Genomic DNA, 112,808 nt, shown 5'->3' with positions numbered 1-112,808 from the left:
CCGACAATCCAACCGAGGTTAAGGACCAAGGGATGAAGTCACGTTTCACCGTCGCCGCACTGCTCGCAGCCGCAGGTGCCGCTGGGGCCATCATGGCCGCACCGCTGGCGTCGGCTGAACCCACCACGAACTGCACGCAGGCGGGCAACGTCGTTTCCGGTACCAGCACTGTCTGCCAGAGCCCGGGCAACGCCCAGATCACCAGCTCGCCCGGTCAGCTCGGGGAGACCCAGTGGGGCATGTGGCCGTGGGGTGGAGGCATGTGGGTTCTCTGACCCCGGCATGAAGGCCTCGATCAAGGTTCTGGCACCGCCGCTGACAGCCGTCGCGTTGTCGGCGGCGGTGTTCCTTTCTCCGGCCGCGACCGCACAGCCGCAGTGCGGGAACGTGTCGCCGCAGACCACTCGGTGCACCACCAGCGGGGGCAGCAACCAGATTGTCACGACGCCGCCGGCCATGGGGCAACCCACCTGGCCCGGCTTCATGTATCGCTACTGGGACTACCCGAACTACGTCGTGCAGTTCCCATAAAAATGCCTGGTCAACGGGTTTTTTGAGGCGTAGGATCGACTCATCGATCGGAGCGATCATGAGTAGGTCAACACTAGTCTTCACCCCGCCGCTGACAGCCCTGGTGCTGTCGGCGGCGGTTCTGTTTTCCCCGGCGGCACTCGCCGCGCCGGACTGCACCAATGTCTCGCCGCAGACCACCCGGTGCAGCACCAACGGCAGCACCTCCATCTACACCTCGCCACCGCCACTGGACTACGGCTGGCCGGGCTGGGGCTACGGCTGGGGTTATGGCTGGGGCGGATCCGGCTTGATCATCGGGTTCGGGTAGTTCGTCACGGAGATTTCGGCTAACCTAACTTTCTGATTCGTTGACGCGGACAGAGAGTTGGGGCATTGAGCCAGGCCACCAAGACGCCACTGCAATCCGGGTTCGTGCTGCTCGGGCCGGCGTTTGTTGCTGCCATCGCCTACGTCGACCCCGGCAACGTGGCCGCCAATGTCAGCGCCGGAGCGCAGTTCGGCTTCCTGCTGGTCTGGGTGATCCTGCTGGCCAACGTGATGGCCGGGCTGGTGCAATACCTGTCGGCCAAGCTCGGCCTGGTGACCGGGCGCTCGCTTCCCGAAGCCATCGCCGACCACACCCGCAGGCCCACCCGCATCGCGTACTGGCTACAGGCCGAATTGGTGGCCATGGCAACCGATCTCGCCGAAGTGGTGGGTGGAGCCATCGCCCTGTACCTGCTGTTCGACCTGCCGCTGCTGGTGGGCGGCATCATCACCGGCGCCGTGTCGCTGGGTCTGCTGTTGATACAGGACCGTCGCGGACAGCGCATGTTCGAACGGGTCATCACGGGCCTACTGCTGGTCATCGCCATCGGATTCATCACCAGCTTGCTGGTGCAACCGCCGTCGGTGGCCGAGGTGGCTCCGGGGTTGATCCCCCGATTCGACGGGGCCGAGAGCGTGCTGCTGGCCACCGCAATGCTCGGTGCGACGGTCATGCCGCACGCCGTCTACCTTCATTCCGGGCTGGCCCGGGATCGCCACGGCAATCCCGCCGCCGGGGCACCCCGGCGCCGACTGCTGCGCATCACCAAGTGGGATGTCACCCTGGCCATGCTGGTCGCCGGCGCGGTGAACCTGTCGATGCTGCTGGTGGCAGCCACCCATCTGCAGGGCCGTGAGAACACCGATTCCATCGAAGGCGCACACGCGGCGGTCCAGGACACGCTGGGCCCGACGATCGCACTGTTCTTCGCGATCGGCCTGCTGGCGTCGGGGTTGGCGTCGACGTCGGTGGGCGCCTACGCCGGCGCCATGATCATGCAGGGCTTGCTGAAGGTGTCCGTCCCTATTCTCGTGCGTCGGCTGGTGACCTTGATCCCTGCGCTGATCATCCTCGGGGTGGGTTTCGATCCGAGCCGCGCGCTGGTGTTGTCGCAGGTGGTGCTGTCCTTCGGTATCCCGTTCGCGTTGATCCCTCTGGTGCGGCTCACCAGCTCCCGCACCTTGATGGGCGCCGATGTGAACCAGCGGCTGACCACTGTTCTGGGCTGGGCGGTGGCCGCACTGATTAGTCTGTTGAACGTGGTGTTGATCTATCTGACGGTGACGGGCTGAGCTTGGCGGTGCGTCATCTCTACTTCGCGTACGGGTCCAACCTGTGCGTGCAGCAAATGGCGCGCCGGTGCCCTGATGCCGTGTCGCCGCGGCTGGCCACCCTCGCCGATCACGACTGGTTGATCAACGAACGTGGTGTCGCCACCATCGAACCGTTCGCCGGATCCCAAGTGCACGGCGTCATCTGGGACGTGTCGGATCGCGATCTCGCCACACTGGACAGCGCCGAAGGTGTGCCGGTCCGCTACCGGCGCAACCGGATGACGGTCGATACCGAGGCCGGACCGACCACGGTGTGGGTGTACGTCGATCACCGGGTCGAACCCGGCGCGCCACGGCCGGGCTATCTCGAGCGGATCATCGACGGCGCACGACAGCACGGCCTTCCCGAGCGATGGCTCGAGTTCCTGCGGCGCTGGGATCCGGTGCACTGGCCTCGCCAACTGGGTCCCGCGTCTCCGGATGCACCCACGTCACTGTCGGCGCTGCTCGCCCAACCCGGAGTGCGCGAGACCAGCACCCTGCGGTCGACGTTCGGCTTCATGGCGATTCACGGCGGTGGACTCGAGCGGATGACCGACGTCATCGCCGAACGTGCGGCCGATGCCGCCGGCGCGTCGGTATACGTGGTGCATCACCCCGACCACTACCCACACCATCTCGCGTCGGCGAAGTACGTTCCGGCGGAGTCGACACGGCTGCGCGCATTCCTGGACCACGTCGACTCGGTCATCTCGGTGCACGGTTACGGCCGGCTCGGACGCAGCACACACCTGCTCGCCGGCGGTGGTAACCGAACACTGGCCGGCCATGTCGCCCGGCACGTCGACGTTCCCGGCTACCAACTGATCACCGACCTCGACGACATCCCCGGTGAGTTGCGTGGACTGCACCCCGACAACCCCGTCAACGTGCCTGTTCGCGGCGGCGTACAACTGGAACTCTCGCCTCGCGTGCGTGGCATCAGCCCGCGTAGCGCCATGCCCGGGGACGACGGGCTCTGCCCCGCCACCTCCGCGTTGGTCCAAGGGCTGGCCGAGGCCGCCCGGAGCTGGCGCTGACCTTCCGGCCACCTGCTGTTCACGTTCTGTTCGACGCCCAGCTTTCTTGTTGGTCAATGCCAGCCAATTCGGTTGGTGGACAACTAGAGTGAGTCCATCTCGGCTATTGGAAGGTTGTAACGCGTTGCCTCGGAACTCACACACCCCGTCCGTCGACAGTCGGTCCCTGGATATCGCCAAAGGTGTCCTGGTGGCATTCCGCGGGTGTACCCCTGACGAAGCTTTCACCGAACTGGCAGCCGTCTCCAAGCAGAACGGGCTCGGCACCCTGGCGCTGGCCCGCGCGCTCGTACAACTCGCCGAAGGTTCACTCGGCCTGGTCACCGGACCCGCGGCCGAGGCCGCCGCGCAGACCTGGGGCCATCTGGTCGACAGAGCCCGGGGCACTGCCAGCGTCGCCTGAACCAGCCCTGGCCGCTCTCGACGAAGCACCGGAAAATCTGACGTGACCCATCCGGTGGGCCGCCAACTCCGAATACCAGATGTGCGGTTCAACGAGACGAGCAAACGGTCAGTCGTGCTCACCGGCAGCGGTGCGGCGGGGATGGAATCCGCCGCCCCGGCGCTGTATCGCACCCGTGTCACCCACCTGCGCCGCGCACCGGTGCACCACTATTTCGAGCACAAGAGCTACAGCTGGTATATCGACATCGACGAACCGCCCCGATTGCCGCGGGCGTTGCGGCCCTTCGCCCGATTCGAGGCCGGCGATCACTTCGAGGCGCCGGCGGAGGGCCCGGACACGTTGCGCCGGCGTGTGGAGACCTTCCTTGCTCGCCATGACGTCCATCTGCCCGGAGGCCGCATCACCGCGCTGATGAACGCCCGAGTGCTCGGCTACGTGTTCAACCCGCTGAGCCTGTTCTGGTGTCACGACGCCACCGGCGAGGTGCGCGCTGTCATCGCCGAGGTACACAACACCTACGGCGACCGGCACGCCTACCTGTTGCCGCCTGATCAGGGTCAGCCGGCGGTGGTGCCCAAGCGGCTCTACGTATCTCCCTTCAATGACGTCGACGGGCACTACCTGGTTCGGGCACCGCGCCCGGAGCAGGATCTCGACGTCACGATCTCCCTGCACCGCGACAATCACCCGGCATTCATCGCGACCCTGCGCGGCAGCAGGCGCAAGGCCAGCACCGGCAACGTGGCCGGGTTACAGATCACCGCACCACTGGCTCCGCTGATGGGTGCGTTGAGTATCCGGGTGCAGGGCATCACGTTGTGGCTGCGCCGCGTGCCTGTGGTGCCGCGCCCGCAAGGCTGCCCCGTCACCCCCGCGCGTGTCCTCGAATCCGAGGAGGTTCACCAGTTGTGAGCGGGACACCTACCTTCGGTGGCGACTGACATGACGGCTCTCGCCTTGCCGCCCGTTAGGCTCATGCACGTGACGGACCTCGACGCGCTGTTACGCCAGGTGGCGCGACGCGATGCCGACGCGTTCGCAGCGTTCTACGACACCACCCGCGCACGGGTGTACGGCCTGGTCACCAGGGTTCTCCGCGATCCCGGGTACAGCGAGGAAACCACCCAGGACGTGTACTTGCAGGTGTGGCGCTCAGCCGAGAATTTCGACCCCGCCGCCGGCTCGGCCCTGTCGTGGTTGATGACCTTGGCGCATCGACGCGCCGTCGACCGGGTGCGTTCCGAGCAGGCGGCGACGCTGCGTGAATCCCGCTACGGCGCGGCCAACGTCGAACCGGCCAGCGACCACGTCAGCGACGCGGTGATCCTGAGCGAGGAACGCCAGCAGGTGGTCGCCTGCCTCGACGGGCTCACCGACCTGCAGCGCCAATGCATTCAAATGGCGTATTACGACGGACTGACGTATGTGCAGGTCTCCGAACGACTTTCGGCGAACCTGGCCACCGTCAAATCTCGGATGCGCGACGCGCTGCGTGGCCTGCGCAACTGCTTGGGGCTGCGATGACCAGGCCGATCGACGACGACGTGATGGATCTTGCGGTGCCCTACGCGCTGCACGCACTCAGCGACGACGAACGCACCAACGTCGAGGCAAGGGTGGCGCAGTCCGGTGAGGCGCAGGCGTTCTACGACGAGGTGCGTGCCATCCGTGAGGCCATGGCCACGCTCTCGGCCGCCACCGCCATCGATCCCCCTGACTCGTTGCGCGCCGCGGTGCTCTCGGCGGCCGCCTCCGACGGGGTACGGACATTGCCGCAACGCCGCAACTGGCGTCAGATTGCCCTGGCGGCGGCCGCGGTGGTGGTCATCGGCCTCGGCGCACTGGGTGTCGGCATGGCGCTGCGCCCTGCAGCTGCGCCGTCGCCAGCGGAGCAGATCTTCGCCGCTCCGGACGTGCGCACGGTGTCGGGCGAACTGCCCGCAGGCGGTCAGGCCACGCTGGTGTTCTCGCGTGAACGCGATGCGGCCTACCTGGTGATGAACAACGTGCCGCCCCCCTCGGCGGGCACGGTGTATCAGATGTGGTTGCTGCGTGACGGCCAGGCGGTGCCGGCGGGCACCATGGATTCAGCGGCGGTCACCCCGTCCACCACTGCGGTGGTGCCCGATATCGGGGACTCGACGGCGCTGGCGTTCACCGTCGAACCTCCGGGCGGCTCCCAGCAACCCACGAGCGAACCGTTCGCGAGCCTGCCCCTCACCTGACCGTGGCGGCCGCCACCTCCGCCAGCACGTCGTTGATGTCGTGGGCGCGCCGCCAGGCCCGGCGTTGTCGCATGGCGCCGTTGCCGTCCTGCAGCACCCGGCCCACCTCTGCGACGACGTACTCGTAGTCACCGGCGGCTTCCAGCGCCGGGCGCAGCTCTTCGACGAACGCGTGCAGAAGCGACGGCATCAGGCCTTCGGCACCGTCGCGGGCGCATCGCCAATAGGTGGCGTGCAGAAGGTGATCCGGCACGGCGCGGTCGAGATCGGGGCGGTTCAGCACGGTCATCACCGCGCCGCGGGCCAACGTGGCCAGCAGGGTGGCGTCCGCCGCGGTGGCGCAGACGTCCGAAACCCGGATCTCCACAGTGGGGAACTTCGCCGACGGGCGGGCGTCCCAGTACACCATGCCGTCATCGAGAATCGCTCCCGCGCTCTGCATTTCGGCGATGGCGTCGTCATACTCGGCCGCCGACTGCAGGTGCGGCGGTGGGCCGGCACTCGGCCAGCGGGCCCACAGGATGCTGCGCCAGCTCGCATAGCCGGTGTCGGTGTTGCGGTAGATCGCGGAATTGGCGCTCACCGCCAGCAGCAGCGGCAGCCACGGCCGCAACCGCGTGCAGACCCGGACCGCGGCGTCACGATCAGGCACCGCGACGTGGACGTGGCACCCGCTGATGCCCTGCTCGTGGGCGATCATGCCGAACTCCTCGGCGATGCGGTGGTAGCGGGGCTTGTCGGTGATCGGGAACTCGTGCGGCACGGTAGGAGGCAGGGCCACGGCCAACAGGCGGGCGTTCGCCTTCTCAGCGGCTTCGGCGGTGAGCCGCCGCAATCTCGTGACCTCCGCGAACACGTCGTCGCGGTTGTCGAGAACACCTGTGGCGGTCTCCACCTGGCAGGTGGTGAGCTCCATCTGCAGTTCCACGTCCTGCTCGGCGGCGTGACGGGCGACTTCGGAGTTCTTCGCCACAGGCGCCCCGGTATCCGGATCCGCCAGCAGGAACTCTTCCTCGACGCCGATGGTCGGCGGGTCACCGAATGCAGTGGTCATCGCGGCGGAATACACCAATGCCGGTGCGGTCAAACGCCGCGCGCGTAGCATCACAGCCGATGAGCCAGAACTTCCGCTTCGGCGTGGGTGTCAACCGGGTGCATTCACGGACCGCGCTGATCGAAAATGCCAGGCGTTTCGAGGATCTCGGCTACGACGTTTTCATCGTGCCCGACCATCTGGGAGCCATTGCGCCGTTCCCGGCGCTGGCAGCGGCCGCGGCGGTGACGTCGACCATCCGGCTGGGTACCAACGTTCTCAACGCGGGGTTCTACAAACCGGCGCTGTTGGCCCGCGACGCGGTCGATGTGGACCTGATCAGCGACGGCCGGCTCGAACTGGGGCTCGGCGCCGGGTACGTCCGCGAGGAGTTCGAAGCCGCTGAGCTGCCCTACCCGAGTGCGGGCCAGCGGGTCACCCACCTCGAACACGTCGTGGGATACCTACTTGAGCACCACCCGGCGATACCCCTGCTGGTGGCCGGCAACGGGGACCGGGTGCTCACGCTCGCGGCGCGGCAGGCGCAGATCGTGGGGCTGACGGGCTCCGACGTGGGCAAAGGCGTCGACGATCCGCTTGCCGAGCGCGTCGACTTCGTGCGGACCGCGGCAGGTGACCGCTTCGACCAACTCGAGCTGAACCTGACCATCACAGCGTCCCCCGAGGACGACTCCGGCAAGCCCGATCTGTTGTTCACCCGGCGTTACGCGCCAAATGCCACCCACGAGGAGCTACTGGCCATGCCCGGAGTGCTGTCGGGCACCCCACGTGACATGGCCAACCAGCTGTGCCGGTTGCGCGATGACTACGGCATTCCGTACTTCACCGTGATGTCGCGCCAAGCCGACCAATTCGCGAAAGTCATAGCAGAACTGCGCTGACACCCACGGTTTACCTGTGGTTCACCGTGGGTACAGCGCAGTCCATGTTCACGCAGCGGATCACGAAGGCCCTCGCGTGGGTCCGGGGATATCCCGCCGGGACCGTACCGCGCGGCCATGTTCCCCTCATCGCACTGTGCGGCGGCTCCTCGAACGGCCACGCACGGCGTCCTTGAGCTTCTCGCCGGCCGTCCGGACGCTGACGTTGAGCCGGTCCGCCCTGCCCTCAGCCTGAAGGCGGCGGTTTCCGGTTGCTTTGCCCACCTTTTCCTTTGCCATGCCGGCGAGCTTGTCGACCTTGATCCATGCCTTGTCTGCGGTACTCATGGCTTCAGAGTTACCGACGATGCGGCGGCTGAAACACCCCACGGCGCCGAGTACACTCCCACCGTCGCCCCCGTAGCTCAGGGGATAGAGCACGGCTCTCCTAAAGCCGGTGTCGCAGGTTCGATTCCTGCCGGGGGCACTAGTTCGATGCGCACGGCTCGCTCGGCTGGTAGCCGCACGATTCAGGACGACGCAAACTCTTGGCAGGTCAGGGTGGTGCCGCCATCCTGAATCCATCGTGAAGTTCCTGCTGCTGACGCTGATTGCGCACCACCCCGACCCGGCCACCGGGCAGAAGCGCAGCGCTGCGGCGAGGCTGCGTGAGGTGGTCGAGGCGGCAGTGCTGGCCGAGGAGCTGGGGTTCGACGGGTTCGCCGTCGGCGAGCGCCATGAGGATCCGTTCATCTCGTCGTCTCCCCCGGTGCTGTTGAGTCATATCGCGGCCAGGACATCGACGATCGCGCTGTTCACGGCGGTGACGACGTTGAGCCTGCTGGACCCGGTGCGCGCGTTCGAGGATTACTCCACGCTGGACAACCTGTCCGACGGCCGGCTCGAGCTGATCATCGGCAAGGGCAACGGTGCCGCCCAGGCCGAGCTGTTCCACGTCACCACGGACGACCAGTGGGACCGCAACCGCGAGGGCTACGAGCTGTTCCGCCGACTCTGGGCCGACGAGCACGTCACCTGGTCGGGTCGGTTCCGTCCCGAACTCAACGACGCCAAGGCACTACCCCGGCCGCTGCAACCGAAGATCCGGATCTGGCACGGCAGCGCCACCAGCATCGACTCCGTCGACCTCGCCGCTCGGCACGGTGACCCGATCTTCTCCGCCAACGTCACCAATCCCATCGAGCCGTACGCCGAGCTGATCCGGCATTACCGCGACCGCTGGGAGTTCTACGGCCACCGGCCCGAGGACGCGCTCGTCGGCGCCGGCACCGCAGGCTTTCACGTGGCATCCACCTCCCAGCAGGCCATCGACGAGTTCCGGCCCACCTTCGAGACCCGGCTGGACTTCCAGCGCCGGGTCGGGCTGCCGATCGTGTTCGAGACCATCGAGGACTTCATCGACCGCAGCTCGGCGCTGATCGGCTCACCCGAACAGGTCGTCGACAAGGTGGGCCGCTACCACCAGCAGTTCGGTCACGAGGTGATCCATCTGAGCGCCGATACCGACGGTGTGACGGCCGTCCAGAAACGCCGCAGCCTCGAACTCTTCCAATCCGCCGTCGCACCCGTGCTGCGCGCGCAGATTCCGAGCAGACCGCTTATCGCGCAATCAGAAAGGACATCCATCTCATGACCGACTGGAACGAGTGGCACCGGGAGCGGGAACGTTACTACGGCGATCCCTTGGGTTGGGTCAGCATCACCGGGCTGTACTGGCTCTCGGAGGACTTCGAGACCATCGCCGATCTGCCAGGCAGGTGGCGAGCTGACGCGGACGCGGTGTACATCGAGGGCATCGAGGGAACGCAGCGACTCGAGCCCGCCGAGGGTGCGCCGGGTCTGCTCGTCGAGGACGGGGACCGCCGCATCGAGGTGATCCGCCGTACCGGTTCGGTGGCGCTCCGGGTACATGACCCGAAATCCCCGCATCTGCAGTCCTACACCGGCATCCCCACCTATGCGCCCGATGACCGGTGGCGCGTCGGCGCCACGTTCACCCCGTACGAGAAGCCCGTCACCGTGACCACCGGTGCGGTGGTGGAGGGGCTCGAACACCACCACACCGCAGTCGGCACCATCGACTTCGAGATCGACGGGGCCGCACAGCAATTGGTTGCGTTCGGTAAGGCGGCCACGGGTCTGCAGGTGCTGTTCACCGACGCCACCAGTGGGGTGACGACGTACCCGGCGGCGCGGTCCTTGTCGATCGACGCACCGGACGACGGCGGCGCGGTGATCCTGGACTTCAACCGCGCGGCCAACCTGCCGTGTGCGTTCACCGACTACGCGACCTGCCCGGTGGCGCCGGCCCAGAACCGGTTGCCCGTGGCCGTCGAGGCGGGCGAGAAGACACCGCGATGAGCCGGGTGCCGTTGTCGGTCCTGGACCTGTCGCCGATCAGCGAGGGCTCCACGGCGCGGCAAGCCCTGCGCAACACTGTCGACCTGGCCCGCCATGCCGAGCAGTGGGGATACCGCCGCTACTGGGTGGCCGAGCACCATTTCGTGGCGGTGGCCAGCGCGTCGCCTGCTGTGCTGATCGGCCTGATCGCCGCCGCCACCAACAGCATCCGGGTGGGCTCGGCGGCCGTCCAGGTGGGTCATCACACGGCCGCGGCGGTGGTGGAGGCATTCGGCACCATCGACGCCCTGCACCCGGGCCGTATCGATCTGGGGTTGGGCCGCTCGGGGCAGCGTCGCGCAGAAGCGTTGCGCGGCAGGGAGGAACCGGCCACCCAGGAGGCCAGAACCATTGAGGGCATCCCGTTTCCCGCACCGTTTCGCACCACGGAGCTCATCAAGTCCGAACGGTTCGCCGCCATCGGATCGGTGCTGCAACAAGGCGCCGACATCCCTGATTTCGACACCCAGCTCGACGACATCCTCGCTCTGCTCGGCGGGACCTTCCGCACCAAGGAACTGCACCTGTCCGCGACCCCGGGCGAGGGTGCCGACGTCCAGGTGTGGCTGTTCGGCAGCAGCGGCGGCCAGAGCGCGCAGACCGCCGGGGCACGCGGGTTGCCGTTCGTGGCCAACTATCACGTGAGCCCCGGAACCACCCTTGATGCCGTGGCGGCCTACCGCCGGGCTTTCCGGCCCTCCGCGGTCCTCGGCGCACCGTACGTGGTGGTCTCCGCAGATGTCGTGGTTGCCGAAACAGGTTCGGCAGCAGAACATCTGGCCAAGCCGTTCCCGCAGTGGGTACACAGCATCCGCAGTGGCCGCGGCGCCATCCCCTACCCGGACCCCAACACCGTCGAGGCCCTCACACCCGAGCAGACCGCGCTGGTACAGGACCGGATCACCACCCAGTTCGTCGGCACTGCCGACACGGTGGCCGACAAGCTGGATCGGTTGCAGCGCGCGACGGGCGCCGACGAGTTGGTGGTGACCACCATGACCCACGACCACCGGGACCGCCTTCGGTCCTTCGAACTACTGGCAAAAGAATGGGGCCCGACATGACCGCCACCGACACACCCACCGCCACCGTGATCAGCGGGACCAGCCCTCTGGCCGACGGCTTCCGCAGCCGGTTCTTCAGCGCCGAGGACTATCAACGGTTTCATGCCCGCGCCGCGAGGTACGACTCCGAAAACGCCTTCTTCGCCGAAGATTTCGCCGAACTGCTGGACGCCGGCTACCTCAAGGCGTCGCTGCCGGAACGACTCGGCGGCCACGGGCTGTCACTCGAGGAGTTGACCGACGAGCAACGGCACCTCGCGTACTGGGCGCCGGCCACCGCACTCGCGGTCAACATGCACCTGTACTGGGGCGCCTCGGCCGCCAAAGCCGCCGAGCGCGGTGTGGCCGACGTCGGCTGGCTGCTCGACAGCATCGCCGCCGGGCAGGTATTCGCCGCGGGACACGGCGAACACGGCAATGACGTCGGCCTCGACGACGCGCAGGTGCGCGCGGTTCCGCAACCGGACGGTTCCTACCGCATCACCGGTCGCAAGGTGTTCACCTCGTTGTCGCCGGTGTGGCACCAGATCGGGGTGCATGCGCGCGACGACTCCGATCCCGCCAATCCCAAGATCGTGCACACTTTCGTCGATTGTGACGATCCCGGTGTCCGCATCGAGGAGACGTGGAATGCCCTCGGTGTGCGGGCCACCGCCAGCCACGACACCGTCTTCGACAACGCTCACGCCGACGCGCACAAGACCGTGGCCGTGCATCCGGTCGGGCCCGACTACCCCGATTACGTTCTGCTGCTGCTGGCCTCGTACCTCCCGTTGCTGTCCAGTGTGTATTTCGGCATTGCCCGCCGCGCCCTCGACCTCGCGATCCAGGGCGCCCAGACCCGGACCTCGCTGCGGGCCGACGTAGCGCGGCACGCTCAGAAGCCCGCGGTGCAGCGGCAGATCGCCCAGGCCGAGATCAAACTGGAGGCGGTGTCGGCCTTCCTGACTTCGACCACCCACTACGACGAAGGACCATGGCCGTTCTTGCGCTCCCTGGCGGCCAAGGAGTTCGCCACCACCACCGCGCGCGAAGTGGTGGACATCGCGGTCCAGGTGGTGGGTGCGGCTTCTGTGTCGAAACGCCATGAGCTGGAACGACTTTTCCGCGACGTGCGCACCGGGTCACTGCACCCGCCGAACACCGACGCGGTGTTGGAGGTCATCGGCGCGGCTGCACTAAGCTCACTGTGATGGAGACATGGGATGCCATCCGAGCGCGGCGCAACGTCCGGACCTACCGGCCCGATCCGATTTCGGACGCCGACCTCGACCGCATTGCCGAAGCGGGGTGGCGGGCACCGTCGGCGCGCAATCAGCAGCACTGGGACTTCGTGATCGTCACCGACCGTGAGCAGCTGCAGCGACTCTCGACGGTGTGGCAGGGCGCCAAGCACATCGCGTCGGCGCCGGCGGCGATCGCGCTGGTGATCCCCGAGCCCACGGATGAACGCAGCAAGCTCATCGACCGGTACGACCTGGGCCAGGCGACACTGGCCATGACCATTGCCGCCACGGACCTCGGCATCGGCACCGGCCACTCCTCGGTGGGCGAGCAGGAACTCGCCCGCGACATCCTCGGGGTGCCGGAGGGCTACCTGGTGGCCTTCCTCCTCGGTATCGGATATCCCGCCGACCGTCCGCTGAAGCCGATTCTCAACCCGGACCGGCGGCCATTCGACGAGGTGGTACATCGCGGCCGCTGGTAGGCCGTTGCCGGGGAGGCGGACAATGGTGGCATGCATCCCACCGACCCCTGTCCGTGCGGCAGCGGCGAACCTTTCGGTTCCTGCTGCCAGGCTATTCACCACGGCGAGCTCCCAGAGACCGCCGAGCAGCTGATGCGCTCGCGGTACAGCGCGTACGCCGTGGGCAACATGGACTACATCTGGCAGACCTGGCACCCGACCACCCGGCCCGTGGTGTCGATGCCCGACGCGGTACTGCCGTGGGTCAAGCTGGAGATCGTCGACACCGTGGGCGGCGGGCCCGGCGACGACGAAGGCGTGGTGGAGTACAAGGCGCACTACCGCGACGGTGAAGGGACCTCGGCACTGCACGAGCGCTCCCGGTTCAGTCGCAGAGCGGGCCGCTGGTTCTACGTCGAGGGCGACCTCTACGAGTAGTCAGGCGCCGATCCGCAAACGTTGCGGCACCACACCGCCGAACCGCTCGCGCAGCGTGGTTTCGGCGTAGGCACCACGAAACAGGCCGCGGTCACGCAGGATCGGGACCACTTCGTCGACGAAGATCTCCAACCCGTCGGGGAACACATCGGGCATCAGGTTGAACCCGTCGGCGGCACCGGCCAGGAACCAGCGTTCGATGGTGTCGGCGACATCCTCCGGGGAGCCGACGATCACCCGATGACCGGCGCCGCTGAATTCGCGCACCGCCTCCCGCAGGGTCAGATCGCGGCTTTCGATGAGCCGCACCACCGATTCCCGAAAGCCAAGGGAGGCACCGAAATTGGTGGGGTCGGCCACCGCACCCAGCAGGTGCTTGGGCACCGGTGCATCCAGTGGGTGACCGGTCAGGTCCTCTCCCAGCACCTGCGAGAGCCGTTCCAGGTCATGGCCTTCCGGCAACAGCGCGTTCTGTTCGTCGTAGCGCCGCTGCGCCTCGGCGCGGGTGCTGCCGATCGTGGTGATCAACCCCGGCAGGATCTTCACCGCGTCGCGGCTGCGACCGTGGGCCACCGCGACGTCCTTGACGTAACGGTAGTGGTCGATACCGGCGCCCAGATCGAGTTCGGCGGAGAACACCGCATCCGCCGACCGGCCCGCGAGGTCCCGGCCCTGCGGTGAACCACCGGCCTGAACCAGCAGGGGGTGCCCCTGCGCCGACCCACCCTGCGGCAATGTGCCTTGTACGGTGAAGAATTCGCCGCGATGATCGATGCCGCGGCCACCGAAGGCCGCGTCACGCCACAGCGCCTGCACCACGTCGACGAATTCGGCGGCCCGCCGGTACCGGACGGCACGGTCGGGGTAGTCGGCGAGGCCGAAGTTGCCGCCGGCGGCCGGTGAATAGGTGGTCACGACGTTCCACGCCAGCCGCCCGCCGCTGAGCTGGTCCAGCGACAGCAGACGATGCGCGAGCTCCACCGGATCGTTGAACGTCGACGACAGCGTGCCGATCAGCCCCAGGTGCTCGGTTTCGGCGGCGATGGACGCCAGGATCACGCTGGGCTCCAGCGCCTGCGACGGGCGCAGCGCCGGATGTTCACGCAGCGCCGGACCGTCGGCCAGGAACAGCGCGTCCAGGGTCCCCCGCTCGGCCAGGTGCGCCATCCGCACGTAGTAGCCCGGATCGGCGAACGCGGTCGGCGCCTCGGTGGTGCGTTGCCACGAGCGGGTGTGGATTCCGAGGTTGAGGACGTTGACGTTCAGAATCACGTGCCGGGTCACAACCGACCTCCCGGATTGACGGCGCCGCTGAAGGCGAGTGGTTTGGTGGACAGATCGGGCTCCAACGGAACGGCTGTCCCCAGGCGCTGCCGCAGTGTGCCCCGGCGATCGGTGCCGATGAGGCCCCGCTGGTGCGCGACAGGCAGGATTTCGTCGAGCACCCGGTCCAGTTCATGGACGCCGACGCGCGCGAGGATCCCGGCGACGGGCGCGCTGAGCCCGTTCAGCGCCTCGGTGAGCCGTTCGGCGCCGCGCACCCGTACCACGGCCGGAACCTCGGGCAGCGGGTCGCCGTGGTCGATCACCACGAGGTCCGCGCCACCGACGCCGGGACCGGCCCACACCGGGAGGTCGCCCTGCACCGAACCGGGGACGTTCATGGGCCCGGAGATCCGGTAGGTGTTGCGCACATCGGCGCGGCGAATCTGGCTGGTGTCGGCGAACACCCCTGTCTCGTGGTCGGCGATCACCGACGACAGCGGCCACGTCCGCCACAGCGCGCGTACCGCCGCGACCGCGTCGGTGGTGTGCGCCGGGTCGAGCGATCGCTGAGTCCAGCTGTCCTGCAGGGCGTTCAAGGCGATACGGCGATCGGCCTCCAGGGTCAGCCACCCGGCCCGGCCCTGCGCCGCGTGATCGACCGACAGCAGTCGGCGCGCGAGGTTGTAGGGGTGGTCCCGATGCGCGGCGGCGGCCACCACCACACCGAGTTCACGGCTGTGCCGGGCCGCGATGGTGGCGATCACCGTCGGGTCGAGGTTCACCGAGTGCACCGGTTCGTCGCGTCCGGCGCCGATCACCCAGTAGGAAACCCCCGCGGCATCGAGCCTGCGGGCCAGCTCCGCCGGGGCGCGGGCACCGATTCCGTCACCGACGATCTCGATGCCGAAGGATGGAGACGACATCTGCTCGACGGTACGTCCGGATCTGCCGCAGCCAATCGTTGCGATCACCGAAAGCCGAAGTCGCCGAGTCAGTTAAGCCAGCGGTTCACAGTCGGCTTAAAACTCCTAAAGTCAGGAACTGTTCCCCACTCACCGGCACGCGGATACCTTGCCGCAGGTGTTCAGATTCGCGTTGCGACGCATCGGCCAGTCGATCGTGGTGATCGTCCTCGCCTACACCGCGGTATTTTTTGTGCTCAACGTGCTGCCGGGTGATCCCATCGAGACGCAGATCTCCAATCCGGAGAACCCGATCTCCGACGACGAGGCGCAGGCATTGCGTGACTACTACCGCCTCAGCGACCCGGTGATCGAGCAGTTCGGCATATCCGTCCAGCGCCTGTTCCAGGGTGATCTCGGCTATTCACTCAACAGCGGCCAGGAGGTGTCGCGCCTGCTCGCACACGCCTTGCCGTCGACACTTGCGCTGGCCGGCGTGGCGTTCCTGTTGGCCGCCGCGCTGGGCTTCGTGATCGCGCTCACCGCGGTGTTCGCCCCGTGGCCCGCGGCCAGGGAGATCGCCAGGTCCATTCCGCCGGCGTTCCTGTCGATACCGGTATTCGTCACCGGCCTCATTGCGCTGCAACTGTTCTCGTTCAGCCTGGGCTGGGTGTCGGCTGTGGAAGATCAGGGACTCAGTTCCACGGTACTGGCGGCACTGCCGCTGGCGCTGCCAGTGGCCGCACCGATAGCCCAGGTGCTGATCCAGGGCCTGAGCAACGCCTCGGAGCAACCGTATGTCGAGGTGCTACGCGCCAAAGGCCTCGGTGAGGACCGGGTGATCTTCGGGCACCTGCTCAAGAACGGCTCCATTCCCACCGTGACCATCGTCGCGATCACCGTCGGCGAGTTGCTGGCCGGCTCGGTGATCACCGAGACCATCTTCAACCGCACCGGCATCGGTTATCTCACCGAAACCGCCGTGCGCAACCAGGACACCCCGATCATCCAGGCCGTCGTGATCACCGTCTCGGTGACCTTCGTGGTGATCAACCTGCTGGTGGACCTGGTCTATCCGTTGATCGACCCCCGCATCGAACGCCTCGTTCGCCAACCCCAGGCGGTGCCCGCATGACTGTCGTCGAAGCCCTCCCCCGGCTGAGTCTGCCCCGGTTCTCCCGGCGGCTCTCGATCAGCTGGTGGGACATCCCACCCCTGGTGTTCTTGCTGCTCGTGGCGGCCATGATCGTCGCACCCGGGCTGATCGCGCCCTACGACCCACTACAGGAGAATCCCGGCGACGCGCTCGCCGGGCCCAGCCTGGCCCATCCGTTCGGCACCGACTACATCGGCCGGGACCTGCTGAGCCGGGTGGTGGCGGGCACCGCGGCCACGATCGCGGGCTCGTTCATCGCCGTGGTGATCGGCCTGGTGGTGGGCACCGCGCTGGGGCTGGTGGCCGCTTACTTCGGGCGCGCCACCGACAGCATCATCAGCCGCATCGTCGATGTACTGCTGTCCATCCCGACGCTGCTGCTGAGCATCACGATCATCGTGGCACTGGGCTTCGGAACGGTGAATGCGGCCATCGCCGTAGGGGTTTCGTCCATCGCGGTGTTCGCCCGGCTGGCCCGGTCAGAGGTGCTGGCCACCCGCAATCTGCCGTTCGTCGAAGCCAGCGAGCACCTGGGCGCCGGGCACCTGACGCTGTTGTTCCGCCACGTGCTGCCCAACTCGTATTCCGCGGTGCTGGCGCTGGCGGCGCTGCAGTTCGGTACCGCGATCCTGGCGATCGCCTCCCTGAGTTTCCTCGGCTACGGGGCGCAACCTCCCGAACCCGAATGGGGACTGCTGATCTCGGAGGCACGCAACTACATCAACTCCAATCCCGGCTTGGTGTTCTTCCCCTCCCTGGCCATCGTGCTCACCGTGATGAGCCTGTCCCGGCTCGCACACCTCATCCGAAAGAAGGTCGGCTGACATGAGTTCACTGCTGTCGGTATCCCAGCTCACCGTGCAGTACCACCGCGGCCCGGTGGTGGATGAAGTGTCGTTCGACGTGAACGCCGGCGAAGTCGTGGCGGTGGTCGGGCAATCCGGTTCCGGCAAGTCCACCATCGCCCGCGCCGTGCAGGGACTGCTGCCGCACAACGGGCGCGTCACCTCCGGGGAGATCATCCTGGACGGCCGCCCCGTCACCGCGCTGTCGCAGCGGGAATGGCGTCAACTACGCGGAACCACAGTCGGTTTCGTGCCGCAGGATCCACTCGGTTCACTGGACCCCTTGAAGAAGGTGGGCCATCAGATCGCCGAGGTGCTGGTGGTGCACGACCTCGCCTCCCGCTCCCAGGCGCGCACCCGCGCCATCGAACTGCTGGCACAGGTCGGTATCCCGGATCCGGCGCGCCGCGTCGACGCCTACCCCCACCAACTCTCCGGCGGACAACTGCAGCGGGTGCTGATCGCCATCGCGATCGCCGGGGACCCGAAGCTGCTGATCGCCGATGAACCGACCTCGGCACTCGACGTCACAGTGCAGCAGCGCATCCTCGAACTGCTCGACGAATTGCGCGCCGAGCGTGGTCTCGGCATCGTCTTCATCACCCATGACCTGGCACTGGCCGAACACCACAGCGACAAGGTAGTGGTGCTGCGTGACGGCCAGGTCCGTGAAACCGGAATCACCGCAGCTGTTTTGGGCGACCCTCAGGACGACTACACCCGTCAGCTGATCTCGGATGCCCCCGCGCTGTCACCGGACAAGTACCACCGGGTCTCCCCTGCCGCGGACACCGAGCCGATCCTGCAGGTGCGTGGCCTGGTGAAGCGATTCGGTGTGACGGCAGCGCTGGACGCGGTGTCCTTCGAGGTGCACACCGGCACCATTCACGCGCTGGTCGGTGAATCCGGATCCGGTAAGACGACGGCGGCCCGGGTGCTGGCGGGGCTCAGCGGTTTCGACGACGGTGAGGTGCGCGTCGACGGTGTGACCCGCCGGGCCGGCACCCGGTTCGGTGCCGCCGAGCAGCGGGCCCAGGCGCGGGTACTGCAGATGGTCCACCAGAACCCCCTGGCCGCACTCGATCCGCGCTTCACCGTCGAGGAAGCCGTCGGAGAACCGCTTCGGATCAACCGGATCGGTTCGCGGGCAGAACGACGTGTACGTGTGGCCGAGGCGCTCGACCGGGTGGGATTGCCCGCGACACTGCTGGGCCGGACACCGCGGGAGGTGTCCGGCGGGCAGCGGCAACGGGTGGTGCTGGCCCGGGCCCTGGTGTTGCGACCACCGGTCCTGGTGCTCGACGAGCCGACCTCCGCACTGGATGTCACCGTGCAGGCACAGGTGGTGGACCTGCTGGTCGAACTCCAGCGGGAGCTTTCTCTGACGTATCTGTTCATCTCCCACGACCTGAGCCTGGTCCGCCAGATCGCCGACGAGGTGAGTGTGCTCGAGCATGGCCGGCTGGTCGAAAGCGGGCCGGTGGCACAGGTTTTCGCCTCACCTACCCAGGCCTACACACAACGGCTGCTCGAGGCGGTCCCCGGATCCCTGGTACGGGCAGCATGAAGTACCTCATCACCGTGCTGGTGGCCGCGCTGCTCGCCGGCTGCACCGTTGACCGACTCGAACCTGCCGACGCCGGCGCGCCCCGGGGTGGCAACCTGGTGTACCTGGACGCCGAGGCCCCGGCCTCGCTGCAGATCCAGGTCAGTTACTGGCAGAACAGCCTGCTCAAAGACCAGATGCTGGACCGGCTGGTCTACCAGGATCCCACGACGTTCGAGTTCGTGCCGTGGATCGCGCAGAGTTGGACGGTCAACGATGCCGCCACCGAATACGAGTTCGTGATCCGCGACGGGGTGAGCTACAGCAACGGCCAACCGCTGGATGCCGAATCGGTGCGTCGTAATCTGCAGTGGCAGGCCGACGGCGACAAACCGAAGGGCATCACCCGCAACTCCTACTTCCCCAAGGTCAAGTCCATCACCGCAGACAACAGCACCCGCACCGTGAAGGTGTCGCTGAACGAGCCGTACGCACCGTTCATCGCCGTGCTGACGCTCAACACCGCGGGATTGGTGGCCGACGCGACCATCGAGGCCACCAAGGAAGAGCAGTCGGTGGTCACCAACCTGATCGGTTCGGGCCCGTTCTACGCCGAGTCCGAGATCCCGGACAAGAAGATCGTGCTGGCCAAACGCAAAGGCTATGACTGGGCGCCGGCGACGGCCCCGCATCAGGGTGAGGCATACCTCGACACCATCACCGTCATCCCGGTCACCGAGGACAGTGTTCGGGTGGGCGCGCTGCGGGCCGGCCAAGCCGATGCCATCCGCTACACCCAGCCGCCGGACGAACAACTGCTCACCGACGAGGGTTTCGACGTCCTCGGGTTACGCACGCCCGGGCTGGCCAACACCCTCGACGTCCGGCAGACCGCGCCGTACATGTCGGACATCAACGTCCGCAAGGCAATCGGCTTCGGCATCGACCGCAACGAGATCCTCAGCACGCTTTACACCGACAACTGGAAACCGGCGCAGAACATCGTCACCAAGAACTTCCCCGGCTATACCGACCGCAGCGACGCGGTGCGCTATGACCACGACGCGGCGGTGCGCCACCTCGAGGCCGCCGGCTGGACGCAGTTCGACCAGGACGGCTACCGGGTCAAGGACGGCAAGCCGTTGTCGGCGTTGATCTACGTCGATGTCTATGACCACACCGCCAAACCCATGTACGAGCTGATCCAGCGCCAGCTGCGCCGCATCGGTATCCGTCTGGATATCCGGCAGACCGATTTCGCCAACTATCCGACGGCCAGCATCGAGGATTCGGTGGCCCTGCGGCGCAACGGATGGCCCACCGCCGACCCGGTGCGGCTGTGGCAGAACTACGGCAGCGAGTTCGGTGACCTGTATGCGCTCAACGGGTCCGACCCGAACATCGACCGGCTGCTGCAGGAGCAGATCACCGCGACCGATCCCGCGCAACGGCTGAAGGTGTTGCAGGAATACAACAACTACGTGATCGACAACGCCTACTCGATCCCCCTGCTCGAGGACACCCAGATCTTCGCCGTCGCGCCGCGGGTGCACGGTTTCGCCAACGCGGCGAACTCCGTACCGTGGTTCTACGGCGCGTGGATCGGTGAGGAACGGGACGCGACCGGAAGGGATTCCACCGCATGACATCGGTACTGGAGGGCACGGCAGTGGACACCGTTCTGCGCGAGATCGCGGCCGACTACCGTCGCCGCCTGCTCGAGGGCGGTACCGAGCCACCGCACCGCGGACTGGAACTGGTGCGCAGTCACCGCATCGGGGCGCTGCGGCTGGATCCCGGACTCGGCGGCGCCGGGTACACCGTGCCGGAGTTCTTCGACTTCCTGATCAGCCTTGCCGCCGCAGACCCGGACCTCGCGCACATCCTGCGGGTGCACTTCGCGATCGTCGAAGATCTGCACCGCCTCCCCCGCCAGCCCGGCAGCGACCGCTGGCTCGCGGTGGTGGCGTCCGGCGGTCTGATCGGCGGCGCCAGTTCAGAGCTCAGCAGCCACCAGGTGGGAGGCCAGACCTACGACACCGCGTTGGCCGGCACCGGCAGCGGGTTACGGCTGCGCGGACGCAAGTTCTACAGCACCGGCGCGCAGTTCTCCGACTACCTGCGGATCACCGCCCAGGACGACGCGGGCGCGTCGGTGTCGGTGGTGATCCCGGTGGACCGGGCCGGTGTCATCCACGCCGATGACTGGGACGGCATCGGGCAACGTCACACCGGCAGTGGCACAACCATTCTCGACGACGTCGAGGTGTTCGACGGTGAGGTACTGCGGTTTCCCACCACCGTGGGCGTGGACCGCCGCCGTGGCGCCCTGCTGCAGCTGTACCTGCACACCATCGCCGCGGGCATCCTGCGTTCGCTGACCGCCGACGCCGCCGAACTCGTGCGCAACCGTGGCCGCACCTACACTTTCGCCGCTGCCGACACCCCACCGGCGGACCCGCAGCTGCTGGAGGTGGTCGGGGAGATCGACGCGGTGGCCTACACCGCGCAGGCACTGGTGCGCAGTGCCGCAGCCGAACTCGCTCCCGCGCTGGACGCTGCGCGCAGCACCGGGCTGGTACCCGAGTTGGAGGTCGCCGCGTCGATCGCGGCCGCACGGGTCAAGGTCGCCATCGAGGAGCCGGCGTTGCGGGCCGCATCGCGCATCTTCGATGCCGGCGGCGCGTCCTCGACGCGCGCCTCGGCGCACCTGGACCGGCACTGGCGCAACCTGCGGACGTTGTTCTCGCACAACCCCACTGTGTACAAGGCGCGGGTGCTCGGCGATATCGCCGTCAACGGCGGGGCGCTGCCGGACTCCGGTTTCTTCTGATTCCGGCATAATCGCCCGGGTGACCACGGCGGCGCTGCTTCTGACCGCAGCCGTCGTGGCTCTGGTGGCCTCCACCATCACCTTCCTGGTGCTGTTCCTGGTGAGCCGCAAGAAACTGGCCGAAACCCGGGCGCAGCTGGAGCGTCAGAAGGGCCGTCGCCGGCGCCGCGGGGTCGCGCCCCTTGCCATCAAGACGGTGTTCCAGACCGCGGACATGCTGATCAACAAGGGCCTGGGCGCCGTGGTGCGCAACTCCATCGAAGACCTGGCCGGGTGGGCGCAGGTGGAGCGGCCCGACCTGGCCCGGCTGGTCGCCGACGGCAACGTCGTCCTGGTGTTCTCCGATATCGAAGGATCCACACAGGCCAATGCGGAGATGGGCGACCGGGCCTGGGTCAAACTGCTGGAGAAGCACAATCGGCTGGTCCAGGGCCGCGTCGACAAACATGGCGGGCATGTGGTGAAGAGCCAGGGCGACGGGTTCATGATCGCCTTCCCCGACGCCGGTGCGGCAGTGCGGTTCGGCACCGATGTCCAACGTGCGCTGCGTTCCGAGCAACAGGTCAGGGTGCGGATCGGGATCCACCTGGGCACGTCGGTACGGCGCGGCGACGACCTGTTCGGACTGGACGTCGCGATGGCGGCCCGGGTGGCCGATCAGGCCGACGGCGGCGAGACACTGGTCAGCGCCCCGGTGCGGGACGCGGTGCAGCACCTGGACGATGTCGAGTTCGGCGAACCCCGCGAGGTGGAGCTGAAAGGCCTGCGCGGCACGCACGTGTTGACGCCGGTGAGCTAGCGCGACTGGAGCCAATCGAAGAACTCATCCGCCGAGAACACCGGTTTACCCAACTCGACGGCCTTGCGCGCCTTGCCGGACTGGGTGCCCTCCTCGGCGGTCACCAGCACCTCGCACCGGGTCTTGGTCACCGATTTCACCGGCGCCAGACCGGCATCGGCGGCCAGACGTTCCATCCGCTCCCGCGGTACCTCCCGGCCGTCGGGATCCAGGGCGGTCCCGGTGAAGCAGATCCTTGCCCCGGGTGCCAGCACCTCGGCGATGTCGCTGTCCGAGTTCACGAGCATCGCGGTGTCGACCACCTCGACGCCGAGCAGTTTCTCGGCCTCCCGCAGCCGGGTCAGCGCGGTCTCGGTGAGCCGTACCCGGGAAGCGGCACAACGCAATTGGTAGGCCGCGGTGTGGCGGGCGGCCGCGGCCCACGGGGTGTCGAGCTCGACGACACCCGGGGTTTCGGTGAGCAGCACCCGGCTCACGCCGCGGCTGACGTCCAGCAGCGCGGTCAGCCCGGGCAGGGTCACCGAGACCGGGGTGGGCACCTCGTCGTCGCGGGTGAGCAGGTGCCCGCACAACGACGTCTCCGGGTCGGGTTCGTCGAACGCCGTCGCCCCGGCATCGGCAGTGCCGTCGAACGACGCGAAGACCGACTGTGCGCGCTCCAGCGCGGTGCGGCCGGTGACTCGCACCCCGCGCAGCTCCACCCCCACCGGCATGACCGTGACATGGCCGAGCCGCTTGAGTTCGAAGTCGAGGAGTCCCAGCGTCTCGTCGATCCCAGGACCCACCGGGGTGCAGCCGGCCAGCATCGGGGCCAGCACGCTCCAGGCCTCGGCGAGTGTGGGCGCCAGCAGAACATCGGAGGCGGTGATGCCGAAGGCCTGTCTGGCGTCGGCGAGGTCGCGTTGTGGGTTGATCACCGAACTGATGGCGGTGCCGTCTCCGAAAGCCACCGCAAGTTCGACGGGGCGTGGCCGCGACATGCGGCCCTCGTCACCGACGGTCAGCATGCCGAGTGCACAGAACCGGCGGGGATGGTCGGTTTCGGTGGCGGAGTTCAGGAACCGCGCGATCCGCCGGTCGGTCTTGAGGTCCTTCGGCAACACCGGGCGCTTGAGCACCAGGCCCTGCAGGGAGGTGGCACGGCTCAGCGCCACGTACAGCTGGCCGGTGGAGAACATACCGCCGGTGAGATCCACGATGAGCCGTTCCAGCGTCTGCCCCTGGCTCTTGTGGATGGTGATGGCCCACGCCAGCTTGAAGGGCAGCTGGGTGAACGAGCCGATGACCTCGTGGCGCAGCGCTCCCCCGTCGATGACGGGCCGCGTCGCTTCCCAACTGAACCGCCCCACCTCGGCGTCGGTACCGTCGGTGAAGTCGACGGTGACGCTGAGATCTTTCTTTTCCCAGTGTATTTCGGAGATACGGCCCAGTGTGCCGTTCACCCATCGGCCGGACTGGTCGTTGTTGAGCATCATCACCTGCGCGCCCACCTTGAACCGCAGCAACTCGTCAGCCGGTGGATCGAACAGGCCGAGGTCACCGTGAACTGTTGCACGGGAGGTGAATTCGTCACCGTCGAGCTGTTCGAGGCGTTGCCGGTTGCGCGCCGACACCAGCCGGTTGGTCGGCGCCAGGGTGAGCCAGAACTCGTCCTCGGGCGGGGTGAAGCCCGGATCGGTGCGGGCATTGAGCTGCTCCTGGGCATGCCCCAGCAACACGCCTTCGCGGATTTCGTTGAGGATCGCGGCCATCCGGTCGTCACCCAGCTGGCGGAACACCGTCGTCAGCGCGACCGTCGGGAAATCGTCGCGGTCGAAACTGTCCGCCGAGAAGAAGTAGGGCGTCTCGTACCGGGTGGTGAAGAACGCGGCCTCGTGTTCGGTGACCACCGGCGGCAGCTGGTAGAGATCGCCCACCAACACGATCTGCACCCCGCCGAACGGTGTGCCGGGCGCCGGCCCGAACCGCTGCAGTGCCGCGGCCAGCATGTCGAACAGATCGGCCCGGATCATCGAGGCCTCGTCGATGATCAAGGTGTCCAGCGACGCCAGGGTCTTGGTGAACCGGCCCGGCCGGTACGTACCGGTGCGGACGTCATCGAGGGTGGTGGTGGCGGTGAACCCGAACAGCCGGTGCACGGTATAGCCGTTGACGTTGAGCGCGGCGATGCCCGTCGGCGCCACCACCACCACCTTGCGCGAGGTGGCGGCCATGAACCTGCGGATCAGCGTCGATTTGCCGGTACCGGCCTTACCCGTCAAGAACAGGTGCCGGCCACCACCCAGCAGCGCAAGGGCCGCCTGGAACTCGTCGGTGAGGACGAAGTCAGGCACCGCGGGTATCGATGACCTGCTTGGCCACGTCGACGAGCTTGACATTGCCGGACTGCGACAGCTCACGCAGCATCTCGAAGGCCCGCACCGCGTCCACGTTGTAGCGCTCCATGATGATGCCTTTGGCCTGCCCGATCAGGTCGCGGCTGCTCAACGCCGACTGCAGCTGCTCTTCCTGGCGGCTGGCGACGATCGCCGCCGCGGCGTGGGCGGCCAGCACGGAGCCGATGGCCTCGGATTCCGCGTCGAACGCGCGCGGTTTGGTGGAGAAGATGTTCAGTGCGCCGGCGGTGCGCTGGGCGGTGTACAGCTTGAAGGACAACGCGCTGCGAAGGCCCAGCTCGAGCACCTGGCTCGAGTAATCGGGCCAGCGTTCCTCGGTCTCGAAATCGTCGGTGCGGACGATCAGGTCATCCACCGCGGCCTCGATGCACGGCCCTTGGCCGCTGACCACCTGCATGTGGTCGAGTTTGTACATCACGTCAGCGGTGGGAGCCAGGGTTTCGTACTTGCCACCCCTACCGAGAAGCAGAAGACCAGCGTGTTCAGCACCGGGCACCAGTTCGAGCACCGCCGTGGTGACGCCCCGAAGGACCTGCTCGACGGCCACCGGCACAGCGACCTCACGGGCCAGTGCGGCCATCCGCACCGCCAAGTCATGTTTCGACTCAAGCGTCATCCGCACACTTTCCCACAACTCGCCCGCCCGCGGCACACAGGTGCAATAACGCCGAGCGCGTGAAGCGCTGCCGTCAGGCGGTCGCGTTGACCTGGAACCCGGCCAGGATGTTCTCCGAGTCCTCTGCGTAGGTCGGCTCATCGGCGTCCACCGAACTCACCGTGACTGTCGTGAGGTACGTGGCGCCGTTGACGTCGGCCAGCACGCACAGCACCTTGGCCTTGCGCTCGGGAACGTTGCCCATCTCGGGGGCGGTGTAGCTGATGGCCTGGGCGGGGTAGCCGCACTGGGTGCCGGATTCGCTGGACACGCCGGTAGCGCCCAGTTGGCTTTCCAGCAGTTTGCGTTGCTGATCGAAGACCTGCGCCGAGTCCGCCGAACCATCTCCCGCGGTCTCGAAGGTGACCACGGCGTTGGGCGAGAAGTTGTCCGTGGTCAGGCCGGTGTTCACCATGACGAACCGGATCATCGGCGAGTTGAGTTTGTCGGAGGTGTCCCACCCCGGCGGTTGCGGGACGCGCAACTCCGGTTCGCCGTCGGCCTGTGGGCCGACCGTCGTCAGCGGCACGGACGAGTCGGCGCAACTGTGGTCGGCCTGAGGTTGGCCCTCGGTGGTCGACCCGCATCCGCTGAGGGCCGTGAGGGCAACCAGGACCGGCGCCAACATCGCTGTCCGCATGCCCTCAATCACATCACGCCCGGACCGAAATCAGGGCTAGCACTCTTGCATGGAGAGTGCTAATTTCGGTGGTGCACAGTGATAGCTGCCCGCTGAGGTGGCGGGCATCTGGTCGATCGAGGAGGTGTATTGCTGTGCTTCGCTTCGATCCGTTCAGTAACTTTGGGACCGACCTTGATGCTGTGGCCCGGGGCTTGCTGGCCAGCCAGGCTGGATCAAGCCGCAGTCCGCGGTTCATGCCGATGGACCTCTACAAGGTCGACGACCACTACGTCCTGACCGCCGATCTCCCGGGTGTGGATCCCGGTTCGGTGGACGTCAATGTCGACAACGGCACACTCACCCTGACCGCCCACCGGTCGGCGCGCTCCGAGGATTCGGTGCAATGGCTCGCCAATGAGCGGTTCTCGGGTACCTACCGGCGGCAGCTGTCCCTCGGTGAGGGCATCGACGTCACCGGTATCACCGCCACCTACGAAAACGGGGTGCTGTCAGTGACCATCCCGTTGGCGGAACGCGCCAAACCTCGACGCATCGAAATCACCCGCTCGGAATCCGCCAGGTCGATCGAACCGACCACCGTGGACGCCGACTGAGGTCACCCCGTGGTGCGCGACAGTCTGAAGTCGAGATTGGCGCGCACCGCGGGCCACTCGATGTCGAGGATCGAATACACCACGGTGTCGCGGCGAGATCCGTCCGGCAGCAACTGATGGCTGCGAAGGATGCCGTCCTGTTTGGCGCCGAGCCTCTCGATCGCGGCGCGGCTGGTGGTGTTGAAGAAATGGGTGCGCAATTCCACTGCCACACAATCCAACACGTCGAACGCATGGGTGAGCATCAGCAACTTGGTTTCGGTGTTGACCCCGGTGCGTCGCGCCGACCCCGAATACCAGGTGTGCCCGATCTCCAGTCGCCGGTTGGCGGCATCGACGTGGAAGAAACTGGACGACCCCACCACCATGTTGTCGGAGCGCCTGCGGATCACGAAGGTGACCCCCTGATCACCGGCCTGCATGGCGAGTTGGCGGCGCACCCACAGCTCCGCGGTGTCGGGGGACGGCGCGTTGGTGAACCACAGCGCTCCGGCATCACCATCGGAGGCGGCCACCGCAACCTCCGGAATGTGCTCGGCGGTCAGCGGTTCCAGTACCGCCCAGCGGCGGCCGGTCAGTGTCACCGGCTCGACGAACCGACTCACCGCACTGCCCGCCGCGCTTTGAGCAGGGTGTCCACCAGCGCCCACAGTGAGCACACGACGGCGGCGGCCGCGGCTCCAGCACCGATGTAGAGGCCGTACGCGGCGACCACGGGCGCGGCGACATACAGCCGGTAATAGACCACGGTGAGCACGGCGATCAACACCGAGACCGCCACCGCCGCCCCGGCCGCGGCCCGCGGCGAGAAACCCCGTGCGGTCATGGCGCCGGCCACCATGAGCGCCGATGCCAGCAACACGATCAGCTGGCCCGCCCCGAAACCCGGGTGCAACGCCACGCTTCCGACTGTCCCGCCGACAGCGTTGGCGCGACCTCCACCGTTGGCCGTGGTGCTGACCCAGGGCAGCCACACGCTGACGGCCAGCACCGCCGCGGACAGTGTCACGAACCAACCGGGTGCGACCAACCAGCCGGTTCGGGGGTTTGCCATGTGCCCGACCCTATCTGGCTTCGGTGACGATGCCGGGGCCTGCCATCTCCAAGGTCCGGTCCAGGTCGAGCCTGCGCAGGAATTCGGAGTCGTGGCTCACCACCATCAGCGCACCTCGATACCCGCGCAGCGCGTCGACGAGTTGGTCGACGCTGGTGAGATCCAGGTTGTTGGTGGGTTCGTCGAGGATGACGAGCTGCGGCGGAGGATCGGCGAGCAGCAGGCGCGCCAACGCCACCCGGAATCGTTCACCGCCGGACAGCGTGCCCACCGGCCGGTGCACACTGTCGCCCTTGAGCAGGAACCTCGCCAACTGCCCGCGGATGCGTTCCGGCCCGGCATCAGGCGCCGCGGCGTGCACGGTGTCGAACACGGTCGATCCGTCGTCGGAGGTGTCCATCCGCTGCGGCAGATAACCCACCCGATCGGTGAGCAGGCGTCCGGCGGCGTTCTCGTCGGAACGCAGCAGCGCCTCCAGGAAGGTCGTCTTACCGATGCCGTTGGGTCCCACCAGTGCGATCCGCTCCGGCCCCTGTACCAGCAACGGCCGGTCCACGCCCCGGAGTTCGGCGATACCGCGAGAAGCCGGCACCCCCGGGTCGGGCAGCTCGACACGGATGTGTTCGTCGTCGCGGACCCGGGCGGCGGCGTCGTCGGCGGCCTTCTGCGCCGCCTGTATCCGGTCGTCGTGGTTGGCGCGCAACTTCCCGGCCGAGACCTGCGCGGCCATCGCCCGGCCTCCTGCGACGATCTTGGGCACCCGCTTCTCCGCGAAGGCTTTCTTGGCCGTGCGATTGCGGCGGGCCAATACGGTCTCGGCCTGGATGCGCTGGCGCTTCTCCACCTTGGCGGCCTGCTCGGCGGTACGAGCCGCCTGCATCGCGGCCGCCTGCTCGGTGTCCAGGTGCTCACGCCATGCCGAGTACGGCCCACCGAAGACCGTCAGCTCATTGCGGTGCAGTTCCGCGGTGTTGTCCATCTGCTCCAGCAGCGTGACGTCGTGGCTGACGATCACCAGCGCGCCCGGCCAGTCGCGCAGGCTGCCGTACAGCGCGGTGCGGGCGGCGCGGTCGAGGTTGTTGGTGGGCTCGTCGAGAAGGGTGACCGGCGCGCGCCGCAGCCGCAGCCCGGTGACCGCGATCAGCATGGCCTCGCCACCGGAGAGGGTGCCGACGCGGCGATCGAGAGTGATTGTGCTCAAACCCAATTCGTCCAGTGCCGCCCGTGCCCTGGTCTCGATGTCCCAGTCGTCGCCGACGATCTCGAAGTGTTCCTCCCGGGCGTCACCGGCTTCGATGGCGTGCAGGGCGCTCACGACGCCGGCGATCCCCAGCAGCTCGGCCACCGAAGTCCCGGCCCCCAGGGTCAGGGTCTGCGGCAGGTAGCTGACCTCGCCGCTGGTGACGATGCTGCCGGCAGTGGGCCGCAGCTGACCCGCGATCAGGCGCAGCAGCGTGGACTTGCCGGATCCGTTGGCGCCGATGAGCCCGGTACGGCCGGCGCCGAAGGCCGCGGTGATGCCGGACAGCGCCACCGACCCGTCAGGCCAGGTGAAGCCGACGCCGGTGAGAACAACGGAGGTGGATGAGTGAGTCACGAATGCTCCGGAACGGTTCAGTGATGGAAGCGCTGAACACCGGAGCCCCTGAGGGCGAGTCGACGGGGGTCAGCGCGCGGACGGCGCGGAACCGTTGATGCCTGTCATGTCCGCCACCGTATCCGCGGCTTGGCTTCCGGGCAAGCGGGTTTTGATCACTAGGCTGACACCATGACGGATCTTCCCGATTGGGCCCAGCAGCTCGACCTGGCTCCGCACCCCGAGGGGGGCTGGTTCCGCGAGACCTGGCGCAGTGACCTGACCATCGGCCCGTCTGCGCTGCCGCCGGATTACACGGGCCCCCGCAACGCGGGCACCGCGATCCTGTTCCTTCTGATGCCCGGGCAGCAGTCCGCCTGGCACACGGTGCGCAGCGCCGAATTGTGGCTCTACCACCGCGGCGGACCACTGCTCCTGGAGATCGGCGCCGAACAATCAAGTGCCACAACACATCTGCTGGGCAGCGACATCACCGCCGGTGAGCATCCACAGGTTCTGGTGCCGCCGGGGCACTGGCAGCGCGCCAAACCCCGCGACGATCAGCCGTGCCTGGTCAGTTGTGTGGTGGTGCCGGGCTTCGACTTCGCCGACTTCGCCTTACACGCGCCCTAACTCAGCAGCCGGACGGCCGCGGCCACCAGGTCGGCGTTACCGGACGCCGTCGACCCGTCGGGCAATTTCAGGGTGTCCTCCATCCCGATCCGGGTTTGCAGCCCACGCACACCGGCATGTTCGAGCAGTGGCCAGCAGCTGGTATCGAGTCCGTGCAACAGGATCGGTGCGGGCGAGCGGGCCGCCCGCACCTGGTCGATCAGTTCATCGGCCAGTGCGGCGTCGGCATCCTGGTCGAGTTCGATCATCACCCTCATACACCGCGTCGCGATATCGGAGGCCGCCCACGACGCGGCGGCCTCGGCCTGAAAGATCCCGACTTCCACCCCGAGGCCTTTCGACAGCAGCAGCTCGGCCAGCTCCGGCGAGCCGGGCTCATGCCAGTTCAGCGACACGAAGTCCGGCAACACATCCCAGGCCTCGATGGCGGCCAGCCGCTGCCCCGCGTCCGGCAGGGCCCAATATCCAGTGGTCACCCCGAGCGGAGTGTCGGGCAGCACCGCGCGTACCGCGGTGACCGCGGCGGCCACCGGGTCCGACAGCAGAGAATCTCTGCCGTCCGCGGTTTTCGGATGCATGTGCACCGCCTGCGCCCCCGCCTGCACCGCCTCCACCGCAGCGGCGGCCAACTGCTCCGGGCGCACCGGCAGGTCCTTGTGCTCGTCGGGGGTGCGCGCGCCGTTGATGGCGGCTTTGAGGTACGTCACTGCAGCGATGACAGGTTGAAGCGGCCGCCGGTGGGATCGGCCACCGCGGCCAGCCGGCCGTACGGGGTGTCTTCGGCGGCCCGTAGGACGGTGCCTCCGTTGGCGGTGACGATCTCCAGGGTCGCGTCGACGTCCTTGGCGCCCAGGAACACCGACCATTCCGACTGCGTGACGAAGTTGGTGCCGTCCATGATCCCGAATCCCGGCTCGCCATCGAAAAGGGCGTTGGTGTACCGGAATTCGGGACTGTCCGATTCGACGCGAGTCTGCAGCCCGAACACCGTCGAGTAGAAATCGACGGCGGCCGGGTAGTCGGTGACGGTGAGCTGGTGCCACACCGGCGCGCCGGCGGCGCCGGTGACCTCGAAACCGACGTGTCCGCCCGGCTGCCACAGCCCGGTCAGCGCGCCGGCGGCGTCGTTGAAGATCGCCATCGTGCCCTTGGCGGGGATTTCCATCGCGCCACTGCAGGACTGTCCGCCCGCGGCGGTGATGGCCTGCAGTGTGGCGTCGATGTCACCGGTGTGCAGGTAGGTGGTCCAGCCGTCCGGGGCGTTCCACTGCGGGTCATTGGGCATCAGGCCGGCGACGAGCAAGCCGTCCTTGGTGGCGTTGAGATAGCCGCCGTAGTTCTCGCCCGGCGAGGAGAACACCCAGCCGAACACCGCACCGTAGAACTGCTGGGCGCGGGCGATGTCGGAGGTGGCGAGGTCGATCCAGGTGGGGGCGCCGAGTGCCATCGTGGCTCCTTCGTGTGAGGTCGAATGTCACCGATGCAGACCGGGCCTCCCGGGAAAACTCATCGCACGCCGAGTCTCACCCGATCCGTTCCGCGATGGCAGACGCCGCACGGCGTACCTCGATCGACAGTTTCGGCACTCGGTCCTCGGTGAGGTCGAGGATGTCCCCGGCAACCTGCACCCCGGCAATGCACTCGCCACTGCTGTCGAGGATGGGCGCGGTCACCGACGCCACGCCGAACGCTCTGCCCTGCGCCGAGTAGTAGAAGCCGTCACGGCGGATTCTCGCCATCTCCTCACGGAACACCGCATCGGAAACCCGCTCCCCCACCGCGGGTTTGACATTCGCTTCGAGCGCGAGCGCTTCCTCGAGCTCCTCGGGCTGCAGATAGGCCGCCAGAACCTTCCCAGCACCCAGGGTCAGGGGCAGCCGTTCCCCGGTCGGCAGCACGTAGCGCATCGGAGCACTGCCCTCGATACGGGAGATCACTGCCCTCGAGAAGCCGGTGCGGGCGAACAGCGATGAGGTAAGACCGGTTGCCGAAGCCAGGTCTTGAAGCACGGGCCGCGCAGCGGCCACCAGTGGGCTGCTGGCGAGATAGGCGTGCGCTCCGAACAACAGCGCCAAACCGGCCCGGTACCCGCCCGACTCGTCACGTTCCACGCGGCCGCGGGCTTCGAGGACCTGGAGAATGCGCTGCGTGGTAGCAACGTGCAGACCCGCGCGGCGGGCGATCTCGGTGAGCCGCAGCGGCTGGGTGCTGCCGTCGAGCACCTCCAGGACGTCGATGGCACGGTCCAGCGAACGCATGTTGCTCGCGGCGGCGCCTTCGGCCATCGTCCGCCCCCTTCGTCCGCACGGCTCTCACACGACGTTCGGCCGGCGCACCCACTCGGCGTTTACAGCTGTCTCGGGCATTCCGCCTTGGAGAACTTCTATCACAGAGTGAGCGGCGACCACCCCTGAGCGGGAGCGCGCTTCGGCGGTGGCCCCGCCGATGTGCGATGTCAGCACGACATTGGGCAAGGTGCGGATCGCCGCGTCCGCAGGTAGTGGCTCATGCTCCACCACATCCAGCGCCGCTCCCGCGATCACCCCTGTGCGGAGCGCCTCCACGAGCGCCGCTTCGTCGATCACCGGGCCACGCGAGGTGTTGATCAGGTAGGCCGTCGGCTTCATCTGGGCCAAGCGCTGCTGGTCGATGAGGTGGTGGGTCTCCGGTCCGAGGAACAAGTGCAGGCTCACGAAATCGGAGCGGCCCAGTAGTTCCTCGAGCCCCACGGCTTCGACCCCCTGCGCAGCCGCGAACTCGTGGTCGATGACACGGTCATGGGCCAGTACACGCATGCCGAGCGCACGGGCGAGCAACGTGACGCTGCGCCCGATCGCACCCAAGCCGATGACACCCAGAGTCGCTCCGTCGAGTTCCCGCCCGGAGGGACGGCCCCAGCCACCTGCCCGGACATCCTCGACGACGGGTGAGATTCGCCGCGCGCACATCAGCAGGAAAGCGAGAGTGAGTTCGGCGACGGATTGCCGATTGACCCCGGGAGCGTTGCAGACGACGATGCCCTGCCTGCTCGCTGCGTCGACATCGATGGCGTCGTAGCCCACACCCGTACGGGCGATGACCCGTAGACCGGGCGAGGAGGCCAACACCTCGGCGGTGAACTTGTCCGACGCGGCGATCACTGCGTCGATGCCCGCGAGCAACTCCATGAGTTCTTCGGCAGAGCGGGCCCCTGTCAGCGGTGCGTGCACGGTGGTGAAACCGGCGTCACGCAGGAGGCGGTCGACGTGGTCTCCTGGCTCGAGGAACACCGAGGTGATGAGTATCCGGGCATCTGTCATGTGCGGGGCGCCTTCCTTGTCGCTGCGGTGTTTTCGCTGCGGTGTTTTCGAATGCGGTGTTGTCGCTGCGGTCCGCCCGGGTGATCCAGTCATGGACCGAGCCGACGCTTGACCTACGTCACTTCCCAATGCATCATAGGTCGATAATAACTATCACACAATGAGAACTACGAGGTTGCCCGTGACGACCATCAAACTCACCGGCGAGCAGCCGGGCGCCGAAAGGTCTTGGCTCGGCGTGGGTGTCGCCGCCGGACTGCTGGCGCTCGCCATCGCCGCCGGTATCGGCACCACTTCCTTGGGCTACTGGACATCACTGGGACCCGGCCCCGGGTTCTTCCCGCTTTGCCTGGCGGTCATCCTCGCCGGGGCGTCCGTCGCATGGGGCATCAACCAGTGGCGCGGCAACACCGCCGACGTGCCGCCGAGCACCGAAGTGGCCGATACCGGCGAGGACACCAATTCGTCTCGCAGTATCGCCGCGATCGCCGCCAGCCTGGTCATCGTCGCGCTTGCCTTGGAGCCGTTGGGGTTTCAGATCGCTGTCATGGCCTTCTTGTTCTTCCACCTGCGCATACTCGGCCGCCAGCGTTGGTCGGTCACCATTCCGCTGATGCTGATCGGGAGCTTCGGTGTGTTCGCCCTGTTCGATCTGGTGCTGGCCGTGCCACTTCCGACGTCGGCCATCCCGCTTCTGGCGAATCTGGGGCTGTGATCTATGGAGATTCTCGGTTACCTCGGTGAGGGCCTGGCCGCTGCCGCCACCCCGCAGAACCTGCTCTTCGCCCTCATCGGCTGCATCATTGGCACCGCCCTCGGCCTCCTGCCCGGCATCGGTTCCACCGCAGGTATCGCAATCCTGTTGCCGATCACTTTCGGCATGGAGCCCGCTTCGGCCATCATCATGCTCGCCGCCATCTTCTACGGCACCTCGTACGGCGGCACCATAACCAGCGTCCTCCTCAATATTCCCGGGGAAGGCGAAACCGCCATCACCTGCATCGACGGCTATCAGATGACGCTGCGCGGCCGAGCAGGCGCCGCACTGACCATCGCCGGATTCGGTTCATTCATCGGCGGCACCGTTGCGACAATCGGCTTGATCATCGCGGCCCAACCGCTGTCCAAGCTCGGTTTGATGGTCGGTCCACCGGAGTTCTTCGCCCTGGTGATCGTCGGTGTCGCACTGCTGGTCGGTCTTGTCGGTAAATCCGTTGCCGCAGGCCTGATCTCAGCAGCCATCGGAATGCTGATCGCAATGGTGGGCATCGACCCGATTCAGGGCCTGCCCCGGTTCACCTTCGGTTTTCCCCATCTCCTGGACGGCATCAGCATCGTGCCGGTCCTGGTGGGCCTCTTCGGACTCGGTGAGCTGCTGCACGTCTCGGCGACCAGTGTGGCCAGACCACCCATCCCGCGGCTGCGCGACCTGTTGCCGACACGCACCGAAATCCGCCGGGCCGCACCAGCAATCGGACGCGGCACCATCATCGGCGGCATCATCGGCGTCATACCGGGTGTCACCAGCACCATCTCGTCTCTGCTGGCCTACAGCACCGAACGCAAGGTCGGGCGCCATCGCAACGAACTGGGCACCGGCGCGGTCGAGGGCGTCGCCGCACCGGAAACCGCCAACAACGCCCACGCCAACTCCGCGTTCATCCCGCTCTTCACCCTCGGTATTCCAGCCTCACCGGCGATCGCGGTGCTGATGGGGGCCTTCCTGCTCAACGGCCTGACTCCGGGACCGGCACTGTTCCAGTCCGAACCGGTTCTGGTGTGGACGGTCATCGCCAGCCTGTTGATCGGCAACGTCATTCTGGTGGTGCTCAACGTTCCGCTGGTCGGGCTGTGGACCCGCCTGCTCGCCATCCCCTACCCAGTGCTGCGGTCCTTGATCCTCGTGTTCATCATCGTCGGCGCCTTCGCCGTCAATCGCAGCGTCAACGACCTCTACATCATGATCGCGTTCGGCATCGTGGGCCTGCTCTTCCGCCGCTGCGGCCTGCCGCTGGCACCGCTGGTGCTGACACTCGTCCTCGGCCCGTTGCTGGAATCGGCTCTGCGACAGAGCCTTCAGATATCCAACGGGGATCCGTCAGTGTTCATCACCCGGCCCCTGGCGCTCACCCTTCTGGTAGTGGCCGCGCTCATCGTGGCGGCCTCCGCGCTGGGCAGCAGGTTCAAGCGCAAGGCACCACTGCCGGCGGACATCGAAAGCTAGAGAAATGCCGATAACCACCACCAAGGAGTCCTGTTGAAGATCCGTCGTATCCTCGCCCTTCTGGGGGCGGTGCTCGCCACCATCGTGTTGACCGCAGGTTGTGCCGGCATGCGCAGCAAGCCAGCTGAAAGCGCCGAAGGTGGCGGCTATCCGGAGGGACCGGTCACCATGATCGTCGCGTTCGATCCCGGCGGCGGCTCGGACATCGGCGCCCGCTTGCTCGCCGAACAGCTCGAAGACGAGTTGGGCCAACCGGTGGTCGTCGAGAACAAGCCCGGCGCCGGAGGTCAGATCGGGTACACCGCACTGGCGAACTCGCGCCCCGACGGCTCCACCGTGGGCCTGACCACAATCCCCGGCATCCTGGTCTCCGCTCTCGACAAGTCCCGCGGAGCCGAATACACCGTCGACTCTTTTGCACCCAGCGCCATGCAGGTGTTCGATCCCATCGCCATCGCCGTGGCACCGGACAGTCCGTGGAAAACACTCGATGACCTGGTCTCCGCCGCGAAAGCCGCCCCCGGTCAACTGACCGCAACCACCACCGGCATCGGCACCACAGAACATTTCGCGCTCACGCTGTTCAACCAGGCTGCCGGAACCGACATCCGTCCGGTTCACTTCTCTGATGGTGCGGCGGCCAGTGCCACCGCGTTTCTCGGTGGCAACGTCGACATCCTGCTGAGCAATATCGGCGACGCCCAATCGACCGTCGACAGCGGTGGCGCCCGCTTCCTGGCCGTCATGTCCGAAGAGCGCAGCCCCTTCGCCCCGGACGCGGAGAGCACTGTCGAGAATGGCTTCGACGTCGTCCTCGGATCCTCGCGTGGGTACGCCTTTCCTGCGGGCACGCCCCAGCCGATCGTCGATCGCATGTCCGAGGCCATCGGAAAGGTGATGGAGCGCAAAGAGTTCCAAGATCAGATGAAGGATCTCGGGCTGGAGCCCAATTACATGAATGCAGCGGACTACACCGAGTTCTGGAAAGAACAGACCGATGTGTTCACCAACATGGTCGACCTCATCCACGACTGAGCCACCGCCACACGAAGGAGATCTCATGAACGACGCCGCACCCACCACACTGATCGAACGCCTCCGCCGCATCCCTGCCGCCAACATCGGTGACGGAATGCAGCGCCTGGGCTTACTCGACTCGTCGGTCCAGGCTGTCTGGCCCGGCGCCCGCGTCGCCGGTCCGGCCTTCACGGTATGGACCCGCTCCGGTGACAACCTGTTCATTCACAAGGCAATCGACGAATGCAACCCGGGTGACGTCATCGTCGTCAACGGTCACGGTGATCTCAGCCGCGCTTTGATCGGAGAACTCATCGGCGCCCGCGCTGCCGCAAAAGGCATCGCCGGGTTCGTCATCGACGGCGCGGTGCGTGATGCCGGCGGATTGCAGGGCTACGAGATGCCGGTGTTCGCCCGCGCCATCACTCCCGCCGGACCGTACAAGAACGGGCCCGGCCGGCTGCAGGTGCCGATCGCTTGCGCCGGCGTGGCTGTTCTTCCGGGCGACCTCATCATCGGTGACAGCGACGGTGTGGCCGTCGTCCCGCGGGGTATGGCCGAAGAGGTGACCGACGCCGCCGAAGCAGTGCAGCGTGACGAGGCCGAACGCCGAGTCACATACGAGAGCGGAATTCCCGCGGTGGCGCGAAGCTGAGTGGTCACCGCCAAGCTGAGTTTCAAGGAGGAGTGAGCTGTGGACGCAAGTCCAGACGACCCACGAGTGATCGTGACATCTGCCGCCGCGCTGGAGCACCTGATCCGGACGGTGTTCACCACTTGGGGACTTTCACCGGAGTCGGCGTCCACCGCCGCGCATGTGATGACCGACACCGATCTCGCCGGGATCGATTCGCACGGCCTGGCGATGCTGCCGGCATACGAGCGACTGCTCAACGCCGGGGACCTCAACATCGCCGCCGTTCCGGAGATCGTCAGCGAAGGCCCGTCGCATGCTGCTCTGGACGGGCACGGCGGACTGGGCCACATCGCGGCCACGCGCGCGGTGGACCTCGCCTCCACCATGGCCGAGAAAACCGGTACCGGCGTTGTGACCGTGCGCAATTCACATCACTTCGGCGCGGTCGGCCACTATGTGGCCCGTTCGGCGGCCCGCGGACTGGTGTGCCTTGCCGCCACCACCACACGCGTGGTGTCCGTGCTGCCCGCCCGGGCCGCGGCCCCACGCATGGGCACGAATCCTCTGGCCTTCGGCGCACCTACCGGCCTCGGATGGCCCCTGGTGATGGACATCTCCACCTCCACCGTTGCCAGCAACAAGGTCCGTGCGTACGGCCTACGCAAGAAACCGCTGGCACCGGGGTGGGTGCTCGACGGCAGTGGTAACTCCATCGTGGATTCCGGCGATGCCCATGCCTTGATCCAGTCAGATGCACTCGGTGGGCTTTCCGCACTCGGTGGCACCGAAGACATGGCCAACCACAAAGGCTACGGTCTGGCCATCATGGTCCAGGTGCTCGCCGCCACGCTGTGCGGAGCCGCGTTCTCTCCGCTGCGCGCCAGTGGTGCCACTGATGACATCGGCCATTTCTTCCTTGCCCTCGATCCCGGTGCGTTCCGGAAGGACGGCGGGTTTGTCACCGACATCGACGCGATGATCGAGGTTCTGCACGCGACTCCGCCCATCGACCCTTCCCGCCCGGTCCTGATTCCAGGCCAGTGTGAGGAGATGTCCCGACGCCACCGGCGGGTTCACGGGATCCCGGTGCCCGGGGACCTCGCCGACGAGATCAGGAACCTGTGCGGCAGGCACGGGGTGCCGTTCACCTTGGTCGATGCCGCCAACAACGACACCGCCAACAACCAGGAGAACGTTTCATGACGCCACACCGGACCGATGTGCTGATCGTCGGCGGGGGCATCGTCGGTTTGGCCACCGCCTGGAAGATCCAGCAGTTGCGCCCCGGCACAGCCGTCACGGTCCTGGAGAAGGAATCACGTGTGGCACAACATCAAACCGGCCACAACAGCGGAGTCATCCACTCCGGAATCTACTACGAGCCAGGCAGTCTCAAGGCCACCCTGTGCAAGCGCGGAGCCGACGAGACCAAGGATTTTGCGAAGAAGCATGGTATTCCGTTCGAAACCACGGGGAAGCTGCTCGTCGCGACCAACGCTGCGGAGCGCGACCGTATGCACGCGCTGTTCGAGCGCGCACAGACCAACGGCCTCGACGTCGAACTGCTCGATGCCGCCGCACTGAGGGCAGCAGAGCCGCACATTCGCGGGGTCGGAGCCATCAAGGTCGCCGCCACCGGAATCATCGATTACCGCCAGGTGAGCCGCACACTGGCCGAGCTCATCACCTCCGGCGGAGGCGCCGTACGAACCGGCGAGACGGTCACCTCCATCCGAGAGGATTCCGAAAAGGTCACTGTGCGAACAGGTCACGATGTCTTTGAGGCACACCACCTCATCGCCTGCGCCGGCCTGCAGGCCGACCGCATCGCCCGACTCGCGGGCCTCCACACCGACGTTCAGATCATCCCGTTCCGCGGCGAGTACTACGCACTACCCGAGTCGCGGCGCGGCCTGGTGAACCACTTGATCTATCCGATTCCAGATCCGGAATTGCCGTTTCTGGGAGTCCACTTGAGCCCCACCATCGACGGTGGGCTCACTGTCGGCCCCAACGCGGTGCTCGGCTTCGCGCGCGAGAAATACTCCAAGGGCAGCGTCTCGCTTCGCGACGTCGCCGAATACGCCCGGTTTCCCGGCATGTGGAAAGTCGCACGAGCCAACCTGCGTACCGGCATCCACGAGATGAAGAACTCGCTCTTCAAACGCGGCTACCTCACCGAATGCCGTAAGTACTGCCCTGAACTGACCCTCGGTGACCTCCTGCCGCGGGAAGCCGGTATCCGCGCCCAGGCAGTCCGCGGAGACGGGACGTTGGTGCACGATTTCCTCCTGGAGAAGACCCCCCGGAGCATTCACGTGCTCAACGCACCATCTCCGGCTGCCACCTCTGCCCTGCCCATCGGCGACACCCTTGCGCGCCAACTGTTCGCGCAGCCTTCCGAAGGCTCCCATGCGGCAGATCTGGCCGGTCGATGATGGGGGGCGTTGAAACTCATCGCACGCCGAGCACCCGCAGCGCGTTCTCCTTGTAGACCAGCGCGGCGACCGCCGGATCGAGGCCGAGTGCCTCGAAGTCACGGCGCCAGCGCTGCAGCGTGATGTACGGAAAATCGGTACCGAACAACACCTTGGTCCGTAGTTGCCGGCTCATCGCCTTGACCAGCTGCGGCGGGAAGTACTTCGGCGAATAGCCCGACAGGTCCAGGAACACGTTGGCCTTGTGCGCGGCGATCGCGATCTGGGCGTCCACCCACGGCACCGCCGGGTGCGCCATCACGATCGTCAGGTCGGGGAAGTCCGCGGCGACGTCGTCGAGCAGCATCGGATCCGAGTACCGCAGCTTGATGCCGTGGCCCCCGGGCAGCCCAGACCCCAGACCGGTCTGCCCGGTATGGAACAGCGCCGGCACGCGCGCGTCGGCGATGGCTTCGTAGATCCCGTAGAACCGCCGGTAATTGGGCTCGAAGCCCTGCACGCTAGGGTGGAACTTGAAACCGCGCACTCCCAGCTGCAACAGTTCGCCGACGCGCTGTACCGCGCCCGGATTCCAGGGGTCGACGCTGCCGAACGGGATCAGTACGTCGTTGTGGCGGGCGGCGCCGGCCACCAGGTCCTCGATGGAATTGGGCCGGTGCCCGGTGGCTGTTTCGGCGTCGATGGTGAACACCACCGCAGCGGCGTGGTGATCGCGGTACTGCTGGGCCAGCTCGTCGACCGTCGCCACCGGGCCCTCGCCCATCTTGAAGTAGGTCCGGGTGGCGTCCACCAGTTCATCGTCGTAGGCAGCGTGCCCGTGACAGTCCACCTCGACGTGCGTGTGAATGTCGACGGCGTCGACGCTGGCGAAATCCACTGCGCAGGAATACGTCACCGCGCGAGCTTAGTCAGAGCGGGGTCCGGCGCGTCACCAATCGGCGCTCATTCGCAGCTCACCCGTCGGCGCGGCCTGGGCGATCTCGGGGATCAGCTGTCCCTGTTCGTCGAACCAGTCCACCGGAATGACATCGGCCGCAGGCCAGTCAGTCGGGGTGCGCAGCACCAGCATCGGCCAGCGGGCCTCGCGCTGCGGATGGGGTGAGCCGGCAGCCTCGGTCAGCGCGGTGATCTCGTCGAGCGCCACATAGAGGGCGGCGGCGAAGCAGCGGTGCAACTCGCTGGTGTCAGTGGCATCCGAGGGGACTGCGCCCCATCCGATCTCGATGGGCTCCCAGCCACGGGCCCGGAACACCTCGCGCACCCCGTCACGATCCATGGACGGCTGGTACAGGATGGGCAGCACCGCGCCGTCGGTCAGCGGGTCGTGCAGGGAGCGGGCCTGCCAGGCGGTCACCGCCTCGTCCTCGTCCACCAGGGCGGCGACCGTCAGTCCCGGTTCGTCGAGGGCCATACCCACCGCGTAGGCCAGTGCGTAGGACCGGCCGCCGCCGTGCGCGGCGAAACCGCCGGTAGGCCTGCCGCCGGCGCGGGTGCCTTCCATCCTGGCCACCGCGTCCAGCGCGGCCATCCCGTCCCGAACTCCCAGGACGAACCGGATCCGCTGCTGACGGCGCACGATCATCCGATTCAGGTGTGCGTAGGTCAGGGTCACCGCCGCCACGCCGGGACGGTTGCCGCCGGGCAGGGCCGAGGCGACGTGATTGGCGGCCCGCCACCACGCGTCCACCCGATCGAGCGTGGTCATGGCGTCGACACTGCCCTGGTCAGGGTGGGTGTCACCAGAGAGCGCATGGCATCGGCACGGGGACTTAAGTCCCTACGTTCCGGGTACCGGGCGGCACTACTGTGGATTCGTGATCTCCGTCTTCCTCGTCGACGACCATGAAGTGGTGCGCCGCGGGCTCGTCGACCTCCTCAGCGGGGACCCGGATCTCACCGTCGTGGGGGAAGCCGGGTCGGTGGCCGAGGCGATGGCCCGGATCCCGGCCGCCCGGCCCGATGTCGCGGTTCTGGACGTCCGGTTGCCCGACGGCAACGGTATCGACCTGTGCCGGGATCTGCTGGCTGCACACGATGAGCTGCGCTGCCTGATCCTGACATCGTTCACCGACGAGCAATCGATGCTCGACGCCATCCTCGCCGGCGCCAGCGGCTACGTGGTCAAAGACATCCGCGGTATGGAACTGGCCGCCGCCATCAAAGAGGTCGGCGCGGGAAAGTCGTTGTTGGACAATCGGGCTGCCGCTGCGTTGATGTCCAAGTTGCGTAGCGCCGCCGAAGAGGGAGCCGCACCGCAGGACGACCGGTTACGTGACCTGTCCGCCACCGAACGGACACTGCTGGAACTGCTGGGCGAAGGGCTGACCAACCGCGAGATCGGCGAGCGGATGTTCCTGGCGGAGAAGACCGTCAAGAACTACGTCTCCCGGCTCCTGGCCAAGCTCGGGATGCACCGGCGCACCCAGGCCGCCCTGCTGGCTGCCGAGATCCGGCAGAAAAACGATGGCTGATACCGACATTCGCAGTGGCCTCATCGAGGCCATGCTGGCCGTCACCGCGGGTCTGGATCTGGAGCAGACCCTCACGACGATCGTGCACACGGCGATGCGACTGGTGGATGCCCGCTACGGAGCGCTCGGCGTGATCGCCACCGAACCCGGCCCGCGCACCCTCGAGCGGTTCGTCTACGAGGGCATCGATGACGTCACAAGGGATCTGATCGGTCCGCTGCCGGCCGGGCACGGAGTTCTGGGCCTGTTGTTCCAGACACCGGAACCGGTACGCATCGAGAACCTCTCCGAACACCCGGTGTCGGTGGGGTTCCCGCCGAACCACCCGCCGATGCGGACCTTCCTCGGAGTTCCGATCAGGATCCGGGACCAGGTGTTCGGCAACCTCTATCTCACCGAAAAGCTCTCTGGTCAAGTGTTTTCGGCTGACGACGAAGTGCTGGTGCTGGCCCTGGCCGGCGCCGCGGGGATCGCGATCGAGAACGCCCGGCTGTATCACGCCGCACGCAGTCGCCAGATCTGGATCGAGGCCACCCGCGATATCAGCACCAACCTGCTGGCCGGTGATGACGCGGCCGCCGTGCACCGCCAGATCGTGGCGCAGGCGTCGGGTTTGACCGGCAGCACCTACAGTGCCCTGCTGATCCCCGACGACCTGGGCGAGCTGATGGTCACGGCAGCCACCGACAGCGGACTGACCGGACTGGCCCTGCCCGTGGCAGGAACCGCCGTCGGACGTGCGTTCACAGACCGGATACCGTTGCGCACCAAGAGGTTCAGTGAACTGGGCGGCGAAGGCCCGGCACTGATCCTGCCGCTGCGGCAACCGGAGGCGACGATCGGTGTGCTGGTGTGTGTGGGTACCGAGGTCTTCAGCGCCGATCAGCTGGAGATGATGGCGGCCTTCGCCGATCAGACCGGCCTGGCTCTGCATCTGGCCGGGGTGCAGAGCCGCGCCGTCGCGACGCTGCGGGAGCTCGACGTGTTGTCCGACCGTGATCGCATCGCCCGCGATCTGCATGACCACGTGATCCAACGGCTGTTCGCCATCGGCCTGGCACTGCAGGGCACACGCGGCGGCCAGAGTGACGACACACCGCGCCGTATCTCCGGGGCACTCGACGACCTGCAGGAGGTGGTCCAGGAGATCCGCACCGCCATCTTCGATCTGCACGGTGGCAGCGTCACCAGGCTGCGGCAGCGACTCGAGGAGGCCGTATCCCGGATGACGGCGGATTCGCCGGTGCGCGCCTCCCTGCATGTCAGTGGGCCGCTGTCAGTGGTCGACGCGGCGCTGGCCGATCACGCCGAAGCCGTTGTGCGCGAGACGATCAGCAATGTGGTGCGCCATGCGCGGGCGTCGACGGTCACCGTGAACGTGACCGTCGACGACAACCTGACCGTGGCGGTCGCCGATGACGGCTCGGGCTTTCCCGAGCACGTCACCCGCAGCGGCCTGGCCAATCTGGCGGCCAGGGCCGAGGAATGCGGTGGTCGGCTGTCGATCGACAGCGGCGCCGAGGGTTCGACGGTGACCTGGACGGTACCGCTGCCCTGAGGGCGGTTCGCCGTCGCCGCCGCGGTACATCAGCTGGTACCGGTCGATCTGATCCCGGACAAGGGGTTTGGCCCAGATGCTGGTTCCACCGGGGTTGCCCGGCTCCCTGGCCTCCTCGAGTTGGCGTGCGCCGAGGCGGAAGCCCGCGACGGCGATTGCCATGGCGACGGCGATGGATGCGCCCGACACAGCGGCCAGAACACCATTCCCCCAGGCCAGCGCGGCTACCGACAAGCCGAGCGAGACGAAGGCCAACAACACGAAGACGTACGAGATGTACGTGATCATCGCGGGGCCCGGTCTTTTCGACAGCGACATGACTTTCTCCTTTCCTTCGCAATACGCTACGCGTAGCGTATCGATACGGTCAGTGTAGCGTAGATTCATGACGCAGGCACGAAGCATCGAGGACCGGCTACGTGAGTCCACACTCGAGCTGCTCCGCTCCGGCGGACCGCAGTCGGTCACCGTCGAGGCCGTGGCCGCACATTCGGGTGTGGCGAAAACGACGATCTACCGTCGTCATCGCGACCGGCGGGCACTGCTGGCAAGCGCTCTGACACAGATGGCCTCGCCGCCGCCACCGGACCCGCAGGCCGACGCCGCGCAACGGCTGCGGTGGCTGATCACCCACGCGATCGGGATGGTGCGTGACGGCATCGGTTTCGGCGGCCTGGCGGCCTTGCTCACGAAGAACGACCCGGATTTCACGGCACTCTTCCAGGAGGTCTTGAGCGCCCAGCGCGCCGAACTGGCCGCCGCGATCGACGACACCAAGGCGAATGGTTGGTTGCGGGCCGACGTCGACAACGCCACCTTGATCGACGCGATAGTCGGCGCCTACATCGCCGAGTACGCCCGCAGCCAGAACATCGACAAGAACTGGGAGAAGCGGCTGTTCGACTTCTTCTGGCCGGCGGTGCGCCCCGCCGAGGATCAGTAGCCGCTGGCCCCGGATGCGGTGGTCTTGACGGCCAGCACCTGATCGGCGCCCATGCGGGCCTCCTCGAAGGCCAGCCGGCCACCGACGAGATGGAGCCGCCACGCCCGGGTGACCTCGGGGCCGACCAGATCGACGAACTGCTCATGGTGCACTTCGAACGTCTCGATCCAGGCATCGACGGTGCGGACGTAGTGCTCACGCATCGACTCGATCCCGCGGATCTCGAGGCCGGTCTCCTGCAGGTGACGCACCGTCTGCCACAGCGGCCGCAGGTGCGTGTCCGCAACGGTGTACGAGGGGTCGATACCCTGCGATTTCTGTTGCAGCAGAAGCCGTCCCCGCGGTTTCAGCGCATCGAACATGACGGCCGCGTACCCCGGATACCGAGAGTCACCGACGTGCTCGCCCATCTCGATGGAGCTCACCGCGTCGAAAGCGCCTGCCGCCTCGGGCAATTCGCCGAACTCACGGTAATCCTGCAGCCGCACCTCGACGGCGGCACTGAGACCCCGCTCGCTGGCCCGGACCGCGATGAACCCGCGCTGCTGCTCCGACGCCGTGATGCCGGTGGCGTGCACTCCGTAATGCTCGGCGGCGTGCAGGATCAGCGCGCCCCAGCCGCAGCCGATGTCGAGCAGTCGCATTCCTTCGCGCAGGCCGAGTTTGCGGCACACCAGGTCCAGTTCCGCGGTCTGCGCGTCGTGCAGGGACTGCCCGGACTCCGAGAAGTAGGCAGCGGAGTAGGCCATGTGCTCGTCGAGGAGCAACGCGTAGAAATCCACGGGCAGGTCGGCCGGCCCCTTCGTCAGCGGCGGTGTGGGCGGGGGCCCGAGCGCACCCAGCCGCGCAGCGGCCGTGGCCACCTTCAGCCTGGACACCCGACCGCGGGACGACGGCCTGGCGCGGGCCGCCTGCCAGGCCCGACGTAGGGCATCGGCGAGGTCGCCCTCGACGTCGACATCACCAGCGACGTAAGCCCGGGCCAGACCGACTTCGCTTGGCGCCCACAACAATCGCCGCAACGCCCGCCGATTGCGGATCACCAGCACCGGCGCGTCACGCGGACCGGCCTCGGTGCCGTCCCACGCCCGCAGCCGCACCGGCAGGGCACTGCCGGTCACCTCACGGATCAGGTCGGCCAACCGGCCCGCTGACGTCATGCCGGTGCAAACACCGTCTTGAACCGCTGCAGCGACTCCTGGATATCGCTCTTGAGCGCCCCAGCCACCAGCATGCCGATGGGCCCGAACAACGCCGGGCCACCCAGATGGACGTCGAACTGCACGGTCGAGCCGCTGGGGGCCGGCCGCACCTTGCCCATCAACTTGACCTTCACACCCCCGCGGCCGTTGCCGTTGAGTGTCATGGCCTCGGGCGGCTTGAAATGCACGATGGTCCAGCTGACCCGGTTCATCATCCCCATCACCTCGACGATGGAGTCGATGACGGTGCCCTTTTCCAGGACGTCGGGCAGCGGGCTACGCCACACCCGGTGGATCGAGAGCCACTCCTTGTACCGCGAGAGGTCCGAGGCGCACTCCCAGGCCTGCTCCGGCGGCAGAGGTACATCGACGGAGACGGACAGTTTTGCCATGACTCAGTTCGGGGTGGTCGGCGGAACCGGCGGCGACGGTGGCGTCGGAGGCGTCGGGGGCACCGGAGGATTCGGCGGCGTCTGCGGTGCGGGCGGCGGAGGTGTGGTGCCCCCATTTGCCGTGCCCTCATTCGCCTTGGCCGCCGCTTTCCGGGCGGCGTCCTGCACCTTGTTCACCGTGCCCGCGTACTTGCCGTGTGTCCTCTTGTCCACGACGTCGCCGGCCTTGTCGATCACCGTGTCCACCTTGTCGGCATTCTTGGCCAGCAGGTCTTTGCCCGTTTTCAGTGCTTTGTCGAGAAATCCCATATCTCTCAACTTACCCGCCAGAGCCGCCGCTCCTCTCCGAGTAATCGGCCCTGCAACCACCACAGCGCCTCGATGACCAGCGCCGCCAGCACCCCGATGATCAACGCGGTGGTGGTCACTTCCACATTCGACGGGTCGAGCATGAACTTCTCCCTGGCCAGCGGGATGGCGAAGATCACGACGTAGGCCAGCCCGGAGGCCGCCACCAGCGCCACCCGCCACCACTCATAGGGGCGAGCCACACACGCCAGTACCCACACCGCCGACACCAGCAGCGTCATCAGCGCCGCCGTCGACGCCTGCGTCTGCACCTGCACCGGGGCGTCCTGACCCTCGTAGGCCAGCAGGTAGGACACAAATGTCGCCGTGCCGACCACCAACCCGGTCGGAAGCGCCGCCACCATGACGCGACGGACGAAGCCCGGATGCGCCCGCTCGGTGTTGGGGGCCAGCGACAGGACGAACGCGGGGATGCCGATGGTGAACCACGCGGCGATGGTGACGTGGATGGGCTGGAAGGGGAACAGCAGCGGGTCACTCCCGAAGAGTTCGGAGCCCAGCCCGGCGATGCCGACCAGCAGCGCCAACAGCACCGAGTACACCGTCTTGGTGAGGAAAAGGTTGGAGACGCGCTCGATGTTGCCGATGACGCGACGGCCCTCGGCCACCACGTAGGGCAGCGTCGCGAACTTGTTGTCCAGCAACACTATCTGCGCCACTGCCCGCGACGCCGGGCTGCCGGAGCCCATCGCGACGCCGATGTCGGCGTCCTTGAGCGCCAGCACGTCGTTGACACCGTCCCCGGTCATCGCGACGTTGTGGCCGCGGGCCTGCAGCGCGTGCACCATGGAGCGCTTCTGATCGGGCCGCACGCGGCCGAACGTGGTGTAGTCCTCCAGCGTTTCGCCCAGTGCCTCCGTCTGGTCCGGCAGGTCACGGGCGTCCATCGCCTCACCCTGCAGACCCAGTGAGCCCGCAACCGCCCCCACCGACACCGCGTTGTCGCCCGAGATGACCTTCACCGACACCTTCTGTTCGGCGAAGTACTCCAGGGTGCCGCGGGCGTCGGGCCGGACCTTCTGCTCGAGGACCACCAGAGCCACGGGCGTCACCCGCCCCGGTGCGCCGGGCGCGTCGACCTGGTGTTCGCACGACCCGACCAACAGCACCCGCAAGCCTTTGGCGCCGATACGCTCGGCATCCTCCGCGGCCGCCGATGCCGGATCCAGCAGCACATCGGGCGCACCGATCACCCAGTTGCCGTGCCCGTCGAACGAGATGCCGCTCCATTTGGTGGCCGACTTGAAGGGCGCCACCGCGGTGGCCGTCCAGCCGGGTGAGTGCGGGTAGGCCTCGGCGATGGCGAGCATGCTGGCGTTGGGCCGCGGGTCGGCGGAAGCCAGCGACGCCAGCACATCCGATGTGTCGCCGCCGCCCAGTGCTTTGACCTCGGACAGGCGCATCCCGTTCTCGGTCAGCGTCCCGGTCTTGTCGGCGCACACCACATCGACGCGGGCCAGGCCCTCGATGGCAGGCAACTCGTTGACCAGGCACTGACGCCGGCCCAGCCGGACCACCCCGACGGCGAACGCGATCGAGGTCATCAGCACCAGACCCTCGGGCACCATCGGCACCAGCGCACCGACCATACGCAGCACCGATTCCCGCCAACTGGCGTCGGTGGTGAACAGCTGGGTGTAGATGATCAGCGCACCGGCAGGCCACAGCAGCCAGGTGATGAACCGCAGGATGATGTTGATGCCGCTGCGCAGTTCGGATTTCACCAGAGTGAACTTGCTGGCCTCCTCGGCCAGCTTGGCCGCGTACGCCTCCCGGCCCACCTTCGTCGCCCGGTAGGCCCCGGCGCCGGCGACGACGAAACTGCCCGACATCACGTGGTCGCCGGCGTCTTTGGCGATCGGGTCGGCCTCCCCGGTGAGCAGGGATTCGTCGACCTCGAGATTGCTCTCCTCGACGATCACCCCGTCGACGACGATCTGGTCGCCGGGCCCGAGCTCGATGATGTCGTCGAGCACCACTTCGTTGGGCGCCAGCGGCCCGGTGCCTGATCTGCGTCGCACCGTCGGTTTGGCCTGCCCGACGATGGCCAACTGGTCCAGGGTCTTTTTCGCGCGCAGCTCCTGGATGATGCCGATACCGCTGTTGGCGATGATCAGCAGCCCGAACAGCCCGTTGATCAGGGAACCGGTGGCCAGCACGATCAGGAACAGCACACCGAGGATGGCGTTGATGCGGGTGAGCACATTGCCCCGGATGATCTCGGAGACACTGCGCGCAGCCCGGGTGGGCACGTCATTGGTCTGGCCGGCGGCGACCCGCTGGGCTACCTCGGCGTCGGACAGACCGGCGGCCGTGTCGAGAGCGGGTGTCTCGGTCATCGGGTGAAGGTCCCCCTCTGTTCGGTGTCGTAGTACTCCAGCGTCAGCCGGTCGCCGTCGAAGGTGGCTTTGGAGATGCTCCCCGGCGGGGAGTTCTCCGTGACGAAGCTGAACGTGAAAGTGTTTCCATCCCAATGCTTCAGCGGCCACACCTCACTGTGTGGCCCGACGGCCAGCCCGAGCGTGCCGCCGGCTTCGGTGACTCGTGCGTCGCCCCAGTAAGCGTTGCGATAGGTACCCACCAATTGCTGCAACGGAGGTGCCGGTGCGGGGTTGGGCGGCGGGGTCTGCCCCACCAGCGAGCCGACCGGTGCATCCATCTGGGCGAAGGCGTTGCCGTACAGCGTGCGCCAGTCCTCGCGGACCTCGCCGAACTGAACCAGATCGGCGAACTCGGCGGTCAGCGTCTCCACCAACCCGACGGGGGTGGCATTGCTCAGCGCGACGATCCCGACGTCGGCCGACGGCAGGATCACGAAGTTGGTGCCCGCACCGAGTTGGAACGCACCCGAGTGGCTGAGCGTCGTCCTGGCCGCCGATGAGCTGCCGACGTTGAAGCCGTAACCGTAGAAGCCCGAACGCATCGCGGGCTCGGTGCCGCGATCGGAGACCACCTGCGGGGTGAGGGCGGGCAGCAGCGCGGCCGGCGAGGCGATCTCGTTGCCGTTGAAGGTGCCGTCCGCCAGCACCATCGTCAGCCAGCGCGTCATGTCGTTCAGCGACGAACTCGCCCCACCCGCCGGTGACTGCGCGTCCGCGTTGCGCTGATACAGCGGCTGGAAACCGCCGTCGATCGCGATGTGCCCGACCGCCTTGTTGGGCCGGGCTTCGTAGTCGGCGAACCGCGAGCTCGTGGAGGTCATACCCAACGGTTTGTACAAAACCTCATCCGACAGCTGCTCCCAGGTGGTCCCGGCGCCGGCGGCCACCGCCTCCGCACCGGCGGTGAGCCCGAAGTTGGTGTAGGCGTAGGAGATTCGATACGGATCGAGTGGAAGTTGAGGGAGCCGGTCCAGCACTTCGCGGCGGTCGTAACCGAGGTCTTCGAGTTCGTCGCCGGCGTGGTCGGGAAGGCCGGACCGGTGCGAGAACAGGTCACCGACGGTGACCATCCGGGTGACCGTGGGGTCCGACAACGCGAACCAGGGCAGCTTCTCCACGACCGGGGTGTCCCAGCTGATCGCGTTCGCGGTGACCTGATGTGCCACCACGGTGGCGCTCAGCGACTTCGACAGCGACGCCAGCTGGAACACCGTGTCGGGGTCGATCTTGTTGGCGGGGTCATCGCCGGCGCGGTTGTCCTTGACCCCGAAACCCTTGGCGTAGATGGTTTTTCCACCGTGGACGACGGCAACAGCCAAACCGGGGATGCCGGAGGATTTCATCAGGTCCCCGGCGATGCCGTCGAGCTTGGCCACCGCGTTCTCTACGGCGTTCTCCGGCAGCGGCATGGCCGGCACCAGCGGCGGCGGCACCAACTCGGCGCTCGGTGCCGCACCGGCCTGCGTGGTGCTGGTCTCAGCCGGTTCCGAAGGTGCCGCGCAGCCGGCGGCCATGAGCATCGATACCGCTGCGATTCCGGCACGGACCAGGCAGAAGTTCATAGCGAGAACCGTAACCGGTCAGAACCGCCACCACGGGTCTAATTCGGGGTCCGGCGTGGTCGCCAGCTCCGCACCCACGCGCTCACCCGGGCGGGGCACCGCGGCCGTCACGTTCTCCGCCCGCGCCGCGACCAGCATCCGCTCCACCGGCTCCGACCACGGATGCGGCGCCAGCCGGAAAGTTCCCCAGTGGATCGGCACGAACAGCCCCTTGCCGGGGTCGGTGACGTCGCGGTGGGCGCGGACAGCCTCTTCGGGGTTCATGTGGATGTCGGGCCAGCCCGGGTGATACGCACCCACCGGCATGAGGGTCAGGTCGAAGGGGCCGTATTCGGCTCCGACGTCGGCGAAACTGGCGGTGTACCCGGTGTCACCGCCGAAGAAAGCGCGGTGGCGTGGCCCGATGACCGCCCAGCTGGCCCACAACGTGGTGTTACGGGTGAGGAAGCGCCCGGAGAAATGCCGCGCCGGGGTGCACACCAACGTCAGCTCGCCCAGCTGGCCGGACTGTCCCCAGTCCAGTTCGACGATCCGGTCCTTGGGGACATGCCACTCACGCAGGTGCGCCCCGATGCCGAGGGGGACGAAGAAGGTGGATCGCTGGCTGCGGGCCAGCGCCTTGATGGTGTCGACATCCAGGTGGTCATAGTGGTCGTGGCTGATGATCACCGCATCGATGGCGGGCAGGGCCTCCAGCGGCGCAGGCACCTGGTGGAGGCGCTGCGGGCCGACCGCACGTGACGGTGAGCAGCGCCGGCTCCACACCGGGTCGGCCAGGATCCGGTAGCCGTCGACCTCGATGACCGCCGAGGAGTGGCCGTACCAGGTGACCGCCAGCTCGGCGGCCTCGACGCCGGTGACCGGCGTGACCAGCGGGATCTCCCCCTGCGGCGTGCTCGCACGATTGAGCACCAGGTCGCGGACCAGCATGCCCTGCTCCTGCGCCGACAGCGAGATCGTCGACGACGGCTCCGTGTTGTGGAACACCCCGTCGCGGAAATTCGGCGACCCCTTGGCCACCGCGGCGATGGCACCGGGGCCGGCACCGAGCGCCGAGGGCGTGCCGTGCAACGCGCGCAGCGCCCAGCCACCCGTCACCAGGGTGGCGGTTCCACCGACGAGTCTGACTGCACTTCTCAGCATTCAGGCACCCTGGAAGTTCGGTGGACGCTTCTCCAGCCGGGCGACCTGAGCTTCGATGACGTCCTTGCTGCCCCACGCCGCGTCGAACAGCTCTTTGTGGTGTGGTGGCATCTCGGGCAGGTAGGCACCGTCGTCGTTGAGGACACGTTTGGAGTGCCGCAGCGACAGCGGCGCCAGCCCGGCGATCTCGGCGGCCCAGGCCTGCGCGTCGGCCAGCGTGCCGATCCGGTTGGCCATCCCCGTTTCCAGCGCCGTCTCTGCGCTCAACCTCTCCGCGCCCAGCAGCATGCCGCGGGCCCGGCCGTAGCCGACCAGGCTGGCCAGCCGGTGCACACTCCAGTTGTCCAGCGCCAAGCCGTATTTGGCGATCGGGAACCAGAAGTAGGCGTCGGGGGCGACCACCCGCAGATCGCAGATCATCGCCAGCTGTAGACCCGCGCCGATGGCCGGGCCGTTGATAGCGCCGATCACCGGAACCGGTACCTGGTCGATGGCGATGTTGAGAGCAACCGCCTTGTCCGGGAAGTCGGCGGCGAAGACGTCACCGGACAGATCCGCCCCGGCGCAGAACACCGTGCCCGCGCCGGTGAGCACGATGGCGCGGACGTCCTTGGCCGCTTCGGCCTGGATGGTCTCACGCAGGCCGTCCACCAGTTCGCTGTTGAGCGCGTTGCGCCGCTCCGGACGCTGCAACTCGATGGTCGTGACGTTCCCGTCGCGGGTGACACCGATCATGCAGTCACAGTACTTAACTCCATCCGACTTCCTCGCTCCTCCTCGCCTCGTCCCTCGGCGCATCGGTCGACTCGGGGCCTAGCCTCATCCTCGTGAGCCGCATCAGCGCCGTTGAACTCCGCGACACCGTGCTCGACGAGGGGTCGTTCCAGAGCTGGGACGTTCCTCCCGTGGACGTCGGCCCCAACGACAAATACGCCGCCGAACTGGCCGCCGCCCGCGAGGCCACCGGCCTCGACGAATCGGTGCTCACCGGCGAAGGCACGGTGTTCGGGCGCCGCGTGGCAGTGGTGGCGTGTGAGTTCGACTTCCTGGCCGGATCCATCGGCGTGGCCGCCGCCGAGCGGATCACCTCCGCCATCGAACGGGCCACCGCGCTGCAGCTGCCGCTGCTGGCCTCACCCAGTTCCGGCGGGACCCGCATGCAGGAAGGCACCGTCGCATTCCTGCAGATGGTGAAGATCGCCGCCGCCGTCACGCTGCACAAACGTGCGCACCTGCCCTACCTCGTGTACCTGCGGCACCCGACCACGGGCGGGGTGTTCGCGTCCTGGGGCTCGCTGGGGCACGTGACGGTGGCCGAGCCCGGCGCGTTGATCGGGTTCCTCGGCCCGCGGGTCTACGAACACCTCTACGGCGAGCCGTTCCCGTCGGGCGTGCAGACCGCGGAGAACCTGCAACGGCACGGCGTCATCGACGGGGTGGTGCCGCTGGCGTCATTGCGCCACACCTTGGATCGCGCGCTGAAGGTGGTCACCGACTGCCCCGAGTCGACCCCTGCCGCCGAGCCCGATGGTGAACTGCCCGACGTTCCCGCGTGGACGTCGATCGAGGCGTCGCGCCGGCCCGACCGGCCAGGGGCGTCGCATCTGCTGCGGCACGGGTGCACCGAGCGGGTGTTGCTGTCCGGGACCGGCCAGGGTGAGGCCGCCTCCACCACGCTGTTGGCGCTCGCCCGGTTCCAGGGGCAACCCGCGGTGGTGCTGGGTCAGCAGCGCGTGACCGGCGGCTTGGTGGGCCCGGCGTCGCTGCGCGAGGCCCGCCGCGGGATGGCGTTGGCCGCCGGTTTGGATCTGCCGTTGGTGTTGATCATCGACACGGCCGGGCCGGCACTGTCCACCGAAGCCGAGCAGGGCGGGCTGGCCGGTGAGATCGCGCGGTGCCTCTCGGATCTCGTGACCCTGGAGGTACCGACCGTGTCGGTGCTGCTGGGCCAGGGCAGCGGCGGGCCGGCGCTGGCGATGGTGCCCGCCGACCGCGTGTTGGCCGCGCTGCATGGCTGGCTGGCTCCGCTGCCACCCGAGGGTGCCAGCGCCATCGTATTCCGCGATACCGATCACGCTTCGGAACTCGCTGCGGCACAAGGGGTTCGGTCACGCGATCTGCAGCGCAACGGAATCGTCGACGTGGTGGTGGGCGAATATCCCGACGCCGCCGACGAACCCGTGGCCTTCTCCGAACGGATGTCGCGTGCCATCGCGGTGGAGTTGGCCGCGCTGCGTGAGCAACCTGCATCGGCGCGGGTGGCGGCGCGGTTGGACCGCTACCGAACGTTGGGGTTGTAACCCCTAGAACGGTGGTTCGTCGTCGTCCGGTGTGGGTGGTGGTGGGGGTGGGCGCCAGTCGGCGCTGATGTGTTCGTCTTCGTCAGGATCGTTGACCCAGGTACACCAGGGACTGGTCGACGGTGCGCCTTTGAACCAGAAGAGTTTGAAGCGCATCTCGTTGCGCCACTGACGGTCAGCGATCTCTTTGGCACGGGCCTGATTGACCCGCCGGATCTCGGCATTCGCCGCGCGTTTGGCCGCCGCCCCGGCCCGCGCCGCGGCGATGCGTTTCGTTTTCTCGGCGCGGTGGTTGCGCCGCCGCGGCGTCGGCGCCGCACACGCGAGGTCATCAAACAACTCCGCCCCCTCGGGGGTGCTGCGATACACCCGACCGGTGGGCGACGTCCAGATCACCGTGCCATCAACCAGCTGCTGACTCTGCCACCCACCGACCCCGGCATGAAACGTCTTGAGCCGGTGATGCACTCGACACTTCGGATCCAGATTCCACGGCACCGTCCACCCACCACGCAACGGCTGCTGATGATCGAAGGCGACACTGTGATCCACATCCGAGCGCCACGCCGAGCGATTGCAGCCAGGAAAACTGCACGTTAAAGACCGGCACCGCACCCACCGCAGCACCGCCGCCGAGGGCTGATACTTCACCAACTCACGCCCGTGCTGCGCCGGCGGCGCCACCGTACGTACCAGCGCCCCATCTTCGGCGATCTGACGGACCTGCTCGGCATCGATGACGCCGTAGCCGTCCAGATAACCCGGCTCGTCGCCGTCGCCGGTCACGGTGGCCGCCGGGGCAATCACATTGATGACAAACCGGGGCCCACCCGGACCGGCCTCGGCCTGCTGCGCGGCGGCCGCCGCGGCGGGGCAATCGGCGTCGCCGCACTCACATCGCAGCACCCAGCGGCGCTCCGCCAGCGGCGTCAACGCATCTACTCGGCGCTGCTCCAGGGTGCGCGGATCCTTCGGGCACACCGTGGCCGCCAACTCGGTCAACGCCTGGTCGAACACCGCGCCCGTGGCCACCGGCACCGACCCCCGTACTCCGGCCGTCCCGTTCGGCAACGCCGTCACCACGATCTTGCGCGCAGCATCAGCGCGCACCCGCCGCTCCTTGGCCGCCGCCGGATCCACCCGCCGAATCGCGGTATCCACCGCAGCAAGCAGACGGGTACGCGACCAGCGCTCCCACCCCGACAGCTTGGCCGCCAGATTGCGGTCCACATCCCGCACCGCGTCATGGCCGAGGTAATCGGTGCGGGTGACGATGGCCTTCGTCGACTCCCAATCCAACCGCCCCGAGGCCAACAACCCGAAAGTCTGCGGCAAGCGGGTATCCAGCGCGTCGGCATACCCCACCAGTTTCGACGCCACCGCCGGGGCGACCCCCAACGCCGGACCCACCTCCGCCACCGTACGGGCGAACCCGGTGATCAGCGCATACCCCGGATCCGGATCGTCGCTTTCGGCCTCCAGGGTGCGCCGCCACAACAGCGGCGCAATGGCCGCCATCCGATGCGCCCATACCGCCGACTCATCGAGGCGGGAGCACTCCACCTCATTGAGTAACGCAGACGCATCGAATGTCTCGAACATGCGTTCGATCATGCCATCGGGGGCCGACAAAATCCGGTGAGTTTGTCAGACCCGAGGAGCACCCTGAACCCATGACCGAAACCCGAACCTATCCGCACGGCGTGCCCTGTTGGGTCGACGTCGTGGCCACCGATCTCGATGAGGCCAAACGCTTCTACAGCGGGCTGTTCGACTGGACGTTCCAGGACGCCATACCTGCCGACGCGCCCGGTAGCTACCTGATCGCCACCCTGGGCGGCCGTGATGTCGCGGCCATCTCACCCGCCGAGGAGGGTGAGGAGGTGGCCTGGCGCACCTACATCGCCGTCGACGACGCCGACGCCACGGCGCAGGCAGTCGAAGCTGCGGGCGGCACCGTCACCCTGGCGCCCGTCGATGCCGGCCCGGGCGGTCGGCAGGCGGGCTGCCTGGATCCACGTGGGGCCGCATTCCGGTTGTGGCAGCCGCGAAATCGGCCGGGCGTTCAGGTGGCCAACGAGCCAGGGTCGTGGAACTTCAGCGATCTGCAGACCTCGGACCCGCAGGCAGCGGCGGCGTTCTATGCGCCGTTGTTCGGCTGGGAAATCGATGATGTCGGCTTCGCGACGCTTATCCGCCGTCCCGGCTACGGCGACCATCTCGAGGCGACGGTGTACCCCGACATCCGGGCGGTGCAGTCGGAGATCAGCGCGCCGCCGGGCTTCGCGGACGCCGTGGCGTGGCTGGCTCCCGCTGACACGGATTTCTGGCAGGTGACCTTCGCGGTGGCCGACCGGGACAGCTCCGCGGACACCGCTGACGGGCTCGGGGCCACCATCGTCGCCACCGAGGACACCGCGTGGACCAAGACCGTGACCATTCGCGATCCGCAGGGCGCGCTGCTGACGTTAAGCCAGTTCACCCCGCCCGGCGCCTAACCTGGCCGCGCGCTCACGAGTGCGGTAGAACAACACCACCACCGCGGCGGCCACCTCAACCAGGGCGATGACGGTCGCAAGAGCCATCAGCGCTGACGGCGCCGATACCGCCGTCAGGTGCAGCGGTGCGCCGTGCTGGTGTGTGCTCCCGCCGAGGTGCACGGCCACCATGCCGAGATTCATCAACGCCACCAGCGTCCAGGCCCGCAACGAGCCGTCCCGCCACAGCTCCCAGGCGCAGAACAGGCACACCCCGAGCATCGCCACCAGCAGCGCTGCGATGGCCGGTGCGCCGGCGTGCCCGAGCATGAGCGCGTGCAAGGCCGCCGAGCACACCGCCAGCAGCGCGCACAGGCGCCGACCGGTGAGGGCGCAGGCGCGACCGACGGACATGGTTCAACTCTGACACCGCTGGGCCACCTCCGCTGGGTGAACCGCGTTCTCAGACGCGCGCGGGCACCGACAGCGGCTCGGACACCTTGTCCGCCAGTGAGTTGTCGGTGAACGCGCCGCGGTAGCGGGCGGCCGGATGGGTCGAGGGCACGCGGTCAGCTCCCCCGCCGGACAGCTTGTGCCGCAACGTGCCCGACTTGTCGGTCGAGATCAAACCGCGTCTGCGCAGCTCGGGAAACAGCAGCTCGGCGATATCGCTGAAGGTGTGCGGGCGCACCGCATGGAAGACGTTCACCCCGTCGATCCCCGCGTCTCGCCACTCCTCCAGTTTGTCGGCGACCTGTTCGGGGGTGCCGACAATGCGGCTGCTGCGTTCGAACGCGCGGCCCAGATCGGCGATCGTCGGGTCATCGGTACCCGCGGACTCGCCCGCCCAGCGCGCCCAACCCTGCACACCGCGGAACTCGCCGAGCTGCGAAAGTGGTGTCTCCAATCGCAGCGCTCCGGCGTCGATACCGGCGTCACCGAGGATGTGGCACAGCACGCCCTCGACGGACAGCAGCTCCTCCATCCGGGCTTCCTTCTCACGGGCCTCGTCCTCGGTGCGGCCCACCACCAGCGAGAGCCCCTGGAAGAACTTGACGTCATAGGGGTCGCGGCCGTAATCGGATGCGAGGGAACGGGTTTCCTCGATCAGGCCACGTGCCGACGCCGGATCCGGGCTGGAGATGAACACCCCTTCTGCGTTGCGGGCCGAAAAGCGTTGCCCCACCGGGGAAGCGCCGGCCTGGAACAGGAACGGGACCCGCTGCGGTGACGGCGCGACGAAGTGCGGCCCCTCCACCGAGAAGTGCTCACCGACGTGATTGATGCGATGGATCTTGGAGGCGTCGGCGTGCACGCCGGCGGCTTTGTCGGCGACGAGGGCGCCCTCGTCCCAGGAGCCTTCCCACAACTTGTAGGCCACGTCGACATACTCCGCAGCGATCTCGTAGCGCAGGTCGTGCTCGATGAGCTTGTCGTGCCCGTAGTTGCGATAGGTGTTGTCGGAGAAGCTGGTGACGATGTTCCAGCCCACCCGGCCACGGGTGTAGTGATCCAAAGTCGAGATGCGCCTGGCGAAGTCGAACGGCGGGCTCTGCACGATGGAGCTGGTGTACACCAGGCCGATGTTCTTGGTGGCGGCGGCCAGAGCCGAGATAAGCACCGACGGGTCGTTGGTCGGGATCTGCATGCCCTCGCGGGCCACCAGCTCATACGATCCGTTCCACGGTGAGCGCAACCCGCTGACATCGGCAAAGAACAGCAGGTCGTAGCCGGCCTGATCGACTTCCCGGGCCAGCTCGGTCCAGTGCTCCAGAGAGTTGATCTGGTGGTTCTCGGCCGACGGATCGCGCCACAGCCCGTGGATGACGTGCGACGGCGTGTTCATCACGAATGCCGAGTAATACAGCGGACGGTTTTTGGGCGGTTTTGGCACCAAGCCACCCTAGGAGCGCCACTGCCGGCCGTCGGGGGTTCAAATCAGCGTGGTCGGAAGTCGTGGCCGGAACTAGAGCCCCAGCAGCCGCGTCGACTCCTCACGCATCTGCACCTTGCGGACCTTGCCGGTGACCGTCATGGGGAACTCGTCGACGATGTGCACATACCGTGGGATCTTGAAGTGCGCCAACTTGTTCGAGGCATACGCCCGAAGTGCCTCTGCATCCAGCGGTTCACGGTCGGCGCGCATCCGGATCCACGCGCAGATCTCCTCGCCGTACTTGACGTCCGGAACACCGATCACCTGCGCATCCTCGATGTCGGGATGGGTGTAGAGGAACTCCTCGATCTCGCGGGGGTAGACGTTCTCGCCACCGCGGATGATCATGTCCTTGATCCGGCCCACCACATTGCAGTAACCGTCGTCGCGCATCACGGCCAGATCTCCGGTGTGCATCCACCCATCGGAATCGATTGCCTCGCTGGTCTTCTCGGGATCCTCCCAGTAGCCCAGCATCACCGAGTAACCGCGGGTGCAGAACTCGCCTGGCTCACCGCGGGGTACCACCTCACCGGTGTCGGGATCGACGATCTTGATCTCGACATGGGGATGCGCGCGCCCGATCGAGGCGGTACGCCGCTCGAGATCGTCGTCGATCAAGGTCTGACACGACACCGGCGAGGTCTCGGTCATCCCGTAGGCGATCGCCACTTCGTCCATGTGCATATCGGCGATGCAACGCTTCATCACCTCGACGGGGCACACCGCACCGGCCATGATCCCGGTGCGCAACGACGACACGTCCTTGTCCGCGAAATCAGGGTGGCCCAGCATCGCGATGAACATCGTGGGCACGCCGTATACACCGTTACAGCGTTCTGCGGCAACCGCATCCAGGGTTGCCCCCGGATCGAAACCGGGCGCCGGAATGACGATGGTGGCGCCGTGGCTGGTACACCCGAGGTTGCCCATCACCATGCCGAAGCAGTGGTAGAACGGCACCGGGATGCACAACTTCTCCCCGGGTTGCAGCGCGATCATCTCGGTGACGAAGAACCCGTTGTTGAGGATGTTGCGATGCGAGAGGGTGGCTCCCTTGGGGAATCCCGTTGTACCGGAAGTGTATTGGATGTTGATCGGGTCGGTGTTGCGCAGCTTCGCACCCCGGGCGTGCAGCTGATCGGCGGAGACGTCCGCCGACCGGGCGCACAACCGGTCCCAGTCCTCGGTACCGAGGAAGATCACGTCCTGGACGTCGGCACGCACCTCGGCCACCATCGTCACGTAGTCGGAGGTCTTGAAACCCGTCGCCGCGATCAGCGTCCGCACCCCGGATTGCCGTAACACGTAAGCCAATTCATGTGTCCGGTAGGCCGGGTTGATGGTCACCAGCACGGCGCCGATCTTCGCCGTCGCGTACTGTACGAGGACCCATTCGGCGCAGTTCGGAGCCCAGATACCCACCCGGTCACCCGCCTGCACACCGAGTGCCATCAGGCCGCGCGCCACCACGTCGACATCGGCGTCGAACTCGCGGTAGGTCCAGCGCCGGTCACCCGCCACATCGACCAGGGCGTCCACGTCCGGGTACGCGGCCACCGTGGCCTCCAGGTTGGCCCCGATCGTCATCTCCAGGATCGGGGTGTTCGTCGGTCCAGAGTCGTAAGAGTTCACTGCATCAGGTCCTCATAGCGGTATTCGGTGGCGATCGGAGCTCCGGCCTGATGGGCCTCCTCTTCCCGGCGGCGCAGCTCGACGCGCCGGATCTTGCCGGAGATGGTCTTGGGCAGCTCGGAGAACTCCACCCGCCGCACCTTGAGGTAGGGGGCGAGGTGGTCACGGGCGTGCTCGAGGATGGCCTTGGCGGTCTCTTCGGACTCCTCCCAACCCGCGGCCAGCGCGATATATGCCTTGGGCACCGCCAGCCGGGTGGCGTCGGGTTGCGGAACCACGGCCGCCTCCACCACCGCGGGATGCTCGATCAACACGCTCTCCAACTCGAACGGCGAGACCTTGTAATCGGAGGACTTGAACACGTCATCGGTGCGGCCGATGTAGGTGATGTAGCCGTCCTCGTCACGGCTGGCGACATCACCGGTGTGGTAGTAACCGCCTGCCATGACGGTGGCGTTGCGCTGCGGGTCCCCGAGGTATCCGGTCATCAGGTTGAGCGGGCTGCGGCTCAGGTCCAGACAGATCTCCCCCTCGTCGGCCAATTCGCCACTCACCGGGTCGACGAGCACCACCGGGACACCGGGCATCGGCCGGCCCATGGACCCGGCTTTGACCGGTGCGCCCGGTGTGTTACCCACCTGCAGGGTGGTCTCGGTCTGGCCGAAGCCGTCACGAATGGTCAGCCCCCACGCCCGTTCCACCTGCGCGATGACGTCCGGGTTCAGCGGTTCCCCGGCGCCCAGGACCTCACGCAGGCCTTCCGGTTTCGCCCCGAGATCGGCCTGGATCAGCATCCGCCACACCGTCGGGGGCGCACAGAAGGTGTTCACCTTCGCCCGTCGCAACTGGTTCAGCAAGGCGGTGGCATCGAAGCGGGCGTAGTTGTAGACGAAGATCGTGGCCTCGGCGATCCACGGGGCGAAAAAACAGCTCCAGGCGTGTTTGGCCCAGCCCGGCGAGCTGATGGCCAGATGTACGTCACCGGGTTTCACGCCGATCCACGCCATGGTCGAGAAGTGCCCGACGGCGTAACTGATCTGAGAATGCTCGACGAGTTTGGGCTTGCTGGTGGTACCGGAGGTGAAGTAGATCAACATGGGGTCGTCCACCGAGGTCACCGCTTCGAACTTCTGCGGCTGTTCGTCGTAGGCGTCGGTGTAGGTGTGCCAGCCGTCCACGGGCTCGCCGACCACGATGCGCGTGTAGTCGCCGTCGACCTGCGCGAACTTGGCGGTGTCGGCGGTGTTGGCGACGACGAAGCGTGCGCCGCCGCGGCTGATCCGGTCACTCAGATCCGCCGCGCCCAGCGCCCCGGTGGTGGGCATGATGATGGCGCCCAGCTTGGCGATGGCCAGCATGGCCTCCCACAGTTCGACCTGGTTCCCCAGCATCAGGATCACCCGGTCGCCCTTGCCGACGCCCCGCGCGCGCAGCCACACCGCCACCCGGTCGGAGCGTTGTGACATCTCGGCGAAGCTGACCTTCTGCTCGGAGCCGTCGGCTTCGACGATCCACAGGGCCGGCCGGTCATTACCGGCGGCGATGACGTCGAACCAGTCGACGGCCCAGTTGAACGTGCCGGTCAGACGGGGCCATTCGAAGCTCGCGACCGCTTTGTCATAGTCGCTGATGACGTCGACCAACTGGTCGCGCGCGCTGCGATACAGATCGGTGTTGCTCATACCAACTAGGATCTACGTCACAGTTGTCCGTGCACTACCCCCGAAAGAGGGTGAATTCGTGACCGTGCTGCGGCCGCGCGACACTGACGCGGTTCGTGCCGAACTGCGTGGCATTGCGGCCGAGGCCGCCGTACCGGTGCTCTTCGGCGGCGAGGTACAGGGCGGCAGCCTGTTGCTCACCGAGTTCGTGGGCACCCGCACCAGTGGACTGCGCGGCCTCACCGTGCACCGCAACTCCGGCCTGGGCGGCGCGAGCATGGTTTCCGGCCGCGCACTGTCGGTGTCCGATTACCGCAACGCCGCGTCCATCACCCACGACTACGACGCGCCGGTGCTGACCGAGGGCATTCGCAGTGTGCTGGCCGTACCGGTGGTGGTCGACGGTCAGCCGCGGGCGGTGCTCTACGGCGCGCACCGGGCCAGCGCGCCGATCGGCGGACGGACCGCCGAACTGATGCTCGCCGCGGCCCACCGGCTGGGCCGCGAGCTGCATGTACGCGACGAGGTGGACCGGCGGATGCGGCTGCGCGAGGCCGCCCTGGCCGGCGCCATGGGCGCCGACGAAGACGTCCGCGCGGTACACGCCGAGCTGCGCCGGCTCGCCGCCGCGGCCGAAGCGCCCACCCCTGCGCAGCTCCAGGCGCTGGCCGATCAGTTGGCGGGCGGAGTGACGGGCGCACCCGGTGCGCCGCTGGGCCGGTCGCCGAGCCCGAGGGACGAGGGCGACAGCGGGCCGGCCCCATACAAACTGAGCGGACGCGAGCTGGATGTGCTGGCCCAGGTGGCGTTGGGTTGCACCAACGCTGAGGCGGCGCAACGTCTTTCATTGAGGCCGGAGACCGTCAAGAGCTACCTGCGCAGCGCCACCACCAAACTGGGCGCCCGTACCCGCTACGAGGCCGTGTCCAAAGCCAGGTTGGCCGGACTGCTGCCGTGACCCTGGAGACCGACTACCTGGTGATCGGTGCGGGTGCCACGGCAATGGCGTTCGTCGACACCCTGGTCGGTGAAACCTCCGCACAGGTGGTGATGGTGGACCGCAACCACCAGCCCGGCGGGCACTGGAACACCGCGTACCCGTTCGTGCGGCTGCACCAGCCGTCGGCGTACTACGGCGTGAACTCGCGCCGGCTCGGTACCGACACCATCGACAGCGTGGGCCTCAACGCCGGGTTCTACGAGTTGGCCGGTGGCGCAGAGGTGTGCGCGTACTTCGACACCGTGATGCGGGCGCACCTGTTGCCGACCGGACGCGTGTCGTACTTCCCGATGAGCGAGTACCTCGGTGACGGCCGGTTTCAGACGTTGGGCGGTGAGGTGGTCGAGGTGACGGCGCGGCGACGCATCGTCGACACCACTTACGTCGGGGTGACGGTGCCGTCCATGCGCCCACCGCCCTATCCGGTGGCCGACGGTGTGCGGTGTGTGGCACCGAATGAGTTGCCGCGCTTACCCTCTCATGATCACTATGTGATCGCCGGCGCGGGTAAGACCGCGATGGACACTGTTCTGTGGCTGTTGCGCCACGGGGTCCGGCCGCAGCAGCTGACGTGGATCAAACCGCGCGATTCGTGGCTGCTGGATCGTGCCGCGATCCAGCCCGGGAAGACGTTCGCCAAACGCGTACTCGCCGACGTCAGTGCACAACTGCGCGCCGTCGACGCGGCCGAGTCCGTGGACGACCTGTTCACCCGGCTCTCCGACGCCGGCTGCCTGCTGCGCATCGACGAGTCGGTGACCCCGCAGATGTACCGGTGCGCCATCGTGTCCGCGGCCGAACTGGAGCAGCTGCGCCGCGTCGAGAACGTGGTGCGCATGGGTCACGTGCTGGCCATTCACAGCGACCACGTGGTGCTGGAACACGGTTCATTGCCCGCGCAGGACTCGACCCTCTACATCGACTGCAGCTCGGACGGTCTGGGCAGCCGCGGTGTGGCCACCGTGTTCGACGGTGACACCATCACGCTGCAGACCGTGCGCACCTGCCAGCCGGTGTTCAGCGCGGCCGTCATCGCCCACGTCGAGGCCGCGCACGCCGACGACGCCACCCGCAATGCCTACTGCCAACCGGTGCCGAACCCGCACGAACCGCTGGACTGGCTGCGAATGATGCTTGCGTTCAACAGCAATCAGCTACGGTGGTTCTCCGACCCGGAGATGATGGCGTGGCTGGACACCGCGCGGCTCAACGTGCTCAGCCATGCCACTGCCGCCGTGAGCGAACGCGCCCGGGCCAAGATCATTGACATGCTGTCGTCGCAGTTGCACCGCACCAACGACAAGCTGGAGATGCTGCTGAGCGTGTGAGTCAGGGCTGGGCATCTCCGGTGCCACCTTCGCCGAGGCGGCGGTGCAGCTGGGCGTTGAGTGCCTGGGCTTCGGCGAGCTGATCCTCGAGAATGATGATGCGGCATGCGGCGTCCAGGGCCGTGCCGTTGTCGACCAGTTCGCGGACTCTGGCCGCGATCCGTAACTGGTAACGGGAGTATCGGCGATGCCCGCCGTCGGACCGATGCGGAACAAGCAGTTTCGCCTCGTCGAGGCTTCTCAGAAAGGCCGGGGTGGTTTCGAGGATCTTGGCGGCACTACCCATGCTGTACGCGGGATAGTCCTCATCGTCGAATTTGTCCGCCGGACTGGCGCCGGTAGAGCCAGGATTCGTGGAAACCACATCACCTTTCGATCGGGGTATCGCAACAAGAAGGGCCGGCACCCCGGTGCACCAATCGCACCGAGGACGCCGGCCCTGAGGAGATTACTACCATCTTGTGATACTGCTGTGTAACTGCGGCATCGGCCCGAAAACGACGAACACGGGCGATCCGACGGTAACTCGCTCCTTTCTTTTCCTCTGCACTACCACTGCCGCGAAACACCTACTGCGGCAGGTCTTCTTTCCTCAACTCACGGGTAGTTCGTCATCTCCCGTGCCTCTGGCCCCTTCTCTCTTCGACAATGCCCACTCTACCCCTGGCGAGAGAGAATATCTACACCCACGACTGAAGATTTTCTGCTCGATCGAGTCAGGCCAGCGAATGCACCCAAGCCTGGTGCAGTGCGGCGTAGTGACCGCCGGTGTCGCGGATCAACTCGGCGGGCGGGCCGTCCTCGATGATGCGGCCGTGCTCGAGCACCAGCACCCGGTCGGCGACCTCCACCGTCGAGAGCCGGTGTGCGATCACCAGGGCCGTGCGGTCGGCCAGCACCGTCTCCAGCGCCTGCTGCACCATCCGCTCGCTGGGGATGTCCAGCGACGAGGTGGCCTCGTCGAGGATCAGCACCGCGGGGTCGGCGAGGAAGGCCCGCGCGAACGCCACCAGCTGACGCTGGCCGGCCGAGAGCCGGCCGCCGCGCTTGGCGACGTCGGTGTCGTAGCCGTCCGGCAGCGCGGTGATGAACCTGTCCGCGCCCACGGCCTCGGCGGCGGCACGCACTTCGGCGTCGGTGGCCTGAGGTTTACCGAAACGGATGTTGTCGGCGATGGTGCCGTCGAACATGAAGTTCTCCTGCGTCACCATCACCACGTGCCTGCGCAGTTCGTTCTGGTCGAGATGGCGCAGGTCCGTGTTGTCGAGAGTGACGGCGCCCGAGGTGGGGTCGTAGAACCGGGCGATGAGTTTGGCGATGGTGGTCTTCCCCGCGCCGGTGGTGCCCACGAGCGCAACGGTCTGCCCGGCGGGCACCGTGAGGTCCAGATCGGGCAGCACCGGCCGGCCCGGCACGTACTCGAAGCCCACGTGCCGGAACGCGACCTCACCGCGCACCTGGTCCAGCCGGGCAGGGGCGGCCGGGTCGGCGATCGCGGGAGCGGTGGCCAGCACGCCGGCCAACTTCTCCAGCGCGGCGGCCGCCGACTGGAAGGTGTTGAAGAACTGGGTGATCTCCTGCATCGGTTCGAAGAACATCCGCAGATACAGCAGGAACGCGGCCAGTGTGCCGATGGTCATCTCGCCGTGCAGCACGCGGTAACCGCCGTAGAGCAGCACCACGCCGGTGGTGAGGTTGCCGACGAGTTTGACGCCTGGCATGAAGACGGCCAGCAATTTGAACGTCTTCTCGTTGATGTCCTTGTACCGGTCGGCGACTTCTTCGAAGATCTCCTGGTTGCGCTGCTCGCGACGGTAGGCCTGTACGGCCTTGATGCCCGTCATGGTCTCGACGAACTGCACGATCACCAGTGCCGCGCTTTCGCGGACCTCGCGGTAGGTCTTCGCCGACTCCGAACGGAACCAGGCCGCCATCAACAGCAGGATCGGGAAAGCGACCAGGCACATCAGACCCAACCGCCAGTCGAGCACCACCAGCAGCACCGCCGTGCCGAACAACGTCAGCACCGCGGTGATCAGGCTGTCGAAGCCGTTCTGCAGCATTTCCTGAATGGCGTCGACGTCATTGGTGGAACGGCTGACCACCCGGCCGGAGGTGTAGCGGTCGTGGAACGCGACATCGAGGCGGCCGAAGTGCCGGAAGATCCGCCGCCGCAGTTCCAGCAACGCACTCTGGCCGATGCGCCCCGACCGGCGCAGGAAGAACATCCGGCTGATCGCCTGAACCAGCACCACCGCGCAGAGGGTGGCCACGATCAGGATCAGTTCGCGTGCCGAGCCGCCGTCGACGATGGGCGGGATGCCGTGGTCGATACCGCGCTGGATCAGCAGCGGCACCGTCAGCCGCGCGGCGTTCTCGATGACAACGACGACGGCCAGGATCAGCACCGCCGTCTTGAACGGGCGCAGCAGGTCGAACAACAGCGCCTTGGCCTCGCGCCGCCGCGGCTGCTGCTCATCGATGGGCAGGTTGTCGTCCTGCTGGTCGTCGAGGCGGCCGCGCCACCCGGCACTCTGGCGCGAGGTGGTGACCGTCATCGCCGCTCCCCTTCCATCCCGGCGAATTCGCGTGCGGCGCAAGCGTCTTCGGTCGCATGCTGTTCGCAGTATTCCTGCTCGAGTTCGGCACGTCCGTCGGTCCAGCCCGGTTCGGGTTCCGCGCCGTCGTCGAGTTCGTCATCGGCGGCCAGCAGGTACCGGTAGGCCGGCACCGTCTCGAGCAGTTCCGAGTGGGTACCGACGTGGGTGATCGTGCCGTTCTGCAGCAGCGCCACCTGATCGGCCAGCAGCACGGTCGACGCGCGGTGGGCGACGATGATGCCCGTCACCGACACGAGCACCCGGCTCAAGGCGTCGGTGACCGCCGCCTCGGTGTGGACGTCGAGCGCCGACAGGGTGTCGTCGAGTACCAGGATCTTCGGGCCGGCCAGGATGGCGCGAGCCAGGGAAAGCCGTTGCCGCTGCCCGCCGGACAGGCTCATGCCCTGCTCGCCGATGCGGGTGTCCAGGCTGTAGGGCAGGTCGTAGACGAACCCCGCCGCGGCCACGTCGATGGCCTCGGACAGGTCGGCTTCAGAGGCGTCGGGGCGGCCCAGTTTGAGGTTCTCGGCCACCGACATCGAGAACAGCGTCGGGTCCTCGAACGCCGTGGCCACCGCTTCCCGCAGCGCGGGCAGGCTCAGCTCGCGGATGTCGGTGCCGTCGACCCTGATCTCACCCTCGGTGACGTCGTAGAGGCGTGACAGCAGCGCCGCCAGCACCGACTTGCCCGAGCCCGTCGCACCCACCAGCGCCATGGTCTGCCCCGGTTCGACGGTGAGGTTCACATGACGCAGCGCCCAGTCGTCGTCGGCGGCGTCGGGGAACCGGAAACCGACGTCTACTAGTTCGAGACGGCCACCGCGCGGAGTGTCGGCCTCGGGCCCGTCGGTGATCTCACGGGGGGCATCGAAGATCTCGGCGATGCGGTTTGAGGCGGTGAAGGACTCCTGCATCATCGACAGCAGGAAACCCAGTGAGGCGATGGGCCACACCAGCGACAGCATCATGGTGATGAACGCGACGAGCGTGCCCATGGTGACCGCCCCGGTGCCGGCGGCGTAGGCGCCGAAACCGAGCACGATGATCAGCGTCAGGTTCGGGATGATCTCCAGCAGCGTCCAGAACTTCGCGGACACCCCGACTTTCGCGATCTGGGTGTCGTACAGCTTGGAGGCCTGGGCGTCGAACCGGTCGTAGACGTACTGCTCGCGACCGAACGACTTGACCACACGCACCCCGAGGGCGGCCTCCTCGACGTGGGTGGCCACGTGGCCGGCCTGGTCCTGGGCCAGCCGGGACAACCGGGTGAACTCGCGCTCGAAGTGCAGCACCGTCAACGTGATGGGCACGATGGACGCCACCACCACCGCACCCAGCGGCCAGTACACGGCCAGCAGGATGCCGGTGACGACCACGATCTGGATGGCGTTGAGCACCAGGAACACCAGCCCGAACGACAGGAACCGGCGGATGGACGACAGGTCGTTCATCACCCGGGACAGCAGCTGGCCGGACTGCCAGCGGGTGTGGAACGACATGGGCAGCACCTGCAGCCGGGCATACAGGTCCTTGCGGATATCGGCTTCCACACCCATGGTGGCGCGCGCGACCAGCCAGCGGCGGATGAACCAGAGCACCGCCTCGGTGATGCCCACACCGAGGGCGGCCGTGCCGAGGATCCACAGCCCCCGCTGGTCTTGCTGCCGGACCGGGCCGTCGATGACCGCCTTGGTCATCAGCGGGATCGAGATGGTGGCCACCAGGCTGGCGAGCGCGACGAGGATCATCGCGATCCACCGCGTCTTGTACGGCTTCAGGTACGGCAGCAGGCGCAGCAGATCCGAGGCGGAGCGAACTCTGGCCGGGGCAGGCGCGATCGCCGGTTCCGAGCGGAGCCCGTCGTGCGCGCGCATCAGATCACCACTTTTCGTCTCGTGTCGTACTCCAAGTCATAGACCACGCCGCCGACAGGAACACCGGTGCTGACCCCCGCATTCCAGATTGCCACGCTTGTCTAATCAATAACGGGTCAAGCGGCCTGTCGACCGAACTGCGTTTCGTACAGTTCGGCGTACCGGCCACGCCGTGCCAGCAACCGCTCGTGGGTGCCGCGTTCGACGATGCGGCCGTCTTCGACGACCAGGATCAGGTCGGCCGCGCGCACCGTGGACAGCCGGTGCGCGATCACCAGCGACGTCCTTCCGGCCAGTGCCTCCGAGAGCGCCTGCTGCACAGCCACTTCCGATGAAGAGTCCAGTGCGGCCGTGGCCTCGTCGAGAACCACCACCCGGGACTTGCCGAGCAGCAGCCGGGCGATGGTCAAGCGCTGCCGCTGACCACCGGAGAGGCGGTACCCGCGTTCACCGACCACCGTGTCGAGCCCGTCGGGCATGTCGGCCACCACGTCGTCCAGCCGGGCCCGGCGCAGCGCGGCCCACAGTTCGGCGTCGGTGGCCCCGGGGTTGGCCAGCCGCAGATTCGCACCGATGGTCTCGTGGAACAGGTGCCCGTCCTGGGTGACCAGCCCGACGGTGTCCCGCAGGGACTGCGCGGTCAGGTCACGCACGTCGACCCCGGCCAACCGGACGGCGCCGGAGTCGACGTCGTACAGGCGGGCCAGCAGGGACGCGATGGTCGACTTGCCCGCACCCGAAGACCCGACCAGCGCAATCATCTGACCGGGCTCGGCGCGGAACGAGACGCCGTGCAGTACCTCGGCACCGCCGCGGTCGTCCAGCACGGCGACCTCCTCCAGCGAGGCCAACGACACCTTGTCCGCGGACGGATAGCTGAACCGCACGTCGTCGAAATGGACGGACACCCCGCCGTCGGGAACGGGGCGGGCGTCGGGTTTCTCCTGGATCAGCGGAACCAGGTCCAGCACCTCGAACACCCGCTCGAAGCTCACGAGCGCCGACGCGATCTCGACGTGGGCGTTGGCAAGTGCGGTCAGTGGGGCATAAAGACGGGTCAGCAGCAGCGCCAGCGACACGATGGCACCGGCCTGCAGTGCACCGCCGATCGCCAGCACCCCGCCCAGGCCGTACACCAGCGCCAGTGCCAGCGCCGACATCAACGTCAGCGAGTTCATGAACGTGGCCTGCAGCATCGCGGTCTTGACGCCGATATCGCGCACCCGGCCGGCCCGGGCGGCGAACTCCCCGGATTCGCTGGCGGGATTGCCGAACAGCTTGATCAGCGTCGCCCCCGGAGCGGAGAACCGCTCGGTCATCTGGGTGTTCATGGTGGCGTTGTGGATGGCGCTCTCCCGGCTCAGCCGGGCCATGGTGCGGCCGATCCGGCGCGCAGGCATGAGGAACAACGGCATCAACACCAGCGACAGCAACGTGATCTGCCAGGAGATCCCGAGCATCACCACCAATGTCAGGGTCAGCGTCACCACGTTGGTGACGACGCCGGACAGCGTGTCGGAGAAAGCGCGCTGCGCGCCGATGACGTCGTTGCCGAGGCGGCTGACCAGCGCCCCGGTGCGGGTGCGGGTGAAGAAGGCCACCGGCATGCGCTGCACGTGATCGAACACCGCGGTGCGCAGATCCAGGATCAAACCCTCACCGATGGTCGACGACAGCCAGCGGGTCACCATCGCGATCCCCGCTTCGGCCACCGCCACCGCGGCGATCACCAGCGCCAGGATGACGATCACGCGGGCGGCGCCGCCGTGCACGATCTCGTCGACCACGCGCCCGGCCAGCAGCGGGGTGGCCACCGTCAGCAGCGCACTGACCACGCTGATCGCGACGAACAGGCCCAATCGGCGGTGGTGCCGGGCCGAGAACGTCCAGATGCGTCTGAGCAGCGAGGTATCGGCCAGTGCGCGCAGGTCAGCACGATCTGACTTGATCTGCCGGTACAGCGTGTGCCGGGCTACGGTCTCGATGCTCATGAATCCACCGTAGGACCTCAACTATTGTTCAGGTCAAAAGCTTCCCGTCAGGAAGGTTGCCAACGCGCCTTCCCGACACACAGGACTCGATCAGGCAAGATGTCGGGCATGGACAGTGGATCGGCCTCACCCCGGGTCTTGGTGGTTGACGACGATGCCGACGTGCTCGCTTCGCTGGAACGCGGGCTGCGGTTGTCCGGATTCGAGGTCTCGACCGCCGTCGACGGCGCCGAGGCACTGCGCAGCGCCACCGAAACCCGCCCCGATGCGATCGTGCTCGACATCAACATGCCCGTCCTCGACGGGGTGAGCGTGGTGACCGCACTACGGGCAATGGACAACGACGTGCCGGTGTGTGTGCTCTCGGCCCGCAGCTCGGTCGACGACCGGGTGGCCGGCCTGGAAGCCGGCGCCGACGACTACCTGGTGAAACCTTTTGTGCTGGCGGAACTGGTGGCGCGGGTGAAAGCGCTGTTGCGTCGCCGCGGCGCCACGGCGACGTTCTCCTCGGAGACCATTTCGGTGGGCCCGCTGGAGGTCGACATCCCGGGCCGGCGCGCGCGGGTCAACGGTGTGGACGTCGATCTGACGAAACGCGAGTTCGACCTGCTGGCGGTCCTGGCCGAACACAAGACCGCGGTGCTGTCCCGAGCCCAGCTGTTGGAGCTGGTGTGGGGTTACGACTTCGCCGCCGACACCAACGTCGTCGACGTCTTCATCGGATACCTTCGGCGCAAACTCGAAGCCGGTGGCGCCCCGCGCCTGCTGCACACCGTTCGGGGCGTGGGGTTCGTCCTCAGGACGCAGTGACACCGTGCTGTCGCGGATCCTCACTCGGACGCCCTCGCTGCGCACCAGGGTGGCCTTCGCGACAGCCATCGGCGCCGCGATCGTCGTGACGATCGTCGGCGCCATCGTCTGGGTGGGCATCACCAACGACCGCAAGGAACGACTGGACCGGCGCCTCGACGAGGCCGCCGGATTCGCCATCCCGTTCCTGCCGCGCGGGCTCGCCGAGATCCCCCGCTCCCCCAACGACGCCGACGCGGTGATCACCGTGCGCCGTGGCGGCGAGGTGAAATCGAACACCAACGTGATCCTGCCGCAGTTGGACACCGACTACGCCGACACCGAGATCGGTGGTGTGCGCTACCGGGTCCGCACGGTCGAGATGGCCGGCCCCGCCGGCCCCATGTCGGTCGCGGTGGGTGCCACCTACGACGACACCATCACCGACACCAACAACCTGCACCGGCGGGTGCTGCTGATCTGTGGTTTCGCCATCAGCGCCGCCGCGCTGCTCGGGTGGCTGCTCGCGGCGTTCGCGGTGCGGCCGCTCAAGCGGCTGGCTCAGCAGACCCGGACGGTCGACGCCGGCGACGCGGCCCCCGAGATCGAGGTGCGCGGCGCCAGTGAAGCCGTCGAGATCGCCGAGGCCATGCGCGGCATGGTGCAACGGTTGTGGAAAGAGCAGGACCGCACCAAGGAGGCGCTGGCGTCGGCACGCGACTTCGCCGCGGTGTCCTCCCACGAACTGCGCACCCCGTTGACCGCGATGCGCACCAACCTCGAAGTGCTGACCACCCTGGATCTGCCCGATGAACAACGCAAAGAGGTGCTGGGCGACGTGGTTCGCACCCAGTCGCGGATCGAAGCCACGCTGTGGGCGCTGGAACGCCTTGCGCAGGGCGAACTGTCGACCTCCGACGACCACACCACCGTCGACATCACCGAACTGCTGGACCGGGCCGCCCACGACGCGATGCGCATCTATCCCGACCTCGAGGTGTCGCTGGTGCCCGCGCCGACCGTCATCATCGTCGGGCTGCCCGCCGGCCTGCGCCTGGCCGTCGACAACGCCATCGCCAATGCTGTCAAACACGGCATTGCCACACACGTGCAGCTGTCGGCGGTCAGTTCCCGCGCCGGCGTCGAGATCGCCGTCGACGACGACGGGGTGGGAATCCCGGAGGAGGAACGCGAGCAGCTCTTCGAGCGATTCGCCCGCGGTTCCACCGCGTCGCACTCCGGCTCCGGACTGGGCCTGGCGCTCGTCGCCCAGCAGGCCCAATTGCACGGCGGCACAGCCACCTTGGAGTCCAGCCCCCTGGGCGGCACCCGCCTGATGCTGCGGTTGCCCGGGCCGGGACCGACGACCCGGTGAGCATCGAAGCCGCCGCCCGCGGTGTGGGCATGGTGCCCGCGTTCCAGCCCATCGTGTCGCTGCCCGATGAGGCGGTGGTCGGGTTCGAGGCGCTGGCCCGTTGGCCGCAGGCCGCCGCCCTGGGGCCCGCCGCGGTGTTCGCGCACGCGCGTGAGCACGGCGACGTCGACCAGCTCGACCAGATGTGCATCACGATCTCGATCGAGCAGGCCTTGCGGTCGACGCTGCCGGACGGAGCATTGCTGTCGGTCAACTGCGAACCGGCCAGCACCTACCGGCCAGTGACACCCGCCAAGGACCATCTGCAGGTGATGTTCGAGATCACCGAACGCAGCATGCTGGTGCAGCCGCATCTCCTGTTGAAGAAGGTGGCGGCCCTGCGCGCCGACGGTCATCTGATCGCGTTGGACGACATCGGCGCTCATCCCGATTCCTCGGCGCTGCTCGACGTCATCTCCCCCGATGTGATGAAACTGGATCTGGCACTTGTGCAGTCACAGCCGGACTTCCGGCAGGCCCAGACGTTGTCGGCCGTCCTGGCCCATCACGAGCGCACGGGCTCGGTGATCCTCGCCGAAGGAATCGAAACCGACGCGCACCTCGAACAGGCTCTCGCCGTGGGCGCCCAACTCGGCCAGGGCTACCGGTTCGGCGCCCCGGCGGCACTGCCCGACGCCATCACCGGTGGTTCGTGGGCGTCGCGGTACGGGGCCGGCCAGCCCGCCAGACTCGCAGCGGACTCACCGTTTGCGCTCGTGGACGGGCACCGCCGGGTGCGAACGGCGCGCAAGGAAACCGTGCTCGCGTTGTCCCGGCACATCGAGGCACAGGCCCAGCGCGCGGCGGATCCACCCATCATGCTGGTGGCCCTGCAACGCTCAGAGCATCTGAGCCCCGCCACGAGGCGGCGCTACCGAGCGCTCGCCGAGCGGTCTCCGCTGGTGGCGGTGTTCGGCGAGCACATGGTCGCCGAACCCGACGCGGGTCTGCGCGGGGTGGCGTTGGGCAGCGACGATCCCATGTGTCTGGAGTGGACGGTGGTGGCCCTGGGACCCCACACCGCGGCCGCGCTGATCGCCAGGGAACATCCGGGCAACACCAGTCACACGCCGGACGGAGATCGCCGCTTCGATTTCCTCGTCACCTACGACCGCCAACTGGTGAGCGAGACGGCCCACAACATGCTGGGCCGGATCCGGTAGCGCTCTAGCGGGTGCCCAACAGGTCGATCACGAAGATCAGGGTCTTGCCCGACAGCCGATGTCCGCCGCCGGCGGGGCCGTAGGCCTGCTCCGGCGGGATGGTCAGCTTGCGGCGGCCGCCGACCTTCATGCCGGGGATGCCGTCCTGCCAGCCCTGGATGAGGCCCCGCAGTGGGAACTCGATCGACTGGCCACGGTTCCAGGAGCTGTCGAACTCCTCACCGGTGTCGTACTCCACGCCGACGTAGTGCACCTCGACGTTGGCGCCCGGCACGGCTTCGGCACCCTCGCCGACCACCAGGTCTTCGATCACGAGCTGGCTCGGCGCGGGGCCGTCAGGGAATTCGATCTCCGGTTTTGTGCTCACCGGCCTCACCCTACTGTGGTGTCTGCAGCCATTCGGTGGGTCTGAGCAATACGACCTCGGGCACGATGCAGGCCGGCGACAGCCGGGTGGTCATCCGCACCACTTCGGCGACGTCGGTGGGCGCGATCATCTGCTTTGTGGGGATTCCGTACGGCTGCGCCATCGGGGTGTCGACGACGCCGGGACAGATGACCGTGGCCCGGATCCCCGACGCGGCGAGTTCGTCGTGCAGCGCCTCGGTGAATGCCACCACCCCGGCCTTGGTCGCCGAATAGGACGCCAACGTGGCCTCGCCGCGTTTACCGGCGTTGGAGGCCGTGCTGATCACCTGGGCGGTGCCGCGCAGCGCCACGGCCTTCACGAGCAACGGCAGACTCTTGGCGGTCAGCAGGATCGGGGCGCGCAGGTTCACCGCCCACTGCTCGTCGAGAAAACCGGCGGTGATCTCACCGACCGGTCGATGACCGGAGATGCCGGCGTTGTTCATCAGCACGTCCAGCGCGCCGAACGCCGCGCCATGACGGGCGACGACGTCATCGAGAAAACGTTCGTCGGCCAATGAGCCGGCGGCGGCCTGCACCGGTGGTCCCGGCTTCTCGGTCAGCCCGGCGACGGCCCGGTCCAGCTTGTCGGCATCGCGCCCGACCACGGTGAGCGCGAACCCCTCCTGCCGCAGAACGTGAGCGACGGCCAGACCGATACCGCTGGACGCACCCGTGACGACGGCGCTGCGGTGCTGAGATTGCATCTGCGTATTCTCGCCGCTGTCAGGCACACTGGTCAGGTGGCCAAAGACCAGGACATCCTCGCCGAAGTGAACAAGCTCGTCGCCGAGGAGAAGGAGCTGCGGGACAAGTTGCAGCAGCACGAAATCGACGAGTCCGAGGAGCACCAGCGGTTGCGGGCGGTCGAGGTCCAGCTCGATCAGTGCTGGGACCTGCTGCGGCAGCGGCGCGCACTGCGCGAATCCGGTGGCGACCCCGCATCAGCGCAGGTGCGGCCGGCCAATGAGGTCGAGGGTTACCTGAACTGACTACTGCGAGCCGTCGGCCGGGCAGTTCACCATGACGTAGGCCAGCGGCGACGCGTGGACGTCGATGTTCGTCACGGTGCATTCCGACAGCGGGATGTCCGACGGCTCCCCGGCGGTCCACTGGACCTTGACGTCGTAACCCTGACTGGTCAGGGTGCGCACGGTGTCACCCGGTGATTCGGTGCCGGCTTCCGGCGGCGCGGGCAGGGCGGGCGTGGGCTCGGCAAGCGCAATCGGCGCGCTGACCACCAAGGCGACCGCCATGCTGGACGCGATGAACCATGGAGCACGCAACATGTCTGTTCCTTACTGCGAGGTGTCCGGCGGACAGCTGATCATGATGTAGGCCAGTGGGGCCGCATGGACATCGATATTCGTCACAGTGCAGTACTTGAGCGGGATATTCGACGGATATCCGCTGACCCACTCGATCTCCACGTCATAACCCTGCTTGCCGAGCGTCTCGATGGCGTCCATCGGCGCCTGCGTCCCGGCCATCGGCGGGGTGGGCAGGGGTGTTGTGGTGGTGGGTGTGGGCTCGGCGCCTGCCGGCGGGGCGACGATCAGGGCGGCGGTCACCGTGGCGGCGAGTGTCCAGAGCGTGCGTGATCGTGTCACTCGGCCTCGGTACCCGAATCCGCGTCGGATACTTCGCTTTCCGAGGTGTCGGTCTTGTCGGAGTCGGTCTCGTCGGTGACGTCAGGCTCCTCGGTGACGTCAGGCTCCTCGGTGACGTCAGGCTCCTCGGTGTCTTCGGTGTCGTTGATGTCTTCGGTGTCCTTGGGCTTCTCGTCCTGCTCGTCGCTGGTCTCGGGCTCCGGTTCAGCCTCCACGGCGGCCCTGTCCGCGACATCAGCGTCCTCGAAATCGGTGTCGTCGATATCGGCGTCATCGATATCGGTGTCGTCGAGCCCAGGGTCATCGACCTCCTCCACCGGGCCGGCGGCGACGTCACCCGACGAGGGCGTCGGGATGGGTGGGATAGACCGGCCCACCAACTTGAGGATGGTGTTGGCGGCCGAGATCAGATCGTTGAGCGACGTGATCACCGCGTCGGACTGCCCGCTGATCAGTTGCAGCGGAATGCTGACCACCAGCAGTGGTCCGGCGACCAGCAGATAGCCCGCCGCGGCGAGGGCATCCACAAAGTCGATCGGTGTCAGCGGTGTGGCCGGCGTGTCGCCTACGCCGTCGGCGTCGATATCGTCGTCGGGGGCGGCGGCGGCTGCGATCACCCTGGGCGCCGGCGTCGAAACCGGTTCCACCGCACGCCGATACACCACAGTCAGCGGCGGAGGCAGAGTGGCACTCGATGCGGTCAGTGCCACATTCGGACGATACGCGACGGGCACGGGCTCTTCGGCGGGGCGGGACTCGCTCACCGGCAGCACCAGGCAGGCCGTCACCGCCGCGGACAATGCGGGGCGGATGAAAGTGGTTGCGCGCAAGGTCTTTCTCCTACTGCTGTGGTGGCTCTGTGGGCAACGGCTTGCCGACACCTTCGACCGGGTTCTGCCCCAGCAACGCGCCCTCCAGCCCGCCGGCGCGGTAAGTGTCAACCAGGCGCTTGAGGTAGTCGATGCTGGAGATGTTCGCGTTCTCCTGGCCGGGCTCGACACCGACGATCTGACCTTCGCCGGGCGCGGCCGGAATCACGTTCTGCGGCAACAGGTACTGGTTGTTCCACGGGTTGAGGTTCGGCGCGGTGGCCGGTACGCCCGAGCCCGGCGCCGATGGCACCGCGTGCTGGCCGAGCACGTATTCACTGACGGTCTGGCCGGACAGATCCGGCGGTGCGGGCAGACCCCCGACCGACACCGGGGCACCGGCCTGCGCCAGCGGGAACAACGGCGACGCCGGCGGAGGCGGCGGGTTGGGTGGCGGCGGTGGGGGTTCGGCACCGGCGGCCCCGATCGATGACATCGCGGCTGCCACCCACAATGCGCCAAGCGCAACGAATTTGACGACTACTCTAGTCATCGGGCGTCACACCACCATGGCGACGCCGTAGTAGGCGACGATGTCGTCGGCGGTCTCGGTCGAGCTGGTGAGGATCGCATAGGACCGTAGGAACGACTGGCCGATGCAGCCGTCGATCTTGATGTGGATGTCCTTGAGCGTGACGCGCGGCGCCGTGCCCTCGAAGCTCTTGGTGGTCACCGTCGAGGTGATCACTTCACCCGGCTGCGGGAACACCTCCATCTGTGCGGTCACCGGGATGTTGGTGTTGCCCAGCCCCAACGGCCCGACGCTGGGCTGGAATCCGACCGAGCCGTTGAGTTTCACGACGTTCAGTTCGATACCGCAACCGATCTGGTAACCGACCTCGAGGGTGCCGCCCTGCACGGGTGCACTCCCGTCACCCTTGATTGTGCCGGTGAAGGTGCCACCGACCAGGTACTCGCGCGACGATGCCGCCGTGGTCAGCGGTGCGATGGCCAACTGGGTCTCGTCCTGTGCTCCGACGCTGAGCTCCCAGCCGTCAGGCGTGACGACGAAACCCGGCGGTTCCGAGGCGACCGCGCCGTTGGGCGGCGCCACGTCGGGAACAGGTTCGGCGGCCGCCGAAGGAACTGCGGTGAAAGCGATCAGCGCTGCCGACGCGGCCGCGGTGATGCGGCGGATCATACGACGGTCACCTGTCCCGCGTAGGTCACGATGTCATCGGTGTCGGCACTCGAACTCTTGAACGTCGCGTAGGACTGGATGAAGGACTGGCCGACACACCCGTCGACCCTGACGCGGAACCCGGTCACCGTCACCCGCGCCTCTTTGCCCTTGTAGTCCTTCTGCCCCACCGGCACTGTGGTGACGGTGCCCGGCCTGAGGTTGATCTTGATTTGGCCGTTGACCGGGAACTGCACCGCTCCGATCACGGCATTCGACCCGAAAGTCGGTGTGGCGCCGACAGATCCGAGCATCTCCACGGGGCCGCCCACGATACCGCAACCGATCCGGTACCCGACCACCAACGAACCACCCTTGAGTGCAGTGGGACCTTCACCGGCGACCGTGCCGGTGAACGTGCCGCCGACCAGATACTCCCGCGACGTCAGCGCCGTCGTCAGCGGCGCCACCGCAACCCGGGTCTCGTCGTTGCCTGCCACCGTCAGCTCCCACCCGTCGGGCGTCTGGAGGTAGCCGGCGGCCGCGGGAGCAATGGCTCCGTTGGGCGGAGGAGGCGGCGGCGGTGCCGCGTCGGCGACCGGCTGCGGGTCGAGCACCGGCTCCGCAATCGCCTGTGTCGGGGTGCACAGCGCCACTGAAAGCGCAGCCAACACCATGGCCGTCCCGCGAATCCGCATGTAAGAAACGCCTCTCCTGGCTTCGATTCGCCTGAAATCATCGAGGTGGTAAATGTCCGAACAGCAAACAGCCGGAGAATAGTGCGAGGCCAACCGCCGTCGCAGACTCGTTTCCCTCCGGGAACGGGACGTTCACACGGAATTCAGCGCTTCGACGCCGTCGCCCTCGATCGTCAGTGAGCGACATATGCATCGAAGGTCGGAGGCTCCCATCAAGCTCGTTCCCGCCGCGTTCATTGCCGGGTGTGCTGTTGCGATGGTGCTCAGCCCGCTCGCGTCGGCGGAACCGGCACCCAGCCCCGAGGCCGTGGCCGCCTGCACTCAGTTCGCGACCGCCCTGGACATGGCCTCGCTCAGTTACACCGACTTCGCCAACGGGCTCGCGCTCGGCGAGACCTACGACGACGCGACACTGCGGGCCAGCAATGTGTCCGGACGGACCGGGCTGCGCCTGGCCGTCACCACCGCGCTGAACGCCTCCCGTACGCCCGGCGTGGCTCCGGAGGTCTCGGCGCCGATGCGGGCCTGGTCGATGGGCGCCACCAAGCTGATGCTGCTGATGGGCCTGCGTTCCGACGTCGACCGTTTCAACACCGCGGCCACCAGCCTCAACGCGCACACGGAAGCGGCGCAGGCGGCGTGCGCGGCGGCCGGGACGCGCGCCTGAGGTCCGGCAGCGGACACTGGTCGGATGACACAACCGCATCGTGACGTCGTGATCGTCGGCGGCGGGCACAACGGCCTGACCGCCGCGGCGTATCTGGCGCGTGCCGGGCTGCAGGTCACGGTTCTGGAGCGTCAGGACCACGTGGGCGGCGCCGCGGTGTCCGCGCAGGCGTTCCCCGGTGTGGATGCCCGACTGTCGCGGTACTCGTATCTGGTCAGTCTGCTGCCGAAACGCCTCATCGAGGACCTGGGGGCCTCGATCCGTCTGGCCCGACGCCGGTACTCCTCCTACACCCCTGACCCGGCCACCGGCGGTCGGACCGGTCTGCTGATCGGGCCGCAGTCCACCTTCGCCGCCGTGGGCGCCGAAGCCGACGCCCCGGGTTTCGACGAGTTCTATCGTCGGGCGCGCATGGTCACCGAAAAGCTCTGGCCCACAATGTTGAAGCCGTTACCGACCCGCACCCAGGCACGGCAGCTGGTGGGCGACTCCGCGGCATGGGAGGCGCTGATCGACCAACCGGCGGGCGTCGCGATCCGGGATGCGGTTCTCAACGATCTGGTGCGCGGGGTGGTCGCCACCGACGCACTGATCGGCACATTCGCCGATCTCGACGACGAGTCGCTGCCGCAGAACATCTGTCTGCTGTACCACCTGCTCGGCGGAGGTACCGGCGAGTGGGACGTGCCCATCGGCGGAATGGGCGCGGTGACGGGCGCGCTGGCGACGGCAGCAGCCGGGTTAGGGGCGCAGATCGTCACCGGCGTCGACGTCGACGCGGTATCCCCGGACGGTGTGGTGAGCTATCGCACGGGCGAGCAGAGTGCCAGCGTCCGAGCGGGATTCGTCCTCGCGAACGTCACCCCGACGGTGTTGGCGGGGCTGCTGGGCGAACCCGCCCCCGAAGCGGCGCCGGGGGCGCAGATCAAGGTCAACCTCCTGCTGAAGCGGCTGCCGCGGTTGCGTGATTCGTCGGTGACCGCGGAGCAGGCATTCGGCGGCACGTTTCACATCAACGAGACGTGGAACCAACTGGGCGCCGCCTACGCCCGCGCGGCCGGCGGGGAGATTCCCGATCCGCTGCCATGCGAAATCTATTGTCACTCCCTGACCGATCCGTCCATCCTGTCACCGGAACTACGGGCCACCGGCGCCCAGACCTTGACGGTCTTCGGGTTGCACACACCGCACACACTGCTGGCCGGGGCAGATCTCGATCGGATGCGGGATCGACTCACCGACGCTGCGTTGGCGTCGTTGAATTCCGTTCTGGCCGAACCTATCCAGGACGTGTTGCTCACCGACGGTAACGGCCGGCCATGCGTGGAGGCCAAGACAACTGCCGACCTTGAGGCGACGCTGGGGATGACGGCGGGCCACATCTTTCACGGCGCATTGAGCTGGCCGTTCGCCGAGGACGACGATCCGCTGGACACACCTGCGCGACGCTGGGGCGTCGCCACCGCGCACGAGCGAATCTTGATGTGCGGGTCTGGATCTCGACGCGGCGGCGCGGTTTCGGGAATCGGTGGCCACAATGCGGCCATGGCAGTGCTGGAGAGCCGGTAGCCGAAAATTTGTCGTACCCCTCTGCGAGGATGTTGGCATGTCCTCGAACGCAACATCTTTCGCTGCTCCGGAGGTGTCACCCAAGGAGCGGCTCGACGTGTTGTTCGACGAGGCCGCGGAGTTGACCGGGCAGCGCAACGCCATCGACGGCCGCATCGTGGACATCATCGCCGAAATCGACCGCGACGGCCTGGCGGGGATGACCGGCGCCCTGTCCATACCAGCACTGGTGGCCTGGAAACTCGGGGTCTCTCCCCGCAACGCCGAAATCATCACCGCCATCGCCCAACGGCGCGACGAGTTCACGCACTGCACGGACATGCTGCGCGAAGGGCGGGTGTCCCTGGATCAAGTGGGGGTCATCGCCGAACGCGCCGCCGACGGCTCCGATGACCACTACGCCCAGCTGATCCCGTACGCCACCGTCACCCAGATCCGCCACGCGGTGAAGCTGGAAACCCCACCCACACCCACCCTCGAACCGCCACCCGAGCCGGAACCCGAGTACGAAAAAGAACCCTGGGAGCTCAAGCCAGCGCCCTGGGAAATGAAGGAAGGGGCGCCATCCGAGCCTGCACCCGAACCGGAACCCCAGCCCGAGCCCGAGTCACGACCGGACCCGCCACGCCGGCAATCCAAGCGGTCGATCAACCAGACCAGCGACGACGAATCGGCCACCTGGCACATCACCTTGCCCCACCACGAAGCCGCAGAATTCCAGGCCGCCCTGGACTCCCACCGCGACGCCCTAGTTGCCGAGTGGAAACGCGACCACGCCGACAACACCACCGAGACCACTCCGCCGTTCCCCGTCCCTGTCGACGGATTCATGAGCCTCGTCCGGGCGGGCTGGGACGCCGACGTCGCGGCCCGCCCGCACGGGCACCGCACCACCGTCGTCGTCCACCTTGACCTCGAATCCCGCATCGCCGGACTACATGTGGGCCCGCTGCTCTCTGATGACGACCGCAAGTACCTGCTGTGCGACGCGACGTGCGAGGTGTGGTTCGAACGCGACGGTCAGGTCATCGGATCCGGGCGCGAGACCCGCACGATCAGCCGCCGGCTACGCCGAGCACTCGAGCACCGCGACCGCGGCACCTGCGTGGTCCCCGGCTGCGGCGCCACCTGCGGGCTGCATGCCCATCACATCCGGCACTGGGAGGACGGCGGCCCCACCGAACTCGAAAACCTTTGCCTGGTCTGCCCGTACCACCACCGGGCGCATCACCGCGGTCTGATCACGATTACCGGACCCGCCAGCCGCCTGGTGGTCACCGATGCCTTCGGGCGCCGACTCACCAACCGCTCACTGGCCCGACCACCCACTGTCACACCCACCAGTACCCCTACCGCCATCCCACCCTGCCCCGGCCCCACCGGGGAGCGTGCCCAATGGTGGTGGTACACCCCCTACCAACGACCTGCAGCCAGCTGACTAGCCGCCGGCGAGTTTGTCGACGATCCGCCGCAGCGCCGTGAGATCGGTTTGGTCCAAGGCCGAAAGAGCTTCGGGTGCCGGGTCTTCGACAGCGTCGATGGCTGCGACCACCGCCCGGCCCTGGTCGGTCAGGGAGACCAGTTTCGAGCGGCGGTTCGACGGGTCGACCTCGCGCGTGACCAACCCGCGGGCTTCCAGGTCGTTGACGGCCACGGTTGCCGCCGGGGCGTCCATGATGGCGTGTTCGGCGACCTGCTTGACCGTGAGCGGTGAGCGGACCAGGCGTTTGATGATCCGGATCCGGGAGAACGGCAGTCCGGACACCTCGACCACGGCGCGTCGCCACGTGTCGCGGTTGTCGAAGACGAAGCGCAGCAGGTCTTTCCAGACCTCGTCAGCGTCGTTACGCGGCATGCACCCTCCCCTGGTCTGGAGACGTCCCGGCGATCAACGGGGCTACCCGCTCGGCGGAACGCATCGCCCGCTTCGACGTCGAGAACAGTCCCAACGTGAAGATGGTGACACCGAACCCGGCCACCACGAACCACAGCGGCCGTGCGGCGTCGCTGAAGTCGACAGTCGATGAGGCCAGCGCAGCTCCGGCGACCGAACCACACAGCGCCACACCCACACTCACTCCGACCTGCCGGCTTGTCGACGCCACCGCCGAAGCCGCACCGGCACGGTCCAACGGCATGCCGCTGACCGCGGTGTTGGTGATCGGAGCGTTCACCACCGAGAAGCCGATACCGAAGACGGCGAAGATCACCAGCACCGCCCAGATCGGGGTGTCCACGTCGAGGAACGTCAGCAGCACCGCTGCCGTCGTCAACAACGTCCCCGACGCCAGCAGTGACGGCCGCGGGCCGAACCGCCCGACGATGCGCCCAGACAACGGCGAAAAGATCAGCGCGCCAATGGCGATCGGCAGGTAAAGCAGGCCCGTCTCCAGCGCGGTGAAGCCGCGGAATCCCTGCAGATACAGCGCCATCATGAACAGGAACGCACCCCATGAGGCGAACGCGGACACCGCGATGGCCGTGGCGGAGGCGAAGGGAATGCTGCGGAAGAAGCGAAGATCGATGAACGGGTCATGGCGGCGGGATTCGAATCGCAGGAACGCGACGAATGCCACCACCGTGGCGGCCAGCACCGAGACCGTGACGGGATGACCCCAGCCCAGTCCCGGGCCCTCGATGAGCACGAAGACGATGCCGAACAGGAACGCCGCGCCCAACACCTGTCCGATGGGGTCGAGATCACGCATGGTCGCCGACTTGCTCTGCGGTACGAAGATCGCGGTGAGAACCAGTGCCAGCGCACATACCGGCAGGTTGACCCAGAACACCGCGCGCCAGTCGACGTACTCGATCAGCGCACCGCCGACCGTCGGGCCCAGCGCCATGGAGATGCCCACCACCCCGCCCCACATGCCGATTGCCCGCGCGCGTTCCACCTTGCCGGTGAAGACGTTGGTGATGATGGACATCGCGACGGGATTGAGCATCGACCCGCCGATCGCCTGCACCAGCCGGGCCGCGATCAGCATCTCGATGTTCGGCGCGAGGCTGCAGAGCAGCGAGCCGAGCGCGAATGCCGCCAGCCCGATCTGGAAGACGGTGCGCCGGCCGAACCTGTCGCCGGTCGCGCCGGACAACAGCAGCAGCGACGCGAGCACCAGGGTGTAGATGTCGATGACCCACTGCAACTGCGACGCAGAGGCGTCGAGATCGGTGCGGATGGTCGGGAGCGCGACGTTGACGATCGTCGCGTCCATCGACACGATCAGCAGGCTCAGGCAGCAGGAGAAGAGGATGATCGCCTTGCGGCGGCCACTGAGCTGCCCGACAACAGTTGGATTCACACAATTATTGTGTATCTACAACTGTTGCTGGCGCAAACATGCCAGGTCAGCGCGGCACGAGCGCACGCGTTGGTACGTGACACGCCGCGTCTGGATGTACAGACACGCGCGCTCGGCGGTGATTGGTCAGCGCTGGTCCATCGTGATGTAGTCACGTTCGGTGTAGCCGGTGTAGATCTGGCGCGGACGGCCGATCTTGTTGGGCTCGCCGTGCATCTCCCGCCAGTGTGCGATCCAGCCGGGCAGCCGGCCGAGAGCGAACAGGACGGTGAACATGCGGGTGGGGAAGCCCATGGCCCGGTAGATCACGCCGGTGTAGTAGTCGACGTTCGGGTAGAGCTTGCGCTCGATGAAGAAGTCGTCGGTGAGCGCGATCTCCTCGAGTTCCTTGGCGATGTCCAGGAGCTCGTCCTTGACGCCGATCTTGCCCAGGATCTTGTCGGCCTGCTCTTTGACGATGCGGGCGCGCGGGTCGTAGTTCTTGTACACGCGGTGCCCGAAGCCCATCAGCTTCACGCCGTCTTCGCGGTTCTTCACCTTCTTGACGAAGGTCTGAACATCGTCGCCGCCGTCGCGGATCTTCGACAGCATCTCCAACACGGCCTGGTTGGCGCCGCCGTGCAGCGGGCCCCACAGTGCGTTGATACCGCCGGAGATCGAGGTGAACAGGTTGGCCTGCGAGCTGCCGACCAGGCGCACCGTCGAGGTGGAGCAGTTCTGCTCGTGATCGGCATGCAGGATGAACAGCATGTCGAGGGCGCGGACGATCTCCGGGTCCACCTCGTAGGGCTCGGCCGGGAACCCGAACGTCATGCGCAGGAAGTTCTCCACCAGCGTCAACGAGTTGTCCGGGTACAGGAACGGCTGCCCCTCGGACTTCTTGTAGGCGTAGGCGGCGATGGTGGGCAGCTTGGCCAGCAGCCGGATGGTGGACAGCTCGACCTGCTTGGGATCGAACGGATCCAGGGAGTCCTGGTAGTAGGCACTCAACGCGTTGACCGCGCTGGAGAGCACCGGCATGGGATGCGCGTTGCGGGGGAATCCGTCGAAGAATCGCTTGAGATCCTCGTGCAGCAGGGTGTGCCGCTGGATCTGCGTGGCGAAATTCTCCAGCTGTTCCGGGGTGGGCAGTTCGCCGTAGATCAGCAGATAGCTGACCTCGATGAATGTCGACTTCTCCGCCAGCTGCTCGATCGGGATACCGCGGTAGCGCAGGATGCCGGCGTCGCCGTCGATGTAGGTGATCGCCGACTTCGTCGACGCGGTGTTGACGAACCCGCCGTCGAAGGTCGTGTAGCCCGTCTTTGCCAACAACGACCCGAGTGCGATGCCATCGTCACCGTCGGTCGCGTGCACGATCTCCAGGTCGATCTCCCCGCCCGGGTACCGGAGAGTGGCGGTGTCCTGAGATGAAGCCTGGGAATTACTGTCGGCCACAAGATCCCCTTCTGCGCTCGGCGGCAGCGACTACGCTGTCTGCCCCTAAAAGGTAGTCGCTAGCGTTGAGCCGTGCCTGCGGGGGGCGGTTGGCCCGGTTGCGAAGTCGGTTCCCAAGGCTGCCAAGTCCGTACGAACGTCTGGTACGCCGCGGTGATACGGGCGCCGACGATCTCGGGTTCGATGGGCGGCTGCCCCGGTGTCCCCAGTCCGTAACACGCGGTGTTCATCACCACCGTCCAGCTCCCGACCACCACGTGCACCGCCTCGTGGTCGGTGGACAGACCCATCCGCTTGGCGGTCTGGACCACGGTGGGAAAACGGTCCGGCTCGGGACGGAACGGAATGCTGGCCATCGCCAGACTGGCCGAGGAGTTCACGATCTCGATCAGCGCCGCCATCCTCTTGAAGCTGGCCGGGTCATCGATCACCGCGAGATGCGCCCGCCACAGCGCCTCGTACTCGGTGATGTCGCTGGGCTGAACGGCCAGCTCGGCGGCCACGAAGCAGGCGACGTCCTCGACGATCGCCGTGATCACCGCGTCTTTGGTGGGGAAGTACCGGCTGAACGTGCGAGGAGACACCTCCGCCGCATCGGCGATCTGTTCCACCGTGGTGTTGTCATAGCCCTGCTGCAAGCACAGCTCGACGGCCACATCGACCAACGTGGACCGGGTGCGGATCTTCTTGCGTTCCCGCAAGCCGGGGACTCTGTCCGCGGCGCCATCTGCCACACCACGAATGCTAGCCGCGGGGTTGACGGCCGCCATGTTTCAGCCGGTCAGCTCGGCGGTGAGCGCGCAGAAGTCGGCGAACATGCTCTCGATCCGGGACACCATCAGATCCGGGCCCAACACGTGGCCCTCGCTGTCCACCACCAGGTCGCCGCAGGCGGTGACGATGATCGCCGACCACACCGACATCACCATCCACACCCTGCGGTCGGAGACATCGGTGCCCATCCGTTCGGCCAACGCCGTCACCGTGCCCATCGGCCGGAAATCCGTTGCCGCCGCCTTCAGTGCCGGTGTCGAGTTGATGATGCGCAGCATGAGCACGATGCGTTCAGTGGTCAGGCCCGGGACCGCACCCTCGGACACCGCCCGCAACACCGTGATGTGCGCGCGGTGCAGGGCGTCGAGAACCGGTACCGAGTAGGGAATCTGGGTGAGTTCCGCGGCCACCGCGTCGACCAGGTCTTCCAACAGGGTCATCACCACGGCGTCCTTGGTGGCGAAGTACCGGCTGAAGGTCCGGGGCGAGACGTCGGCGGCAGCGGCGATCTGTTCGACGGTGGTGCGCTCGTAACCCTGTACGAGGCAAAGTCGCACCGCAGCGTCGATCAACGTCGCGCGCGTGCGCTGTTTCTTACGTTCCCGCAGCCCGGGCACGGTACCCCCCAGCAGATCGACCACGATTCCGCATCGTAGCCGGGCAACCGATCATCGTGTGGCTAACTGCCGATATCTGCATTCTGCAGTCGTCATACATTGTCAGTGTCGGACTTTTCCGACATCTGGCCGACGCGGTAACGGATGAAGGCAGGCACCACCAACACCGCTATCAGCACGCCGATCACCACCAGCACTCCCCCGCCGGCAGCAGCGACTGCGGTACCCAGCGACGCCGCCGCGGCGCCGTGCAGCGCATCAGCGATTCGCGGGCCCCCGGCGACCACAACGAGGTAAACCCCCTGAAGACGGCCGCGCAGCTCGTCGGAGGCCGCCTGCAGCAGGATGGTGTTCCGCAGGGCCGAGGACACCATGTCCGCCGCGCCCCCGATGGCCAGGCAGCCGACGGCCACCCACAGCAGCACACCGGCCCGGCCACCGGCGAATCCGGCCGCCACACCGAACCCCACCACCGCCAGGCCCCAGACGACGATGGCGATCACGACGGCCAGGCCCTGTCTGCGAACCCGCGGCAGCCAGCCGGAGAACACCCCACCGGCCACCGCGCCGATCGACATGGCCGCGGCCAGCAGCGCCATCGTCGTGCCGCCGTCGACGGGACCGCCGAAACTCTCGTGCGCCATCTGCGGGAACAGCGCCCGCGGCATGCCGAGGATCATCGCGATCAGATCCACCACGAAAGACATCAGCACCACGGTGTTGCCGGCCAGATAGCGGAAGCCGTCCAGCACCGCGCCGATGCCGAGTCTCGACGAGTTGCCGTCGCTGGGCGGGGCCGGCATGGCGGCCAGCCGGAACGTCGCCCAGATCGGCAACAGGCAGGTGATGGCGTCGATCAGATACAGCGTCGACAGATCCACCCACGCCAACAGCAAGCCCGCCAGCAACGGACCGACGATCGCGCCGAACTGCGTCACCGTGATGTTCAGGGAGTTGGCCGCGGCGATCTGGTCGCTGGGCAGCATGCGTGGGATGGCCGCGGAGCGGGTGGGCGAATTGATGGCATAGAACGCCTGCTGCACCGCGAGCAGACACAACACCAGCCATACGTTGTTCAGCTGCAACGCCGCCTGGGCCCACAACAGCAGCGACGACACGGCCAGCCCGCACGAGGCGATGATCAGCAGCACCCGGCGGTCCATCGCGTCGGCCAGTGCGCCGCCCCAGAGTCCGAAGACGATGAGCGGCGCCAGCGCGAACAGGCCCGCCAGCCCGACGTAGGCCGAACTGTTGGTCAGCGCATACACCTGCACCGGTACGGCGAAGATCGTGAGATTGGCCCCGATGACGGTGGGGATGCCCGCCCACCACAGCCGGCGGAAATCGCGGTGGCGAAGTGGTGCTGTGTCGGCGAACAGCCTCACGGCTGCAGGCGCTCGATCCGCCCGTCCGCCGGCGTCACCCGAATCCGGTTGTGCACCCGGTTTTCTCGGCCCTGCCAGAACTCGACGACCTCAGGGGCGATGAGATACCCGCCCCAGTTCGGCGGTGCCGGGACCTCGGCCTGGTCGGCGAAGCGCGCGGTGACGTCGGCCAGCTGCGCGAGCAGGGCAGCCCTGGACTCGATGGGCCGGGACTGGTGCGAGGCCCACGCCCCGAGCTGGGAACCACGCGGACGCTTGGACCAGTAGTCCTCGGTGGCGGCGCGGTCGACCTTGGTCACCGGGCCGCGGACATGAACCTGTCGGCCCAGCTGATACCAGGGGAAGGTGATCGCGGCGTACGGCGTCGCGGCCAGCTCGTCACCCTTGTCGGAGTCGTAGTTGGTGAAAAACGAGATACCGGCCTCGTCGACGCCTTTGCACAGCACCGTCCGGCTCACCGGGCGCCCGTCGCGCACCGTGGCCAGCACCATGGCGTTGGGTTCGGCGACGCCGGCCCCCTCCGCCTCGGCAATCCAGTTGCGTAACAACACCAACCAGCCTTGCCTCGGATCGGTGCCGAGCCAGTCGGAGTCCAGATCGGGGCTGCCGTCCTTCTCCACTGAGCCGTATTCCACCCGCATAGCCGCGAGACGGTCGCGTTCCGGTTCCACCACCGGGGTCACAGTACGCCCACGGCCGGTCAACGAAGTCGAGGAACGAGACCGAGGAAGGGCCGGCCGCGAGACCACGGCCGGTCAACGAGGTCGAGGAAGGAGACCGAGGAAGGGCCGGCCGCGAGACCACGAACGTTCAGCCCCACGTCACCGACTGTTACCGGCCAGTAGCGACGCCCGGCACGTCAGGTGCGACAATCCTGGCCATGACTGAGGTGCCGAAGGATTTTGTGCCCGGCCTGGCGGGCGTGGTGGCGTTCGAGACCGAGATCGCCGAGCCCGACAAGGACGGTGGGGCCCTGCGCTACCGCGGCGTCAACATCGAGGATCTCGTAGACCAGCGAGTCACCTTCGGGGACGTGTGGGCATTGCTGGTCGACGGCGAATTCGGCCGTGGCCTACCGCCTGCCGAGCCGTTCCCGCTGCCCATCCACACCGGTGACGTCCGCGTCGACGTCCAGGCCGGGCTGGCGATGCTGGCGCCGATCTGGGGGTACAAGCCGCTGCTCGACATCGACGACGACACCGCCCGCGACCAGTTGGCCCGCGCGTCGGTGATGGCGCTGTCCTATGTGGCGCAGTCCGCCCGCGGTATCTACCAGCCCGCGGTGCCGCAGCGCGTCATCGACGAATGTTCAACCATCACAGCACGTTTCATGACCCGCTGGCAGGGTGAACCCGACCCCCGGCACGTCGAGGCCATCGACGCGTACTGGGTGTCGGCCGCCGAGCACGGCATGAACGCCTCCACCTTCACCGCGCGGGTGATCGCCTCCACCGGCGCCGATGTGGCGGCCTCGCTGTCCGGTGCGGTGGGCGCGATGAGCGGTCCGCTGCACGGCGGCGCGCCGGCCCGGGTGATCCCGATGATCGAGGAAGCCGAGCAGACCGGCGACGCCCGCGCGGTGGTGACGGGCATCCTGGACCGCAACGAGAAGCTGATGGGGTTCGGGCATCGCGTCTACCGCGCCGAGGACCCGCGGGCCCGGGTGCTGCGGGCGACGGCCAAACGCCTTGGGGCGCCGCGTTACGAGGTGGCCGCGGCACTCGAGCAGGCCGCGCTGACCGAGCTGCGGGAGCGTCGCCCCGACCGGGCGATCGAGACCAACGTCGAATTCTGGGCCGCCGTGATCCTCGACTTCGCCCAGGTACCCCCGTCGATGATGCCGGCGATGTTCACCTGCGGCCGCACCGCCGGGTGGTGCGCCCACATCCTCGAGCAGAAACGTCTCGGCAAGCTGGTCCGGCCGGCGGCCATCTACGTGGGCCCCGAGCCCCGTGGCCCGGAATCGGTGGTCGGCTGGTCGAAAGTGAAACGGGGATAGCCGCCGCGGAGCACGATGAGTTTCGGTACCGCGGCAGGTCTTGATGGCAGGACCCGGTATTCGACCGTGGGCCACCTCAACACCAAGGAGCCGACATGGCGATCGAAGTGCACCCGGCAGTCTCGCCGCATCTGGTTGTCGACAACGCAGCTGCGGCCATCGATTTCTACGTCGCGGCGTTCGGCGCCACCGAACTCGGCCGCCTTCCTGGACCCGGCGGCAAGATCGTGCACGCCGCCCTGCAGATCAACGGGTCGACGGTGATGCTCAACGACGACTTCCCCGAGATGACCGACGGGAAGTCCACCACGCCGACGGCCCTGGGCGGCTCCCCCGTCACCATCCACCTCACCGTCACCGACGTGGACACCTGGTTCGACCGGGCGCTCGGTGCCGGCGCCACGGTGGTGGCGCCGCTGGAGGACCAGTTCTGGGGTGACCGGTACGGCGTGGTGCGCGACCCGTTCGGGCATCAGTGGTCCCTGGGCCAACCGGTCCGCGAGGTCAGCATGGAGGAGATCGCCGAGGCGATGCGCGAGCACCAGTGACCCCGGTTGCGCATTGTGGTCCTACCTCTAGCAAGCTGGTGGTATGCGCGATGTCATCGAACTCGAGGATGTGACCTTCCGACGTAACCACAAGCAGATCCTCGACGGGATCTCCTTCAAGGTTGCCGAGGGCCAGCACTGGGCGTTGTTGGGGCCCAACGGCGCCGGTAAGACCACGATCCTGGGGTTCTGCGGCGCAGAGACGTTTCCCACCTCAGGTGTGGTGCGGGTACTGGGCGGCCAGCTCGGCAAGGTCGAGCTGGCCAAACTCCGCAAGGCGATCGGCCATGTCAATCCGCGGCACCCGTTGGACTTCCCGCTGAAGGTGCGCGAGGTGGTGCTCACCGGTGTCACCGGGACCATCGACCTCCCGATGCGGTGGACGCCTGCTCCCGAGGATCTGGACCGGGTGGACGCCCTGATCGACACCCTCGGACTGGGGCATCGCGCCGAGGACCGCTGGACCACGCTGTCGCAGGGCGAACGGGGGCGGGCGCTCATCGCGCGCGCTCTGATCGCCCAGCCGCGACTGCTGCTTCTGGACGAACCGTCGACAGGTCTGGACCTCGCTGCGCGTGAACAGCTGTTGGAGACGGTGGACACGCTGTTCCGCGGGCACCCCGAACTGGCCTCCATCACGGTGACCCACCATCTCGAGGAACTGCCCAGCGCCACCACCCATGTGCTGCTGCTGGCGCAAGGGCGCATCGTGGCGCAGGGACCGATCGAGACCACCCTGACCAGTGACGCGGTGTCCACGGCATTCGCCCATCCGGTCGACGTGTTCACCGAAGCCGGGCGGTGGACCGCGCGGGCGGTCGCCAAGATCAACCGGTAGTCCCGCGGGTGTCGGCGATCAACTGATCCACGACGTCGGACAGACAGTCGCGGCGCCGCAGTGCCCGCCGTTGCCGGGCCGCCGAGGTGCCGCAGCGGAGTTGCCGGCGCGCCAACTCCTCGACCTGCTCCCAGTCGCCCGCCGCCTCCAACTGCGGCCGCAACAGGTTGACCAGATCGGTCACCACGGCGGCCGCCGGGCGGGCGGCCGGCCCGGCCGGGTCGACCAGATCGCCTTCCAGGCCCGAGCGAGCAGCCCGCCACAGCGCGGCCCGGGCCAGCGGTGCCGGCATGGGCTGCGGCGCTGTGCCCGCGCGCAGGGCGTCGATCTCGCGGCAGACCATGGCGCGGAAGAGCCCGGCGATCAACACGATGGTGTCCGTCGACGGGCAGCTGTCGCAGATCCGCAACTCCAGCGTGGGCGCCGAATTGGCCGGACGCACATCGAAATACGCCATCCCCGCGTCCGTTATCACACCGGTGGCCACCAGGTCGGCGATCAGCCTGTCGTAGGCGGCGGCATCAGGCACCGGCGCTGCCGACCCCGTCGTGGGCCAACGCTGCCAGATGAGGGTCCGGAAACTGGCGTAACCGGTGTCGGCGCCGTCTGCCCGGAACGGCGAGCTGGCACTGAGCGCCAGCAGTGTCGGCAGATAGGGCACGACCCGCTGCGCGACCGCGACCGACTCGTCCCGGTCGGCGATACCGACATGCACCTGCGTACCGCAGATCAACTGTTCACGGGCCAGCAGCTGATAGTCGGCCAGCATTCGCCGGTACCGCGGGGTCTCGGTGACCTGCAGTTCAGCGGGCAGCGCGAGCGGCACCGACCCGGCTGCCACCACCCCGATGCCGGCCGGGGCCGCCGCGGCGAGCAGTGTTCGACGGTGGAATCGAAGCTCCTCTCGCAGTGCATCGAGGGTTGTCACGACATCGCTGTTGGTCTCGACCACACAGCGCTGCAATTCCGCGACATAGCTCGACGACAGGTGCGCCAGCAGTTCGGGGGCCCGGCCGGTGAGCCGCCGGGTATGCACGTCGACGAGATGGAACTCTTCTTCGACTCCGAGAGTCCGCATCTGATTCTCCTCCGGCGGCAAGCCCTGCCCCCAGATTTACCTGGACGTCAACCGCGCAAACCAGAGCGGTTTGAGGATGACGACACCGGGCATCAAATTCCCGTGCAGTCCCAAGCGAATTCCAGTCACCGTCAGCCCACCGTGGTGCGCAAGAGCCGTCCGAGTACGTTGATGGGCGCCTTCGCCGCCGGCGTCGCGACGGGAACGTTTGCGAGCAAAAAACGGGCGAGCTCGCCGCAGACACACGTCCGCCCACCGGAACTCCTCGATTCAGAGCCCGAGGCGCCGGAGGACACGAGCGAACCGACCACCACCGACACCGCTGCGCGGCCCGACCCCGACGACCCGCGCAAGCCGGAGTCGCCCACCGAACTGACCAAACCCTCGCTGAAGTACGTGCTGCGGCAGACCATCGGTGAATTCGGTCGCGACCAGTGCACCGACCTGGCCGCGGCGCTGACGTACTACTCCGTGCTGTCACTGTTCCCGGCACTGGTGGTCGTCGTCTCCCTGCTGGGCGTCATCGGGCAGGGCGAGAAAACCGCGGACACGATCCTGCAACTCATCGGCGACATCAGCCCCGGTGAGGCCGCGAACACACTGCGCCAGCCCATCGAACAGCTGGTATCCGCGCCTTCGGCCGGGTTCGCGCTGGTGGTCGGCATCGTCGGCGCAGTGTGGTCGGCTTCGGGTTATGTCGGCGCATTCGGGCGGGCCATGAACCGGATCTACGAAGTGGAGGAAGGCCGCTCCGCGATCAAGCTGCGGATCCAACAGCTGCTGCTGACCTTCGCCAGCCTGATCGTGGTGTCGCTGGTGGTGCTGATGCTGACGATCAGCGGGCCGGTGGCCGAGGCGATCGGTGGCGCCCTGGGGGTGGGTGAGACCGCGCTGACGATCTGGAACATCGCGCGGTGGCCCCTGCTGCTGATCTTGGTGATCGCCGGGGTGGCACTGCTGTACCACTCCAGCCCCAACGTCGAGCAGCCGAAGTTCCGCTGGGTCAGCGTCGGTGCGGCCATCGCGATCGTGACCTGGGTGGTGGCGTCGTTGCTGTTCGGGCTGTACGTGTCGAATTTCGGCAGCTACAACAAGACCTTCGGCGCGCTGGCCGGTGTGATCGTGTTCCTGCTGTGGTTGTGGATCACCAACCTGGCCCTGCTGTTCGGCGCGGAGGTGGATTCCGAACTGGAGCGCGGCCGTCAACTCCAAGCCGGTATGGCCGCCGAGGACGACCTCAAGCTACCGCTGCGCGACACGAAGACCATCGACAAGACCAAAGCCAAAGAACGCCAAGAAATGCAACGCGGCAAGCGTCTACGCAAGACGCGGGGACGCACGGACTAGTGTGCCGTCTCGATGGTGCGGCTCAGCCTCGTAGAGTTGCCAGCAGCCGTTGCCGCGCACTCGGTTTCGGGGCATTGGCCGCTGCGGTCAGCATCTCGTCCACGGTGACGAACTTGATGCGTGGCCGGTTGGTGGCCTCACCCCTGGCGACCTCGGCCGCGTCGATGGCCTGCCAGCCCGCCGCATCCACGACGTCGGGTTGGCGGGTACGGACCAGGCGGTCCAACGTCGACGCGCGCTGCCCGGGGTCGACGAGCACGCCGTCGTTGTAATCGGCGACCACGTTTTGCACGGTCTCCAGCGCGCAGGACTTGTTGGTGCCGATGAATCCGGTGGGCCCGCGTTTGATCCACCCCGCCACGTAGACGCCGGGCCGCACCCGGCCGCCGTCATTGGGTACCACCGAGGTGGCGTCGTCGAAGGGCAGGCCGTCGATCGGCCTGCCGCGGTATCCGATGGAGGTCAGGAGCAGACCGGACGGAACATGTTCCGTCACATCGGTTCCCGTGACGGTGAACTCCACGCCGCTGACCTTGCCCTCGCCGAGGACGCGGTGCGGTGTCAGATGGTAGGCCAGCCGGATCCGCGGCCGGGAGATCGGGGCCGAGCTGTCCCCCAGCTTGGTCAGGATCTCCAGCTTCGCGCGGGTCAACGGGTCGGTGGCGGTCTCCAGATCCCGCCTCACCCGCATCTGATCGGCGGCGTCGAGGACCACCTCGGACTCCGAGGTCAGCCCGATCAGCTCCGGCAGGGTGAACGCCGAGTCCGCCGGTCCGCGGCGGGCGGCGATGACCACCTCGCGGACCTTGGATTCCCGCAGGGCAGCCAGTGCATGGTCGGCGATGTCGGTGCGGGCCAGCTGGTCCGGGTCGGTGGTGAGGATCCGTGCGACGTCCAACGCGACGTTGCCGTTTCCGATGACGACGACGCGCTCGTCACCGAGATCGACGGGCAGGTCCGTGTAGTCCGGGTGCCCGTTGATCCAGGCCACCATCTCGGTGGCCGTGGCCGTGCCGGGGATGTCCATGCCGGGGATGGTCAACCGGCGGTCATTCGGCGCACCGACCGCGTACAGCACCGCATGATGGTGCTCGGCCAGGTCCGCGTGCCGCAGATGCTTGCCGACCTCGACGTTGAGGTACATGGTGAATCCGCGGCGGCGGGCGATCCGGTCGAACAGCGCAGTCACCCGTTTGGTCTTCTGATGGTCGGGGGCCACTCCGGCCCGCACCAAACCGTAAGGCGTAGGCAGCTTTTCGAACATGTTGACCCGCACACCCGGCTGGGTCAACAGCTCGTCGGCGGCGTACATGGCCGCCGGCCCCGACCCCACGATCGCCACCGTCAGCGGCTTGCGGCCCTGGTGCACCATCGGCGCGGGCAGCACCGGCGCCAGCTTCGACGTCGGCGGCAGCTTCTGCCCCTCGGGCCGTTCCGGGTAGAACGCCGCGTTGAGCGGGATGAACGGCACCTGCTCGGCGGTCAGCTTGGAGTCCGCGGCGATGGCGCCCACCGGGCAGGCGCTGACGCAGGCTCCGCAGTCGACACACGCGTCGGGGTCGATGTAGAGCATCTCGGCGGTGGCGAAGCCCGGCTCATCCGGCGAGGGATGGATGCAGTTGACCGGGCACGCGTAGACACAGGACCCGTCGCTGCAACACGACTGGGTGACAACGTGCGGCATGGCTACGCGACGTTCACCCGGTGCGCCCGCTGCGGTTCACTGCGGTAGCGCGACGGCTGGCCGTTGATCTTGCAGAGCCGCCAGATCAGCCGGGCAGCGGGGTTCATCAGGCCGGTCTCTTCGCACAGCATCCGCACGTCGCCGAACATGTCACGCAAGAACTGCCGCGACTCCGGCGAGCTGAAGAAGACGTCCTTCTTCACCGACCTCGGGATGTCGAATTCCTTCCAGAACGCCTTGGGCGGCACGACGATCGCCTGGCACAGCACCCGCATGATGATCGGCACCTGCAGCGACAGCCAGAATAGCTTGGCGCGACTCATGTGCGGCACCCGCTTGCGCAGGTATTCGTGGGCGAAGGAGATGTGGCGCGCCTCCTCGGCCACGTGAATGGCCATGACACGCTCCATGATCGGATGCAGCGACCGGCCTTCACGCAGAATGTTCTTCTGGGTGTGGTCGATGGGCTCTTCACCGGCGAGCACGCCGAAGAAGAACACGACGGGCAGCGGGCCGGCGGCCAGCGGGATGAGCTGCGAGAGCCACTTGAGCATGCGCGGCATACCGGGTACGTCGGCGCCGATGCGGTTCACCATCTCCTGGAACATCATGGTGTGGTTGCACTCTTCGACCGACTCGTGCAGGCAGTACCGGTATTCGGGTGAGCCGTTGGGCACCCAGAAGGCGTAGTTCATCAGGCCGCGGATCAGGATCGACTCGAAATGCAGGCCCACCTTGGCGACATTGGCCTGGCGCCACATGCCGATCTCGATCTGCCGTTGCCGCGGCTGCGCCTGGTACCAGGGGTGCTTGCCGAACGGGTCCGTCCCCGTGAGGATCCAGCGCTCGTCGTTCGGGGTCACCGCGAACTCCGGGGAGTCCCAGTCGATGTCGGTGTAGGGATTGAAGTTGCGTCGCACCGACCCCTCGGACAGTGTGGTCAGCATGTCGACATACTGCTGGTCGTCGCGCACTTCCATGTTCTTGCGCCAGCGGCGGATGATGCGAGTCCGAGCGGTCTTGACAGCCATGGCTGAGCCTCCAATGCCTCGCGTGAGGTTTACATTCGTATGCTTGCTGTCCAATAACAGTACCCGCGGTCCCAGGAATCAAAAAGGGCTTTCTGCGCAGTGTGTGCCAGCCGGGTTATCCACATCACATGTGAGGCAAACCACACTTCATGGTTGAGCTGAAGACCGCAGCCGAGATCGAACACATGGCCGCCGCAGGCGCGGTGGTCGCCGAGGCCCTGCACGCGGTGATCGCCCATGCCGCGCCGGGCCGGACCACCCGCGACCTCGATGCCGTGGCCGCCGAAGTACTGGCCCGGCACGGGGCCACCTCGCCGTTCCTCAACTACCACCCGCGCTGGGCTCCGTCGCCCTTTCCCGCCGTGCTGTGCACCAGCGTCAACGACGCCGTCGTGCACGGCATCCCCACCGACGAGGCGCTGGCCGACGGTGACCTGGTCTCGGTGGACTTCGGCGCCATCCTCAACGGCTGGGCCGGTGACGCCGCCCGCAGCTTCACCATCGGCACCCCCCGCCCCGCAGATACCGACCTGATCGCCGCGACGGACGCCGCGCTGGCAGCGGGTATCGCCGCCATGCAACCCGGCAACCGCCTGGGCGACATCGGCCACGCCATCGCGGCGTCTGCCCGCAGCAACGGTTACGGCCTGCTGGCCGACCACGGCGGGCACGGCATCGGCCACACCATGCACGAAGATCCGCATGTGCCCAACGAAGGGCGCCGCGGCAAGGGCATGAAACTCAAACCCGGCCTTGTTCTGGCCATCGAGCCGATGCTGATCGCCGACGGCTCCGAGGACTACCGCCACGATCCCGACGGCTGGACACTGCGCACCCTCACCGGCGCCCGGGCCGCGCACAGTGAGCACACCGTGGCCGTGACGGCAGACGGACCACGAATACTCACCCTTTCCGGCACCCAATAGGGTGGTGACCATGGCTGACCAGCTGACGATCCCCGACGACATCAAGCCCGCCGACGGACGGTTCGGCTGCGGCCCCTCCAAGGTGCGCCAGGAACAACTGCAGGCACTGGTGTCCAAGGGCGCCGAGCTGTTCGGCACGTCGCACCGCCAGGCACCGGTCAAGAATCTGGTGGGCCGCGTCCGCGACGGGGTGCGCGCCCTGTTCTCGGTGCCGGACGGCTATGAGGTGATCCTCGGCAACGGCGGCTCCACCGCATTCTGGGACGCCGCCGCGTTCGGGCTGATCGATAAGCGTTCGCTGCACCTGACCTACGGCGAATTCAGCTCGAAGTTCGCCTCCGCGGTGGCCAAGAACCCGTTCGTCGGCGATCCCCTCATCATCAAGGCCGACGCAGGAAGTGCGCCGGCGCTGCAATCCGATCCGTCGGCCGACGTGCTGGCCTGGGCGCAGAACGAGACCTCGACCGGTGTCGCCGTTCCGGTTCAGCGCCCCGACGGATCCGGTGACGCGCTGGTGGTCATCGATGCCACCTCCGGTGCCGGCGGCCTGCCGGTCGACATCACCCAGGTGGACGCCTACTACTTCGCGCCGCAGAAGAACTTCGCCAGCGACGGCGGCCTGTGGCTGGCCGTCATGTCCCCCGCCGCGTTGGCCCGCGTGGAATCCATCGCGGCATCCGGGCGCTGGGTCCCGGAATTCCTGTCGCTGCCGATCGCGGTGGACAACAGCCTCAAGAACCAGACCTACAACACTCCCGCAATCGGCACCCTGCTGCTGATGGCCGAGCAGCTCGACTGGCTCAACGGCAACGGCGGCCTGGACTGGGCCGTCAAGCGCACCGCGGACTCGTCGCAGCGGCTGTACTCATGGGCCGACAAGACCTCCTACACGACGCCGTTCGTCAGCGATCCCGCGCTGCGCTCCCAGGTGGTGGGCACCATCGATTTCAACGATGACGTGGACGCCGCGGCCGTCGCGAAGACGTTGCGCGCCAACGGCATCGTCGACACCGAGCCGTACCGCAAGCTCGGCCGCAACCAGCTGCGCGTGGCGATGTTCCCGGCCGTCGACCCCGACGACATCTCAGCGCTGACGACGTGCATCGACTGGGTGGTCGAAAGACTCTAGTTCGAACGGCCCGGCATTCCGGTTCGGCCAAGCCCCGCGTGTCATCCCGGCAGGAGCTCCGCGCTGCCGTAAGGTGCCTGATACTCGGGCCCGGCACGGTGGCCCCAAGGAGGTCGCCATGCGAGATCTGAAAGTCGTTGGACTCGATGTCGATGGCAGGCACATCCTGTTGGAAGACGATGACGCCCGCGGCCCGTCTGACACCTATCGCTTGCGCATCAACGACAAGGTGCGGGCCGCCGTTCGGGGGGACAAGGCCCGCCTCGACCAAACCCAGATGGACATCGAGGTCACCAGCATGCTGCGTCCCAAGGACATCCAGGCCAGGATCCGCGCCGGCGCCTCGGTGGAACAGTTGGCCAAGAGTGCGGGCGTCGAGATCTCCCGCGTCGAGCGCTTCGCCCACCCGGTGCTGCTGGAGCGGGCCCGGGCCGCCGAACTGGCGGGCGCGGCGCACCCGGTGCTGCCCGACGGCCCGTCGGTACTGACCCTGCGCGAGACCGTGATCACCGCGCTGGTGGCGCGCGGCCTCAATCCCGACTCGATGAGCTGGGACGCCTGGCGCAACGAGGACGGCCGCTGGACCGTGCAGATGGGGTGGAAGGCGGGCCGCTCGGACAACCTGGCGCACTTCCGCTACGCGCCGGGCGCACACGGCGGCACCGTCACCGCCGTCGACGATGCGGCCAGCGAGCTGATCAACCCGAACTTCGACCGGCCGCTTCGGTCGGTCGCGCCGCTGGCGCAGTTGGACTTCGACGCCGTTGCCGAACCGCCCGCTCCGGCTCCGGCACCCGCGCCGACTCCGCAGCCCGAACCGGAGCCGGCACCACAGCCCGAGCGTCCCGCCCGGGCGCGCAAGGCCAAGCCCGCGGTGCCCGCCTGGGAGGACGTGCTGCTCGGCGTCCGCTCCAGCGGCGACCGCTGACTGCCCGCTGGTGCTACGCCGCCCCTGAGGCCACGAGTCCCACCAGCGTGATCCAGGCGACGGCCACACCGATGCCGGAGCCCAGCGCGAACCACCGCACCACGGGCTTGTAGCGCCATCCCCAGACCGTCGGGGCCAGACCGCCGACGGCCACCAGATTCAGACCGATCGCCAGCAGCGGATGCACCCGGATCAGGCCGATGCTGAGCACCACCACGGCCGCGCCGGTGACGGCGGCGACGAATGCGGCGACGGTCAGACCTGTGCCCCAGGGCGTGGATTCGTCGGTCACGGCGCCGATCCTAAACGCGTGCGCGTTCGTAGAACGCCAGCGCGGCGGCGGTGGCCACGTTGAGCGAGTCGGTGCCCCGGGCCATCGGGATGCGCACCCGTACATCACTGGCGCGCATCGTCGATTCCCGCAAGCCGGGGCCTTCCGCGCCGACGAGCACGGCCACCCGCTGACCGGCCAACTCCGGAATGGCTTCCGCCATCGGCAGCGCCGCCGGGTCGGGCGTCATCGACAACATCCGGAAACCGTTGTCCCGCAAAATCTTCAGATCCCCCGGCCAGGTGGCTGCCTTCGCGAAGGGAACCAGCAGCGCGTGGCCCATCGACACCCGCACGGCGCGCCGGTACAGCGGGTCGGCGCACCCGGCGCCGAAGATCACGGCGTCCACGTCCAGCCCGGCGGCATTGCGGAAGATCGAGCCGAGATTCTCGTGGTCGTTGACGCCTTCGAGCACCGCGATGGTGCGGGCGCCGGCGATCACGTCGGTGACGGTCAGTTCCGGTGCGCGGCGGGCGGCTGCCAGCACCCCACGGTTGAGGTGGAAGCCCACCACCTCGGCCATCACCTCGGGGCTCACCCGGTAGTACGGCGCAGAGGATCCGGTCAGATCGGCGGTGAGCTCGTCGTACCGGCGGGCGGTGCCCAGCAGCGCGTGCGGCGTGAAACGCGAGGCCAGCATCCGCTGCGCGACCAGCACTCCCTCGGCGATCACCAGGCCTTTGCCGCTGGGCAGATCGGGGCGCCGGTCGATGCTGTTGAGGTCGCGGAAGTCATCCAGCCGGGGGTCGGCCGGGTCGAGCACGTCTATCGGCTGTCGACCGGGGCAGGTACTCACGCGCTTTCGTCGACGATGGCCGACATCAGGTCGGCCGCCCGTTTGAGAGTCACTTGTTCATCATGGCCGAGTTCGGCGAGCTTGCGGTGCAACCACTCCTGGCTGGCGCGACGTTCGGACTCCACCAGGTCGACGCCGGCCTCCGACACCGAGACCAGCACCTGCCGGCCGTCCACCGGGTGAGCAGTACGGGCCACCAGACCCAGCTCGGCCAACGACGCCACCACGCGGGTCATCGACGGCGGGCGAACCCGTTCGCGGACCGCGAGCGCACCCGGCGTCATCGCGCCCTCCTTGTGCAGCGTCGACAGCGCCGACAGCTGTGACATCGACACCGGAGACTCGGGCCGGCGGAACCTCAACTGGCGGGCCATCCGAACGACGGCGAGCGAGAGGTCGCTGGCAAGACGCGGGTCGAGCCGGGTGTCGACGTCTTTCACATCGCAAACGATACGACAGGTGCGACAACGAGATCGGCAACCGGGGTTCGACTAGGTTGGACGGTGATGACCCCTGATTCCCCGGCCGCCCCGGAGCCACCGCCGCTGCCACCCGGTCTGCTGGAACCGTGGCGGGTCATTGCGGTGGGCGCTGCGGCATGGGTGGTGGTCATCGTCCTCGCCTTCACGGTGCCCGCGCTGCACGAGTGGCGCCCGATCAGCATCGCCGGCTTGGCCACGGGTGTGGTGGGGACGTCGATCTTCCTGTGGCAGAAGAGCGCGGCGCAGCGTGGTGCGCGTGGCGCACAGACAGGCTTGACCATCCGCAAGAACCGCACCTGACCGATGCGAGCGGGAGCACGCGTCAGTCGGTGACCGGGTTGTGCGCGACGTCGATCACACCGTCGTCGTACGGATCGAACAGCGGGGACCCCGCACCCGCCGGCGCGGGAGTGTCCGAATGCGCACCGCAGCCGTAGGAGTGATCGACCACGTGGCCGTCGGCGGCCATCTCATTGGCGCAGACACCGAACAGCGGGCCCAGCGCACCGGCCAGCGGAAGGTAGAACCCGCAGTCCCGGCACACCCGCTTCGTCGACCGGGCCATCGCCGACCCCGGCCCGTAATCACCGTCGTGCCAGCGTTGGGCGGCGTCGTCGCGCCCCCACTGGCTGAGCACCTGCCGCCGGCCGAGGCCTATCTCGGCGGCCGTCTCGTCGATTTCCGGGTCGCCGCTGAGCAGGAAACCGGGCACCAACCGGGGGTCGTCGGCCGGCGGGGCGAGCAGATCGCCCGGGCTCAGGTCACCGGGCTGGACACGCTGGTCCCACGGCACCCACTGCGGCGCGAGCAACGCCGTCGGGCCGGGCACGAGCACGACTTCACTGATGGTCGCGTGATCAGCACCCGGGTAAGCCGCCACCACCACCGCCCACTGCCAGCCCCGATAGCCGGGCAGATCGGCGAGGAACCGGTGGGTGGCCGACGTCGGATCTTCGTGGGTGGCGCCCAGATACTCCCCGACAGAGCCGCCGCTGAACTCTTCGACCGCGGCACGCGCGAGATCGACGGCACCGGTGAGCAGGGACGCCAGAGCGTCGGAGGTCACCTCGGTGGTCGGTTCTGCCGGTGCTTCCGTGGATTCGGTCATGCTGTCCATCGCCTCTCATATTGCCTGAGCCGACGGACAGGAGCCACACCGGTAAGCCACCCGACCCTGGCGGGATCGATGAGGAACAATCGACGCTGTGTCCCCGGGGTGGCGTGATCAACCGACTCCGGGCCGGAACTCCGGCCCGAACCGTCGGCGACCCCACGATCCCGGCGAGCATCCGGGCATGGCAAATTACCCCAGTGATGAGCCGGATCACCGCAGTGCGCGACGGCAGCCGTCCACCCCGAGCGCCAACCGGTACCTGCCGCCACTGGGTGAGGAACGCGCCGACGACGCCCAGCGCACCGACCCGTCACAGCGGCACCCCGACCCGGACGGGGCCCAGCGCATCACCGTCACGCGCGCTGCCCGGCAACGCAGCCGCGAGATGGGGTCGGCGGTGTACGGACTGGTGCATCGCGCCGCCACCGCCGACGGCGCCGACAAATCCGGGCTGACCGCACTCACCTGGCCGGTGGTGGCCAACTTCGCGGTCGACGCCGCGATGGCCGTGGCACTGGCCAACACCTTGTTCTTCGCCGCCGCCTCCGCGGAGAGCAAGAGCAAGGTGGCGCTGTACCTGTTGATCACCATCGCGCCGTTCGCGGTCATCGCGCCTTTGATCGGGCCCGCGCTGGACCGGTTGCAGCACGGCCGCCGGGTCGCACTGGCACTGTCCTTCGGATTACGCACCGTGCTGGCGCTGGTGCTGATCGCCAACTACGACAGCGCCACCGGCAGCTACCCGTCGTGGGTGCTCTACCCCTGCGCGCTGGGGATGATGGTGCTGTCCAAGTCGTTTTCGGTGCTGCGCAGCGCGGTGACCCCTCGCGTCATGCCGCCGAGCATTGACCTGGTGCGGGTCAACTCACGGCTGACGATGTTCGGCCTGCTGGGCGGCACCATCATCGGCGGCGGTATCGCCGCCGGGGTGGAGTACGCCACCACCCGTCTTTTCAATGCCCCCGGGGCCCTGTTCGTCATCGTCGGCATCACCTTGGCCGGGGCCTGGCTGGCCATGCAGATCCCGCGCTGGGTCGAGGTCACTGCCGGCGAGGTGCCCGCGACATTGAGCTACCACGACCACAGCGCCCCGTCGCGCCACCACCCACCGAAGTCCACCAACTCGCTGCGCCAGCCTCTGGGCCGCAACATCATCACCTCGCTGTGGGGGAACTGCACCATCAAGGCGATGGTCGGGTTCCTTTTTCTCTATCCGGCCTTCGTGGCCAAATCGCATGACGCCAGCGGGTGGGAGCAACTGGCCATGCTGGGCTTGATCGGCGCGGCCGCCGGAATCGGGAACTTCGCCGGGAACTTCACCGCCGCACGCCTCAAGCTGGGCCGGCCGTCGGTGCTGGTGGTGCGATGCACCATCGCCGTCAGCGCCGCCGCCCTGGCCGCGGCCGTCGCCGGAACCCTCGTGGTGGTGGCGATCGCCGCGCTGATCACCTCAGGCGCCAGTGCCATCGCGAAGGCATCGCTGGACGCCTCCCTGCAGGACGACCTGCCGGAGGAATCGCGGGCGTCGGCGTTCGGCCGGTCGGAGTCGGTGCTGCAGCTGGCGTGGGTGCTCGGCGGCGCGATCGGTGTGCTGGTCTACACCGAACTGTGGGTCGGGTTCACCGCCATCACCGCCCTGCTCATCCCACTGTTGGCCCAGACCATCGTCAGCTTCCGCGGCAACTCGCTGATCCCGGGCTTCGGCGGCAACCGCCCGGTGATGGTCGAGCAGGAAAGCGTGGATCACTCGGTCGTGGGGTCGCGAAAGTGAAAAAAGCTGTCGCAGCGGCCACTGCCGCGGTGGTTGTGCTGGCGTCTGCGGGCACCGGCACCCTGGCCTGGGCGCTCACCCGGGACGCGGACGGTGAGCAGCTGCCCGAGATCAGCGCGTTCACCGGTGGGCACCTGACCCGGGTCGGCCCCTTCCTGTACTGCAATGTGCTCGACCTCAACGACTGTGCGACGCCGGAGAACCAAGGCGAGCTTCGCGTCACCGAACGCAACCGGGTGCAGCTGTCGGTACCGGAGGCCATCGCAGCGGCGCCGTGGCGGCTGGTGGTGGTCTATGAAGATCCGGACAACACCACCATCAGCACCTTCCGCCCGGACACCCGGCTGGCCGCCACCATCCGGACTGTCGATCCACAGCGGGGTCGCGTGACGGGTCTGGCCGTGCAGCTGCTGACCCTGGTGACCGACGAGTCCGAGGAGATCCGCGAGGTACCGCACGCGGAATGGTCCATCCGGTTCGTCTGGGAGTAGCCGACTCCGACGCGCCGGCCTGTCAGCGCGCGTGGGTGCGCAGATACTCCAGATCCGACGCGATGCCCTCGCCCGGGGTCTCGATGATCACGTCACTACCCGCTGCCCGGCAGATATCGGCGATGACCTGCGAATCAAAGGTTCCCGCATCAAAATTCGCGTGCCGGTCGGCGCCGGAGTCGAAGGCGTCGCGCGAGTTGTTGGCGTGGATCAGGTCGATCCGGCCCGTGATCGCCTTGACCCGGTCGACGATGTGGTCGAGTTCCTCGCCGCCCGCCCAGGCGTGGCAGGTGTCGAGCACGAAGCCGGGTTCGTACTGCCCGACGGCATCCCACAGCATGGCGAGGCGGTCGAACCTGCGGGCCATCGCGTTCTCTCCACCCGCGGTGTTCTCGATCAGGATCGGCAGCGGGAACCCGCCGGCCTCCTCCTGCCGTTCGAATGCCTTGCGCCAGTTCTCCACGCCGACGGCCGGGTCATCCTTGGCGGTGACGTGTCCCCCGTGCACGATCAGGCCTTTGGCTCCGATACCGGCGGCGGCCTCGGCGTGCTGCAGCAGCATCTTGCGGCTGGGGATGCGGATCTTGTTGTTGGTGCTGGCCACGTTGATCAGATACGGCGCGTGAATGTAGATGGCGAGATCGCTGTCGCGCAGCGCGTCGGCGTGCGGATGCGGCGGCGGCTTCTTCCAGCCTTGAGGGTCGCCCATGAAGAACTGGACGGTCTCGGCACCGATGGCCTCGGCCGCCGTCAACGGATCGGTGGAATCGACGTGTGCGCCCAGTAAAGCCATGCCGCCAGCCTAATCCGTGGGTGTGACGAGTCCCCGGCCGTCGGCGACTACCCGACATCTGCGAGCCACCCGTGATTCACCGTCGGCTCACCTGTGGCCGAAAAGCTCACTCGCCATGAATGCAATTCAGTCGGGACGCTTCCTGGCGGTCGCCGCCGCCACCACACTGCTGGCGGCGGGGTGTTCCGCCGAGTCGTCCGAGGCACCGGAAACCCAGGAGAACCCGAGCACCCCGCGTGCCACCTCCCCGATCGACTGGAACCTTCCCGACGCCGAGCGCTACCACCGGCAGGCCACCTACCCCGTCTATCTGAACAGGCCGCCGACCGAGCCGATCGACACCGAGACGGTGGCCGAGATCTCCACTGTCAGCGACGACGGCAATGTGGTGATCTACACCGATGCTCCGGCGAAGCGGATCGGTTTCGTCGACATCACCGACCCCGCAGCCCCGAAGGGGCTCGGTGTGCTGTCGCTGGCCGAACTCGGTGACGCAGATGATCAACCCACCTCGGTGATCACCCATGGCGAATTCGTGCTCGTCGTCGTCGACACCACCGGCGGCGACTTCGCCAACCCGAGCGGGCGCGTCGACGTGGTCCGCATCAGCGACCGCACCCGCGTGCGCAGCATCGATCTGCAGGGCCAGCCGGACTCCATCGCGGTGAGCGGAGACGGCCGCTTCGCTGCGATCGCGATCGAGAACCAGCGCGACGAGGAGTTCACCCCCGACGGCGGCGAGGAAGGCGATTTGCCCCAACCGCCAACGGGTTTCGTGCAGATCGTCGACCTCGCGGGCGCGCCGGAGGCCTGGAAGTCCCGCCGCGTCGACTTCGACGTCGAGGCCGCCCGCAGCGCCGGACTGGACACCCCCGAGGACCTCGAACCCGAATACGTCAGTATCAACTCCAGGGGCCAGATCGCGGTCACACTGCAGGAGAACAACGGCGTGGCCGTCATCGACGGCCTCACCGGCACGGTGAGCACGATATTCAGCGCGGGCACGCAGTCGGTGAACGGGATCGACACCAAAGAAGACGGCAGTATCGATCAAACCGGTTCGATCGAGGAGTTGCCCCGCGAACCCGATGCCATCGGCTGGATCGACGACCAGCACGTGGCCACCGCCAACGAGGGCGACTGGAAAGGCGGCACCCGCGGCTGGACCATCTTCGACGCCGGCACCGGCGAGGTGGTGTGGGACGCAGGCAACACCTTCGAACAGCTCGCCGTGCGCACCGGCATGCACATCGAAGGCCGTTCTGAGGCAAAGGGTCCCGAACCCGAGGGGCTGGCGATCACCGAGATCGGTGGCGTACCCGTCGCGCTCGTCGCCTCGGAACGCAGTAACTTTGTTGCCGTCTATGATGTTTCGGATCCGGCCGAGCCGCGCTTCCGCCAGATGCTGCCGACGACACCGGGACCGGAGGGCATTCTCCCGATTCCGCAGCGGAACCTGCTGGTGATCTCCTCGGAGACCGACGACGCCGAAGCGCGCGTTCGCGCGTCGGTCAGTGTGTACGGCTACGGCGACGGTTTCGCCCAGGGCGGTGTGGCGTTCCCGTCGATCGTGTCCGGTGACGTCGACGGCGCGCCGATCCCGTGGGGCGCCCTCGGTGCGCTCAGCGCCGACCCGGCCGACCCGAACCGCCTCTTCACCGCCACCGACATCGCCTACGGACCCACTCGTGTGCTGGGCGTGGATGTTTCGCAGCAGCCCGTGTTGATCGACAGCGCTCTTCCGGTCACCGAGGACGGCGCACCGGTCACCCTCGACGTCGAAGGCATCTCGGCCCGGCCCGACGGCGGGTACTACCTTGCCGTCGAGGGTGAGGAAGGCCCCGGCAACGAACTGGTCCAGGTGGCGGCCGACGGAGCCATCGAAGAGCGGATCACGCTGCCGGAGGAGATCGCGGCGGGTCTGGGCGGGCAGGGACTGGAGGGAGTTGCAGTCGACGGTGACATCGTCTGGGTGGCCCTGCAACGTGAGGTCAAGGGCGACCCCGCCGGAGTCGTCCGGCTCGGCCGGTACACCCCGGGCAGCAGCGAGTGGGAATGGTTCGGCTATCAGTTGGAGAGCACGGCCGTCGACGGCGATTGGATCGGGCTGTCCGAGATCACCGTTCACGACGGCGCGCTGCTGGTGCTCGAGCGTGACAAGCTGAACGGCCCGGACGCCCGGATCAAGGCGATCTACCGGGTGGGCCTCCCCGACGAGGCGGGCTCGACCTCGGCCGGCCAGGCCCCGCCGGTGTTGCCGAAGACCCTGGTGCGCGATCTACTGCCGGATCTGCAGGCCACCAAGGGCTGGGTGCAGGAGAAGGTCGAGGGAATGACGGTGGGCGGCAACGGAAATCTCTACGTCGTCACCGACAACGACGGGCTCGACGACGCCAGCGGCGAGACGGTGTTCCTCGACCTCGGCCCCGTCTCTTAGGGATTTCGGCGCGCTGGTAACCGCTGAGCGGTTACCAGCGCGCCCAAATCACTTGGCTCCGTGGCCCAGCGGCACCTGTTCACCCGGAGGAGTGGTCCCTGGTGGGGTCCCGTCACCGAAAGGCCTGCCGCCCAGGGACTCCCGGCCGTGCGGTGACAGCCAGTTGGCCAGATCCGGGCCCTTGGGCACCACCTTCGTCGGGTTGATGTCGGTGTGCACCATGTAGTAGTGCTGCTTGATCTGCACAAAATCAATGGTGTCGCCGAAGCCGGGGGTCTGGAAAAGATCGCGGGCGTATCCCCACAGGGCAGGCATCTCGGCCAGCTTCGTCCGGTTGCACTTGAAGTGGCCGTGATACACCGGGTCGAACCGCGCCAAGGTGGTGAACAACCGCACATCGGCCTCGGTGATGGTGTCGCCCACCAGGTACCGCTGCGTCGACAACCGATCCTCGAGCCAGTCCAGCGCGGTGAACAACCGGTCGTAGGCCGCATCGTAGGCGTCCTGTGAGCCGGCGAACCCGCAGCGGTACACCCCGTTGTTCACCTCGTTGTAGATCCGCTTGGCCACCTCGTCGATCTCGGCGCGCAACGGCTCGGGGTACAGCTGCGGGGCGCCGTCGCGGTGGTGGGCCGACCACTCCGTGGACAGATCCAGCGACATCTGCGCGAAGTCGTTGGTCACCACCTGACCCGTCTCGATCTCGACGATCGCGGGCACCGTGATGCCCTTCGGGTAGTCCGGGAAGCGGGCGAAGTACGCGTCCTGCAGCCGCGGGATCTTCAGCACCGGGTCCACGCCGCCGGGGTCCAGGTCGAACGTCCAGCTGCGTTCGTCGTGCGTCGGCCCGCAGAAACCGATCGACAGCACGTCCTCCAGGCCCAGCAGCCGGCGCACGATGATCATCCGGTTGGCCCATGGGCATGCCCGCGCCACGATCAGCCGGTAACGCCCGGGCTCCACGGGATACCCGTCACGACCGTCGGCGGTGATGCGGGTGGTGATGTAGTTGGTGTCCCGGTTGAACTCCGAGCCCTGGGCGACGTAAGCCATGCGGCTAGATTGCCCGACCGGGCGTGCGTTTACGCGTCGAGTTCGCGCGCGACGGCCTTGACCACCTCGGAGACCCGGCGCGCCACCTTGCGGTCGGGGTATTTGCCCTTGCGCAGTTCGGGCTGAACCGTGCCTTCGAGCAGGGTGATCAAGTCGTTGACCATGCCGTGCAGTTCGTCGGGGGTGTGCTTGTGCTCGGCGGGGCCGGCAGCCTCACGCCGGGTGCGCGACAGGCTGGGCGGCGGATCGAGCAGCTTGACCTGCAGCGCCTGCGGCCCACGCCGGCCGGCGGCCACACCGAACTCGACCTTCTGACCGGCCTTGAGACCTTCCACGCCTGCGGGCAGCGCCGAGGACCGGACGTAGACGTCCTCTCCTTCTTCCTGAGAGAGGAAGCCGAAGCCCTTCTCGGCGTCGTACCACTTCACCTTGCCGGTCGGCACTGGTCTCACCTGCTTGTCTGACAGAGTCTTGGCAACATAAGTAAGCGTCCCGCCTGCGCAGGACGCAATGACGCTGATCCTACTCGGCTGGCACCCCGGCCAGCATCCGCGTTACTCGGTAGGCTGGCGGTACCCCTGGAGGAGCGATGCGCCTGATATTGAACGTCATCTGGCTGATCTTCGGCGGCCTCTGGTTGGCATTGGGCTACCTGTTGGCCGCGTTGATCTGCTTTGTCCTGATCATCACCATTCCGTTCGGATTCGCGTCACTGCGGATCGCGGCATATGCACTGTGGCCGTTCGGCCGGACCATCGTCGACAAGCCGGGCGCCGGGTCCGGAGCCCTGATCGGCAATGTCATCTGGGTGATCGTCGCCGGAGTGTGGCTGGCGATCGGTCATATCGTCAGCGCGGTCGCCATGGCCGTCACGATCATCGGCATCCCGCTGGCGATCGCGAACCTGAAGCTGATCCCGGTGTCGTTGATGCCGCTGGGCAAAGAAATCGTTCCGGTGGACGACGTCCGCCGCGTGGGAGCGGCTCTGTGACCGTCACCTCGCTGGGCCTCCCCCAGGTGCAGCGGGCACTGCCCGCCGCTCCGGCCGACGGCCCGTTGATCGACACGTTCGGCAGGGTGGCCACCGATCTGCGGGTCTCGCTGACCGATCGGTGCAACCTGCGCTGCACCTACTGCATGCCCGCCGAGGGCCTGGAGTGGATGCCGCGCACGCAGATGTTGAGCCCCGACGAACTGGTTCGGCTGTTGCGTATCGCGGTGACGCGCTTGGGCATCACCACCGTGCGATTCACCGGCGGTGAGCCGCTCCTGGTTCCGCACCTCGAGGACGTCGTGGCCGCGACGGCCGCGTTGTCCCCCCGGCCCGAGATGGCGATCACCACCAACGGGGTCGGCTTGGCGCGGCGTGCCGACAGCCTGGCCAAGGCCGGACTCAACCGCGTGAACGTGTCCCTGGACACGGTCGATGCCGCCCACTTCGCGGCCATCACCCGCCGCAACCGGCTCACCGACGTGATCGACGGGCTGGCGGCGGCCAAGCGGGCGGGGCTCGGCCCGATCAAGGTCAACGCGGTACTCGACCCGGCGACCGGTCGTGACGATGTGGTGGCGCTGCTGGAGTTCTGCCTGGCGCAGGACTATCAACTCCGGGTCATCGAGCAGATGCCACTGGACGCCGGGCACCAGTGGCGTCGGGGCGAGGTGTTGACCGCCGAGGACATCCGGACCATCCTGTCGCGCCACTTCACGCTCACCCCCGACCCACGCCCGCGCGGCTCTGCGCCCGCGGCGCTGTGGCGCGTCGATGGCGGGCCTGCCACCGTCGGGGTGATCGCCTCGGTCTCGGAGGCGTTCTGCGCCGCCTGCGACCGCACCCGCCTCACCGCGGACGGTCAGGTGCGTAACTGCTTGTTCGCCACCTCCGAGACCGACCTGCGTGTGCTGCTGCGCAGCGGGGCCGACGACGCGGCAGTCGAGCAGGCCTGGCGCGCGGCGATGTGGAGCAAGGCGGCCGGGCATGGCATCAACGACCCTGATTTCGTCCAGCCGGCACGTCCGATGAGTTCCATCGGTGGCTGAGGGTTCCGGCACCGACATCACGTTCGTGGTGCGCTACTTCGCCGCCGCCAAGGCTGCGGCGGGTGTCGACGAAGAGAAGGTGACCGTGCCTGCGGGCACGACGGTGTCCGACCTGATTGCCGGACTGAGCCGTCGTGATCCACAACTGGACCGGGTGCTGCAGCGGTGTTCATTCCTTTGTGACAGCATCGCAATCCGCGACACCCAGACCGTGATCGAATCGGGACAGACAGTCGACGTCTTACCCCCGTTCGCCGGTGGATAGCCGTGATTTACATCACATCACGATTCGATAACAAGCTGGCTACGAGGGAATAGCCGGCCCATCGGACCTGGGAAAACGTCTTCCCGTAGTGGTCTTTTAGAGCCCTTTTAAGATTTGCCGAGCGCCGAAACGCCAGGACAGAGCCGAGGTGACGCGTCGGTTTGAAGGCATTACCGTTCACTCCCAGGCCAGCCGAGATCTACCCAGCGGCAGGCCCATCCCGCCTGCAGCGCCTAGCTCCATCCATGTAGGCGGGGTCCGACAAACAGATGGATGGAGGCGGGGGACCCACCCGGTCCACCGAGATGTACCCACGGAGATCGACATGGAACCGCCCCGCGGTTCCTTGGGGTGAAGCCGACGGCAGCTGGAAGCAGCTGCAGCCGGCCGGGCAACCTCTCCAGCCCGAACCCGACAGCTGACCTCGCAGGCGCCACAGAGAGGACAACACCGACCTATGAGTGGACGGCATCGTAAGCCCACTACATCGGCCACAACAGTCGCGAAGGTCGCCTTCACGGGCGCAGTGATCGGCGGAGGCAGTCTCGCTCTCGCCGGTCAGGCCAACGCCGCTCCCGACAGCGAGTGGGACACCGTGGCCAGCTGCGAATCCGGCGGCAACTGGGCCATCAACACCGGCAACGGCTACCAGGGTGGCCTGCAGTTCGCCCCCAGCACGTGGTCGGGTCACGGCGGCGGCGAATTCGCCCCGTCGGCTCACCTGGCCACCAAAGAAGAGCAGATCGCCGTCGCCGAGCGCGTGCTGGCCAGCCAGGGCAAGGGTGCCTGGCCGGTGTGTGGCCGCGGACTCTCCGGTGCCACTCCTCGCAACGTCGTGGCCGATCCCGCACCGCTGAACGCCCCGCTGGATGCGGCCGGCCTCAACGGCGTGCCGCTGCCCGCTGCTCCGCTTCCTCCTCCGCCGCCGCCGGCCCCGCCGGCCCCTGAGGTGCTGCCCCCCGCTCCCGGCGTGGTCCCGGTCGCCTTCACCCCGGCTCCTGAGACCCTGCCGCCGGCCCCGCTGCTGCCGCCGCCCCCACCGGCGCCCCCGGTTGATCCGGCCGTGGTCGTCGACGCCTCACTCGCGGTTCCGGCCCCGGCCGCCCCCGCTGCCGACCCGGCCGCCGACTGGACGTTCGCCGATCCGGCTGCCGCGCCCCAGCAGTGGTCGCTCGACGCCCCGGCTCCGCTGGCTCCCGTCCCGGCGCCGGCCGAGCC

At 67.4% G+C, this 112,808-nt stretch carries 116 protein-coding genes, 1 tRNA gene and 1 riboswitch; of the genes, 60 read left to right on the top strand and 57 right to left on the bottom strand.

What is annotated here, in order from left to right; translation table 11 throughout:
- Positions 1-32: 32 nt before the first annotated feature.
- The 9 genes from AC3A6P_RS30835 (at position 33) to AC3A6P_RS30795 (ending at position 5,825) form a co-directional block, all read left to right on the top strand.
- Positions 33-275, top strand: a complete 243-nt coding sequence (locus tag AC3A6P_RS30835; RefSeq protein ID WP_487696181.1) for a hypothetical protein — start codon at positions 33-35, stop codon at positions 273-275.
- A gap of 7 nt (positions 276-282) precedes the next feature.
- On the top strand, positions 283-531 hold the full coding sequence (locus tag AC3A6P_RS30830) for a hypothetical protein (protein WP_487696180.1): 249 nt from the start codon (positions 283-285) through the stop codon (positions 529-531).
- Positions 532-589: 58 nt separating this feature from the next.
- Positions 590-841 (top strand): hypothetical protein, encoded by a 252-nt coding sequence (locus AC3A6P_RS30825; protein WP_487696179.1) that lies wholly within the window; start codon positions 590-592, stop codon positions 839-841.
- Between the two features lie 65 nt (positions 842-906).
- Positions 907-2,133: an Nramp family divalent metal transporter gene (locus tag AC3A6P_RS30820; RefSeq protein ID WP_487696178.1), complete on the top strand. Its 1,227-nt coding sequence runs from the start codon at positions 907-909 to the stop codon at positions 2,131-2,133.
- Between the two features lie 2 nt (positions 2,134-2,135).
- A complete protein-coding gene (locus AC3A6P_RS30815) occupies positions 2,136-3,194 on the top strand; it encodes a poly-gamma-glutamate hydrolase family protein (RefSeq protein ID WP_487696177.1) in 1,059 nt (352 codons plus the stop codon).
- Positions 3,091-3,597 carry an ANTAR domain-containing protein gene (locus AC3A6P_RS30810; protein WP_487696176.1) on the top strand — a complete coding sequence of 169 codons (507 nt, stop codon included), beginning with the start codon at positions 3,091-3,093 and terminating at the stop codon, positions 3,595-3,597. Before AC3A6P_RS30815 ends, AC3A6P_RS30810 begins: the two co-directional genes overlap by 104 nt.
- Positions 3,598-3,738: 141 nt before the next feature.
- Positions 3,739-4,512 carry a DUF1365 domain-containing protein gene (locus tag AC3A6P_RS30805; protein WP_487696187.1) on the top strand — a complete coding sequence of 258 codons (774 nt, stop codon included), beginning with the start codon at positions 3,739-3,741 and terminating at the stop codon, positions 4,510-4,512.
- Positions 4,513-4,542: 30 nt separating this feature from the next.
- Positions 4,543-5,124 (top strand): sigma-70 family RNA polymerase sigma factor, encoded by a 582-nt coding sequence (locus AC3A6P_RS30800; protein ID WP_487696175.1) that lies wholly within the window; start codon positions 4,543-4,545, stop codon positions 5,122-5,124.
- Positions 5,121-5,825 (top strand): anti-sigma factor, encoded by a 705-nt coding sequence (locus AC3A6P_RS30795; protein WP_487696174.1) that lies wholly within the window; start codon positions 5,121-5,123, stop codon positions 5,823-5,825. The genes AC3A6P_RS30800 and AC3A6P_RS30795 overlap by 4 nt, the downstream gene beginning before the upstream one ends.
- On the opposite strand, the gene AC3A6P_RS30790 is transcribed toward AC3A6P_RS30795, so the two are convergent.
- Positions 5,818-6,879 (bottom strand): glutamate--cysteine ligase, encoded by a 1,062-nt coding sequence (locus tag AC3A6P_RS30790; RefSeq protein WP_487696173.1) that lies wholly within the window; start codon positions 6,877-6,879, stop codon positions 5,818-5,820. The two genes, AC3A6P_RS30795 and AC3A6P_RS30790, sit on opposite strands and share 8 nt — an antisense overlap.
- 59 nt (positions 6,880-6,938) lie before the next feature.
- Between AC3A6P_RS30790 and AC3A6P_RS30785 the strand changes: the two genes are divergently transcribed.
- Complete coding sequence (locus AC3A6P_RS30785; protein WP_487696172.1) at positions 6,939-7,760, top strand: TIGR03621 family F420-dependent LLM class oxidoreductase; 822 nt, start codon at positions 6,939-6,941, stop codon at positions 7,758-7,760.
- Between the two features lie 126 nt (positions 7,761-7,886).
- On the opposite strand, the gene AC3A6P_RS30780 is transcribed toward AC3A6P_RS30785, so the two are convergent.
- Positions 7,887-8,087 carry a CsbD family protein gene (locus AC3A6P_RS30780; protein WP_487696171.1) on the bottom strand — a complete coding sequence of 67 codons (201 nt, stop codon included), beginning with the start codon at positions 8,085-8,087 and terminating at the stop codon, positions 7,887-7,889.
- Between the two features lie 66 nt (positions 8,088-8,153).
- Between AC3A6P_RS30780 and AC3A6P_RS30775 the strand changes: the two genes are divergently transcribed.
- The 7 genes from AC3A6P_RS30775 (at position 8,154) to AC3A6P_RS30745 (ending at position 13,349) form a co-directional block, all read left to right on the top strand.
- Positions 8,154-8,226, top strand: a tRNA-Arg gene (locus AC3A6P_RS30775).
- Between the two features lie 99 nt (positions 8,227-8,325).
- Positions 8,326-9,393 (top strand): LLM class flavin-dependent oxidoreductase, encoded by a 1,068-nt coding sequence (locus tag AC3A6P_RS30770; RefSeq protein WP_487696170.1) that lies wholly within the window; start codon positions 8,326-8,328, stop codon positions 9,391-9,393.
- Entirely contained in the window at positions 9,390-10,121 is a 732-nt protein-coding gene (locus AC3A6P_RS30765; RefSeq protein WP_487696169.1) for a DUF1684 domain-containing protein, read from the top strand. The genes AC3A6P_RS30770 and AC3A6P_RS30765 overlap by 4 nt, the downstream gene beginning before the upstream one ends.
- On the top strand, positions 10,118-11,224 hold the full coding sequence (locus tag AC3A6P_RS30760; protein ID WP_487696168.1) for an LLM class flavin-dependent oxidoreductase: 1,107 nt from the start codon (positions 10,118-10,120) through the stop codon (positions 11,222-11,224). Before AC3A6P_RS30765 ends, AC3A6P_RS30760 begins: the two co-directional genes overlap by 4 nt.
- Positions 11,221-12,417, top strand: coding sequence for an acyl-CoA dehydrogenase family protein (locus AC3A6P_RS30755; protein WP_487696167.1), 1,197 nt, complete (start codon positions 11,221-11,223; stop codon positions 12,415-12,417). The genes AC3A6P_RS30760 and AC3A6P_RS30755 overlap by 4 nt, the downstream gene beginning before the upstream one ends.
- Complete coding sequence (locus AC3A6P_RS30750; protein WP_487696166.1) at positions 12,417-12,932, top strand: nitroreductase family protein; 516 nt, start codon at positions 12,417-12,419, stop codon at positions 12,930-12,932. Before AC3A6P_RS30755 ends, AC3A6P_RS30750 begins: the two co-directional genes overlap by 1 nt.
- Positions 12,933-12,962: 30 nt before the next feature.
- On the top strand, positions 12,963-13,349 hold the full coding sequence (locus AC3A6P_RS30745) for a YchJ family protein (protein ID WP_487696165.1): 387 nt from the start codon (positions 12,963-12,965) through the stop codon (positions 13,347-13,349).
- Here AC3A6P_RS30745 and AC3A6P_RS30740 read toward each other — a convergent pair whose 3' ends face one another.
- Together AC3A6P_RS30740 and AC3A6P_RS30735 are read right to left on the bottom strand one after the other, a co-directional pair.
- Positions 13,350-14,633, bottom strand: coding sequence for an NtaA/DmoA family FMN-dependent monooxygenase (locus AC3A6P_RS30740; RefSeq protein WP_487696164.1), 1,284 nt, complete (start codon positions 14,631-14,633; stop codon positions 13,350-13,352).
- Positions 14,630-15,538 (bottom strand): LLM class oxidoreductase, encoded by a 909-nt coding sequence (locus AC3A6P_RS30735; RefSeq protein ID WP_487696163.1) that lies wholly within the window; start codon positions 15,536-15,538, stop codon positions 14,630-14,632. Before AC3A6P_RS30735 ends, AC3A6P_RS30740 begins: the two co-directional genes overlap by 4 nt.
- 157 nt (positions 15,539-15,695) lie before the next feature.
- On the opposite strand from AC3A6P_RS30735, the gene AC3A6P_RS30730 reads away from it, so the two are divergent.
- From AC3A6P_RS30730 to AC3A6P_RS30705, 6 genes are read left to right on the top strand one after another with little or no spacing between them, the layout of a single operon-like run.
- Positions 15,696-16,652, top strand: a complete 957-nt coding sequence (locus AC3A6P_RS30730; protein WP_487696162.1) for an ABC transporter permease — start codon at positions 15,696-15,698, stop codon at positions 16,650-16,652.
- The gene (locus tag AC3A6P_RS30725; protein ID WP_487696161.1) at positions 16,649-17,497 is read left to right on the top strand and encodes an ABC transporter permease; all 849 of its coding nucleotides are present in this window, start codon (positions 16,649-16,651) and stop codon (positions 17,495-17,497) included. The genes AC3A6P_RS30730 and AC3A6P_RS30725 overlap by 4 nt, the downstream gene beginning before the upstream one ends.
- A 1-nt stretch (position 17,498) precedes the next feature.
- On the top strand, positions 17,499-19,085 hold the full coding sequence (locus AC3A6P_RS30720) for a dipeptide ABC transporter ATP-binding protein (protein WP_487696160.1): 1,587 nt from the start codon (positions 17,499-17,501) through the stop codon (positions 19,083-19,085).
- Entirely contained in the window at positions 19,082-20,710 is a 1,629-nt protein-coding gene (locus AC3A6P_RS30715) for an ABC transporter substrate-binding protein (protein ID WP_487696159.1), read from the top strand. Before AC3A6P_RS30720 ends, AC3A6P_RS30715 begins: the two co-directional genes overlap by 4 nt.
- A complete protein-coding gene (locus tag AC3A6P_RS30710; RefSeq protein WP_487696158.1) occupies positions 20,707-21,897 on the top strand; it encodes an acyl-CoA dehydrogenase family protein in 1,191 nt (396 codons plus the stop codon). Before AC3A6P_RS30715 ends, AC3A6P_RS30710 begins: the two co-directional genes overlap by 4 nt.
- Positions 21,898-21,916: 19 nt before the next feature.
- On the top strand, positions 21,917-22,696 hold the full coding sequence (locus tag AC3A6P_RS30705; RefSeq protein WP_487696157.1) for an adenylate/guanylate cyclase domain-containing protein: 780 nt from the start codon (positions 21,917-21,919) through the stop codon (positions 22,694-22,696).
- Here AC3A6P_RS30705 and AC3A6P_RS30700 read toward each other — a convergent pair.
- The 3 genes from AC3A6P_RS30700 to AC3A6P_RS30690 all read right to left on the bottom strand — a co-directional run bounded on the left by AC3A6P_RS30700 (position 22,693) and on the right by AC3A6P_RS30690 (position 26,387).
- Positions 22,693-25,074: an AAA family ATPase gene (locus AC3A6P_RS30700; protein WP_487696156.1), complete on the bottom strand. Its 2,382-nt coding sequence runs from the start codon at positions 25,072-25,074 to the stop codon at positions 22,693-22,695. The two genes, AC3A6P_RS30705 and AC3A6P_RS30700, sit on opposite strands and share 4 nt — an antisense overlap.
- Positions 25,022-25,708, bottom strand: a complete 687-nt coding sequence (locus AC3A6P_RS30695) for a GAF and ANTAR domain-containing protein (protein WP_487696155.1) — start codon at positions 25,706-25,708, stop codon at positions 25,022-25,024. The genes AC3A6P_RS30700 and AC3A6P_RS30695 overlap by 53 nt, the downstream gene beginning before the upstream one ends.
- 73 nt (positions 25,709-25,781) lie before the next feature.
- On the bottom strand, positions 25,782-26,387 hold the full coding sequence (locus AC3A6P_RS30690; RefSeq protein ID WP_487696154.1) for an LpqN/LpqT family lipoprotein: 606 nt from the start codon (positions 26,385-26,387) through the stop codon (positions 25,782-25,784).
- A 134-nt stretch (positions 26,388-26,521) separates the two neighbouring features.
- Here AC3A6P_RS30690 and AC3A6P_RS30685 point away from each other — a divergent pair, with 134 nt between their 5' ends.
- Positions 26,522-26,983 carry an Hsp20/alpha crystallin family protein gene (locus AC3A6P_RS30685; RefSeq protein WP_487696153.1) on the top strand — a complete coding sequence of 154 codons (462 nt, stop codon included), beginning with the start codon at positions 26,522-26,524 and terminating at the stop codon, positions 26,981-26,983.
- Between the two features lie 2 nt (positions 26,984-26,985).
- Here the strand turns inward: AC3A6P_RS30685 and AC3A6P_RS30680 are convergent, their stop codons facing one another.
- From AC3A6P_RS30680 to AC3A6P_RS30670, 3 genes are read right to left on the bottom strand one after another with little or no spacing between them, the layout of a single operon-like run.
- Entirely contained in the window at positions 26,986-27,588 is a 603-nt protein-coding gene (locus tag AC3A6P_RS30680; protein WP_487696152.1) for a GNAT family N-acetyltransferase, read from the bottom strand.
- Positions 27,585-28,037 (bottom strand): hypothetical protein, encoded by a 453-nt coding sequence (locus tag AC3A6P_RS30675; RefSeq protein ID WP_487696151.1) that lies wholly within the window; start codon positions 28,035-28,037, stop codon positions 27,585-27,587. The genes AC3A6P_RS30680 and AC3A6P_RS30675 overlap by 4 nt, the downstream gene beginning before the upstream one ends.
- A 10-nt stretch (positions 28,038-28,047) precedes the next feature.
- Positions 28,048-29,634 (bottom strand): ABC-F family ATP-binding cassette domain-containing protein, encoded by a 1,587-nt coding sequence (locus tag AC3A6P_RS30670; RefSeq protein ID WP_487696150.1) that lies wholly within the window; start codon positions 29,632-29,634, stop codon positions 28,048-28,050.
- A gap of 171 nt (positions 29,635-29,805) precedes the next feature.
- On the opposite strand from AC3A6P_RS30670, the gene AC3A6P_RS30665 reads away from it, so the two are divergent.
- A complete protein-coding gene (locus AC3A6P_RS30665; RefSeq protein WP_487696149.1) occupies positions 29,806-30,246 on the top strand; it encodes a cupin domain-containing protein in 441 nt (146 codons plus the stop codon).
- Here AC3A6P_RS30665 and AC3A6P_RS30660 read toward each other — a convergent pair.
- The 4 genes from AC3A6P_RS30660 to AC3A6P_RS30645 all read right to left on the bottom strand — a co-directional run bounded on the left by AC3A6P_RS30660 (position 30,243) and on the right by AC3A6P_RS30645 (position 33,638).
- Positions 30,243-30,953: a 3-keto-5-aminohexanoate cleavage protein gene (locus AC3A6P_RS30660; RefSeq protein ID WP_487696148.1), complete on the bottom strand. Its 711-nt coding sequence runs from the start codon at positions 30,951-30,953 to the stop codon at positions 30,243-30,245. The genes AC3A6P_RS30665 and AC3A6P_RS30660 overlap by 4 nt on opposite strands.
- A complete protein-coding gene (locus tag AC3A6P_RS30655; protein WP_487696147.1) occupies positions 30,950-31,693 on the bottom strand; it encodes a VOC family protein in 744 nt (247 codons plus the stop codon). Before AC3A6P_RS30655 ends, AC3A6P_RS30660 begins: the two co-directional genes overlap by 4 nt.
- A gap of 76 nt (positions 31,694-31,769) precedes the next feature.
- Positions 31,770-32,531 carry an IclR family transcriptional regulator gene (locus AC3A6P_RS30650; RefSeq protein WP_487696146.1) on the bottom strand — a complete coding sequence of 254 codons (762 nt, stop codon included), beginning with the start codon at positions 32,529-32,531 and terminating at the stop codon, positions 31,770-31,772.
- A gap of 27 nt (positions 32,532-32,558) precedes the next feature.
- Entirely contained in the window at positions 32,559-33,638 is a 1,080-nt protein-coding gene (locus tag AC3A6P_RS30645; protein WP_487696145.1) for a phosphoglycerate dehydrogenase, read from the bottom strand.
- An 88-nt stretch (positions 33,639-33,726) separates the two neighbouring features.
- On the opposite strand from AC3A6P_RS30645, the gene AC3A6P_RS30640 reads away from it, so the two are divergent.
- The 6 genes from AC3A6P_RS30640 to lhgO are packed head-to-tail and all read left to right on the top strand — an operon-like array spanning position 33,727 to position 39,861.
- The gene (locus tag AC3A6P_RS30640; protein ID WP_487696144.1) at positions 33,727-34,260 is read left to right on the top strand and encodes a tripartite tricarboxylate transporter TctB family protein; all 534 of its coding nucleotides are present in this window, start codon (positions 33,727-33,729) and stop codon (positions 34,258-34,260) included.
- A 3-nt stretch (positions 34,261-34,263) separates the two neighbouring features.
- Positions 34,264-35,769, top strand: coding sequence for a tripartite tricarboxylate transporter permease (locus AC3A6P_RS30635; protein ID WP_487696143.1), 1,506 nt, complete (start codon positions 34,264-34,266; stop codon positions 35,767-35,769).
- Between the two features lie 33 nt (positions 35,770-35,802).
- The gene (locus AC3A6P_RS30630; protein ID WP_487696142.1) at positions 35,803-36,804 is read left to right on the top strand and encodes a tripartite tricarboxylate transporter substrate binding protein; all 1,002 of its coding nucleotides are present in this window, start codon (positions 35,803-35,805) and stop codon (positions 36,802-36,804) included.
- Between the two features lie 25 nt (positions 36,805-36,829).
- Entirely contained in the window at positions 36,830-37,441 is a 612-nt protein-coding gene (locus AC3A6P_RS30625; protein ID WP_487696141.1) for an RraA family protein, read from the top strand.
- Between the two features lie 39 nt (positions 37,442-37,480).
- Complete coding sequence (locus AC3A6P_RS30620) at positions 37,481-38,626, top strand: Ldh family oxidoreductase (RefSeq protein WP_487696140.1); 1,146 nt, start codon at positions 37,481-37,483, stop codon at positions 38,624-38,626.
- Complete coding sequence (gene lhgO / locus AC3A6P_RS30615; protein WP_487696139.1) at positions 38,623-39,861, top strand: L-2-hydroxyglutarate oxidase; 1,239 nt, start codon at positions 38,623-38,625, stop codon at positions 39,859-39,861. The genes AC3A6P_RS30620 and lhgO overlap by 4 nt, the downstream gene beginning before the upstream one ends.
- Positions 39,862-39,877: 16 nt before the next feature.
- Here lhgO and AC3A6P_RS30610 read toward each other — a convergent pair whose 3' ends face one another.
- A complete protein-coding gene (locus AC3A6P_RS30610; RefSeq protein WP_487696138.1) occupies positions 39,878-40,756 on the bottom strand; it encodes an amidohydrolase family protein in 879 nt (292 codons plus the stop codon).
- A 33-nt stretch (positions 40,757-40,789) separates the two neighbouring features.
- Positions 40,790-41,566, bottom strand: coding sequence for a phosphoketolase family protein (locus AC3A6P_RS30605; RefSeq protein ID WP_487696137.1), 777 nt, complete (start codon positions 41,564-41,566; stop codon positions 40,790-40,792).
- A 109-nt stretch (positions 41,567-41,675) separates the two neighbouring features.
- On the opposite strand from AC3A6P_RS30605, the gene AC3A6P_RS30600 reads away from it, so the two are divergent.
- From AC3A6P_RS30600 to AC3A6P_RS30590, 3 genes are all read left to right on the top strand, one after another.
- Positions 41,676-42,332 (top strand): response regulator transcription factor, encoded by a 657-nt coding sequence (locus AC3A6P_RS30600; protein WP_487696136.1) that lies wholly within the window; start codon positions 41,676-41,678, stop codon positions 42,330-42,332.
- Positions 42,325-43,890 (top strand): GAF domain-containing sensor histidine kinase, encoded by a 1,566-nt coding sequence (locus tag AC3A6P_RS30595; protein ID WP_487696135.1) that lies wholly within the window; start codon positions 42,325-42,327, stop codon positions 43,888-43,890. The genes AC3A6P_RS30600 and AC3A6P_RS30595 overlap by 8 nt, the downstream gene beginning before the upstream one ends.
- Positions 43,891-44,275: 385 nt before the next feature.
- Positions 44,276-44,833 carry a TetR/AcrR family transcriptional regulator gene (locus AC3A6P_RS30590; RefSeq protein ID WP_487696134.1) on the top strand — a complete coding sequence of 186 codons (558 nt, stop codon included), beginning with the start codon at positions 44,276-44,278 and terminating at the stop codon, positions 44,831-44,833.
- On the opposite strand, the gene AC3A6P_RS30585 is transcribed toward AC3A6P_RS30590, so the two are convergent.
- From AC3A6P_RS30585 to AC3A6P_RS30555, 7 genes are read right to left on the bottom strand one after another with little or no spacing between them, the layout of a single operon-like run.
- Entirely contained in the window at positions 44,827-45,993 is a 1,167-nt protein-coding gene (locus AC3A6P_RS30585; RefSeq protein ID WP_487696133.1) for a class I SAM-dependent methyltransferase, read from the bottom strand. The genes AC3A6P_RS30590 and AC3A6P_RS30585 overlap by 7 nt on opposite strands.
- A complete protein-coding gene (locus AC3A6P_RS30580) occupies positions 45,990-46,427 on the bottom strand; it encodes a type II toxin-antitoxin system Rv0910 family toxin (protein WP_487696132.1) in 438 nt (145 codons plus the stop codon). Before AC3A6P_RS30580 ends, AC3A6P_RS30585 begins: the two co-directional genes overlap by 4 nt.
- 3 nt (positions 46,428-46,430) lie before the next feature.
- Positions 46,431-46,736 carry an antitoxin gene (locus AC3A6P_RS30575; protein ID WP_487696131.1) on the bottom strand — a complete coding sequence of 102 codons (306 nt, stop codon included), beginning with the start codon at positions 46,734-46,736 and terminating at the stop codon, positions 46,431-46,433.
- Between the two features lie 5 nt (positions 46,737-46,741).
- Complete coding sequence (locus tag AC3A6P_RS30570; protein WP_487696130.1) at positions 46,742-49,135, bottom strand: cation-translocating P-type ATPase; 2,394 nt, start codon at positions 49,133-49,135, stop codon at positions 46,742-46,744.
- Positions 49,132-50,739, bottom strand: a complete 1,608-nt coding sequence (locus tag AC3A6P_RS30565) for a serine hydrolase (RefSeq protein ID WP_487696129.1) — start codon at positions 50,737-50,739, stop codon at positions 49,132-49,134. Before AC3A6P_RS30565 ends, AC3A6P_RS30570 begins: the two co-directional genes overlap by 4 nt.
- Positions 50,740-50,757: 18 nt before the next feature.
- Positions 50,758-51,882: an MBL fold metallo-hydrolase gene (locus AC3A6P_RS30560; protein ID WP_487696128.1), complete on the bottom strand. Its 1,125-nt coding sequence runs from the start codon at positions 51,880-51,882 to the stop codon at positions 50,758-50,760.
- The gene (locus AC3A6P_RS30555; protein WP_487696127.1) at positions 51,883-52,617 is read right to left on the bottom strand and encodes an enoyl-CoA hydratase; all 735 of its coding nucleotides are present in this window, start codon (positions 52,615-52,617) and stop codon (positions 51,883-51,885) included.
- Between the two features lie 92 nt (positions 52,618-52,709).
- Here AC3A6P_RS30555 and AC3A6P_RS30550 point away from each other — a divergent pair, with 92 nt between their 5' ends.
- Positions 52,710-54,182, top strand: a complete 1,473-nt coding sequence (locus tag AC3A6P_RS30550) for a carboxyl transferase domain-containing protein (RefSeq protein ID WP_487696126.1) — start codon at positions 52,710-52,712, stop codon at positions 54,180-54,182.
- Positions 54,183-54,185: 3 nt separating this feature from the next.
- Here the strand turns inward: AC3A6P_RS30550 and AC3A6P_RS30545 are convergent, their stop codons facing one another.
- Positions 54,186-55,784: an HNH endonuclease signature motif containing protein gene (locus AC3A6P_RS30545; protein WP_487696125.1), complete on the bottom strand. Its 1,599-nt coding sequence runs from the start codon at positions 55,782-55,784 to the stop codon at positions 54,186-54,188.
- A gap of 71 nt (positions 55,785-55,855) precedes the next feature.
- On the opposite strand from AC3A6P_RS30545, the gene AC3A6P_RS30540 reads away from it, so the two are divergent.
- Entirely contained in the window at positions 55,856-56,680 is an 825-nt protein-coding gene (locus AC3A6P_RS30540; protein ID WP_487696124.1) for a VOC family protein, read from the top strand.
- Here the strand turns inward: AC3A6P_RS30540 and AC3A6P_RS30535 are convergent.
- The 4 genes from AC3A6P_RS30535 to AC3A6P_RS30520 all read right to left on the bottom strand — a co-directional run bounded on the left by AC3A6P_RS30535 (position 56,651) and on the right by AC3A6P_RS30520 (position 61,912).
- Positions 56,651-57,073, bottom strand: coding sequence for a hypothetical protein (locus AC3A6P_RS30535; protein WP_487696123.1), 423 nt, complete (start codon positions 57,071-57,073; stop codon positions 56,651-56,653). The two genes, AC3A6P_RS30540 and AC3A6P_RS30535, sit on opposite strands and share 30 nt — an antisense overlap.
- A 49-nt stretch (positions 57,074-57,122) precedes the next feature.
- Positions 57,123-58,505 carry an NtaA/DmoA family FMN-dependent monooxygenase gene (locus AC3A6P_RS30530; RefSeq protein ID WP_487696186.1) on the bottom strand — a complete coding sequence of 461 codons (1,383 nt, stop codon included), beginning with the start codon at positions 58,503-58,505 and terminating at the stop codon, positions 57,123-57,125.
- 120 nt (positions 58,506-58,625) lie between these two features.
- The gene (locus AC3A6P_RS30525) at positions 58,626-60,230 is read right to left on the bottom strand and encodes an AMP-binding protein (protein WP_487696122.1); all 1,605 of its coding nucleotides are present in this window, start codon (positions 60,228-60,230) and stop codon (positions 58,626-58,628) included.
- Positions 60,227-61,912: an AMP-binding protein gene (locus AC3A6P_RS30520; protein ID WP_487696121.1), complete on the bottom strand. Its 1,686-nt coding sequence runs from the start codon at positions 61,910-61,912 to the stop codon at positions 60,227-60,229. Before AC3A6P_RS30520 ends, AC3A6P_RS30525 begins: the two co-directional genes overlap by 4 nt.
- A gap of 58 nt (positions 61,913-61,970) precedes the next feature.
- Here AC3A6P_RS30520 and AC3A6P_RS30515 point away from each other — a divergent pair, with 58 nt between their 5' ends.
- Positions 61,971-62,849 (top strand): LuxR C-terminal-related transcriptional regulator, encoded by an 879-nt coding sequence (locus AC3A6P_RS30515; RefSeq protein WP_487696120.1) that lies wholly within the window; start codon positions 61,971-61,973, stop codon positions 62,847-62,849.
- A 44-nt stretch (positions 62,850-62,893) separates the two neighbouring features.
- Complete coding sequence (locus AC3A6P_RS30510) at positions 62,894-64,219, top strand: NAD(P)/FAD-dependent oxidoreductase (RefSeq protein ID WP_487696185.1); 1,326 nt, start codon at positions 62,894-62,896, stop codon at positions 64,217-64,219.
- A gap of 1 nt (position 64,220) precedes the next feature.
- Here the strand turns inward: AC3A6P_RS30510 and AC3A6P_RS30505 are convergent, their stop codons facing one another.
- The 4 genes from AC3A6P_RS30505 to AC3A6P_RS30490 all read right to left on the bottom strand — a co-directional run bounded on the left by AC3A6P_RS30505 (position 64,221) and on the right by AC3A6P_RS30490 (position 70,684).
- The gene (locus AC3A6P_RS30505; protein WP_487696184.1) at positions 64,221-64,505 is read right to left on the bottom strand and encodes a MerR family transcriptional regulator; all 285 of its coding nucleotides are present in this window, start codon (positions 64,503-64,505) and stop codon (positions 64,221-64,223) included.
- 430 nt (positions 64,506-64,935) lie between these two features.
- A complete protein-coding gene (locus AC3A6P_RS30500; protein ID WP_487696119.1) occupies positions 64,936-66,777 on the bottom strand; it encodes an ABC transporter ATP-binding protein in 1,842 nt (613 codons plus the stop codon).
- The gene (locus tag AC3A6P_RS30495; protein ID WP_487696118.1) at positions 66,774-68,693 is read right to left on the bottom strand and encodes an ABC transporter ATP-binding protein; all 1,920 of its coding nucleotides are present in this window, start codon (positions 68,691-68,693) and stop codon (positions 66,774-66,776) included. Before AC3A6P_RS30495 ends, AC3A6P_RS30500 begins: the two co-directional genes overlap by 4 nt.
- Before the next feature lie 116 nt (positions 68,694-68,809).
- Complete coding sequence (locus AC3A6P_RS30490; RefSeq protein WP_487696117.1) at positions 68,810-70,684, bottom strand: ABC transporter ATP-binding protein; 1,875 nt, start codon at positions 70,682-70,684, stop codon at positions 68,810-68,812.
- A 99-nt stretch (positions 70,685-70,783) separates the two neighbouring features.
- On the opposite strand from AC3A6P_RS30490, the gene prrA reads away from it, so the two are divergent.
- Genes prrA through AC3A6P_RS30475 form a run of 3 tightly spaced genes read left to right on the top strand, consistent with a single transcriptional unit; the run spans position 70,784 to position 74,050 of the window.
- Complete coding sequence (gene prrA / locus AC3A6P_RS30485) at positions 70,784-71,494, top strand: two-component system response regulator PrrA (RefSeq protein ID WP_487696116.1); 711 nt, start codon at positions 70,784-70,786, stop codon at positions 71,492-71,494.
- A gap of 4 nt (positions 71,495-71,498) precedes the next feature.
- The gene (locus AC3A6P_RS30480; protein ID WP_487696183.1) at positions 71,499-72,848 is read left to right on the top strand and encodes a HAMP domain-containing sensor histidine kinase; all 1,350 of its coding nucleotides are present in this window, start codon (positions 71,499-71,501) and stop codon (positions 72,846-72,848) included.
- On the top strand, positions 72,845-74,050 hold the full coding sequence (locus tag AC3A6P_RS30475) for a sensor domain-containing phosphodiesterase (protein ID WP_487696115.1): 1,206 nt from the start codon (positions 72,845-72,847) through the stop codon (positions 74,048-74,050). Before AC3A6P_RS30480 ends, AC3A6P_RS30475 begins: the two co-directional genes overlap by 4 nt.
- Before the next feature lie 4 nt (positions 74,051-74,054).
- Here the strand turns inward: AC3A6P_RS30475 and AC3A6P_RS30470 are convergent, their stop codons facing one another.
- Positions 74,055-74,417, bottom strand: coding sequence for an FKBP-type peptidyl-prolyl cis-trans isomerase (locus AC3A6P_RS30470; RefSeq protein WP_487696114.1), 363 nt, complete (start codon positions 74,415-74,417; stop codon positions 74,055-74,057).
- A gap of 10 nt (positions 74,418-74,427) precedes the next feature.
- Complete coding sequence (locus tag AC3A6P_RS30465) at positions 74,428-75,165, bottom strand: SDR family oxidoreductase (RefSeq protein ID WP_487696113.1); 738 nt, start codon at positions 75,163-75,165, stop codon at positions 74,428-74,430.
- Between the two features lie 36 nt (positions 75,166-75,201).
- Here AC3A6P_RS30465 and AC3A6P_RS30460 point away from each other — a divergent pair, with 36 nt between their 5' ends.
- A complete protein-coding gene (locus AC3A6P_RS30460; protein ID WP_487696112.1) occupies positions 75,202-75,450 on the top strand; it encodes a DUF2630 family protein in 249 nt (82 codons plus the stop codon).
- On the opposite strand, the gene AC3A6P_RS30455 is transcribed toward AC3A6P_RS30460, so the two are convergent.
- The 6 genes from AC3A6P_RS30455 to AC3A6P_RS30430 are packed head-to-tail and all read right to left on the bottom strand — an operon-like array spanning position 75,451 to position 78,755.
- A complete protein-coding gene (locus AC3A6P_RS30455; protein ID WP_487696111.1) occupies positions 75,451-75,747 on the bottom strand; it encodes a hypothetical protein in 297 nt (98 codons plus the stop codon).
- Positions 75,748-75,756: 9 nt separating this feature from the next.
- Positions 75,757-76,068, bottom strand: a complete 312-nt coding sequence (locus AC3A6P_RS30450; RefSeq protein ID WP_487696110.1) for a hypothetical protein — start codon at positions 76,066-76,068, stop codon at positions 75,757-75,759.
- Entirely contained in the window at positions 76,065-76,898 is an 834-nt protein-coding gene (locus AC3A6P_RS30445) for a hypothetical protein (RefSeq protein WP_487696109.1), read from the bottom strand. Before AC3A6P_RS30445 ends, AC3A6P_RS30450 begins: the two co-directional genes overlap by 4 nt.
- Positions 76,899-76,908: 10 nt before the next feature.
- Positions 76,909-77,430, bottom strand: a complete 522-nt coding sequence (locus AC3A6P_RS30440; RefSeq protein WP_487696108.1) for a hypothetical protein — start codon at positions 77,428-77,430, stop codon at positions 76,909-76,911.
- A gap of 6 nt (positions 77,431-77,436) precedes the next feature.
- Positions 77,437-78,078, bottom strand: coding sequence for an MspA family porin (locus AC3A6P_RS30435; protein ID WP_487696107.1), 642 nt, complete (start codon positions 78,076-78,078; stop codon positions 77,437-77,439).
- Positions 78,075-78,755: an MspA family porin gene (locus AC3A6P_RS30430; protein WP_487696106.1), complete on the bottom strand. Its 681-nt coding sequence runs from the start codon at positions 78,753-78,755 to the stop codon at positions 78,075-78,077. Before AC3A6P_RS30430 ends, AC3A6P_RS30435 begins: the two co-directional genes overlap by 4 nt.
- A gap of 187 nt (positions 78,756-78,942) precedes the next feature.
- On the opposite strand from AC3A6P_RS30430, the gene AC3A6P_RS30425 reads away from it, so the two are divergent.
- Genes AC3A6P_RS30425 through AC3A6P_RS30415 form a run of 3 tightly spaced genes read left to right on the top strand, consistent with a single transcriptional unit; the run spans position 78,943 to position 82,429 of the window.
- Entirely contained in the window at positions 78,943-79,422 is a 480-nt protein-coding gene (locus tag AC3A6P_RS30425; RefSeq protein WP_487696105.1) for a hypothetical protein, read from the top strand.
- 24 nt (positions 79,423-79,446) lie between these two features.
- Entirely contained in the window at positions 79,447-80,991 is a 1,545-nt protein-coding gene (locus tag AC3A6P_RS30420) for a phytoene desaturase family protein (RefSeq protein ID WP_487696104.1), read from the top strand.
- Positions 80,992-81,028: 37 nt separating this feature from the next.
- Complete coding sequence (locus AC3A6P_RS30415) at positions 81,029-82,429, top strand: HNH endonuclease (protein WP_487696103.1); 1,401 nt, start codon at positions 81,029-81,031, stop codon at positions 82,427-82,429.
- On the opposite strand, the gene AC3A6P_RS30410 is transcribed toward AC3A6P_RS30415, so the two are convergent.
- The 7 genes from AC3A6P_RS30410 to pdxH form a co-directional block, all read right to left on the bottom strand.
- On the bottom strand, positions 82,430-82,846 hold the full coding sequence (locus AC3A6P_RS30410; protein ID WP_487696102.1) for a MarR family winged helix-turn-helix transcriptional regulator: 417 nt from the start codon (positions 82,844-82,846) through the stop codon (positions 82,430-82,432).
- Positions 82,836-84,296 carry an MFS transporter gene (locus AC3A6P_RS30405; protein WP_487696101.1) on the bottom strand — a complete coding sequence of 487 codons (1,461 nt, stop codon included), beginning with the start codon at positions 84,294-84,296 and terminating at the stop codon, positions 82,836-82,838. Before AC3A6P_RS30405 ends, AC3A6P_RS30410 begins: the two co-directional genes overlap by 11 nt.
- Positions 84,297-84,422: 126 nt before the next feature.
- A complete protein-coding gene (locus AC3A6P_RS30400; RefSeq protein WP_487696100.1) occupies positions 84,423-85,733 on the bottom strand; it encodes a citrate synthase in 1,311 nt (436 codons plus the stop codon).
- A 59-nt stretch (positions 85,734-85,792) separates the two neighbouring features.
- Complete coding sequence (locus AC3A6P_RS30395; RefSeq protein ID WP_487696099.1) at positions 85,793-86,467, bottom strand: TetR/AcrR family transcriptional regulator; 675 nt, start codon at positions 86,465-86,467, stop codon at positions 85,793-85,795.
- 39 nt (positions 86,468-86,506) lie between these two features.
- The gene (locus AC3A6P_RS30390; RefSeq protein ID WP_487696098.1) at positions 86,507-87,148 is read right to left on the bottom strand and encodes a TetR family transcriptional regulator; all 642 of its coding nucleotides are present in this window, start codon (positions 87,146-87,148) and stop codon (positions 86,507-86,509) included.
- Between the two features lie 68 nt (positions 87,149-87,216).
- The gene (locus tag AC3A6P_RS30385) at positions 87,217-88,509 is read right to left on the bottom strand and encodes an MFS transporter (protein WP_487696097.1); all 1,293 of its coding nucleotides are present in this window, start codon (positions 88,507-88,509) and stop codon (positions 87,217-87,219) included.
- The gene (pdxH, locus tag AC3A6P_RS30380; RefSeq protein ID WP_487696182.1) at positions 88,506-89,150 is read right to left on the bottom strand and encodes a pyridoxamine 5'-phosphate oxidase; all 645 of its coding nucleotides are present in this window, start codon (positions 89,148-89,150) and stop codon (positions 88,506-88,508) included. Before pdxH ends, AC3A6P_RS30385 begins: the two co-directional genes overlap by 4 nt.
- A gap of 239 nt (positions 89,151-89,389) precedes the next feature.
- On the opposite strand from pdxH, the gene AC3A6P_RS30375 reads away from it, so the two are divergent.
- From AC3A6P_RS30375 to AC3A6P_RS30365, 3 genes are all read left to right on the top strand, one after another.
- Positions 89,390-90,508 (top strand): citrate synthase 2, encoded by a 1,119-nt coding sequence (locus AC3A6P_RS30375; RefSeq protein WP_487696096.1) that lies wholly within the window; start codon positions 89,390-89,392, stop codon positions 90,506-90,508.
- A 95-nt stretch (positions 90,509-90,603) separates the two neighbouring features.
- On the top strand, positions 90,604-91,056 hold the full coding sequence (locus AC3A6P_RS30370) for a VOC family protein (RefSeq protein ID WP_487696095.1): 453 nt from the start codon (positions 90,604-90,606) through the stop codon (positions 91,054-91,056).
- A 43-nt stretch (positions 91,057-91,099) separates the two neighbouring features.
- Positions 91,100-91,894 carry an ABC transporter ATP-binding protein gene (locus tag AC3A6P_RS30365; protein WP_487696094.1) on the top strand — a complete coding sequence of 265 codons (795 nt, stop codon included), beginning with the start codon at positions 91,100-91,102 and terminating at the stop codon, positions 91,892-91,894.
- Here AC3A6P_RS30365 and AC3A6P_RS30360 read toward each other — a convergent pair.
- Positions 91,884-92,972, bottom strand: coding sequence for a carboxylate-amine ligase (locus AC3A6P_RS30360; RefSeq protein ID WP_487696093.1), 1,089 nt, complete (start codon positions 92,970-92,972; stop codon positions 91,884-91,886). The genes AC3A6P_RS30365 and AC3A6P_RS30360 overlap by 11 nt on opposite strands.
- A gap of 102 nt (positions 92,973-93,074) precedes the next feature.
- Between AC3A6P_RS30360 and AC3A6P_RS30355 the strand changes: the two genes are divergently transcribed.
- Positions 93,075-94,319: a YihY/virulence factor BrkB family protein gene (locus tag AC3A6P_RS30355; protein WP_487696092.1), complete on the top strand. Its 1,245-nt coding sequence runs from the start codon at positions 93,075-93,077 to the stop codon at positions 94,317-94,319.
- 22 nt (positions 94,320-94,341) lie between these two features.
- On the opposite strand, the gene AC3A6P_RS30350 is transcribed toward AC3A6P_RS30355, so the two are convergent.
- Together AC3A6P_RS30350 and AC3A6P_RS30345 are read right to left on the bottom strand one after the other, a co-directional pair.
- Positions 94,342-96,003, bottom strand: coding sequence for an FAD-dependent oxidoreductase (locus AC3A6P_RS30350; protein WP_487696091.1), 1,662 nt, complete (start codon positions 96,001-96,003; stop codon positions 94,342-94,344).
- Between the two features lie 2 nt (positions 96,004-96,005).
- Complete coding sequence (locus AC3A6P_RS30345) at positions 96,006-97,034, bottom strand: AurF N-oxygenase family protein (RefSeq protein WP_487696090.1); 1,029 nt, start codon at positions 97,032-97,034, stop codon at positions 96,006-96,008.
- Positions 97,035-97,183: 149 nt separating this feature from the next.
- On the opposite strand from AC3A6P_RS30345, the gene map reads away from it, so the two are divergent.
- From map to sepH, 3 genes are all read left to right on the top strand, one after another.
- A complete protein-coding gene (gene map / locus AC3A6P_RS30340; RefSeq protein ID WP_487696089.1) occupies positions 97,184-97,960 on the top strand; it encodes a type I methionyl aminopeptidase in 777 nt (258 codons plus the stop codon).
- Positions 97,961-97,970: 10 nt separating this feature from the next.
- Complete coding sequence (serC, locus tag AC3A6P_RS30335) at positions 97,971-99,089, top strand: phosphoserine transaminase (protein WP_487696088.1); 1,119 nt, start codon at positions 97,971-97,973, stop codon at positions 99,087-99,089.
- A 118-nt stretch (positions 99,090-99,207) separates the two neighbouring features.
- Positions 99,208-100,017 carry a septation protein SepH gene (sepH, locus tag AC3A6P_RS30330; RefSeq protein ID WP_487696087.1) on the top strand — a complete coding sequence of 270 codons (810 nt, stop codon included), beginning with the start codon at positions 99,208-99,210 and terminating at the stop codon, positions 100,015-100,017.
- Positions 100,018-100,030: 13 nt separating this feature from the next.
- Here the strand turns inward: sepH and AC3A6P_RS30325 are convergent, their stop codons facing one another.
- From AC3A6P_RS30325 to AC3A6P_RS30315, 3 genes are read right to left on the bottom strand one after another with little or no spacing between them, the layout of a single operon-like run.
- Positions 100,031-100,309, bottom strand: a complete 279-nt coding sequence (locus AC3A6P_RS30325) for a DUF2537 domain-containing protein (protein WP_487696086.1) — start codon at positions 100,307-100,309, stop codon at positions 100,031-100,033.
- A gap of 10 nt (positions 100,310-100,319) precedes the next feature.
- Complete coding sequence (locus AC3A6P_RS30320; RefSeq protein ID WP_487696085.1) at positions 100,320-101,144, bottom strand: TrmH family RNA methyltransferase; 825 nt, start codon at positions 101,142-101,144, stop codon at positions 100,320-100,322.
- Positions 101,141-101,584 carry an Rv0880 family HTH-type transcriptional regulator gene (locus AC3A6P_RS30315; RefSeq protein WP_487696084.1) on the bottom strand — a complete coding sequence of 148 codons (444 nt, stop codon included), beginning with the start codon at positions 101,582-101,584 and terminating at the stop codon, positions 101,141-101,143. Before AC3A6P_RS30315 ends, AC3A6P_RS30320 begins: the two co-directional genes overlap by 4 nt.
- Before the next feature lie 66 nt (positions 101,585-101,650).
- Between AC3A6P_RS30315 and AC3A6P_RS30310 the strand changes: the two genes are divergently transcribed.
- Complete coding sequence (locus tag AC3A6P_RS30310; protein ID WP_487696083.1) at positions 101,651-101,926, top strand: DUF2530 domain-containing protein; 276 nt, start codon at positions 101,651-101,653, stop codon at positions 101,924-101,926.
- A gap of 22 nt (positions 101,927-101,948) precedes the next feature.
- Here the strand turns inward: AC3A6P_RS30310 and AC3A6P_RS30305 are convergent, their stop codons facing one another.
- Positions 101,949-102,743: a DUF3027 domain-containing protein gene (locus AC3A6P_RS30305; RefSeq protein ID WP_487696082.1), complete on the bottom strand. Its 795-nt coding sequence runs from the start codon at positions 102,741-102,743 to the stop codon at positions 101,949-101,951.
- A gap of 178 nt (positions 102,744-102,921) precedes the next feature.
- Between AC3A6P_RS30305 and AC3A6P_RS30300 the strand changes: the two genes are divergently transcribed.
- Positions 102,922-104,511: an MFS transporter gene (locus AC3A6P_RS30300; protein WP_487696081.1), complete on the top strand. Its 1,590-nt coding sequence runs from the start codon at positions 102,922-102,924 to the stop codon at positions 104,509-104,511.
- A complete protein-coding gene (locus tag AC3A6P_RS30295) occupies positions 104,508-105,002 on the top strand; it encodes a DUF2771 domain-containing protein (RefSeq protein WP_487696080.1) in 495 nt (164 codons plus the stop codon). Before AC3A6P_RS30300 ends, AC3A6P_RS30295 begins: the two co-directional genes overlap by 4 nt.
- 22 nt (positions 105,003-105,024) lie before the next feature.
- Here the strand turns inward: AC3A6P_RS30295 and AC3A6P_RS30290 are convergent, their stop codons facing one another.
- The gene (locus AC3A6P_RS30290; protein WP_487696079.1) at positions 105,025-105,795 is read right to left on the bottom strand and encodes a deoxyribonuclease IV; all 771 of its coding nucleotides are present in this window, start codon (positions 105,793-105,795) and stop codon (positions 105,025-105,027) included.
- A 115-nt stretch (positions 105,796-105,910) separates the two neighbouring features.
- On the opposite strand from AC3A6P_RS30290, the gene AC3A6P_RS30285 reads away from it, so the two are divergent.
- Complete coding sequence (locus AC3A6P_RS30285) at positions 105,911-108,232, top strand: esterase-like activity of phytase family protein (RefSeq protein WP_487696078.1); 2,322 nt, start codon at positions 105,911-105,913, stop codon at positions 108,230-108,232.
- Between the two features lie 48 nt (positions 108,233-108,280).
- On the opposite strand, the gene AC3A6P_RS30280 is transcribed toward AC3A6P_RS30285, so the two are convergent.
- Both AC3A6P_RS30280 and AC3A6P_RS30275 read right to left on the bottom strand, forming a co-directional pair.
- Complete coding sequence (locus tag AC3A6P_RS30280; RefSeq protein ID WP_487696077.1) at positions 108,281-109,285, bottom strand: glutathione S-transferase family protein; 1,005 nt, start codon at positions 109,283-109,285, stop codon at positions 108,281-108,283.
- A 29-nt stretch (positions 109,286-109,314) separates the two neighbouring features.
- Positions 109,315-109,728 (bottom strand): cold-shock protein, encoded by a 414-nt coding sequence (locus AC3A6P_RS30275; protein WP_487696076.1) that lies wholly within the window; start codon positions 109,726-109,728, stop codon positions 109,315-109,317.
- A gap of 146 nt (positions 109,729-109,874) precedes the next feature.
- Here AC3A6P_RS30275 and AC3A6P_RS30270 point away from each other — a divergent pair, with 146 nt between their 5' ends.
- The 4 genes from AC3A6P_RS30270 to AC3A6P_RS30255 all read left to right on the top strand — a co-directional run.
- Positions 109,875-110,276, top strand: coding sequence for a YccF domain-containing protein (locus tag AC3A6P_RS30270; protein ID WP_487696075.1), 402 nt, complete (start codon positions 109,875-109,877; stop codon positions 110,274-110,276).
- Positions 110,273-111,325: a GTP 3',8-cyclase MoaA gene (moaA, locus tag AC3A6P_RS30265; RefSeq protein ID WP_487696074.1), complete on the top strand. Its 1,053-nt coding sequence runs from the start codon at positions 110,273-110,275 to the stop codon at positions 111,323-111,325. Before AC3A6P_RS30270 ends, moaA begins: the two co-directional genes overlap by 4 nt.
- The gene (locus tag AC3A6P_RS30260) at positions 111,318-111,590 is read left to right on the top strand and encodes a MoaD/ThiS family protein (protein ID WP_487696073.1); all 273 of its coding nucleotides are present in this window, start codon (positions 111,318-111,320) and stop codon (positions 111,588-111,590) included. Before moaA ends, AC3A6P_RS30260 begins: the two co-directional genes overlap by 8 nt.
- A gap of 240 nt (positions 111,591-111,830) precedes the next feature.
- Positions 111,831-112,038, top strand: a riboswitch (cyclic di-AMP (ydaO/yuaA leader).
- Between the two features lie 9 nt (positions 112,039-112,047).
- Positions 112,048-112,808: transglycosylase family protein (locus AC3A6P_RS30255; RefSeq protein ID WP_487696072.1), on the top strand; the 761-nt coding region annotated here is incomplete at its 3' end.

The sequence above is a fragment of the Mycobacterium sp. Soil_C_30 genome (genome assembly GCF_057656995.1).
The sequence above is the reverse complement of the archived record's forward strand: the minus strand, read 5'-3'. Positions and strand labels throughout refer to the sequence as shown.

Coding starts and splice junctions, on each gene's coding strand:
- AC3A6P_RS30835 (WP_487696181.1), top strand. CDS start 33: ATGAAGTCACGTTTCACCGTCGCCGCACTGCTCGCAGCCGCAGGTGCC.
- AC3A6P_RS30830 (WP_487696180.1), top strand. CDS start 283: ATGAAGGCCTCGATCAAGGTTCTGGCACCGCCGCTGACAGCCGTCGCG.
- AC3A6P_RS30825 (WP_487696179.1), top strand. CDS start 590: ATGAGTAGGTCAACACTAGTCTTCACCCCGCCGCTGACAGCCCTGGTG.
- AC3A6P_RS30805 (WP_487696187.1), top strand. CDS start 3,739: ATGGAATCCGCCGCCCCGGCGCTGTATCGCACCCGTGTCACCCACCTG.
- AC3A6P_RS30800 (WP_487696175.1), top strand. CDS start 4,543: ATGACGGCTCTCGCCTTGCCGCCCGTTAGGCTCATGCACGTGACGGAC.
- AC3A6P_RS30795 (WP_487696174.1), top strand. CDS start 5,121: ATGACCAGGCCGATCGACGACGACGTGATGGATCTTGCGGTGCCCTAC.
- AC3A6P_RS30790 (WP_487696173.1), bottom strand. CDS start 6,879: ATGACCACTGCATTCGGTGACCCGCCGACCATCGGCGTCGAGGAAGAG.
- AC3A6P_RS30785 (WP_487696172.1), top strand. CDS start 6,939: ATGAGCCAGAACTTCCGCTTCGGCGTGGGTGTCAACCGGGTGCATTCA.
- AC3A6P_RS30780 (WP_487696171.1), bottom strand. CDS start 8,087: ATGAGTACCGCAGACAAGGCATGGATCAAGGTCGACAAGCTCGCCGGC.
- AC3A6P_RS30765 (WP_487696169.1), top strand. CDS start 9,390: ATGACCGACTGGAACGAGTGGCACCGGGAGCGGGAACGTTACTACGGC.
- AC3A6P_RS30760 (WP_487696168.1), top strand. CDS start 10,118: ATGAGCCGGGTGCCGTTGTCGGTCCTGGACCTGTCGCCGATCAGCGAG.
- AC3A6P_RS30755 (WP_487696167.1), top strand. CDS start 11,221: ATGACCGCCACCGACACACCCACCGCCACCGTGATCAGCGGGACCAGC.
- AC3A6P_RS30750 (WP_487696166.1), top strand. CDS start 12,417: ATGGAGACATGGGATGCCATCCGAGCGCGGCGCAACGTCCGGACCTAC.
- AC3A6P_RS30745 (WP_487696165.1), top strand. CDS start 12,963: ATGCATCCCACCGACCCCTGTCCGTGCGGCAGCGGCGAACCTTTCGGT.
- AC3A6P_RS30735 (WP_487696163.1), bottom strand. CDS start 15,538: ATGTCGTCTCCATCCTTCGGCATCGAGATCGTCGGTGACGGAATCGGT.
- AC3A6P_RS30725 (WP_487696161.1), top strand. CDS start 16,649: ATGACTGTCGTCGAAGCCCTCCCCCGGCTGAGTCTGCCCCGGTTCTCC.
- AC3A6P_RS30720 (WP_487696160.1), top strand. CDS start 17,499: ATGAGTTCACTGCTGTCGGTATCCCAGCTCACCGTGCAGTACCACCGC.
- AC3A6P_RS30715 (WP_487696159.1), top strand. CDS start 19,082: ATGAAGTACCTCATCACCGTGCTGGTGGCCGCGCTGCTCGCCGGCTGC.
- AC3A6P_RS30710 (WP_487696158.1), top strand. CDS start 20,707: ATGACATCGGTACTGGAGGGCACGGCAGTGGACACCGTTCTGCGCGAG.
- AC3A6P_RS30700 (WP_487696156.1), bottom strand. CDS start 25,074: ATGTCAAGCTCGTCGACGTGGCCAAGCAGGTCATCGATACCCGCGGTG.
- AC3A6P_RS30695 (WP_487696155.1), bottom strand. CDS start 25,708: ATGACGCTTGAGTCGAAACATGACTTGGCGGTGCGGATGGCCGCACTG.
- AC3A6P_RS30690 (WP_487696154.1), bottom strand. CDS start 26,387: ATGCGGACAGCGATGTTGGCGCCGGTCCTGGTTGCCCTCACGGCCCTC.
- AC3A6P_RS30675 (WP_487696151.1), bottom strand. CDS start 28,037: ATGGCAAACCCCCGAACCGGCTGGTTGGTCGCACCCGGTTGGTTCGTG.
- AC3A6P_RS30665 (WP_487696149.1), top strand. CDS start 29,806: ATGACGGATCTTCCCGATTGGGCCCAGCAGCTCGACCTGGCTCCGCAC.
- AC3A6P_RS30655 (WP_487696147.1), bottom strand. CDS start 31,693: ATGGCACTCGGCGCCCCCACCTGGATCGACCTCGCCACCTCCGACATC.
- AC3A6P_RS30650 (WP_487696146.1), bottom strand. CDS start 32,531: ATGGCCGAAGGCGCCGCCGCGAGCAACATGCGTTCGCTGGACCGTGCC.
- AC3A6P_RS30645 (WP_487696145.1), bottom strand. CDS start 33,638: ATGACTGGATCACCCGGGCGGACCGCAGCGACAACACCGCATTCGAAA.
- AC3A6P_RS30635 (WP_487696143.1), top strand. CDS start 34,264: ATGGAGATTCTCGGTTACCTCGGTGAGGGCCTGGCCGCTGCCGCCACC.
- AC3A6P_RS30625 (WP_487696141.1), top strand. CDS start 36,830: ATGAACGACGCCGCACCCACCACACTGATCGAACGCCTCCGCCGCATC.
- lhgO (WP_487696139.1), top strand. CDS start 38,623: ATGACGCCACACCGGACCGATGTGCTGATCGTCGGCGGGGGCATCGTC.
- AC3A6P_RS30605 (WP_487696137.1), bottom strand. CDS start 41,566: ATGACCACGCTCGATCGGGTGGACGCGTGGTGGCGGGCCGCCAATCAC.
- AC3A6P_RS30595 (WP_487696135.1), top strand. CDS start 42,325: ATGGCTGATACCGACATTCGCAGTGGCCTCATCGAGGCCATGCTGGCC.
- AC3A6P_RS30590 (WP_487696134.1), top strand. CDS start 44,276: ATGACGCAGGCACGAAGCATCGAGGACCGGCTACGTGAGTCCACACTC.
- AC3A6P_RS30585 (WP_487696133.1), bottom strand. CDS start 45,993: ATGACGTCAGCGGGCCGGTTGGCCGACCTGATCCGTGAGGTGACCGGC.
- AC3A6P_RS30580 (WP_487696132.1), bottom strand. CDS start 46,427: ATGGCAAAACTGTCCGTCTCCGTCGATGTACCTCTGCCGCCGGAGCAG.
- AC3A6P_RS30575 (WP_487696131.1), bottom strand. CDS start 46,736: ATGGGATTTCTCGACAAAGCACTGAAAACGGGCAAAGACCTGCTGGCC.
- AC3A6P_RS30570 (WP_487696130.1), bottom strand. CDS start 49,135: ATGACCGAGACACCCGCTCTCGACACGGCCGCCGGTCTGTCCGACGCC.
- AC3A6P_RS30565 (WP_487696129.1), bottom strand. CDS start 50,739: ATGAACTTCTGCCTGGTCCGTGCCGGAATCGCAGCGGTATCGATGCTC.
- AC3A6P_RS30560 (WP_487696128.1), bottom strand. CDS start 51,882: ATGCTGAGAAGTGCAGTCAGACTCGTCGGTGGAACCGCCACCCTGGTG.
- AC3A6P_RS30555 (WP_487696127.1), bottom strand. CDS start 52,617: ATGATCGGTGTCACCCGCGACGGGAACGTCACGACCATCGAGTTGCAG.
- AC3A6P_RS30545 (WP_487696125.1), bottom strand. CDS start 55,784: ATGTTCGAGACATTCGATGCGTCTGCGTTACTCAATGAGGTGGAGTGC.
- AC3A6P_RS30540 (WP_487696124.1), top strand. CDS start 55,856: ATGACCGAAACCCGAACCTATCCGCACGGCGTGCCCTGTTGGGTCGAC.
- AC3A6P_RS30535 (WP_487696123.1), bottom strand. CDS start 57,073: ATGTCCGTCGGTCGCGCCTGCGCCCTCACCGGTCGGCGCCTGTGCGCG.
- AC3A6P_RS30530 (WP_487696186.1), bottom strand. CDS start 58,505: ATGAACACGCCGTCGCACGTCATCCACGGGCTGTGGCGCGATCCGTCG.
- AC3A6P_RS30520 (WP_487696121.1), bottom strand. CDS start 61,912: ATGAGCAACACCGATCTGTATCGCAGCGCGCGCGACCAGTTGGTCGAC.
- AC3A6P_RS30510 (WP_487696185.1), top strand. CDS start 62,894: ATGGCGTTCGTCGACACCCTGGTCGGTGAAACCTCCGCACAGGTGGTG.
- AC3A6P_RS30505 (WP_487696184.1), bottom strand. CDS start 64,505: ATGGGTAGTGCCGCCAAGATCCTCGAAACCACCCCGGCCTTTCTGAGA.
- AC3A6P_RS30500 (WP_487696119.1), bottom strand. CDS start 66,777: ATGACGGTCACCACCTCGCGCCAGAGTGCCGGGTGGCGCGGCCGCCTC.
- AC3A6P_RS30495 (WP_487696118.1), bottom strand. CDS start 68,693: ATGCGCGCGCACGACGGGCTCCGCTCGGAACCGGCGATCGCGCCTGCC.
- AC3A6P_RS30490 (WP_487696117.1), bottom strand. CDS start 70,684: ATGAGCATCGAGACCGTAGCCCGGCACACGCTGTACCGGCAGATCAAG.
- prrA (WP_487696116.1), top strand. CDS start 70,784: ATGTCGGGCATGGACAGTGGATCGGCCTCACCCCGGGTCTTGGTGGTT.
- AC3A6P_RS30465 (WP_487696113.1), bottom strand. CDS start 75,165: ATGCAATCTCAGCACCGCAGCGCCGTCGTCACGGGTGCGTCCAGCGGT.
- AC3A6P_RS30455 (WP_487696111.1), bottom strand. CDS start 75,747: ATGTTGCGTGCTCCATGGTTCATCGCGTCCAGCATGGCGGTCGCCTTG.
- AC3A6P_RS30440 (WP_487696108.1), bottom strand. CDS start 77,430: ATGACTAGAGTAGTCGTCAAATTCGTTGCGCTTGGCGCATTGTGGGTG.
- AC3A6P_RS30435 (WP_487696107.1), bottom strand. CDS start 78,078: ATGATCCGCCGCATCACCGCGGCCGCGTCGGCAGCGCTGATCGCTTTC.
- AC3A6P_RS30430 (WP_487696106.1), bottom strand. CDS start 78,755: ATGCGGATTCGCGGGACGGCCATGGTGTTGGCTGCGCTTTCAGTGGCG.
- AC3A6P_RS30425 (WP_487696105.1), top strand. CDS start 78,943: ATGCATCGAAGGTCGGAGGCTCCCATCAAGCTCGTTCCCGCCGCGTTC.
- AC3A6P_RS30420 (WP_487696104.1), top strand. CDS start 79,447: ATGACACAACCGCATCGTGACGTCGTGATCGTCGGCGGCGGGCACAAC.
- AC3A6P_RS30415 (WP_487696103.1), top strand. CDS start 81,029: ATGTCCTCGAACGCAACATCTTTCGCTGCTCCGGAGGTGTCACCCAAG.
- AC3A6P_RS30410 (WP_487696102.1), bottom strand. CDS start 82,846: ATGCCGCGTAACGACGCTGACGAGGTCTGGAAAGACCTGCTGCGCTTC.
- pdxH (WP_487696182.1), bottom strand. CDS start 89,150: ATGCGGGTGGAATACGGCTCAGTGGAGAAGGACGGCAGCCCCGATCTG.
- AC3A6P_RS30375 (WP_487696096.1), top strand. CDS start 89,390: ATGACTGAGGTGCCGAAGGATTTTGTGCCCGGCCTGGCGGGCGTGGTG.
- AC3A6P_RS30370 (WP_487696095.1), top strand. CDS start 90,604: ATGGCGATCGAAGTGCACCCGGCAGTCTCGCCGCATCTGGTTGTCGAC.
- AC3A6P_RS30365 (WP_487696094.1), top strand. CDS start 91,100: ATGCGCGATGTCATCGAACTCGAGGATGTGACCTTCCGACGTAACCAC.
- AC3A6P_RS30360 (WP_487696093.1), bottom strand. CDS start 92,972: ATGCGGACTCTCGGAGTCGAAGAAGAGTTCCATCTCGTCGACGTGCAT.
- AC3A6P_RS30350 (WP_487696091.1), bottom strand. CDS start 96,003: ATGCCGCACGTTGTCACCCAGTCGTGTTGCAGCGACGGGTCCTGTGTC.
- AC3A6P_RS30345 (WP_487696090.1), bottom strand. CDS start 97,034: ATGGCTGTCAAGACCGCTCGGACTCGCATCATCCGCCGCTGGCGCAAG.
- map (WP_487696089.1), top strand. CDS start 97,184: ATGGTTGAGCTGAAGACCGCAGCCGAGATCGAACACATGGCCGCCGCA.
- serC (WP_487696088.1), top strand. CDS start 97,971: ATGGCTGACCAGCTGACGATCCCCGACGACATCAAGCCCGCCGACGGA.
- sepH (WP_487696087.1), top strand. CDS start 99,208: ATGCGAGATCTGAAAGTCGTTGGACTCGATGTCGATGGCAGGCACATC.
- AC3A6P_RS30310 (WP_487696083.1), top strand. CDS start 101,651: ATGACCCCTGATTCCCCGGCCGCCCCGGAGCCACCGCCGCTGCCACCC.
- AC3A6P_RS30305 (WP_487696082.1), bottom strand. CDS start 102,743: ATGGACAGCATGACCGAATCCACGGAAGCACCGGCAGAACCGACCACC.
- AC3A6P_RS30300 (WP_487696081.1), top strand. CDS start 102,922: ATGGCAAATTACCCCAGTGATGAGCCGGATCACCGCAGTGCGCGACGG.
- AC3A6P_RS30290 (WP_487696079.1), bottom strand. CDS start 105,795: ATGGCTTTACTGGGCGCACACGTCGATTCCACCGATCCGTTGACGGCG.
- AC3A6P_RS30285 (WP_487696078.1), top strand. CDS start 105,911: ATGAATGCAATTCAGTCGGGACGCTTCCTGGCGGTCGCCGCCGCCACC.
- AC3A6P_RS30280 (WP_487696077.1), bottom strand. CDS start 109,285: ATGGCTTACGTCGCCCAGGGCTCGGAGTTCAACCGGGACACCAACTAC.
- AC3A6P_RS30270 (WP_487696075.1), top strand. CDS start 109,875: ATGCGCCTGATATTGAACGTCATCTGGCTGATCTTCGGCGGCCTCTGG.